Annotated in this window: 99 protein-coding genes, 1 tRNA gene, 2 other RNA genes and 1 pseudogene (1 of these 103 running past the window's edge); 53 read left to right on the top strand and 50 right to left on the bottom strand. The window is 54.2% G+C overall.

The window, feature by feature from the left end:
- The 9 genes from ACM615_RS00515 to ACM615_RS00475 all read right to left on the bottom strand — a co-directional run.
- Window positions 1–1,021 carry the 5' portion of an MFS transporter gene (locus tag ACM615_RS00515; RefSeq protein WP_431011267.1) on the bottom strand. Its footprint begins 260 nt before the window's first position, so only the first 1,021 of its 1,281 coding nucleotides appear in the window; its start codon is at window positions 1,019–1,021; the stop codon falls past the left edge of the window.
- A gap of 57 nt (window positions 1,022–1,078) precedes the next feature.
- The gene (locus ACM615_RS00510; protein ID WP_431011266.1) at window positions 1,079–1,828 is read right to left on the bottom strand and encodes a sugar phosphate isomerase/epimerase family protein; all 750 of its coding nucleotides are present in this window, start codon (window positions 1,826–1,828) and stop codon (window positions 1,079–1,081) included.
- A 213-nt stretch (window positions 1,829–2,041) separates the two neighbouring features.
- A complete protein-coding gene (locus ACM615_RS00505) occupies window positions 2,042–3,076 on the bottom strand; it encodes a LacI family DNA-binding transcriptional regulator (RefSeq protein ID WP_431011265.1) in 1,035 nt (344 codons plus the stop codon).
- Window positions 3,077–3,144: 68 nt separating this feature from the next.
- Window positions 3,145–4,431 (bottom strand): MFS transporter, encoded by a 1,287-nt coding sequence (locus ACM615_RS00500; RefSeq protein WP_112287236.1) that lies wholly within the window; start codon window positions 4,429–4,431, stop codon window positions 3,145–3,147.
- Window positions 4,432–4,489: 58 nt separating this feature from the next.
- Window positions 4,490–6,616 carry an alpha-galactosidase gene (locus tag ACM615_RS00495; protein WP_431011264.1) on the bottom strand — a complete coding sequence of 709 codons (2,127 nt, stop codon included), beginning with the start codon at window positions 6,614–6,616 and terminating at the stop codon, window positions 4,490–4,492.
- Between the two features lie 140 nt (window positions 6,617–6,756).
- Window positions 6,757–7,764 (bottom strand): LacI family DNA-binding transcriptional regulator, encoded by a 1,008-nt coding sequence (locus ACM615_RS00490; protein WP_129637768.1) that lies wholly within the window; start codon window positions 7,762–7,764, stop codon window positions 6,757–6,759.
- 102 nt (window positions 7,765–7,866) lie between these two features.
- The gene (locus ACM615_RS00485; RefSeq protein WP_129637767.1) at window positions 7,867–8,529 is read right to left on the bottom strand and encodes an OmpA family lipoprotein; all 663 of its coding nucleotides are present in this window, start codon (window positions 8,527–8,529) and stop codon (window positions 7,867–7,869) included.
- 221 nt (window positions 8,530–8,750) lie between these two features.
- Complete coding sequence (locus tag ACM615_RS00480; protein WP_431011263.1) at window positions 8,751–9,194, bottom strand: N-acetyltransferase; 444 nt, start codon at window positions 9,192–9,194, stop codon at window positions 8,751–8,753.
- The gene (locus ACM615_RS00475; RefSeq protein ID WP_129637765.1) at window positions 9,191–9,763 is read right to left on the bottom strand and encodes a DNA-3-methyladenine glycosylase I; all 573 of its coding nucleotides are present in this window, start codon (window positions 9,761–9,763) and stop codon (window positions 9,191–9,193) included. Before ACM615_RS00475 ends, ACM615_RS00480 begins: the two co-directional genes overlap by 4 nt.
- A 192-nt stretch (window positions 9,764–9,955) precedes the next feature.
- Here ACM615_RS00475 and ACM615_RS00470 point away from each other — a divergent pair, with 192 nt between their 5' ends.
- From ACM615_RS00470 to ACM615_RS00440, 7 genes are all read left to right on the top strand, one after another.
- The gene (locus ACM615_RS00470) at window positions 9,956–11,962 is read left to right on the top strand and encodes an autotransporter outer membrane beta-barrel domain-containing protein (RefSeq protein WP_431011262.1); all 2,007 of its coding nucleotides are present in this window, start codon (window positions 9,956–9,958) and stop codon (window positions 11,960–11,962) included.
- Between the two features lie 78 nt (window positions 11,963–12,040).
- Window positions 12,041–12,289 (top strand): type II toxin-antitoxin system Phd/YefM family antitoxin, encoded by a 249-nt coding sequence (locus tag ACM615_RS00465; protein ID WP_431011261.1) that lies wholly within the window; start codon window positions 12,041–12,043, stop codon window positions 12,287–12,289.
- Entirely contained in the window at window positions 12,279–12,563 is a 285-nt protein-coding gene (locus ACM615_RS00460; RefSeq protein WP_431011260.1) for a type II toxin-antitoxin system RelE family toxin, read from the top strand. Before ACM615_RS00465 ends, ACM615_RS00460 begins: the two co-directional genes overlap by 11 nt.
- A gap of 121 nt (window positions 12,564–12,684) precedes the next feature.
- Window positions 12,685–13,599, top strand: a complete 915-nt coding sequence (gene glyQ, locus ACM615_RS00455; protein ID WP_014333298.1) for a glycine--tRNA ligase subunit alpha — start codon at window positions 12,685–12,687, stop codon at window positions 13,597–13,599.
- Window positions 13,600–13,608: 9 nt separating this feature from the next.
- On the top strand, window positions 13,609–15,678 hold the full coding sequence (gene glyS / locus ACM615_RS00450) for a glycine--tRNA ligase subunit beta (RefSeq protein ID WP_431011259.1): 2,070 nt from the start codon (window positions 13,609–13,611) through the stop codon (window positions 15,676–15,678).
- A gap of 670 nt (window positions 15,679–16,348) precedes the next feature.
- The gene (locus tag ACM615_RS00445) at window positions 16,349–17,071 is read left to right on the top strand and encodes a DUF3053 domain-containing protein (protein WP_113876842.1); all 723 of its coding nucleotides are present in this window, start codon (window positions 16,349–16,351) and stop codon (window positions 17,069–17,071) included.
- A gap of 177 nt (window positions 17,072–17,248) precedes the next feature.
- Window positions 17,249–18,043, top strand: coding sequence for a DsbA family protein (locus ACM615_RS00440; protein WP_113876844.1), 795 nt, complete (start codon window positions 17,249–17,251; stop codon window positions 18,041–18,043).
- A gap of 99 nt (window positions 18,044–18,142) precedes the next feature.
- Here the strand turns inward: ACM615_RS00440 and nudI are convergent, their stop codons facing one another.
- Window positions 18,143–18,568 (bottom strand): nucleoside triphosphatase NudI, encoded by a 426-nt coding sequence (nudI, locus tag ACM615_RS00435; protein WP_129637761.1) that lies wholly within the window; start codon window positions 18,566–18,568, stop codon window positions 18,143–18,145.
- A gap of 663 nt (window positions 18,569–19,231) precedes the next feature.
- Here nudI and ACM615_RS00430 point away from each other — a divergent pair.
- From ACM615_RS00430 to ACM615_RS00420, 3 genes are all read left to right on the top strand, one after another.
- Window positions 19,232–21,145 carry a PTS mannitol transporter subunit IICBA gene (locus tag ACM615_RS00430; protein ID WP_113876846.1) on the top strand — a complete coding sequence of 638 codons (1,914 nt, stop codon included), beginning with the start codon at window positions 19,232–19,234 and terminating at the stop codon, window positions 21,143–21,145.
- Window positions 21,146–21,243: 98 nt separating this feature from the next.
- Window positions 21,244–22,392 carry a mannitol-1-phosphate 5-dehydrogenase gene (locus tag ACM615_RS00425; RefSeq protein WP_431011258.1) on the top strand — a complete coding sequence of 383 codons (1,149 nt, stop codon included), beginning with the start codon at window positions 21,244–21,246 and terminating at the stop codon, window positions 22,390–22,392.
- A gap of 136 nt (window positions 22,393–22,528) precedes the next feature.
- Window positions 22,529–23,077 carry an MltR family transcriptional regulator gene (locus tag ACM615_RS00420; RefSeq protein ID WP_014411435.1) on the top strand — a complete coding sequence of 183 codons (549 nt, stop codon included), beginning with the start codon at window positions 22,529–22,531 and terminating at the stop codon, window positions 23,075–23,077.
- A gap of 130 nt (window positions 23,078–23,207) precedes the next feature.
- Here ACM615_RS00420 and ACM615_RS00415 read toward each other — a convergent pair whose 3' ends face one another.
- On the bottom strand, window positions 23,208–23,816 hold the full coding sequence (locus ACM615_RS00415) for a LysE family translocator (RefSeq protein WP_159281823.1): 609 nt from the start codon (window positions 23,814–23,816) through the stop codon (window positions 23,208–23,210).
- A gap of 145 nt (window positions 23,817–23,961) precedes the next feature.
- On the opposite strand from ACM615_RS00415, the gene ACM615_RS00410 reads away from it, so the two are divergent.
- Both ACM615_RS00410 and ACM615_RS00405 read left to right on the top strand, forming a co-directional pair.
- Complete coding sequence (locus ACM615_RS00410) at window positions 23,962–25,461, top strand: PLP-dependent aminotransferase family protein (protein ID WP_113876852.1); 1,500 nt, start codon at window positions 23,962–23,964, stop codon at window positions 25,459–25,461.
- A 65-nt stretch (window positions 25,462–25,526) separates the two neighbouring features.
- Complete coding sequence (locus ACM615_RS00405; protein WP_113876854.1) at window positions 25,527–25,886, top strand: YibL family ribosome-associated protein; 360 nt, start codon at window positions 25,527–25,529, stop codon at window positions 25,884–25,886.
- Window positions 25,887–25,949: 63 nt separating this feature from the next.
- On the opposite strand, the gene yiiM is transcribed toward ACM615_RS00405, so the two are convergent.
- From yiiM to fdhD, 4 genes are all read right to left on the bottom strand, one after another.
- On the bottom strand, window positions 25,950–26,621 hold the full coding sequence (gene yiiM, locus ACM615_RS00400; RefSeq protein WP_113876856.1) for a 6-hydroxyaminopurine reductase: 672 nt from the start codon (window positions 26,619–26,621) through the stop codon (window positions 25,950–25,952).
- 109 nt (window positions 26,622–26,730) lie between these two features.
- Window positions 26,731–28,677 carry a methyl-accepting chemotaxis protein gene (locus ACM615_RS00395; protein ID WP_431011257.1) on the bottom strand — a complete coding sequence of 649 codons (1,947 nt, stop codon included), beginning with the start codon at window positions 28,675–28,677 and terminating at the stop codon, window positions 26,731–26,733.
- Between the two features lie 290 nt (window positions 28,678–28,967).
- Complete coding sequence (gene sodA, locus ACM615_RS00390) at window positions 28,968–29,588, bottom strand: superoxide dismutase [Mn] (protein ID WP_113876859.1); 621 nt, start codon at window positions 29,586–29,588, stop codon at window positions 28,968–28,970.
- Window positions 29,589–29,796: 208 nt separating this feature from the next.
- Window positions 29,797–30,639, bottom strand: a complete 843-nt coding sequence (fdhD, locus tag ACM615_RS00385; protein WP_113876864.1) for a formate dehydrogenase accessory sulfurtransferase FdhD — start codon at window positions 30,637–30,639, stop codon at window positions 29,797–29,799.
- A gap of 144 nt (window positions 30,640–30,783) precedes the next feature.
- On the opposite strand from fdhD, the gene fdnG reads away from it, so the two are divergent.
- From fdnG to exaC, 6 genes are all read left to right on the top strand, one after another.
- A complete protein-coding gene (gene fdnG, locus ACM615_RS00380) occupies window positions 30,784–33,831 on the top strand; it encodes a formate dehydrogenase-N subunit alpha (protein ID WP_112291574.1) in 3,048 nt (1,015 codons plus the stop codon).
- Between the two features lie 12 nt (window positions 33,832–33,843).
- Complete coding sequence (gene fdxH / locus ACM615_RS00375) at window positions 33,844–34,755, top strand: formate dehydrogenase subunit beta (protein ID WP_112291572.1); 912 nt, start codon at window positions 33,844–33,846, stop codon at window positions 34,753–34,755.
- The gene (fdoI, locus tag ACM615_RS00370) at window positions 34,752–35,405 is read left to right on the top strand and encodes a formate dehydrogenase cytochrome b556 subunit (protein ID WP_431011256.1); all 654 of its coding nucleotides are present in this window, start codon (window positions 34,752–34,754) and stop codon (window positions 35,403–35,405) included. Before fdxH ends, fdoI begins: the two co-directional genes overlap by 4 nt.
- On the top strand, window positions 35,402–36,307 hold the full coding sequence (gene fdhE, locus ACM615_RS00365) for a formate dehydrogenase accessory protein FdhE (protein WP_431011255.1): 906 nt from the start codon (window positions 35,402–35,404) through the stop codon (window positions 36,305–36,307). The genes fdoI and fdhE overlap by 4 nt, the downstream gene beginning before the upstream one ends.
- 85 nt (window positions 36,308–36,392) lie before the next feature.
- Window positions 36,393–37,034, top strand: coding sequence for a glutathione S-transferase (locus ACM615_RS00360; protein WP_132966545.1), 642 nt, complete (start codon window positions 36,393–36,395; stop codon window positions 37,032–37,034).
- A 101-nt stretch (window positions 37,035–37,135) separates the two neighbouring features.
- A complete protein-coding gene (gene exaC / locus ACM615_RS00355) occupies window positions 37,136–38,674 on the top strand; it encodes an acetaldehyde dehydrogenase ExaC (RefSeq protein ID WP_112291565.1) in 1,539 nt (512 codons plus the stop codon).
- A 154-nt stretch (window positions 38,675–38,828) separates the two neighbouring features.
- Here the strand turns inward: exaC and ACM615_RS00350 are convergent, their stop codons facing one another.
- A complete protein-coding gene (locus tag ACM615_RS00350; RefSeq protein WP_113876873.1) occupies window positions 38,829–40,067 on the bottom strand; it encodes an MFS transporter in 1,239 nt (412 codons plus the stop codon).
- Between the two features lie 237 nt (window positions 40,068–40,304).
- Here ACM615_RS00350 and ACM615_RS00345 point away from each other — a divergent pair, with 237 nt between their 5' ends.
- The gene (locus ACM615_RS00345; RefSeq protein WP_431011254.1) at window positions 40,305–41,300 is read left to right on the top strand and encodes an acyltransferase; all 996 of its coding nucleotides are present in this window, start codon (window positions 40,305–40,307) and stop codon (window positions 41,298–41,300) included.
- Between the two features lie 5 nt (window positions 41,301–41,305).
- On the opposite strand, the gene ACM615_RS00340 is transcribed toward ACM615_RS00345, so the two are convergent.
- The 5 genes and pseudogenes from ACM615_RS00340 to ACM615_RS00320 all read right to left on the bottom strand — a co-directional run bounded on the left by ACM615_RS00340 (window position 41,306) and on the right by ACM615_RS00320 (window position 45,992).
- The gene (locus ACM615_RS00340) at window positions 41,306–42,220 is read right to left on the bottom strand and encodes a GlxA family transcriptional regulator (RefSeq protein WP_129637751.1); all 915 of its coding nucleotides are present in this window, start codon (window positions 42,218–42,220) and stop codon (window positions 41,306–41,308) included.
- Window positions 42,221–42,267: 47 nt separating this feature from the next.
- Window positions 42,268–42,810: pseudogene (locus tag ACM615_RS00335) on the bottom strand (isochorismatase family protein); the annotation flags it as partial.
- 141 nt (window positions 42,811–42,951) lie between these two features.
- Entirely contained in the window at window positions 42,952–43,548 is a 597-nt protein-coding gene (locus ACM615_RS00330) for a DJ-1/PfpI family protein (protein ID WP_112291557.1), read from the bottom strand.
- Window positions 43,549–43,635: 87 nt separating this feature from the next.
- The gene (gene idnD, locus ACM615_RS00325; protein WP_113876877.1) at window positions 43,636–44,667 is read right to left on the bottom strand and encodes an L-idonate 5-dehydrogenase; all 1,032 of its coding nucleotides are present in this window, start codon (window positions 44,665–44,667) and stop codon (window positions 43,636–43,638) included.
- Between the two features lie 122 nt (window positions 44,668–44,789).
- Window positions 44,790–45,992: a benzoate/H(+) symporter BenE family transporter gene (locus ACM615_RS00320; protein WP_129637748.1), complete on the bottom strand. Its 1,203-nt coding sequence runs from the start codon at window positions 45,990–45,992 to the stop codon at window positions 44,790–44,792.
- Between the two features lie 137 nt (window positions 45,993–46,129).
- Between ACM615_RS00320 and ACM615_RS00315 the strand changes: the two genes are divergently transcribed.
- Window positions 46,130–46,696 carry a helix-turn-helix domain-containing protein gene (locus ACM615_RS00315; RefSeq protein ID WP_112291554.1) on the top strand — a complete coding sequence of 189 codons (567 nt, stop codon included), beginning with the start codon at window positions 46,130–46,132 and terminating at the stop codon, window positions 46,694–46,696.
- Between the two features lie 29 nt (window positions 46,697–46,725).
- Complete coding sequence (locus ACM615_RS00310) at window positions 46,726–47,178, top strand: GNAT family N-acetyltransferase (protein ID WP_113876879.1); 453 nt, start codon at window positions 46,726–46,728, stop codon at window positions 47,176–47,178.
- On the opposite strand, the gene ACM615_RS00305 is transcribed toward ACM615_RS00310, so the two are convergent.
- Entirely contained in the window at window positions 47,162–47,647 is a 486-nt protein-coding gene (locus tag ACM615_RS00305; RefSeq protein WP_232829983.1) for a GNAT family N-acetyltransferase, read from the bottom strand. The two genes, ACM615_RS00310 and ACM615_RS00305, sit on opposite strands and share 17 nt — an antisense overlap.
- An 11-nt stretch (window positions 47,648–47,658) precedes the next feature.
- Window positions 47,659–48,198 (bottom strand): hypothetical protein, encoded by a 540-nt coding sequence (locus ACM615_RS00300; protein WP_112291548.1) that lies wholly within the window; start codon window positions 48,196–48,198, stop codon window positions 47,659–47,661.
- Between the two features lie 255 nt (window positions 48,199–48,453).
- On the opposite strand from ACM615_RS00300, the gene ACM615_RS00295 reads away from it, so the two are divergent.
- Window positions 48,454–50,448: a methyl-accepting chemotaxis protein gene (locus ACM615_RS00295; protein ID WP_431011285.1), complete on the top strand. Its 1,995-nt coding sequence runs from the start codon at window positions 48,454–48,456 to the stop codon at window positions 50,446–50,448.
- A gap of 203 nt (window positions 50,449–50,651) precedes the next feature.
- Window positions 50,652–51,284: a glutathione transferase gene (yfcF, locus tag ACM615_RS00290; RefSeq protein WP_129637746.1), complete on the top strand. Its 633-nt coding sequence runs from the start codon at window positions 50,652–50,654 to the stop codon at window positions 51,282–51,284.
- Window positions 51,285–51,324: 40 nt separating this feature from the next.
- Here the strand turns inward: yfcF and ACM615_RS00285 are convergent, their stop codons facing one another.
- The 3 genes from ACM615_RS00285 to bhsA all read right to left on the bottom strand — a co-directional run bounded on the left by ACM615_RS00285 (window position 51,325) and on the right by bhsA (window position 52,838).
- Window positions 51,325–51,771 (bottom strand): GNAT family N-acetyltransferase, encoded by a 447-nt coding sequence (locus ACM615_RS00285; RefSeq protein ID WP_113876881.1) that lies wholly within the window; start codon window positions 51,769–51,771, stop codon window positions 51,325–51,327.
- 17 nt (window positions 51,772–51,788) lie between these two features.
- Complete coding sequence (locus tag ACM615_RS00280) at window positions 51,789–52,424, bottom strand: LysE family translocator (RefSeq protein WP_159281835.1); 636 nt, start codon at window positions 52,422–52,424, stop codon at window positions 51,789–51,791.
- A gap of 156 nt (window positions 52,425–52,580) precedes the next feature.
- Window positions 52,581–52,838: a multiple stress resistance protein BhsA gene (bhsA, locus tag ACM615_RS00275; RefSeq protein ID WP_112291538.1), complete on the bottom strand. Its 258-nt coding sequence runs from the start codon at window positions 52,836–52,838 to the stop codon at window positions 52,581–52,583.
- 406 nt (window positions 52,839–53,244) lie between these two features.
- Here bhsA and ACM615_RS00270 point away from each other — a divergent pair, with 406 nt between their 5' ends.
- Window positions 53,245–53,493, top strand: coding sequence for a GlsB/YeaQ/YmgE family stress response membrane protein (locus ACM615_RS00270; protein ID WP_013573417.1), 249 nt, complete (start codon window positions 53,245–53,247; stop codon window positions 53,491–53,493).
- A gap of 63 nt (window positions 53,494–53,556) precedes the next feature.
- Here ACM615_RS00270 and ACM615_RS00265 read toward each other — a convergent pair whose 3' ends face one another.
- From ACM615_RS00265 to atzF, 9 genes are all read right to left on the bottom strand, one after another.
- Window positions 53,557–53,937 (bottom strand): hypothetical protein, encoded by a 381-nt coding sequence (locus tag ACM615_RS00265; protein ID WP_113876884.1) that lies wholly within the window; start codon window positions 53,935–53,937, stop codon window positions 53,557–53,559.
- Window positions 53,938–54,022: 85 nt separating this feature from the next.
- The gene (urtE, locus tag ACM615_RS00260; protein WP_431011253.1) at window positions 54,023–54,721 is read right to left on the bottom strand and encodes an urea ABC transporter ATP-binding subunit UrtE; all 699 of its coding nucleotides are present in this window, start codon (window positions 54,719–54,721) and stop codon (window positions 54,023–54,025) included.
- 11 nt (window positions 54,722–54,732) lie between these two features.
- Window positions 54,733–55,530: an urea ABC transporter ATP-binding protein UrtD gene (gene urtD, locus ACM615_RS00255; RefSeq protein ID WP_431011284.1), complete on the bottom strand. Its 798-nt coding sequence runs from the start codon at window positions 55,528–55,530 to the stop codon at window positions 54,733–54,735.
- Window positions 55,531–55,538: 8 nt separating this feature from the next.
- Window positions 55,539–56,612, bottom strand: a complete 1,074-nt coding sequence (urtC, locus tag ACM615_RS00250) for an urea ABC transporter permease subunit UrtC (protein WP_113876886.1) — start codon at window positions 56,610–56,612, stop codon at window positions 55,539–55,541.
- Window positions 56,612–58,180 carry an urea ABC transporter permease subunit UrtB gene (gene urtB / locus ACM615_RS00245; RefSeq protein WP_431011252.1) on the bottom strand — a complete coding sequence of 523 codons (1,569 nt, stop codon included), beginning with the start codon at window positions 58,178–58,180 and terminating at the stop codon, window positions 56,612–56,614. The genes urtC and urtB overlap by 1 nt, the downstream gene beginning before the upstream one ends.
- A gap of 69 nt (window positions 58,181–58,249) precedes the next feature.
- Window positions 58,250–59,518: an urea ABC transporter substrate-binding protein gene (gene urtA, locus ACM615_RS00240; RefSeq protein ID WP_112291673.1), complete on the bottom strand. Its 1,269-nt coding sequence runs from the start codon at window positions 59,516–59,518 to the stop codon at window positions 58,250–58,252.
- An 85-nt stretch (window positions 59,519–59,603) separates the two neighbouring features.
- Complete coding sequence (locus ACM615_RS00235) at window positions 59,604–60,326, bottom strand: GntR family transcriptional regulator (protein WP_113876889.1); 723 nt, start codon at window positions 60,324–60,326, stop codon at window positions 59,604–59,606.
- A 26-nt stretch (window positions 60,327–60,352) separates the two neighbouring features.
- Complete coding sequence (uca, locus tag ACM615_RS00230; RefSeq protein WP_431011251.1) at window positions 60,353–63,985, bottom strand: urea carboxylase; 3,633 nt, start codon at window positions 63,983–63,985, stop codon at window positions 60,353–60,355.
- A gap of 10 nt (window positions 63,986–63,995) precedes the next feature.
- Window positions 63,996–65,843 carry an allophanate hydrolase gene (gene atzF / locus ACM615_RS00225; protein WP_431011250.1) on the bottom strand — a complete coding sequence of 616 codons (1,848 nt, stop codon included), beginning with the start codon at window positions 65,841–65,843 and terminating at the stop codon, window positions 63,996–63,998.
- A 264-nt stretch (window positions 65,844–66,107) separates the two neighbouring features.
- Here atzF and relB point away from each other — a divergent pair, with 264 nt between their 5' ends.
- The 9 genes from relB (at window position 66,108) to ACM615_RS00180 (ending at window position 71,827) form a co-directional block, all read left to right on the top strand.
- On the top strand, window positions 66,108–66,575 hold the full coding sequence (relB, locus tag ACM615_RS00220; RefSeq protein WP_244220163.1) for a type II toxin-antitoxin system RelB family antitoxin: 468 nt from the start codon (window positions 66,108–66,110) through the stop codon (window positions 66,573–66,575).
- Window positions 66,576–66,578: 3 nt separating this feature from the next.
- Window positions 66,579–66,872, top strand: a complete 294-nt coding sequence (locus ACM615_RS00215) for a type II toxin-antitoxin system RelE/ParE family toxin (protein WP_431011249.1) — start codon at window positions 66,579–66,581, stop codon at window positions 66,870–66,872.
- Window positions 66,872–68,317 carry an alpha/beta hydrolase gene (locus ACM615_RS00210; RefSeq protein WP_129637736.1) on the top strand — a complete coding sequence of 482 codons (1,446 nt, stop codon included), beginning with the start codon at window positions 66,872–66,874 and terminating at the stop codon, window positions 68,315–68,317. Before ACM615_RS00215 ends, ACM615_RS00210 begins: the two co-directional genes overlap by 1 nt.
- A 66-nt stretch (window positions 68,318–68,383) precedes the next feature.
- On the top strand, window positions 68,384–68,848 hold the full coding sequence (locus ACM615_RS00205; RefSeq protein ID WP_369920440.1) for a MarR family winged helix-turn-helix transcriptional regulator: 465 nt from the start codon (window positions 68,384–68,386) through the stop codon (window positions 68,846–68,848).
- 131 nt (window positions 68,849–68,979) lie between these two features.
- Window positions 68,980–69,402, top strand: coding sequence for an organic hydroperoxide resistance protein (locus ACM615_RS00200; protein ID WP_112291684.1), 423 nt, complete (start codon window positions 68,980–68,982; stop codon window positions 69,400–69,402).
- A gap of 242 nt (window positions 69,403–69,644) precedes the next feature.
- Complete coding sequence (gene eptB, locus ACM615_RS00195; RefSeq protein WP_113876894.1) at window positions 69,645–71,324, top strand: kdo(2)-lipid A phosphoethanolamine 7''-transferase; 1,680 nt, start codon at window positions 69,645–69,647, stop codon at window positions 71,322–71,324.
- A 100-nt stretch (window positions 71,325–71,424) separates the two neighbouring features.
- Window positions 71,425–71,501, top strand: a tRNA-Pro gene (locus ACM615_RS00190).
- Window positions 71,502–71,533: 32 nt separating this feature from the next.
- Window positions 71,534–71,663, top strand: a non-coding RNA gene (locus ACM615_RS00185) — RtT sRNA.
- 34 nt (window positions 71,664–71,697) lie between these two features.
- Window positions 71,698–71,827, top strand: a non-coding RNA gene (locus tag ACM615_RS00180) — RtT sRNA.
- Between the two features lie 88 nt (window positions 71,828–71,915).
- On the opposite strand, the gene ACM615_RS00175 is transcribed toward ACM615_RS00180, so the two are convergent.
- Both ACM615_RS00175 and ACM615_RS00170 read right to left on the bottom strand, forming a co-directional pair.
- Window positions 71,916–72,245 carry a type II toxin-antitoxin system RelE/ParE family toxin gene (locus ACM615_RS00175; protein ID WP_132966519.1) on the bottom strand — a complete coding sequence of 110 codons (330 nt, stop codon included), beginning with the start codon at window positions 72,243–72,245 and terminating at the stop codon, window positions 71,916–71,918.
- Window positions 72,214–72,450 (bottom strand): TA system antitoxin ParD family protein, encoded by a 237-nt coding sequence (locus ACM615_RS00170; protein WP_431011248.1) that lies wholly within the window; start codon window positions 72,448–72,450, stop codon window positions 72,214–72,216. The genes ACM615_RS00175 and ACM615_RS00170 overlap by 32 nt, the downstream gene beginning before the upstream one ends.
- Window positions 72,451–73,405: 955 nt before the next feature.
- Here ACM615_RS00170 and dppA point away from each other — a divergent pair.
- From dppA to ACM615_RS00135, 7 genes are all read left to right on the top strand, one after another.
- Complete coding sequence (gene dppA, locus ACM615_RS00165; protein WP_113876896.1) at window positions 73,406–75,013, top strand: dipeptide ABC transporter periplasmic-binding protein DppA; 1,608 nt, start codon at window positions 73,406–73,408, stop codon at window positions 75,011–75,013.
- Between the two features lie 200 nt (window positions 75,014–75,213).
- Complete coding sequence (gene dppB, locus ACM615_RS00160) at window positions 75,214–76,233, top strand: dipeptide ABC transporter permease DppB (protein WP_013573445.1); 1,020 nt, start codon at window positions 75,214–75,216, stop codon at window positions 76,231–76,233.
- Between the two features lie 10 nt (window positions 76,234–76,243).
- The gene (gene dppC, locus ACM615_RS00155) at window positions 76,244–77,158 is read left to right on the top strand and encodes a dipeptide ABC transporter permease DppC (protein WP_013573446.1); all 915 of its coding nucleotides are present in this window, start codon (window positions 76,244–76,246) and stop codon (window positions 77,156–77,158) included.
- A gap of 10 nt (window positions 77,159–77,168) precedes the next feature.
- Window positions 77,169–78,194 carry a dipeptide ABC transporter ATP-binding protein gene (gene dppD, locus ACM615_RS00150; RefSeq protein ID WP_095923948.1) on the top strand — a complete coding sequence of 342 codons (1,026 nt, stop codon included), beginning with the start codon at window positions 77,169–77,171 and terminating at the stop codon, window positions 78,192–78,194.
- A complete protein-coding gene (dppF, locus tag ACM615_RS00145) occupies window positions 78,184–79,206 on the top strand; it encodes a dipeptide ABC transporter ATP-binding subunit DppF (protein WP_431011247.1) in 1,023 nt (340 codons plus the stop codon). Before dppD ends, dppF begins: the two co-directional genes overlap by 11 nt.
- Window positions 79,207–79,326: 120 nt before the next feature.
- Window positions 79,327–79,716 carry a polymorphic toxin type 44 domain-containing protein gene (locus ACM615_RS00140; RefSeq protein WP_167507638.1) on the top strand — a complete coding sequence of 130 codons (390 nt, stop codon included), beginning with the start codon at window positions 79,327–79,329 and terminating at the stop codon, window positions 79,714–79,716.
- Window positions 79,694–80,128 (top strand): hypothetical protein, encoded by a 435-nt coding sequence (locus ACM615_RS00135; protein ID WP_192878636.1) that lies wholly within the window; start codon window positions 79,694–79,696, stop codon window positions 80,126–80,128. The genes ACM615_RS00140 and ACM615_RS00135 overlap by 23 nt, the downstream gene beginning before the upstream one ends.
- A gap of 65 nt (window positions 80,129–80,193) precedes the next feature.
- On the opposite strand, the gene ACM615_RS00130 is transcribed toward ACM615_RS00135, so the two are convergent.
- From ACM615_RS00130 to ACM615_RS00100, 7 genes are all read right to left on the bottom strand, one after another.
- Entirely contained in the window at window positions 80,194–81,207 is a 1,014-nt protein-coding gene (locus ACM615_RS00130) for a glycosyl hydrolase family 8 (RefSeq protein ID WP_431011246.1), read from the bottom strand.
- Between the two features lie 9 nt (window positions 81,208–81,216).
- On the bottom strand, window positions 81,217–81,696 hold the full coding sequence (gene bcsD, locus ACM615_RS00125) for a cellulose biosynthesis protein BcsD (protein ID WP_112291831.1): 480 nt from the start codon (window positions 81,694–81,696) through the stop codon (window positions 81,217–81,219).
- Between the two features lie 18 nt (window positions 81,697–81,714).
- Window positions 81,715–85,677, bottom strand: a complete 3,963-nt coding sequence (locus ACM615_RS00120) for a cellulose synthase subunit BcsC-related outer membrane protein (protein WP_431011245.1) — start codon at window positions 85,675–85,677, stop codon at window positions 81,715–81,717.
- A gap of 79 nt (window positions 85,678–85,756) precedes the next feature.
- Window positions 85,757–88,267: a cellulose biosynthesis cyclic di-GMP-binding regulatory protein BcsB gene (bcsB, locus tag ACM615_RS00115; protein WP_431011244.1), complete on the bottom strand. Its 2,511-nt coding sequence runs from the start codon at window positions 88,265–88,267 to the stop codon at window positions 85,757–85,759.
- The gene (gene bcsA, locus ACM615_RS00110) at window positions 88,264–90,363 is read right to left on the bottom strand and encodes a UDP-forming cellulose synthase catalytic subunit (RefSeq protein WP_112291837.1); all 2,100 of its coding nucleotides are present in this window, start codon (window positions 90,361–90,363) and stop codon (window positions 88,264–88,266) included. Before bcsA ends, bcsB begins: the two co-directional genes overlap by 4 nt.
- Window positions 90,364–90,392: 29 nt before the next feature.
- Window positions 90,393–91,196 (bottom strand): cellulose biosynthesis protein BcsQ, encoded by an 804-nt coding sequence (gene bcsQ, locus ACM615_RS00105; RefSeq protein ID WP_112291838.1) that lies wholly within the window; start codon window positions 91,194–91,196, stop codon window positions 90,393–90,395.
- Window positions 91,187–91,996: a cellulose biosynthesis protein BcsO gene (locus tag ACM615_RS00100; RefSeq protein WP_159281847.1), complete on the bottom strand. Its 810-nt coding sequence runs from the start codon at window positions 91,994–91,996 to the stop codon at window positions 91,187–91,189. Before ACM615_RS00100 ends, bcsQ begins: the two co-directional genes overlap by 10 nt.
- 558 nt (window positions 91,997–92,554) lie before the next feature.
- Here ACM615_RS00100 and hmsP point away from each other — a divergent pair.
- The 3 genes from hmsP to ACM615_RS00085 all read left to right on the top strand — a co-directional run bounded on the left by hmsP (window position 92,555) and on the right by ACM615_RS00085 (window position 97,885).
- Window positions 92,555–94,537, top strand: coding sequence for a biofilm formation regulator HmsP (hmsP, locus tag ACM615_RS00095; RefSeq protein WP_431011243.1), 1,983 nt, complete (start codon window positions 92,555–92,557; stop codon window positions 94,535–94,537).
- Between the two features lie 236 nt (window positions 94,538–94,773).
- Window positions 94,774–96,066 carry a dicarboxylate/amino acid:cation symporter gene (locus ACM615_RS00090; RefSeq protein ID WP_112291844.1) on the top strand — a complete coding sequence of 431 codons (1,293 nt, stop codon included), beginning with the start codon at window positions 94,774–94,776 and terminating at the stop codon, window positions 96,064–96,066.
- Window positions 96,067–96,382: 316 nt separating this feature from the next.
- Entirely contained in the window at window positions 96,383–97,885 is a 1,503-nt protein-coding gene (locus ACM615_RS00085) for a M16 family metallopeptidase (RefSeq protein WP_431011242.1), read from the top strand.
- 618 nt (window positions 97,886–98,503) lie between these two features.
- On the opposite strand, the gene ACM615_RS00080 is transcribed toward ACM615_RS00085, so the two are convergent.
- The gene (locus ACM615_RS00080; RefSeq protein ID WP_132966505.1) at window positions 98,504–99,442 is read right to left on the bottom strand and encodes a sugar kinase; all 939 of its coding nucleotides are present in this window, start codon (window positions 99,440–99,442) and stop codon (window positions 98,504–98,506) included.
- 433 nt (window positions 99,443–99,875) lie between these two features.
- Here ACM615_RS00080 and pdeH point away from each other — a divergent pair, with 433 nt between their 5' ends.
- The 4 genes from pdeH (at window position 99,876) to ACM615_RS00060 (ending at window position 103,716) form a co-directional block, all read left to right on the top strand.
- Window positions 99,876–100,652, top strand: a complete 777-nt coding sequence (gene pdeH / locus ACM615_RS00075) for a cyclic-guanylate-specific phosphodiesterase (protein WP_113876905.1) — start codon at window positions 99,876–99,878, stop codon at window positions 100,650–100,652.
- A 212-nt stretch (window positions 100,653–100,864) separates the two neighbouring features.
- A complete protein-coding gene (locus ACM615_RS00070; RefSeq protein WP_132966503.1) occupies window positions 100,865–102,919 on the top strand; it encodes an AsmA family protein in 2,055 nt (684 codons plus the stop codon).
- Between the two features lie 78 nt (window positions 102,920–102,997).
- Window positions 102,998–103,309, top strand: coding sequence for a type II toxin-antitoxin system HigB family toxin (locus ACM615_RS00065; protein ID WP_431011241.1), 312 nt, complete (start codon window positions 102,998–103,000; stop codon window positions 103,307–103,309).
- Complete coding sequence (locus tag ACM615_RS00060; protein WP_112288017.1) at window positions 103,306–103,716, top strand: helix-turn-helix domain-containing protein; 411 nt, start codon at window positions 103,306–103,308, stop codon at window positions 103,714–103,716. The genes ACM615_RS00065 and ACM615_RS00060 overlap by 4 nt, the downstream gene beginning before the upstream one ends.
- A 15-nt stretch (window positions 103,717–103,731) precedes the next feature.
- Here the strand turns inward: ACM615_RS00060 and ACM615_RS00055 are convergent, their stop codons facing one another.
- The 4 genes from ACM615_RS00055 to ACM615_RS00040 form a co-directional block, all read right to left on the bottom strand.
- The gene (locus ACM615_RS00055; protein ID WP_431011240.1) at window positions 103,732–104,499 is read right to left on the bottom strand and encodes a CDP-diacylglycerol diphosphatase; all 768 of its coding nucleotides are present in this window, start codon (window positions 104,497–104,499) and stop codon (window positions 103,732–103,734) included.
- A 58-nt stretch (window positions 104,500–104,557) separates the two neighbouring features.
- Window positions 104,558–105,880 carry an MFS transporter gene (locus ACM615_RS00050; RefSeq protein ID WP_112288019.1) on the bottom strand — a complete coding sequence of 441 codons (1,323 nt, stop codon included), beginning with the start codon at window positions 105,878–105,880 and terminating at the stop codon, window positions 104,558–104,560.
- A 287-nt stretch (window positions 105,881–106,167) separates the two neighbouring features.
- Complete coding sequence (yhjD, locus tag ACM615_RS00045) at window positions 106,168–107,292, bottom strand: inner membrane protein YhjD (RefSeq protein WP_112288020.1); 1,125 nt, start codon at window positions 107,290–107,292, stop codon at window positions 106,168–106,170.
- A gap of 84 nt (window positions 107,293–107,376) precedes the next feature.
- On the bottom strand, window positions 107,377–108,276 hold the full coding sequence (locus ACM615_RS00040) for a LysR family transcriptional regulator (RefSeq protein WP_181955534.1): 900 nt from the start codon (window positions 108,274–108,276) through the stop codon (window positions 107,377–107,379).
- A gap of 126 nt (window positions 108,277–108,402) precedes the next feature.
- On the opposite strand from ACM615_RS00040, the gene ACM615_RS00035 reads away from it, so the two are divergent.
- Window positions 108,403–109,161 carry an SDR family NAD(P)-dependent oxidoreductase gene (locus ACM615_RS00035; RefSeq protein WP_431011239.1) on the top strand — a complete coding sequence of 253 codons (759 nt, stop codon included), beginning with the start codon at window positions 108,403–108,405 and terminating at the stop codon, window positions 109,159–109,161.
- Between the two features lie 2 nt (window positions 109,162–109,163).
- Here ACM615_RS00035 and ACM615_RS00030 read toward each other — a convergent pair whose 3' ends face one another.
- A complete protein-coding gene (locus ACM615_RS00030) occupies window positions 109,164–109,910 on the bottom strand; it encodes a flagellar brake protein (protein ID WP_113876912.1) in 747 nt (248 codons plus the stop codon).
- Window positions 109,911–110,361: 451 nt separating this feature from the next.
- Between ACM615_RS00030 and ACM615_RS00025 the strand changes: the two genes are divergently transcribed.
- The 5 genes from ACM615_RS00025 to ACM615_RS00005 all read left to right on the top strand — a co-directional run.
- Complete coding sequence (locus ACM615_RS00025) at window positions 110,362–110,904, top strand: tetratricopeptide repeat protein (protein ID WP_132966499.1); 543 nt, start codon at window positions 110,362–110,364, stop codon at window positions 110,902–110,904.
- Window positions 110,905–110,984: 80 nt separating this feature from the next.
- Entirely contained in the window at window positions 110,985–111,440 is a 456-nt protein-coding gene (locus tag ACM615_RS00020; RefSeq protein ID WP_431011238.1) for a sigma-70 family RNA polymerase sigma factor, read from the top strand.
- Complete coding sequence (locus ACM615_RS00015) at window positions 111,437–112,213, top strand: anti-sigma factor family protein (protein WP_431011237.1); 777 nt, start codon at window positions 111,437–111,439, stop codon at window positions 112,211–112,213. Before ACM615_RS00020 ends, ACM615_RS00015 begins: the two co-directional genes overlap by 4 nt.
- 303 nt (window positions 112,214–112,516) lie before the next feature.
- Entirely contained in the window at window positions 112,517–114,166 is a 1,650-nt protein-coding gene (locus tag ACM615_RS00010; RefSeq protein ID WP_120163510.1) for a malate:quinone oxidoreductase, read from the top strand.
- 385 nt (window positions 114,167–114,551) lie between these two features.
- The coding region (locus ACM615_RS00005; RefSeq protein WP_431011236.1) for a malate:quinone oxidoreductase at window positions 114,552–115,343 on the top strand (792 nt) is incomplete at its 3' end.

The following is a 115,343-nucleotide window of genomic DNA, read 5'->3' as shown; positions in this document are numbered from 1 at the left end:
ACGGGGCATACATTGCGGCAGCGGCGACTACCAGTAAACTGTACGAAAGCCAGAAATTGTTTGTGCCAGCGGCCCAGGATCCAAAGAACGCCAGGGCGCCGACCAGCAACAGCGGCCAGACAAACAGCTTACGGTTTTGCATTTTGTCTGATGCCCATGACACCAGAATCATCGCGATGGTGGCTGCCAGATAAGGAGCCGAGGACAACCAGCCCGCTTCGACCATGCCCATCGACTTACCATCACGCAAAATAGACGGCAGCCAGAGCACAAAGCCATACACGCCGATGCTCCAGAAGAAATATTGCAGACAGAGGAAAATCACATTTCGCGAGCGGAAGGCTTCGCGGTAACCGCCGACTGCCTGAATGTCTTTCTGTTCTTCTTCCAGCTGTTCGGCCAGGGCTTTTTTCTCCTGCTCACTCAGCCAGCTGACTTCTTCGGGTTTATCTTTGACGCTGAACCACCAGATAATCGCCCAGATCACCGCCGGAATGCCTTCAAAGATAAACATTTCGCGCCAGCCAAACGATTTGATCAGATAGCCGGAAAGCACCGACATCCACAGCACCGTGACCGGATTACCCAAAATCAAAAACGTATTGGCGCGCGAGCGTTCGGATTTCGTAAACCAGTTGCTGATGTACACCAGCATAGCGGGCATGACAGCGGCTTCCACCACGCCGAGGGCAAAGCGGATCACCGCCAGCATCGGGATATTCGTCACCACGCCGGTCAGCGAAGCAAAACCGCCCCACAGCAATAAACACCAGAAAATCAGTTTCTTAACGCTGCGCCGTTCGGCATAAATCGTGCCGGGGATCTGGAAGAAAAAGTAGCCGAGGAAAAACAGGGCACCGAGCAGGGAGGACATGCCTTTGGTGATGTGAAGATCATCATTGATACCGGCCGCCGACGCGAAACTGAAGTTTGAGCGGTCGACATACGCCAGACTGTAAGTGATGAACACGATTGGCATGATGTACCACCAGCGGCGCGAGGCCAGTCTGGACTTGTTCATAACGGTATCTCCTGATAATGCCTCAGCCTTCCCCGCACCGGTGAGGGTGCCGCGAAATCAGCCGCGCAAAACGTCCACGTAATGGCGCGTTACGGCGATCAAATCATCCCCTTCAAGCGGGAATTCGATGCCGCGCGGAACATCCTGAGGCAACATTTTCAATAAGGGTTCCCAGCTGCCATCGCTGTTATCGAGCGCCACGGCATGCCATTTACCGGCACGTTTTTCCGCTGCTTTCACATGGACATAACCGACATGACGTGCCAGACGCTCAGCGGCAATCGCCGGATCCTGTCCGACCCACAGCCAGTTGGCCATGTCGAAAGTCATACTCAATGGCAAATGCAGGGATTCCGCAGCAAACATGAAGGCATTGATGCGCGACAGAATTCCGCATTCCGGGGTCTGATCGTTCTCCACCACCAGCTTCACCGGGCTGGATGCCAGCACCACTTTCAGCGGTGTCAGATCCTGACCCGGCTCAAATTCACCGAGTGAAAACTTAATCGTGCGGGCATTGAGAATGCGCGCCTCTTCAAAATATTGTGGTGCATCAGGATTAAGCTCGCCACCCATCAAAAACAGCGGGAAGGGCACCGAGTAAACCGCAAACAATCCGTGATGCTGAATTTTTTCCGCCAGCGCCGGTAACGTATCCAGCTCCTGCGGGGAGAACAATTCACGGCGGATTTCCACGCCATCGGCTTTTGCCGCGGCAATGACAGAAAGCAGTTCAGCCTGTCCACCGAGGTCTTTCACCACGCTGTTGCCGTAGGCGGCGGTGACAATGACGATTTCTCTTTTCATGAACGTTTTTCCTGTGTGGGCGCGCTGCCAATAAGGTGCAGGCAATCATTTCGACACCTCATTTTAGTCAAGCAAATGAGACGTCGTGCCGTTGTTAACGTTTTGTTTCGTTTTATACAACCTAATTGGAACCGGTTCCAGACGACAGAACAAAAGCCCGAAAATATGATCCCGCTCACGAAGAACGGGCAGGAAATCGGGAAGTAAAAGGGATCAGCGAGCTGCGGTAGAACCGCGCGCAATGAGTTCGCCGGAGAACTCCAGGTCTTTAACCGGCTCAGTATTGCCCTGAATGCGGGTCACCAGTTGTCTGAGCGCCGCCACGCCCATGTCGTAAGTGGGTTGTTTGAGGGTGGTAATGCCGACGCCCGCCAGATCGGCCCACACCAGTTCATCGAAACCGGATAAACCGATGTCCGGCCCCCAGCGGAGATTCAGCCGCTGCATGGCGCGCGCGACCTGTAACGTCAGTGCGCCATTCACGCACATCACCGCTTTGTGTTTATCCGCGTGTCGCGCGACAAAATCGCGCAGCAAATTGTCCAGCCCTTCGGTGTTATACAGCTCAATCTCACCCTGTTCGCCCGTCAGTTGCGGGGATTGCTGCATCCGTTGCAGGAACGTGCGCAGGCGGTCGAAACGGGTATTGACGGTGGCGGGTTCGCTGACGAAAAGCAGTGCTTCGAAACCCTGCTTTACGAGGTGATCGGTCATCATCTGTGTGGCTTCGACGTTTTTCAGGCCGATGACGTCGCAGGCGAAATTCGCCACTTTGCGGTCAATCAGCACCATCGGTAAATTGGCCTGTTGCAGCGTGGAAATCGCCGCTTCGCGCATGCCCACGGCGTTCACCACAATGCCATCCACGCGATAACTGCTGAGCAGTTGCAGGTAATGCTTTTCCTGATCCAGCTCGTTGTTGGTGTTGCACACCAGCAGCGTCAGCCCTTCCTGACGGCAGGCAGCTTCAACGCCGCGCATCACATCGACAGAATAGGGATTGGTAATATCAGCGAGGATCAGCCCGATAAGACGCGTCTGGCCGCTTTTCAGGCTGCGCGCCATCTGGCTCGGCTGATAATCGAGCAGGGAGATCGCCCGCCCGATGCGCTCTTTCAGCGAATCGGACAGCAGGTGTTGTTCACCGTTGAGATAACGTGAAACGCTGGTTTTACCCGTTTTAGCGGCGCTGGCGACATCACGTATCGTTGCCCGAACCGCCGCGCCCGGTTCCTGTTTTTTACTCACAGCCTTTCTCCCCTCATGCTTGTCCCACGGAGACTAGCACAGAGTGCCGAAAGGCTGCATCCCGTAAGTCAGCGCAATCCTTCTGCCGTCTGGACGCCGGAAACCGCATCGGACTTCGGTCTGCTGCTCAGCGTAAAGGCCGAAATGATCGTCACGCCAAAGGCAATACCACCGAGGATCAGATAGGTATCGCTGAAGCCGATGCGGTCGTACAGGTTACCAGCGAAGGCCGAAAGGAAAATCGCCGCCAGCTGTTTGGCAAAGTTAAACCCGATCAGATAAATGGTCGCCGAGAACCGGACGTCAAAAATCTGCGTGATGTATTTGAACACCCCGACCAGCAGGAACGGCACTTCCAGCGCGTGCAGCATTTTCAGCAGGATCACTTCGATGGCCGTGGTCGCAAATGACGAACCGACAATGCGGATCGACATAATCGTACCCGCCAGCAGCAACGTATTTTTTGCGCCGATGCGGTTAATAATCCACGGAGAACAGAACATAATCAGCGCGTTACACAACTCACCGGCGGTGGTGACGTAGCCGAACATTTCCGTGCCCTGCTGCGGAGAAGCAAAGAAGGTTTTGAAGAACGTCGCGAACTGCTGGTCAAACACGTCATACACGCAGGCCACGCCAATTACGTACAAAATCAGCATCCACAGTTTGCGCTCTTTCAGTAACAACGCCGCCGTTTTCAGCGAGAATTGCGGCTGATTGGCACCGAGTTTATCCAGCACCTGCGCGTTTTTGTTTTCCTGCGGACGGGCAATCAGCAGCAAAATCATCAAAATGATCGCCGCGCCGGAACCCATCCAGAACACGATGTCCGGATTGATGTTAAACAGCACGCCCGCCGTCGAGGCGCAAATTCCCCAGCCGAAACAACCGAACATCCGCGCCTTGCCGTATTCAAATGAGCTGTTGCGGCTGACTCTTTCGATATACGCCTCAGTTGCGCCGGAACCGCCCGCGAACACGAAACCGATATAGGCGCCGCCGAGAATGGCCCCGAGCACAATATTCAGTTTTAACAACGGCGCGAAGACGTAAATGAAGAACGGCGCAAACAGGAACAGCAGCACGGCGATGACCCACAGAAGATGTTTTTTCAGGCCGAGCTTGTCAGAAATGATGCCGAATATCGGCTGAAACAGAATAGCGAACAGCGACATGCTGGAAAACACGATGCCGGTTTCCGTTTTACTCAGGCCGATCACGTCAGAAAGCCAGATCGGTAAAAACGGATAACAGGTCGCCATAATGAAGAAATAGAGGAAGAAATAGCTGCCGAATATCCAGAAGTTAGTATTGTTTTTATAGAAGCAACGATCGGAAGTTTGTGTAGGGTTCATAGTGATTGCCTTGCCGAAACCATGAAAACCGGCACTGTCGTACCGGCGTTTTTTGTTGTTATCTGATTTCTTCGAAGCCCAGAAGCAGGGCGCTTTCCGGATCCAGCACCGGCAACGCCAGCCCGGCATTCGCCAGCCATTCACCGCTCAGCACCGGCGATTCATGCAGCCAGGCCGGTTGCACGCGCATGGTGTGACCGCCGCCGCCGCCTTTCAGCAACGTCGGTTCATCCAGCACCGTCACGCGATAACGTGCTTCAGGTTTCAGCCCCGGCACCCGTAACGATCCGGGCAATGACCAGGTCGGCATCGCCAGCTGGCTGATCAGAAATACCGCGCTGCCGGCGTTTTTACTGACTACGCCGTTAATCAGCATCGTCTCGTCATGCGTATCCACGCGGTAAACATCGCCGCTGTGTAATAACGGGCGCAGCTGCTGATGCAGGCGGGTGTATTTCGCAAAACCGGCGCGCTCCGCCTCGCCTTCTTTCACCGGATCCAGCTCAATGCCCATGTGACCGAACAACGCCGTCAGGCCACGGAATTCAATGCTGTGCTGGCGCGAGGTGGCGTGGCACAGCTTGTTGCCGATGTGCGATCCCATCACTTCCGGCGGGAAGAAATAGCTCATGCCACGCTGAATTTTCTGCCGCTCCAGCGCGTCGTTATTGTCAGATGTCCAGAAGCGATGGCTGCGTTTGAGCACCTCGAAATCAATACGGCCACCGCCGGACGCGCAGGATTCAAACTCGATGTGCGGGAAGCGTTCGCCCAGCACATCCAGCAGACGGTAAAACTCATGCGTTTGTGCCGTCAGCGCCGCGCGGCCTTCGTGACCGGGCTGAACGATTTCGCGGTTCATGTCCCATTTCACGTAAGCCACATCGTGTTCGCCGAGCAGCCAGCTCATACGTTCCACCAGATAATCAAAGACCTGCGGATTATTCAGATCGAGCACGAACTGATGACGCCCGCTTGGTTGCTGATAACCGGGCAATGCCAGCAGCCAGTCGGGATGGGCGCGATATAAATCGGAATCCGGGTTAATCATTTCCGGCTCGACCCAGATACCAAATTCCATGCCGAGATTTTTGACGTGGTCGATCACCGGTTTCAGGCCGTGCGGGTATTTCTTCTCATCGAGATACCAGTCACCCAGCGCGGCACGGTCGTGGTCGCGGCCACGGAACCAGCCGTCGTCGATAATGAAGCGTTCCACGCCTAACGCGGCGGACTCAGTCGCCATCTGCATGATGTAGTCTGGATCGTGATCGAAATAAATCCCTTCCCAGGTGTTGAGATGCACCGGACGCGGTTTCTCAGCCGGGAAGCGCAAAATCTGTTCGCGGACAAAGCGGTGGAATTGCTGACTCATGCGGTTCAGGCCGCTGGCGGAATAGCTGGCGTAAAGCCACGGCGTTTCCAGCGTTTCACCTTGTTCAAGCCGTTGTTCACCGGGGAAATACAACGCTTCGGCCTGCACCAGACGCCGGCCGTCGATTTTGATGTCAGCGCGCAGACGATGGTTGCCGCTCCAGCCCAGATGCATCCCCCAGACTTCGCCCTGTTCTTCGCTGAAACCCGGATGACCGATCATCATCGCCGGGAAATATTCGGAAGACGTTTTACCGCGCCGGTTTTCCTGAATGATGCCGCCGTGATCCAGCAGCGTGCGGTGCGGCTGAAACTCCTTGATCCAGCGGCCATGAAACGCCATTACTTCGGCGGCGCGTTCCGGCAGCGGCAGCGTCACGGCCAGCCGCGTCACCTGATAGGTGCCAGGCTTGAGATTGGTCAGCGCGTTACGCATCTGCAAAACGCCGCTGTCATCGAGGCGCAACTCGCTGCGAAATTGCAGCCCGGCGATCGCGTCTTCGGTGGTGATGGTGAGCTGGTTTTCGTCGTGCTTTACCTGCGTGGTATTGAACACCGGCGACCAGTCCAGCCCGTCGCGATGGCCTTCCACGCCCGGTGTGCCGAAAGAACCGCGTCCGGAATCCGCGCTGACATTCACCGGCGCTTCCACATCAATCCGGCCATTGGGCACGGCGCGGCTCAGCGAAATGATGTCATCTGCGGAAAACTGACTGAGGCGGTTTCCCCAGTAAAGAATTTCGGCGTAAGGCGTGCAACGGACGATCAGGCTGGTATGCCCGCCGGTTAAATGAACAATCTGGTTTTCCATATAGTCACTGCTCCACAGAAAGATTTGCGCTGATAAGACGCGATCAGGTGGAGTAACTATTGATCCGAAACGTTTCGGATGGGAAATGTGAAGGTTAAAAACTGTGATATAGGGTGGAAAAATAATCTAAGGGGGAAATATCAGCGTGGTGGATGGACGGTGACGCCCGCCTGCAATTCCGGTTGCCAGAGAACCTGCAAATTTTTCAGCGGTTCGTTGCGGATCAGCGCCATGGTCATGGTGGCAATCTGCAACCCGACCGCTTCACGCGTGCCCTGACGGACAGCGGTCACAGCCACATCGGGCACGCTGTCGCACGGCAATCCGTCAAAGATAATCAGGGAAACACCGCCGCTGAGCAGTAATCCGGCTTCATGCAACGCCAGCGCAGCACCTTCGCCATGCATGTTGCAGTCGCAGACGATCGCCGTCGGTGGCACCGGTAAGGCCAGCAGCGCCTGCGTAGTCTGATAACCGGCGCGGCGGCTCGGGCTGATTTTATGCACGTAATCAGGATGATGTGGCAGGGCGTTTGACTGCAATCCGTCGAGATAACCCTGATAGCGCTGACCGATAAACGATTGCTGATTATTTTCGCCGAGAAACGCGATGCGCTGATGCCCGAGCACGGCGAGATGATTGACCGCCATCTGCATACCGGCGCGGTTATCAAAATCAAACCAGGCGTAATCCTGCGTCAGACATCCGCTGCGCCCGAGCGCCAGAAACGGGAAATTACGCTGCTGCAAATCCAGCAGTCGCGGATCGTTATCCAGCGTATGCGCCACCAGCATGGCATCGACGCGTTTACTTTCGATGAGTCTGCGCCACGAAAAGGTGCCCAGTTCATCCGGCACCAGCAGTAAATCGATTTCATATTTTGCCAGTTCGCGGGTAATACAGCCGACCATTTCGATAAACGCGGAATTGCTTAACGGATGAGAAGTGAAGGGGAAAATGAGGCCAACGGCGTCGATTTTACCCATTTTCAACCGTCGGGCGAGGGTGTTGGGCCGGTAGCCACGTAAATCTGCCGCCGCCTGAACGCGTGCTTTGGTGTCAGCTGAAACGTCATCGTACCCGTTCAGCGCACGGCTGACGGTGGTGACAGAGAGACCGAGATCTTTCGCAATGGCTTTCAGAGACATACTCACATCCGTTACACAGGTGGGAAGGCACGTGGCGGGAGAATATCACAAACGCGAAAACGGAGCCGGGTGGCTCCGTTTTTATCAGGGGCAGGACGAAATTTACTGCAACGGACTGAGGGTGATCTCAACGCGACGGTTCTGCGCTTTGCCCGCTTCGGTGCTGTTGCTGGCGATCGGATTGTCCGGGCCTGCGCCAGTGGTATGAACACGGCTGCCTTCAACACCTTGCGTGATCAGCGCGCTGCCCACGCCGTCAGCACGTTGCTGCGACAGCTTCATGTTGAGCGCGCGGGTGCCGGTGCTGTCGGTGTAACCGACGACGTTGACGGCGGTTTTCGGATACTCTTTCAGTACCATCGCCACGCCGGTCAGCGTGTTAGCGCCAGCGGGTTTCAGCGTGCTGCTGTTGGTATCGAAGGTCACGTTATTTGGCATGTTCAGCACGATGTTATCGCCCTGACGGGTCACGCTGACGCCGGTGCCTTTCATTTTGTCGCGCAGTTTAGATTCCTGCACATCCATGTAATAACCTGCACCGCCGCCCAGTGCGGCACCGGCTGCGGCACCGATCAACGCGCCTTTGCCGCGGTCGTGTTTAGAAGAAGACAGCATACCGACGCCTGCGCCGAGCGCGGCCCCAAGACCTGCGCCAATGCCGGATTTCCCTGCTTCTGATTCGCCGGTGTAGGGGTTAGTGGTACAGGCCGACAGGCCCAGGGTGACGCAAAGTACGCCCGCAACCACAACTAATCTTTTGCTCATCTTATTTCCTTCAGGATGTTTATTATTCAGAACTTAACCGCTGCATTATGACTTCGCGCTTTCTGAGAAGTTGCACAGAAAAAGATGTCAAAACATAAACAAATGCAACGGGAGGACATCAGTCCTGCGGCGTTCTGGCGCTCTTTATGCGCAATTTCGCGGTGTTAAGCAGTAGGAGAATTCCGGATATCCCTTTTTGTATTTTTACCGGTTTCAGGAACTTATTCAGAAAGGGGCCGGAACCAGCGCAGGATATAGGTCGGTAAGTCAGTGCCGGGATGGCGGGTGCGGGCGGAGATTTCAAACTTTTCCTTGTGATAGAACGCGACAGCGCGGTGATTTTGCTGATAGACCTCCAGCAGCAGCACCGGATATTCATCTTTAGCGGCGCCCATCAGCCGTTGTGCGGTGCCATCGCCGTAATGGGATTCTTCGACAAACAGTGCACCGATAAACTGCTGATTCAGTACGCCGATAAATCCGCCAATCACATCATTCGCATCGCAATCCACCCAGACGCGCGCTTTGGGCAGAAACTCTTCCCTGACCATTTGCAGGCTTTCAATCCAGTAAGAATCGGCGATAAAAGGATGGGAAAGTAATGAACTGCGCAGCCACAGCATCAGAATGGCTTCGGTATCGCCGGGCTGCGCAGCGCGGATCATGACGGCTGATTCGCGGGATGGCAGAAGCAATACGACTGATGATCGTTCACCAGCCCGGCGGCCTGCATAAAGGCATAACAAATCGTGGATCCGATGAATTTAAAACCTTTCTTTTTCAGCGCTTTGGACATGGCATCTGAAACCGCCGTTTTCGCCGGAACGCCTTCGGGACCGGGGGGATTATTGATGACCGGTTGACCGCCGACAAAATTCCAGATGAATTCTGAGAAGTCCTCCCCGCTGGCCTGCATCGCCAGATACGCCTGTGCGTTGCCGATAATGGCTTTGATTTTGCCACGGTGACGAATAATACCCGCGTCGAGTACCAGACGTTCCACATCGTCATCGGTCATTTTCGCGATACGTTTGGGGTCAAAATTATGGAAGTTCTGACGATAATTCTCACGCTTTCTCAGCACGGTGATCCACGACAGGCCTGCCTGCTGGCCTTCGAGACACAGCATTTCAAACAGTTCGCGTCCATCCTGAACCGGAACGCCCCATTCTTTATCGTGATATTCGAGGTAAACCGGCTCTTTCGAAACCCAGCTGCATCGGGTGGTCGCCATTCTGTTGTCCTTATAAGAGGCTGAAATGCGTGGCGTCAGTGTGTGGCTTCTCGGATAACTCTGCAACGTCGCAATTTCTGAACCTCTGCCTTGACGCTGGTCGGATCTGAACAATATTTAAAGCCACTTATTACGCAATCCTTACATTCAATCATAGCGTTGCGACACCGATCTATCAGGGATATCACACTTATGACCGGAAAAAAGACGTCCATTCTAAGGCTGACGAAAGGGGCATTCGCGGTGGCACTGTGCCTGGGAATGCAGGCTCCTGCGCAGGCTTTTGACCAGCTTTATGTTTTCGGCGACAGCCTGAGTGATACCGGCAATATTGGCCGCTGGACCTTCGACAGCAGCTCACATCAGCTCTATGACGAAATCCTGGCGAATAACATCGGCACAACGTTAACGCCGTCCTCAAAAGGCGGCCTGAACTATGCCGAAGGCGGCGGCGTCGCGGTACCGGGGCTGGATTCTGACTACACCACCCAGGATCAGGTCAAAAGCTATCTGGCCTCGACCGGCGGCAAAGCCGACCCGAACGGGCTGTATGTGCACTGGATTGGCGGCAACGATCTGGCCGCTGCGGCGCTGAGCCTGAACCCGATCACGGCGGTGGAAATTGCCACCAACAGCGCGACGCAGGCGGCCTCGCAGGTGAACGACTTACTGAAAGCCGGAGCCGGAACGGTCGTGGTGCCAACGGTGCCGAATATCGGCCTGACGCCGGTGCTGATGGAAGGCGTGATACAGGTCGGATTACTGCCGGTGCAGCAACAGGCGCTGGAAGCGGCATATCAGTATCTCAATGCACAAAATACGCCGGATGCCGATGCCCGCACCGAAGCCATTCACAATGCGCTGGCAGCCGCTGCGGCGGAAGGCTCCGGTATTCCGCTGGTGCAGGACGTGATCGCCAAAGGGCTGGCAGCGGCTTATGACGCGCTGAAAGACGTGGCTGGCGGTCTGACAGACACTTACAACACCACCGAAGATATCGCGCTGGCGAAAACCGGCGGCAATATTGCGCGTGTGGATATCAACGGGCTGTTCAACGAAGTGGTGGCCGATCCGGTGTTATACGGTTTCGCCAATACTGCCGGTACCGCCTGTCCGGTCGGGACATCCGCGTCGGAATGTACCTCGAACCTGCCGGGCTTCGACACCAGTAAAGCTTTCCTGTTTTCGGACCATTTCCACCCGACACCTCAGGCGCACGCGCTGATTGCCCAGTATATTCAGTCGGTGATCGACGGCCCGCTGGAAGCCTCGGCGCTGAGTCAGGGGTCACTGGCGCTGGCGAGAAATACGCAGGGATTGCTCGACAGCCGTTATCAGCAGCTGCGCACGCAGGATAATGACGCCGGCACTTTCGGCATGTTTGGCGGCTACGCCGGGCAAAGTGCGGACAGCAAATTCAGTCCGTCGATGGGTCTGGGCGATGGCGACCTGACATCTAACTCGCTGAATATCGGCATGGATTATCAGATGACCGATCGCTGGATGATGGGGCTGATGCTTTCCGGTTCCGATGATAAAGACGATCCGACCGATCACTACAGCTACCGCACGCGCGGCTGGATGGCGACCGCATTCACGGGCATTAAAATCGCCGAAAATGGCTGGATCAACGGCGATTTGCATTACGGTTCGCTCAATTATGACGACATCAAACGCCGCATCACCCTCGGACCCACCACCCGTACCGAACGTGGTGATACCGACGGTAAACAGATCGGCGGACGCGTCACCGCAGGCTGGGATTTCCCGGTGCTGCCGGTGCTGAAAACCGGGCCAGTGGCGCAATACAGCTGGGATTACAGCAGTGTTGACGGTTACAGCGAGAAGGGGAATAACAGCACCTCAATGCGCTTTGGCGATCAGACTTCCCATTCACAAATCGGCGCACTGGGCTGGCGTGTCAATGCCGAACTCGGCATCGTTAATCCTTATGCACAGGTAACGTATGACCGGCAGTTTGGGGATAAAACCTACACCACCACCGGCGCGATCAAATCCACCCGCACGCGGTTCAGCCGCACTACCGGCGAGCAGGATGACGACTGGGTTGATATGACCGCAGGTTTAAACGTGCAAATCACCCACAGCATTTCAGCATTTGCGGCTATTTCTCAAACCACCGGGCTGGATTCCGGCGAGCAAACTTCCTATAACGCTGGGATCAGTGCGCGGTTTTAAAAGATATTATTAAGAGTGCTTTAAAGGATGTCTTTAAAAGCTATACTGACGGCATAGTATGAAAAAAGGAGAAAAACTATGCCGTTTGAAATACTCACTTCCTCAGCCGCCAGTATTACTGAACTAAAACGCGACCCGATGGGAACATTTAGTGCAGGCGAAGGCGAAGCGGTGGCGATACTCAATCGTAACGAGCCCGCTTTTTATTGCGTTCCGCCCGATGTTTACGCCTATTTTCTGAGTCTTGCAGAAGACCTTGAATTGAACCGCATAATGGATGCGCGGCAGGGTGAAGAAAGGATAAGGCTGACACTGGATGACTTATAAACTCAATTTTTTCAAATCAGCTTTAAAAGAATGGAAAGCACTTGCCCCAACGTTCAAGGAGCAATTTAAAAAGAAACTGGCCGAGCGGCTGGAGGATCCTCACGTGGTTTCTGCCCGCTTATGTGGCCCTAAAAATAACCGCTATAAAATCAAATTAAAGAGTCTTGGTTATCGCCTGGTGTATCAGGTAGAAGATCAGGAAATCATCGTGACCGTTGTCGCGGTGGGTAAACGCGAAGGCAACGAAGCGTATAAACTGGCTGAGAAGCGCTAAATACTGGCGTCCCGAAAGCAAATCCGGCTGAACTGATGTGTCATTCTGGCTGATTATCTTCCGTGCAGCGGGTATACTGTCGCACTCTCTTTACACCCACTTTCTCGCGTGCGAATCCAACATGCAAAAGTTTGATACCAAGACATTTCAGGGCCTGATCCTGACACTGCAAGATTATTGGGCGCAGCAGGGCTGCACCATTGTTCAACCGCTGGATATGGAAGTCGGCGCGGGCACCTCGCACCCGATGACCAGCCTGCGCGCACTCGGCCCTGAGCCTTTTGCGGCAGCGTATGTTCAGCCATCACGTCGTCCGACCGACGGCCGCTACGGCGAAAACCCTAACCGTCTGCAGCACTATTATCAGTTCCAGGTGATGATCAAACCTTCACCGGAAAACATTCAGGAGCTGTATCTTGGCTCGCTGAAAGAGCTGGGTCTTGATCCGCTGATCCACGATATCCGCTTCGTTGAAGACAACTGGGAAAACCCGACGCTCGGCGCCTGGGGTCTTGGCTGGGAAGTGTGGCTGAACGGCATGGAAGTGACGCAGTTCACCTACTTCCAGCAGGTCGGCGGCCTGGAATGTAAACCGGTAACCGGCGAAATCACTTACGGTCTGGAACGTCTGGCGATGTACATCCAGGGCGTGGACAGCGTTTACGATCTGGTCTGGAGCAACGGTCCGCTGGGTAAAACCACCTACGGCGACGTGTTCCATCAGAACGAAGTGGAGCAATCGACGTATAACTTTGAATACGCCGATGTCGATTTCCTGTTCACCTGTTTTGAACAGCACGAGAAAGAAGCACAAACCCTGCTGGCTCTCGAAAAGCCACTGGCACTGCCCGCGTACGAGCGCATCCTGAAAGCGGCCCATTGCTTCAACCTGCTCGACGCGCGTAAAGCGATTTCTGTGACTGAACGTCAGCGCTACATTCTGCGCATCCGTACCCTGACTAAAGCGGTAGCTGAGGCGTATTACGCTTCCCGCGAAGTGCTGGGCTTCCCGATGTGCAAAAAGAACGAGAAGTGAGATAAGTCCATGACTGAAAAAACATTTCTGGTGGAAATCGGCACGGAAGAACTGCCACCGAAGGCTCTGCGCAGCCTTGCTGAATCTTTTGCCGCTAACCTGACTGCGGAGCTGGATGCGGCGAACCTGCCACACGGCGACGTAAAATGGTTTGCAGCTCCGCGCCGTCTGGCGCTGAAAGTCTCCGGTCTGCATGAATCTCAGGCTGACCGCGAAGTTGAAAAACGCGGCCCGGCTGTCGCGCAGGCATTCGATGCCGAAGGCAATCCAAGCAAAGCCGCTGAAGGCTGGGCTCGCGGTTGCGGTATCACCGTTGATCAGGCCGATCGTCTGGTCACCGACAAAGGTGAATGGCTGGTTTACCGTGCGCACGTCAAAGGCGAAAGCGCGCAACAACTGCTGCCGGCGATGATCGCCACTTCACTGTCTAAACTGCCAATCCCTAAACTGATGCGCTGGGGTGATTCCGACGTGCAGTTCGTGCGTCCGGTTCACACCGTCACGCTGCTGTTAGGCGATGAGCTGATCCCGGCGAAAATCCTCGGTATCGATTCTGCCCGCACGGTTCGCGGTCACCGCTTCATGGGCGAGCCTGAATTCATCATCGACAACGCCGATCAGTATCCACAGATTTTGATGGAACGCGGCAAAGTCATTGCGGATTACGAACAGCGTAAAGCGCTGATCAAACAGGATGCGGAGAAAGCGGCGAAAGAGATTGGCGGCATCGCCGATCTGAGCGAAAGCCTGCTGGAAGAAGTGGCGTCTCTGGTCGAATGGCCGGTGGTGCTGACCGCGAAATTCGAAGAGAAATTCCTGGCGGTTCCGGCTGAAGCGCTGGTTTACACCATGAAAGGCGACCAGAAGTATTTCCCGGTGTACGACACTGCGGGCAAACTTCTGCCGAACTTTATCTTCGTGGCTAACATCGAGTCGAAAGATCCGCAGCAAATCATTTCCGGTAACGAGAAAGTGGTGCGTCCGCGTCTGGCCGATGCCGAATTCTTCTTCAATACCGACCGCAAAAAACGTCTCGAAGATAACCTGCCGCGTCTGGAAACCGTGTTGTTCCAGAAACAGCTGGGTACGCTGCGCGACAAAACCGACCGTATTCAGGCGCTGTCAGGCTGGATCGCTGAGAAAATCGGTGCCAACGTTGAGAACGCAAAACGCGCCGGTCTGCTGTCAAAATGTGACCTGATGACCAACATGGTCTTCGAATTCACCGACACGCAGGGCGTGATGGGCATGCACTATGCGCGTCACGACGGCGAGCAGGAAGAAGTCGCGGTAGCCCTGAACGAACAGTATCAGCCACGCTTTGCGGGCGACGAGTTACCGGCTTCGCTGGTAGCGTGCGCGCTGGCAATCGCTGACAAGATGGACACCCTGGCCGGTATCTTCGGCATCGGTCAGCATCCGAAAGGCGATAAAGACCCGTTCGCATTGCGTCGTGCCGCGCTCGGTGTTCTGCGTATCATCGTTGAGAAAAACCTGCCGCTTGATCTGCAAACCCTGACCGAAGAAGCCGTGCGCCTGTACGGCGACAAGCTGACTAACGCCAAGGTTGTCGATGAAGTGGTTGATTTCATGCTCGGTCGTTTCCGCGCGTGGTATCAGGAAGAAGGTCACGCGGTCGATACCATTCAGGCTGTGCTGGCACGTCGTCCGACCAAACCGGCAGATTTCGATGCGCGTGTGAAAGCGGTGAGCTATTTCCGTACGCTGGATGAAGCGGCAACGCTGGCTGCGGCCAACAAGCGTGTGTCCAACATTCTGGCGAAATCCACCGACGTTCTGCTGGATCACGTTCACGCGTCCGTGCTGAAAGAACCTGCTGAGCTGAAACTGGCGACGCATCTGGTGGTTCTGCGTGACAAACTGGAACCGCTGTTTGCGGCCGGTGAGTACAAAGAAGCGCTGGTGGAACTGGCTGCGCTGCGCGAAACCGTCGATACGTTCTTTGATACCGTGATGGTAATGGATGAGAACGAAGCGGTGCGTATCAACCGTCTGACGCTGCTGTCTAAACTGCGGGAGCTGTTCCTGCAGGTCGCGGATATTTCGCTGCTTCAGTAAGCAGTTGACTTTTTAAAGTCAAAATTAAAGTCAAGGTCGTGGGCATCGGCCCACACCGACCAGAGGGAGAATAAACCTTCTCCCTCTGGACTCCCGCGTTTTCTCACAGCGCGCTCTGCTCGCTGACTATGTTTCAGCTGCCGTGGCGACAGCCGCAAAATTCCGCCGCTGCGCGGTGCCCTCCGTTCGGGTTACAACCCGCGTAAAAAAACACGCGGTTTTGCACCTCTCCTCCGGCGGTATTTTGGAACCGGCCTCAGGCTTTGACTTCACAACCTTACTTTCTTTATTTTTTAAAAAGCTGCGGGCGATTCAGAAATCTTGCTGAGCGGAGCGGACTGGAGACCAGAGGCTCCAGTACCGAGAGAAGAGACCGCGCAGCGGCAAGATTTCCAGCCTGTCATAGTGATAGCTGAAACATAGCCAGCGAGCAGAGCGCGCAGTTTAAAAACGCAGGATTCCAAAGGGTTTCGTTTAAAACCCTTTGGGCCAGTGTGGGCGGCGAGCCCGCGGTGTTGATCCTGACCTTGAACTTCAAATTTAAAACTTTTCTACGCTTTTTTAAAAAGCGTTCTCCCCCCAATTGTTCTATCCTATAACCCGCATGGAATGCACAGCATCGGCAGGGAACTGGCCGGAAGAAGAACATTGAAATCAGGAGTCAGGACTCATGGCTGTAGGGATCAGAAGCGGTGTATTTTCTCGCTGGCTGGCGCCGTTTATCGCATTGCTGGTCGTTTTCCAGCTCACTGCCTGTGGCGATAAAGAACCGGAACAACGCAAAGCCTTTATCGATTATTTGCAAAATACCGTCATGCGCAGCGGGCAAAATTTGCCTTCGCTGAGTGAAGATCAGAAACAACGTTTTGGTAATTACGCGAACGACTACGGCATTATCCTGTCATTCTCCCGCCAGATGAAAGGCGCCGTTGATGGCAGCCTGGTACCGGTGGTCAGCGCGATTGGTCAGGTGCGTACTCCGCAAGATTACATGACCCAGCGCAGCGCATTGCAACAGGCAGCCAGCACGCTGAGTATGCTGAATGCACAGTTGCGTGATTCAAAAGTGAAAGCCGATACGGCGATGGCGGCACTGAAACAACCGGATGATCTGAAAGCGGTTTACGGCCAGGTGTACAACACGGTTGTCACCCAGCCAGCGAACGTGCTGACGCCTCTGGTGCCAGCGCTGCAAAGCTTCACGCAGGATATCGTCTCTGTCGGTGATTATCTGCAACAACAGGGCCCTCAGGTCGCGTTTGCCAATGGCGGCGTACAGTTCCCGACGCAGCAGCAGGCAACACAATACAACACCATGATGTCCAATCTGGTCGGCAAACAGCAGACATTGCTTCAGGCGCAGAAAGTCGCCCAGGGCGATTTCAGCAACTAAGCCAGACCATCGTTTTCAAAAAAGCCACGTCATCGCGTACGTGGCTTTTTTATTTCCGCCGTTCCTGCCCTTATATTTATAAAAAATGACAATTTTTAACCTGCAAATCCGGCCAAATTCCTCTACTTTTGAAGGCAACTGTCCGATTTTCCCCGTATTTCACTTTAAGGATTTTTGATGAAACGTCAGACGATGACTCTGTTGGCTTCTCTGGTGCTGGCGCCGACGCTGGCTTTTGCTGCCGACAGCGCAACCGCAGATTTCACCCCGGCGCAGCAGGAAGCCATTGGTAAAATTGCGGCGGATTACATGTTGCAGCATCCGGAAATTCTGGTGCAGGTCAGCCAGAAATTGCAGGCACAGCAGGCGGATCAGCAACAACAGCAAACCCTGAGTGCAGTGCTGGCAAACGCCAAAGCGCTGGTGAATGACCCGGCGACCCCAAGCTACGGCCCGAAAGATGCCAAAGTGGCATTCGTGGAATTCTTCGATTACCAGTGCCTGTATTGCAGCCACATGGCGCCGCTGGTTGAGCAGACCGTGAAAGCCAATCCGAACGTGCGTTTCGTCTTTAAAGAATGGCCAATCTTCGGGGACCGCTGGAAAGCGTCCATCTCTGCGGCTGAAACCGGTATGGCAATCTGGAAAGAAAAAGGCGCTCAGGCGTACTTTGATTACCACAACAGCATTTACCGCACCGGCCATGACGAAGGTAAACTGACCGATGCCGACATCGCGGGCGCAGTGAAAGCCGCCAAAGCCACAGCACCGACCGACGCACAGCGTAAAGCAACGCACGAAGCCATCGCCTCGAACGATGAACTGGCACGTACGCTGGGCTTCAGCGGCACGCCAGGCTTCGTGGTGATGCCAACCAGCGGCGCGACCGCTGAAAACACCACCGTGCTACCGGGAGCCGTGTCTGCCGAAGATTTGCAGGCGGCCATTGTGAAGGCCCAGGGCGGGAAGTAATACCGTAAACCCGGAGTCGGAAGGCGCCGGGTTTTCTCTCTTATTAGATTATTCCAATAATCAACAACTTTCCCTAGCCATAATGCTGACGATAATCCTTTACAGAACCCCTTTCTGGGTAAAAGTGATCCGAGTCGCCTCATTTAAATCCATCGTTTTCAACATTTCAGGTCGCACCCAGATTACTTCCTGAAATTCTTCGTTGAACGTAATATCCCGATTAGCACTAATACAATCGAATATAAGATAAATCATGTAAATTTCTTCGGTGGTGCCGTCCGGATACGTTTTAATCCGGGTATCATCACGAAAAGTCCATGGTGTGATGTCAGTGATAATAAGTTCCTCTCCTAATTCCTCCATGATTTCGCGTCTGAGAGCAACTTCGATCGTTTCCCCAGGTTCAACTCCTCCACCAGACAGAGCCCACTGCCCCGGGAAAACCCCACGATCCGAAGCCATTTTACAAAGTAGAAACTCGCCCTCATTTTGTATAACCGGGCAAACAATTATCCTCTGCCGCATTTTCTCTCCAAATTGATTTAACCTTATTAAGTTTGTGGCTATATACGTGCAGTACTCCCTGACTGTGTAAGAGAAAAGTTCAGGAACCGTATTGCGGTACTTAATCCATCCAAGCTGCCTGAATTCTATACTGAAAAAATTTGGCTGTTCCGCACATCATCACATAAAGACTACATTATCCGGCGGACAGCCAGGCAGCATTCCCCCGACTGTAATTTTATTTCAACCTCTCCTCCGTAAACTCACTTTTCCATTCCCGTGACACGTCTGAATGCTTTTTAAGCGAAATAAGCCGGTCTGCCCAAAAATACTTTGTGATGAATATCACATTTTAATGATAAAGAATCGTTAACAAATAGTGATGTAAATCACATTTTTGACGGTGTTGCGTTTAAATAATAATCAGTGTAGCCGGGTTACAGGGTGTTTTTGTGATCATGATCACCAAAAATGAGGGGGTGGTGGCCGTATACGTGTGATCTCCGTCACGGGCTGCCGGGTGGCTACGCGAGGCCTATAATCACGTGGTAGAGTCCGCCTCGCAGACAGCAATTCGACGGACGGATTTTTAAAGCAGTGGCACAAAAACCGAAATAACCGTCACCGATAATTAACTGATATCACGCGCTCTATTGTCAGCGCGTATCAATAGGGGTGCGTTTTATGTTTTCACCAGACGTTAAGATCAAAGTTCAAAACTTTGGTCGCTTCCTGAGTAACATGGTAATGCCCAACATCGGCGCGTTTATCGCCTGGGGTATCATTACTGCTCTGTTCATTCCTACCGGCTGGATCCCTAATGAAACATTAGCGAAGCTGGTTGGCCCGATGATCACTTATCTGCTGCCATTGCTCATCGGTTATACCGGTGGTCGTCTGGTCGGTGGTGACCGTGGTGGTGTGGTCGGCGCAATCACCGTTATGGGTGTTATCGTTGGTGCGGATATGCCAATGTTCCTCGGCGCAATGATTGCAGGTCCGCTGGGCGGCTGGTGCATCAAGCGTTTCGACCGCTGGGTTGACGGTAAAATCAAAAGCGGCTTCGAGATGCTGGTTAACAACTTCTCTGCCGGTATTATCGGTATGCTGCTGGCGATCCTGGCCTTCCTGGCGATTGGTCCGCTGGTAGAAGCGCTGTCTAAAGTGCTGGCTGCAGGCGTGCACATCATGGTTATTCATAACCTGTTGCCGCTGGCCTCTATCTTTGTTGAACCGGCGAAAATCCTGTTCCTCAACAACGCCATCAACCACGGTATCTTCTCTCCGCTGGGTATCCAGCAGGCGACTGAAACCGGTAAATCAATCTTCTTCCTGATCGAAGCGAACCCGGGTCCGGGTATGGGCGTCCTGATGGCGTACATGTTCTTCGGTCGTGGCAGCGCTAAGCAATCTGCTGGCGGCGCGGCAATCATCCACTTCCTGGGTGGTATCCACGAAATTTACTTCCCATACGTTCTGATGAACCCGCGCCTGTTACTTGCGGTCATTCTGGGCGGTATGACTGGCGTGTTTACCCTGACCCTGCTGAACGGCGGTCTGGTGTCTCCGGCTTCTCCGGGTTCCATCCTGGCCGTGCTGGCGATGACGCCAAAAGGTGCGTACTTCGCTAATATCGCGGCCATCGTGGCAGCCTTTGCGGTGTCCTTCGTTATCTCTGCTTTGTTGCTGAAAACCACCAAAGCGAAAGACGGCGACGACCTGGACGAAGCAACACGCCGTATGCAGGACATGAAAGCCCAGTCTAAAGGCGGCAAACCTGCTGTTGCAGGCGTAGCGGGCGACCTGTCTACCGTACGTAAAATCATCGTAGCCTGCGACGCCGGTATGGGTTCCAGCGCAATGGGTGCGGGTGTTCTGCGCAAAAAAGTGCAGGATGCAGGACTGACCAACATCAGTGTCACCAACAGCGCCATTAACAATTTGCCTGATGATGTGGATCTGGTGATTACGCACCGTGACCTGACTGAACGCGCCATGCGTCAGGTGCCACATGCGCAGCACATTTCGCTGACCAACTTCCTCGACAGCGGCCTGTACACTGACCTGACTTCCCGTCTGGTGGAAGTGAACAAAGCCAGCCAGTACAAAGAGAAAGTGACGACGACGCTGGGCGACAGCATCGTGGCAGACAATGAAAACGAAAACCTGTTCCGTATCAGCGAAAGCAATATCTTCCTCGGCCTGAGCGCTGGCACGAAAGAAGAAGCGATTCGTTTTGCGGGTGAGCAACTGGTGAAAGGCGGGTATGTTCAGGCAGAATATGTCGACGCGATGCTGGCACGTGAGCAGCTGACCTCGACGTATCTGGGCGAATCCATCGCTGTGCCACACGGCACCATCGAAGCAAAAGACCGTGTACTGAAAACCGGTATCGTGTTCTGCCAGTATCCGGCGGGTATCCGCTGGGGCGATGATGAAGATGACCGCGCACGTCTGGTCGTCGGTATCGCAGCACGCAATAATGAGCACATCAACGTGATCACCAAACTGACCACGGCGCTGGACGAAGACGGTGTTATCGAGCGTCTGGCGAACACCACCAGCGTTGAAGAAGTACTGACTATTCTTCGCGGCTGATACTGAGCAGTTAATCGAAAAGTAATTACTAAGCGGGTCTTGCGAGACCCGCTTGTTGATTCGGAGCCCGGTGCTCCTCACGATTTGAAGGAATAAATATGAAAGCATTACATTTTGGTGCAGGTAACATTGGTCGCGGTTTTATCGGTAAATTACTGGCTGATGCGGGGATTGAACTGACGTTTGCCGATGTCAGCCCTGCCTTGCTGGATGCGCTGAACAGCCGCAAAGGCTACGACGTGCACGTTGTCGGTGAACAGGCCACCGTTGAGCCTGTCAGCAATGTGAATGCCGTAAACAGTGCCGGTCAGGATGCCATTAACCTGATCGCCGACGTTGATCTGGTGACCACTGCCGTCGGCCCGACCGTGCTGGAAAAAATCGCGCCAAACGTGGCTAAAGGTCTGGTTCTGCGTCATCAGCAGGGTAACGAAAAGCCGCTGAATATCATCGCCTGTGAAAACATGGTGCGCGGGACCAGCCAGTTCAAACAGCACGTATTCAATGCGCTGCCGGAAGATGAAAAGGCCTGGGTTGAAGCGCATATCGGTTTTGTCGATTCCGCCGTAGACCGTATCGTCCCACCAGCGGCAGCCGGTACTACCGATCCGCTGGAAGTCACCGTTGAAACCTTCAGCGAATGGATTGTGGATAAAACCCAGTTCAAAGGTGAATTGCCACACATCGCCGGTATGGAACTGACCGATAATCTGATGGCATTCGTCGAGCGTAAACTGTTCACCCTGAACACTGGTCACGCGATCACCGCGTATCTCGGTCAGCAGGCCGGTCACGCGACAATCCGTGATGCAATCCTGGACGAGAAAGTGCGTCTGGTGGTTCGCGGTGCGATGGAAGAAAGTGGTGAAGTGCTGATCCGCCGTTACGGTTTTGACCCGGAAAAACATTTCGCCTACATCGAAAAAATTCTGACCCGTTTCGAAAACCCGTACCTGCATGACGACGTTGAGCGCGTTGGCCGTCAGCCACTGCGTAAACTGAGTGCAGGCGACCGTTTGATCAAACCGTTGCTCGGCACGCAGGAATACCGCCTGCCGAACGACAATCTGATCAGAGGGATTGCCGCCGCGATGCATTACCGCAGCGAGCAAGATCCGCAAGCTAAAGAACTGGTAGAATTGCTGGAGAAAGTCGGGCCAAAAGCCGCCCTCGCCCAGATTTCAGGTCTGCCAGAAGATGGCGAAGTTGTGGCGAAAGCCGTCGCTCTCTACGAATCGATGCACTAATACTGCGTTTATTTTGATTTCGCCAACACCAGGCAAAGAAAGCCCTGTCGGGCAGGATGTTTCTGCCCGACATGCGCGCATCATGGATGACGCCAGGGGCGCTGTCAGCATCGGCACTTTACTGCAAGTAAGCCCTATGGAAAAAGCTCAGGCGTTTGAAAACCGTGTACTCGAAAAGCTCAATGCGGGTAAAACCGTGCGCAGCTTTTTGATGACTGCCGTGGAATTACTGGCCGAAGCGCTGGATATTCTGGTGGTGCAGGTTTTTCGCAAAGACGATTACGCGGTGAAATATGCGGTCGAACCGTTACTGACCGGCACCGGTCCGCTTGGTGATTTGTCGGTGCGTCTCAAACTGATTTATGCGCTGGGTGTGATCAGCCGTCATGAATATGAAGATGCGGAATTACTGATGGCGCTGCGTGAAGAGCTGAATTACGACGGCGAAGAGTATCGTTTTACTGATGATGAAATTCTCGGCCCGTTCGGTGAACTGCATTGTGTGACGGAACTGCCACCGGCACCAACGTTCCTGAAACCGGGAGAAGCTGACGAATCGCTGATCGCCATGCAACGTCAGCGTTACCAGCAAATCGTCCGCTCCACGATGGTTCTTTCCGTGACCGGGCTGATCGCCCATATCAGTAATCAGCAGCCTTCCAGGCTTTCTCCGGTGCAAAAATAAATCCTCGTCATACTTAGAGCCACAGATGCGTTGGCTGCGTTCAGTCACCCGAATCACTTACTTGAGTCAGCTCATCGGGACTCCATCACTTGCCGCTTTCCTGCAACCCGAACTATTTTGGGGATTCGTTTTAGTTAAGCGCATGGCGCACTTCACCGACCAGCAGCCACAGTGCGGTTAACGCCATCATGCCGCCCATGATCGTGTTGAACATCTTCAGTTTCCATTCCACACGTAACGCCTGACGTAACCTGTCACCCATCACTACCCAGACCAGAATGCACGGCAGATTGATCAGCGCGAAGCCGAGGCAAATCAGCAGCGTGTGATGCAGCATATTGCCATCCGGCGGGGTAAACAGAATCGCTACGTTGGTCGCCATCAGCCAGGCTTTCGGATTCACCGCCTGAAATAACGCGCCATTAATCATATTCATCGGCTGTTGTTTTTCGCCATCTTTCGGCGAGCCTGAACGGTAAATTTTCCACGACAACCAGAACAGATACGCGCAACCGATCGCCGCCATCGGCAGGCGCACGACCGTCATCCAGCTGAGTAAAATCGCCAGCATAGAAGTCATCAGGGCGCACTGCACCACGCAGCCGAGAGTTATCCCCAGCATCATCGGCACGCTGCGGCGCAGCCCGAAATTCACCCCGGAAGCCGCCAGCAAAAGATTGTTCGGGCCTGGCGTAATTGACATCACGGTGACGTAACTGACAAAAGCGGTATCTATCATTTTAGTTTTCCTGCATCCCCTGTTTTCCAGACAACCAGAGTAAACAGTGAACAGGAAAGGTAACAGAACCAGAAATACGCTATTGTCATGGTTACAGATTGTGTAACGAAAAACTGTACCCATCACTTTTCACGGAACTGACACCATGACTGACACTGCGGATTTCAGCGACACCCGATATAACCAGCTGGCGGAACAACTGGCCGATGCCATACGTCGTGGCACACTTGCGCCCGGCAGCCGTTTGCCATCGGTGCGGCGCAGTGCGCAAACCTGGTCAGTCAGCATCAATACCGTGGTGGCGGCTTACCGGCGGCTGGAAGATCGCGGGTTTATCGAGGCGCGTCCGCAGTCCGGATTTTATGTCCGTGCAGCATTGCCTGCGCTGACCCATCAACCGCATGAACAACCGCAGACGCCCGCCGCAGAACCGGCAGATGAAGTGCTGGATTTGATCGACAAAGTTTTCGCCTCGCAAATCGACCCGACGTATACCAATCTGTCGCTGGCCTGCCCGCAGTCGAATGACTTTTATCCGACCGGAAAGCTCGGGCGAATTATGTCGTCTTTGCTGCGCCGCCAGCCAAATCTCATCGGGCAATACGCGTTGCCGCCGGGCAGTCCGGCGTTACGCCAGCAAATCGCCCGCCGTGCGCTGACGCTCGGCATGATTTTAGAACCGGCCGACATCACGATTACGCACGGTTGTATGGAAGCGTTGCAACTGGCGCTGCGCGTCACTACCAAACCGGGCGACAGCGTCGGGCTGGAAACACCGACTTATTTTTATCTGCTGCCGATGCTGGCGAGCCTCGGGCTGAAAGCGGTAGAAATCCCGACCGATCCTCAAACCGGTTTATCGCTGGATGTGCTGGAAATGCTGCTCACTGAAAAGCGCCTGAATGCGGTGATTGCCATGCCGACGGCGCAAAATCCGCTCGGCTTCACTATGCCGCTGGCAGCGAAGAAACGGCTGGCACGCCTGATGAACGATCACCAGGTACCGCTGATTGAAGACGGGCTTTACGCCGAAATTCAGTTTGGCGCAACGCTGTCTCCGGCGGTGAAATCTTTTGACCGTGACGGCTGGATCCTGTTTTGCACCAGCTTTACCAAAACGCTGGCGCCTGATTTTCGCATCGGCTGGGTAGAAGGCGGGCGCTTTGCCGATAAGCTGCATAAACTCAAAGCGGTGTCGTCGATGGCAGAATCGGCGTTGCTTTCTCAAACGCTGACGGTGTTTCTGGAATCGGGCGGTTATGACCATCATCTGCGGGCTTTGCGCAAACGCTACGCATCACAGGTTGAACAGGCGCGCGCGCTGATCGCCCGCCATTTCCCGCAGGGAACGCGTGCCACACAACCGGCGGGTGGCTTTGTGATTTGGGTCGATTTCCCGCCGGGCGTTGATTGCGTCACGCTGTTCCGCCAGTTGCTGAAAGATAAAATCTGCATGACGCCGGGACAACTGTATTCGCCGAGCGGTCGCTACAGTAACGGCCTGCGCTTGTCGTGCTGTTATGTTTTTGATACCCGTTATATTTCGGCGATGATCCGCATTGGCGAGCGGGCCTGCGAGATGTGTGGTTTACCGCCCGGGCTGGCAGAAACGCAGGAGCAAGCTGAAGAATCGCGCACTTCCTGATACACTGACGGTTATTATTCCCAATTTACAATCGTGCCCGCTGCGGCATGAACGGATCTGAAATCATGAAAGAAGTCGAAAAAGCCGAGATCAAGCGTCTCAGCGACATGCTGGATGCACTGAATCACAAAGATGCGACCGTTATTCAGGCAGGTAATGCTGAACTGATCGACAAGCACGAAGAAGAGAAAGAAAAGCTGGCTGCCGAGATCGCGCGTCTGAAAGATGTGCGTGTGAAAAAACTCAGCACCGAAGCGCAGAAACTGGAAAAGCTGTTCAGTCGTGAAATCACCAAGAAAGAACAGGCTGATATGGGCACGCTGAAGAAAACCGTACGCGGTATCGTGGTGGTTCACCCGATGACTGCACTGGGCCGCGAAATGGGCCTGAAAGCGGTGACCGGTTTCGCGAAAAAAGAATTCTGAATAAATACTCCCAGGGGTGAAGTTTTGCCCTGCTCCTCCCCTTCGCAGGGGAGGGCGTTAACATTACTTCCCAAACAATCTCCGCCCAAAATCCTCAATCTTGCGATTCACCAGACGCATTTGCATGGTTTTACTCCAGCTTGCTGAAATCCCTGCCGCAGACATCAGACGCCGGTACTGTTCTTCATCGAACGGCATATGAAACGCGATAGAAATTGCTTCGGCGACGGAGACTTCACTGTTGCGCGTCAGCAGCTCCAGCGGACGATCGCCACTGGTTTTGCCGGTGCCTACGACGCGGTATAACCAGCCGCAGCGGCCGCTTTGCTGCAACAGTGGCGACAGATTCTGGCAATCGAGAAAATGGTTCAGCTTGTAGCAGGGTGCGCGAGGCTGCGTGACCTGAATCAGCGTGTCGCCCCAGCGGAAAATATCGCCGATAAACACGTTATCTTCGGTCATGCCGAGCGTCGAAAGGTTTTCGCCAAAAGCGGGCGGATGGAAACGATCTTCTTCTTCGGGAAACTGCTGGCGCAGCCAGGCGTAATGCTCGCGAGGGAAATGGCACAGCGCGCGGTCAGCGCCACCGTGATATGACTTTTCGGCCTGCTGATCGCCTTCCAGCCCGAAAGGCGTTAAGGCGATGCCGCCATCAACCTGACGTTTGGCAATCGCACTGGGTGAGAAATCGGGATATTGCTCGATGGTACCGATGTACACGTCGGGATAATGCATAAGCTCTCCGCTGCTGAAATGTCACTCACACCAGCATAACCTGCATTGGGCAGCGGGAATAGAAGGAATACCTGCGCGCAATCAGGGAACTGCGCGCAGTAAAGAGGGGTCAGAACGTTTCCCAGTTTTCCTGGCTGGTTTTGCCTTGTACCGGCGGCGCGAGAGTCGGGCGACGAAGCGGGGCGGACGCCGGTGCGTTCAGCATATTGCCGTTCCCGGCGAGACGGAATACCGAAACCGCCTGCGTCAGCGTTGCGGCCTGATCTTCAAGAGAATCAGCGGCAGCAGACGACTGCTCAACCAGCGCGGCGTTCTGCTGAGTGGTGCTGTCCATCTCCACAATCGCCTGTGATATCTGCGCGATACCCCGGCTTTGCTCGTCAGACGCGGAGGCAATTTCACCCATAATATCGCGAACATGCGAGACGGATTTCACGATGTCCTGCATCGTGCGCCCGGTATTTTCCACCAGTCTGGCACCGGTACTGACGCGTTCAACCGACTCGGCAATCAGCCCTTCAATCTCTTTTGCCGCCTGCGCGCTGCGTTGCGCCAGTGTGCGGACTTCAGAGGCCACCACGGAGAATCCGCGTCCCTGTTCACCGGCACGCGCAGCTTCAACCGCGGCGTTCAGTGCCAGAATGTTGGTCTGGAAAGCGATGCCGTTAATGACCGAGGTAATTTCGGCAATGCGTTTTGAGCTGCCGGAAATTTGCTGCATGGTATCGACCACTTCGCCAACTTGCTTGCCGCCAAGCGTTGCCGTGCCTGAGGCTTCACTGGCCAGTTTGCTGGCGTGATGGGCGTTATCGGCATTCTGTTTCACCGTCGCGCTCAACTCTTCCATGCTGGCAGCGGTTTCTTCAACGGCCGCCGCCTGCTGCTCGGTGCGTGAGGAGAGATCGGTATTCCCCGCAGCGATTTCAGCTGCAGCGTGGGACACCTGCGAAACGCCGGAGCGGATTTCATAAATCATGGTGCTGAGATTCTGGCTCATCGCGGCGACTGCGTTCATCAGCATCCCCAGCTCGTCACGACGTGTTGTCGGATGTGCGGCGGTCAGATCACCCTGCGCAATAGCTTCGGCAGTTTTCAGGGTATCGCGCAGCGGCTGGGCAATCTGGCGGGTAATGCGCCACGCAATGATGATGCCGGCCAGCATCACAATCAGTGTAATCACCATCATGATCATCTGCGCATGGCTGATATCCAGATGCGTATTTTCCAGTTCATTTTTGAAGATTTTCGCCACCAGAGCATTCATTTCTGTGGCTTTTACTGACAACAGCTGGGAGTTTTTCTGCTCTTCTTCATAGGCGGGCATATACGCCACAACGTGGCTTTTATACGTCGCCAGCGCGCTCATCAGCGGGGCGAGAGTGGCCTGCTGATTCGGTAACAGCAGCGCATTCAGCTTTTTGGCATTCGCTTGTGTGTCATCAATCGACTGCAACAGCTTGGCTTCGGATTCTTTGTTAATGCTCAGCAACAGGCCGCGCACGTTATAACGCACGCTGATCAGTTTCTGAATCACCTCAGCCAGAGAAAGACGGATGGAAGGATCCGCATCTTCCACGCGCAACTGATCCTGTAAACGCGTCACCACGGCTTCAGTTTCGGAAAGGTTCCAGCTCGCGCGAACGGCATCCTTCTTATCGACAGCCAGCTTAAATGCGTCCTGAGCCTGTTGATATTCGTGGATTTTAACCGGCACCTGATTGAGTTCTGCGAGACTCGCCGCATCCCACTCCAGCTTGTCTTTCGACTGGGCAATCAGCTGCGAAAGTGCGCTGATTTTGTCCTGGTTTTGTTTGAGATAAGCGGGATCGTAATTGAGCTGATACAGCGTGCGGCTGAGACGGGCTTCGTTTAACAGCGCATTCATCTGGTTGCTGAAATCGACTTTTTCAGCTCGCTGGCTGATGTCGTTAAATTTGATCATCCCTGCCACGGTGATGGCCACGGCGATCAGAAGTACCAGCCCGAAGCCCAGACCCAGTTTGGTGCCGACCTTGAGATTATTCATCCACTGCGAAAGACCTGTTCCGTTGCTCATGTTCATTCTCCGTCGAACATCCCTTTAAAATTAATAAGTGATTTTGTGACGCCTTTGTGAACAACCTATCGGTGGACTTAAGAGAAACTTTATAGGGAACGGCGCGTATTTTTGATTAATGCGAGCGGGATCGGATAAGGGCAGAGGGGAAATGAATAATTGGCAATAAAACAGTGATCAGGCTTAGGTCTTTACTCAATAAAGAGTACATGAAAATGGACATAAAAAAGGCGGGTCAGTGACCCGCCATTGGCGAAAACATCGTGCCCGTTAAGGGCGGTAAAGCGAAATTACTTCGCTTCAGCCAGACGTTTTGCTGCTTCGTCCCAGTTGACAACATCCCAGAAGGCTTTGATGTAATCAGGGCGTTTGTTCTGATATTTCAGGTAGTAAGCGTGTTCCCAAACGTCCAGACCCAGCAGCGGGTAACCGGATGCGCCTGAAACAGCTTCGCCCATCAGCGGGCTGTCCTGGTTAGCAGTAGAAACAACGGCCAGTTTGCCGTCTTTCAGAACCAGCCATGCCCAACCTGAACCGAAACGAGTGGTCGCTGCTTTCTCAAAAGTTTCTTTGAAAGCGTCAACGCTGCCGAAATCGCGTTCGATAGCAGATTTCAGTTCGCCCTGTAGGGTGGTGCCGGTTTTCAGGCCTTTCCAGAACAGGCTGTGGTTAGCGTGGCCACCTGCGTTGTTACGCAGTGCAACTTTCTTGTCCGCAGGCACTTTGTCCAGGTTTGCGATCAGCTCTTCAACAGGAAGTTTTGCCAGTTCTGGCAGGCTTTCCAGTGCAGCGTTCGCGTTGTTCACGTAAGCCTGGTGGTGTTTAGAGTGATGGATTTCCATCGTTTCTTTGTCGAAATGCGGTTCGAGTGCGTCGTATGCGTAAGGCAGTGATGGCAGTGAATAACTCATGTTCATCGTCTCCATAGTGTAGGGCGGCACCGTCATTGTGAGCACCGCGTAATCAGTCGGATCATTATAGTTAATTAAATGATATTGAAAATGATTATCTATGCTCCACCCTTTGTGCGGGTACTCGTAAGCGCCTGTTATACGGGGCTTAGAACCAGATAACCGCAAACAATCCTAAATTGTCTAAAGGCACGTGAAGCTTAGCAGGTCAGCGTAACCGCTGCGGATGCGTATACACCGTTGCCCGTCCCGGTTTGCTGAAACCGACCAGCGTCAGGTTACATTTTTCGGCGACGTCTACCGCCAGCGTGGTGGCGGCGGAGACGGCAAACAGAATTTCGACACCGCACATCGCGGCTTTCTGCACCATTTCATAGCTGGCGCGGCTCGACACCAGCGCGGCACCGGATTGCCATTCACTTTGTTTTTCACGCAGGCCAAGCATTTTATCCAGCGCCACGTGACGCCCCACGTCCTCGCATCCACCCAGTAATTCGCCCTGCGAGGTTATCCACGCGGCGGCATGTGTACAGCCGGTCAGCTGACCGATTTCCTGCACGGATTTCAGCTGATTCAGCGCGTTATCCAGATTCGCCAGCTCAAACGTTTGGGTAAACGGCAGCGGGGCGAGCGGGCGGAACAAATCGCCTAGCTGTTCGATGCCGCACACGCCGCAGCCGGTTCGGCCCGCCATGGCACGACGACGCTCTTTCAGCCCGGCAAAACGGCGGCTCGATAATTCGATGTTAACTTCAATACCGTTACAGTTTGGTGTTACGTCCAGCCCGAAAATATCTGTAGCCGATTCGATAATTCCTTCCGACAGCGAAAACCCCAGCGCAAAGGCTTCGAGATCTTTCGGCGACGCCATCATTACCACATGTGAAATTCCGTTATAGACCAGCGCAACGGGCACTTCTTCTGCAATCCAGTCGTCTTCCAGTTCGCCAGGATGTGTGCGCTGCATCACCGGTTTTTGACTGGCTCCGATGATCTGAGTCACTTTTTTATCATCTTTTTCGCTCAGTTCTTTTACTTGATGGACATCCATTGGCAATAACCTTATAAACATTCCGGCTACATAAGCCGTACAAACTGTCAGGACTTTAGGTCTTAATTTTACCGCTTCCGCATCTGCAACGGAAAGCGGCAATTTGAAAGCAATGTGTTAACAAATGATGGGAAGGAGTCTTTCATGCAAGTCAGCAGAAGACAATTATTCAAAATATGTGCGGGCGGTATGGCCGGCACTACCGCAGCATTATTGGGGTTTGCCCCGACAATCGCGCTGGCGGAAACCCGCCAATATAAACTGCTTCGCTCGCGTGAAACCCGCAACAACTGCACGTACTGCTCAGTCGGTTGCGGCATGTTGATTTACAGCCAGGGCGACGGCGCGAAAAACGTTACTGAAAATATCTTCCACGTAGAGGGTGACGCCGATCATCCGGTCAGTCGTGGCTCGTTGTGCCCGAAAGGCGCAGGCGTACTGGATTACATCCACAGCGAAGGCCGTCTGAGATATCCGGAATATCGCGCGCCCGGCGCCGATAAATGGCAGCGTATAAGCTGGGATGAGGCGATTTCCCGTATCGCCCGCCTGATGAAAGATGACCGCGACGCCAACTTTGTCGAGAAAAATGAAAACAACGTCACGGTTAACCGCTGGCTGACCACCGGCATGTTATGTTCGTCCGCGGCCAGTAACGAAACCGGCCTGCTGGATCAGAAATTCACCCGCGCGCTGGGCATGGTCGCCATCGACTGTCAGGCACGTCTGTGTCACGGTCCGACCGTCGCGGCATTAGCGCCAAGCTTTGGTCGCGGTGCGATGACCAACAACTGGGTCGATATCAAAAACGCCAACGTCATTTTGATTATGGGCGGAAACGCGGCAGAAGCGCATCCGGTCGGATTCAAATGGGTGATTGAGGCGAAAACCAAAAATAACGCCAAAGTTATCGTCGTCGATCCGCGTTTCAACCGCAGCGCCGCCGTGGCCGATATCTATGCGCCAATCCGCGCCGGTTCGGACACCGCTTTCCTGCTCGGCATGATCAACTACCTGATTACGCATAATAAAATTCAGACCGAATATGTCAGGGAGTACACCAACGCCAGCCTGCTGGTGCGGGAAGATTATGCCTTTAACGATGGCCTGTTCAGCGGCTTCGACGCGACGAAAAAATCCTACAACAAAGAAAGCTGGCACTATCAGCTGGATGAAAACGGTCTGGCGAAACAGGACAAAACTTTGCAGGATCCGCGCTGTGTCTGGAATCTGCTGAAAGAGCATGTTTCCCGGTACACGCCGGAACTGGTGGAGCGTCTGTGCGGCACCTCGAAAGAAGATTTCCTGCTGATCAGCTCTATTCTGGCAGAAACCTGCGCGCGCGATAAAACCTCGACCATTCTGTATGCGCTGGGCTGGACGCATCACACCGGCGGCGCGCAAATCATCCGTTGTGCGGCGATGATCCAGCTGTTGCTGGGCAATATCGGCATGCCTGGCGGCGGCGTGAATGCGTTGCGCGGTCACTCCAATATTCAGGGTTACACCGATCTCGGTTTGCTCTCGCTGAATCTGCCGGGCTATATGCCTTTGCCTTCGGAAAAACAGACGAATTTCAGCGATTACCTGCAACAGATCACGCCGACACCGCTGGTGGACGGGCAGGTCAATTTCTGGAAAAACACGCCGAACTTCTTCGTCAGTATGATGAAAAGTTTCTGGGGCGATCATGCCACGGCGGAAAACGACTGGGGCTTTGACTGGCTGCCGAAATGGGACAAAAGCTACGACGTGATGCAGCAAGCCGAGCTGATGACTGAAGGCAAACTGAACGGTTATATCGTGCAGGGCTTCAACCCGCTGGCGGCATTCCCGGACAAAAACAAATCCTCGCGCGCGCTCTCAAAACTGAAATACATGGTGGTGATCGACCCGCTGGTGACCGAGTCCTCGAACTTCTGGCAAAACCACGGTGCGATGAACGACGTGCAGACCGCCGATATTCAGACCGAAGTGTTCCGCCTGCCGTCTTCCTGTTTTGCGGAGGAAAACGGTTCGATTGTGAACTCCGGCCGCTGGCTGCAATGGCACTTCCAGGCGTCTGAGCCACCGGGTGAAGCGCTGCACGACGGCAAAATTATCGCGCGCCTGTTCATGAAACTGCGCGAGCTGTATCAGAAAGAAGGCGGTGCCAATCCGCTGCCGGTGATGAATATGGCGTGGGATTATCAGGATCCGCTCGACCCGCTGCCGGAAGAAATCGCCCGCGAAGCCAACGGCAAAGCGCTGGCAGATATCCATGACGATCAGGGCAATCTGCTGGCGAAAAAAGGTCAGCAGATTTCGACCTTTGCCCATCTGAAAAACGACGGCAGCACCGCCAGTTTCTGCTGGATTTACGCCGGTAGCTGGACAGAAGCCGGTAACCAGATGGCGCGCCGCGATAACGCCGATCCTTCCGGTCTGGGCTGTACATCCGGCTGGGCGTGGTGCTGGCCGCTGAACCGCCGCATTCTGTATAACCGTGCCTCCGTTGACCCGCAGGGTAAACCGTGGGATCCAAAACGCGAAATCATCCGCTGGGATGGCGCGAAATGGACCGGCTTTGATGTCCCGGATTACAGCGCGGCGGCGCCGGGCACCGGCGTGGGTCCGTTTATCATGCAGCAGGAAGGCGTCGGGCGTTTATTTGCCACCGACAAAATGGCCGACGGTCCGTTCCCTGAGCATTACGAACCGATTGAATCACCGATTGGCACCAATCCGCTGCATCCGGCGGTGATCTCCAATCCGGTCGCACGTATTTTTGCCAGCGATTTGCCGAATATGGGCACTGCCAAAGACTTCCCGTATGTGGCGACCACTTATTCAATCACCGAATTGTTCCGCCACTGGACCAAACACGCGTTGCTGAATGCCATCGCGCAGCCTGAACAGTTTATCGAGATCGGCGAAGGTCTGGCCGCCTCGAAGGGCATTGCGCAGGGCGATGAGGTGAAAGTCTCCTCGAAGCGCGGATTCATCGTGGCGAAAGCCGTGGTGACCAAACGCATCAGGCCGCTGACCATCGACGGTAAGCACGTCGACACCATTGGCATCCCGTGCCACTGGGGCTTTGAAGGCGCGACGCGTAAGGGCTATTTAGCCAACACGCTGACGCCGTCAGTCGGTGACGCTAACTCGCAAACGCCGGAGTTCAAGGCGTTCCTGGTTAACGTGGAAAAGGTCTAACGGAGGCGAATTATGGCAATGCAATCACAGGACATACTTCGTAAGTCCGCAACAAACGGGTTCACGCCTGCACCGCGTGCCCGTGACCATCAGCAGGAAGTGGCGAAACTCATCGATGTCACCACCTGCATCGGCTGTAAAGGCTGTCAGGTCGCCTGTTCTGAATGGAACGACCTGCGCGATGAAGTGGGTATCAATACCGGCGTGTACGATAACCCGATGGATCTCAGTGCGAAATCCTGGACGGTGATGCGTTTCTCGGAAGTGGAACAAAACGGCAAGCTGGAATGGCTGATCCGCAAAGACGGCTGTATGCACTGCGCCGATCCGGGCTGTCTGAAAGCCTGTCCGGCGGAAGGCGCAATTTTGCAGTACGCCAACGGCATCGTCGATTTTCAGTCAGAACATTGTATCGGCTGCGGTTACTGCATCGCCGGTTGCCCGTTCAACGTTCCGCGTATCAACAAACAGGATAACCGTGCCTACAAATGCACGCTGTGCGTTGATCGCGTGAGTGTAGGCCAGGAACCGGCTTGTGTGAAAACCTGCCCGACCGGCGCAATTCATTTCGGCACCAAAACCGCGATGCAGGATCTGGCCGCAGAACGCGTCAGCGAACTGAAAGGCCGCGGTTTTGAGCACGCCGGTTTGTATGATCCGCAGGGCGTCGGCGGTACGCACGTGATGTACGTGCTGCATCACGCCGACAACCCGCAGCTGTATCACGGCCTGCCGAAAGATCCGGCCATCAGCGCCGCAGTCACTTTATGGAAAGGTGTCTGGAAACCGCTGGCTGCAGTCGGCTTCGCGGTAACCTTCGCGGCGGCAGCCTTCCACTTCCTCGGCGTGGGTCCGAACTACGTGAAAGAGGAAGAGCACGCAGAAGAAGGCGAAAAACATGACGATGAGGAGAAACGTCCATGAAAAAAGAGAAGTTAATCCAGCGCTATAACCTGGTCGAACGCCTCAATCACTGGATTGTTGCCTTTTGTTTTGTGACGCTGGCGCTCAGTGGGATCGGCTTTTTCTTCCCGTCGTTTAACTGGCTGATGAACGTTTACGGCACGCCGCAACTGGCGCGTATCCTGCATCCGTTCTTCGGCGTGGTGATGTTCGTCTCTTTCCTCGGCATGTTCTTCCGTTACTGGAAGCACAACCTGCCGGAAAAAGACGACCTCGTGTGGGCGAAAAATATCGACAAGGTGCTGACCAATCATGAAGTCGGCGACACAGGTCGCTATAACTTCGGTCAGAAATGCGTGTTCTGGGCGGCGATCAGCTGTCTGGTGCTGCTGATGGCAAGCGGCGTGATTATCTGGCGTCCGTGGTTTGCGGATTTCTTCCCGATCCCGCTGATCCGTCTGGCGCTGCTGGTGCATTCGCTGGCCGGTATCGGGCTGATTCTGGTGATCATCATGCACGTCTACGCGGCGACCTGGGCGAAAGGCTCGATCGCAGCGATGACCGGCGGCAAAGTGCCGGTGTCATGGGCAAAGTATCATCATCCGCGCTGGTATCGTCAGGTGCGTGATGAAGAGCAGAAAAAAGAACAAGACCATAGGAAAGCCGGATGAGCATCCAGATTGTTCCACAGGACGAACTGGCAGACGGTAAAAACGCGGAGGGAAACATCCCGCCGGTACTGTTCGCCAATCTGAAAACGCTCTATCAGCGCCGCGCCGATCGTCTGCGCGCGCTGGCAGAAAACAGCCCGCTCGACGGGTATCTTAATTTTGCTGCGGCGATATGCGATGCCCAGCAGCGCGTGCTGAAGGAATTTCCACTCAGTATCGATCTGAGTGAGGAATTAGAGAAAGCCGCCGGTAAACCGCCGCTCGATTGCGCTCTGTTTCCGCGAACGCCGCACTGGCTGACGTTGCTGGATGCGCTGATTGCTGTCCTGAAACCGGGCGCTTCTGAGCCGGTGCGTGCGGTGCTGGAATGTCTCGAACAATCCCCGAACCTTCAGCGTGAAATGATGGCGACAGAACTGCTTTGCCAGGATTTCAAACACGTTCCGGCTGACAAAGCGCCGTTTATCTGGGCGGCGCTGTCCCTTTACTGGGCGCAGATGGCGGCGCAACTTCGCGGCGTCGGACGTGCGGATTACGGTGAAAATCGCCAGTTCTGCCCGGTCTGCGGCAGTATTCCTGTGTCTGCGGTGATCAATGCCGGTGGCCTTCGCTATCTGCACTGCAATCTGTGTGAAAGCGAATGGCATGTGGTACGGGCGAAATGCAGCAACTGCGACGAGATGGAGCATCTGAATCTGTGGTCCATCGACGACGAACAGGCAACGGTGAAAGCCGAAGCCTGTGATGATTGCGGCGCTTACCTGAAAGTGATTTATCAGGATAAAGACCCGCAGGCTGACGCTGTGGCGGACGATCTTGCCACGCTGCTGCTCGATGACCGTATGGAAGACAAAGGTTTTTCCGGCAGCGGCATCAACCCGTTCCTGTTTCCCGCAGAGTAACCTGTAAATCTGGCAGCCGTGACTGGTAAACCCCGGCATGGCTGCTAGCTTTAAAAGAGGTTCCGGCGAAAACGAGGAGGGTCTGATGAAGTTGATCGGCAGCTATACCAGCCCGTATGTGCGCAAGATTTCGGTGATGTTGCTGGAAAAGGGCATCCCGTTTGATTTCATTAACGACATGCCCCATGAACCGGGCTGCAAAATCACCCAGTTCAATCCCCTCGGAAAAGTCCCCGCGCTGGTCGCCGACGATGGCGAAATTTTCTATGATTCCCCGATCATTGTGCAGTTCATCGAGCTGATGAATGTCGCGCCCACGCTGTTGCCGTGGCAGCCGCTGGAAGCATTACGTGTTAAGCAAATCGAAGCGCTGGCCGATGGCGTGACGGACGCCGCCGTGGCATTAGTGCTGGAAGGGCGTCGCGATGCCGATAAGCGTAACGAAGCCTGGATTTTGCGTCAGCGGGAAAAGCTGCTGCGCGGACTGGATGCGCTGGAAAAACATGCCGCCAGCCGCACGCTGCTCAATTCTGAAAGCCTGAATGTGGCTGATATCGCCGTCGCCTGTTGTCTGGGATATCTCAACTTCCGGCGTATCGCGCCGGGCTGGTGCGTCGAACATCCTGAGCTGATAAAACTGGTCGAACGCCTGTTTCAGCGTGAGAGTTTTGCGCGCACGACGCCCCCCGGAAGCGGTAACGCCAGCGTTGCAGCAAAAAAGGTGTGAGGCCGCTCGAAGAGTTCTCTTTACATCCCGCCGGTTCGATTTTCACTGCCTAAACTTTATGCAGCGCTCTGCTACAACCTGCTGCATAAAGGAGTTCCATCATGGCTTATGATAAAAATCCTCATGCCGTCAAACCGGAAGAATACGGTTTCCCGCTCAAACTCAAAAAACAATACGACAACTTCATTGGCGGCGAATGGGTCGCGCCGGTAAAAAAAGAGTATTACGACAATCTGACACCGGTGACCGGCGAAGTACTGTGTAAAGTCGCCAGTTCCAGCACCGATGACGTCGAACTGGCGCTGGACGCCGCCCATAAAGCCAAAGATGAATGGGGCAAAATGCCGGTGCAGCAGCGCGCAAACCTGTTGCTGAAAGTCGCCGATCGCATGGAACAAAACATCGAACTGCTGGCAAACGCCGAAACCTGGGATAACGGTAAACCTATCCGCGAAACCAGCGGCGCGGATGTGCCGTTAGCCATCGACCACTTCCGCTATTTCGCCTCCTGCGTGCGTGCGCAGGAAGGCGGGATCAGCGAAATCGACAGCGAAACCGTCGCCTATCACTTCCACGAACCGCTGGGCGTCGTGGCGCAAATCATCCCTTGGAACTTCCCGCTGCTGATGGCTTGCTGGAAAATGGCACCGGCGCTGGCGGCAGGTAACTGCATCGTGCTCAAACCGGCCAAGCTGACCCCGCTTTCTGTGTTGCTGCTGATGGAACTGGTGCAGGACATTCTGCCTGCGGGCGTCATCAACGTGGTTAACGGCGCGGGCGGTGAAATCGGCGAATATCTGGCGACGTCCAAACGCATCGCCAAAGTGGCCTTTACCGGTTCGACCGAAGTCGGCCAGCAGATCGCTGGCTATGCCGCACAAAACCTGATCCCGGCGACGCTGGAACTGGGCGGTAAATCCCCGAATATCTTCTTCGCGGATGTAATGGATAAAGAAGACGAATTCTTCGACAAGGCGCTGGAAGGCTTTGCGCTGTTTGCCTTCAATCAGGGTGAAGTCTGTACCTGCCCGAGCCGTGCGCTGGTGCAGGAATCCATCTACGAACGCTTTATGGAGCGCGCCATCAAACGCGTTGAAGCGATCAAAACCGGTAATCCTTTAGATATGGAAACGCAGATGGGTGCGCAGGTGTCTGCCGGTCAGATGAAAACCATTCTGGATTACATCGAAATCGGTAAGAAAGAGGGCGCGGAAGTGCTGACCGGTGGCGCGAAGAAAAAACTCGAAGGCTCGCTGAATGAAGGTTATTACCTGCAACCGACGATTTTGCTGGGTAAAAACAACATGCGTGTTTTCCAGGAAGAGATCTTCGGACCGGTGCTGGCGGTAACTACCTTCAAAGATATGGATGAGGCGTTGCAAATCGCCAACGATACGGCGTACGGGCTGGGAGCGGGTGTCTGGAGCCGTGACGGCAACGTGGCGTATCACATGGGGCGCAACATTCAGGCGGGCCGTGTCTGGACCAACTGCTATCACGCCTATCCGGCGCATGCGGCGTTCGGCGGCTACAAACAGTCTGGTATCGGGCGCGAAACTCACAAGATGATGCTGGATCACTATCAGCAAACGAAATGTCTGCTCGTTTCTTATTCGAGTAAACCGATGGGGTTATTCTAAGTTTTAACGGGGCTATTTTGCTTGGTATTTTGAACCCGGGCTGTACTCAGAATCCTCACGTACTCTGTGTACGCTCCGGTTCTTCCGTGCAGTCCGGGTCCAAACTCCCTGCGCCAATAACGCCCCGACATCTGCGTTGCTGGCATTTTGAGTATTAAACTACGCTGTTCGGCGGCAATACGACCTGGCGGCTGCGCAGAAACACCACCACCAGCGCCAGCCAGGCGAGGCCGCTTAACAGGTTGAACATGTTAAACATCCCCGCACCGCCTTCGACGTATGCCACTTTTGCCAGCTCGATCCCGACCGTGAAAATCATCATGCTGATGACGCCCATCGCGGCAGAAACGGTGCCTTTGCTCATGTCGCTGGAGAACAGCGTCAGGCGGTACAAACCGGCATTCGCCACACCAATACCGAACGCGTACAGGCTCAGACCGGCGGTCATCCACAGGTACGCATGCGCCGAAAACATCGTTGCCGCTGCGGCGATCAGCAGACCGACCACCATCGGGCCCGCGCCCAGTTTAATCAGGTATTCGACGGTGCGTTTGCCGGTCAGACGCGCCAGCGTCACGTTACCGATAATCAGCGCGCCGAAAATCGGCACCTGCAACAGGCCGTAATCGTAAGCAGCTAAACCTTCGCCACTGATTAAAATCACCGGCGACTGTGCAATCCACGTCAGCAGCGGCAGGCTGGCAAAACCGATCGCCAGCGCACCACACACGAACTGACGGTTTTTCAGCACGTGTTTGTAATCACGCAGCAGGCTGGGCATGGAGAACGGTTCGCCAAGACGCGAGGCTGTTTCCGGCATAGATTTCCACAATCCCCATAGCGCGATGGCGGCGAGCACGGCAAAAATCACAAACATCGACTGCCACGGCGCAACGTGGATCAGCGCCGCACCGGCCAGCGGACCGAGCAGTGGCGCAATCAGGGCGACGTTCGCCATCATGGCGGTGATTTTGATACACACCGATTCTTCAAACGATTCTTGTATCGCGGCATAACCGACGGCACCGATAAAGCACAGGCTGATGCCTTGCAGGAAACGCATCACCATAAACTGCTCGATGTTTTGCACGAACAGAATCGCCAGGCAGGTGATGATGAAAAAGGTCACGCCGGTCAGCATCACCGGACGACGGCCACGGCGATCTGACAGTGGCCCGAGCAGCCATTGCAGGAACATGCCGCCAGCGAGATAAGCGGTCATGGATGTCGGCACCCATTCTTCCCCGGCATTAAAATTAGCCACGACGGCCAGCATGCCAGGTTGGATCATATCGTTGCCGATATAGGTCGCGAACTCGAAAAGCACCAGACACAGAGGGAACAAAAGCGCCTGCCGACCCAGAAGGGACGCAGTATTTGGAGAATTATGCATTTTAGTTATTTCACAGACGTAAGGCTAATCGGTTGAAAATTAGCAGAAAAAAAGAGACTGTCCGGGCGGGTTTCGCAAGCGAGGCAGTAATGCTGGCTATTTTGCCGATTATTTGAGCGCAACGCAATCATCTGATTCATCTTCAGCACAATCTGAGATCGGTGCTTTTGCCTTGTTAGCCGCGCAAAAGCTCGCTAGGCTGCAAAGCGAACATCGAAAAGAAGGAAATTGCAGTTAATGAGCCAAAAAATTAGCTGGATAGATAATTTGCGCGCGCTCGCCTGCATGATGGTGGTGATGATCCACGCCAGCACGTCACTGGTGGTCAATTTCGCTGCAGTGCATTCCGCTGAATGGACCGTCGCCAATCTGCTTAATTCCGCCTCGCGTGTTTGTGTGCCGCTGTTCTTTATGATTTCCGGTGCGCTGTTTTTTGGTGAGAAGAGTGCGCAAAAAAGGCATTTCCTGCGCGTCACTTTATGCCTGCTTTTTTACAGCGCCGTCTCCCTGTTCTATATCCTCACGATGACAAAAATCGGATTTTGGCCGTCTTTGCGTCTGATTCTGGAAAAGCCGGTGTTTTATCACCTTTGGTTTTTCTATGCGATTATCGTGATCTACCTGCTTTCCCCGCTGATTAACGTTAAGGCCGTGTCCGGAAAATATTTGCTGATCGCCGGAATGTTGCTCGGTGTGCTGGCAAATCCCCAGCTGCCGGTCGTGACGTGGCAGAAAATCCATCTTCTGCCGCTGGATTTGTATATCAGCGGCGACACCTTCTATTACGTATTGTATGCCCTGATGGGGCGCGCCATCAGCCAGCTTAATACCGAAAAAACTCCGGTCACACTGGCCGCCAGTGTCATGTTCATCCTAAGCACGCTGGCGATTGCCACGGGCACTTACCGGCAGATGCAGATTAACCAGAATTTCGCCGACACCTTTTACGTCTACAGCGGCCCGCTGGTGTTTATCTCCGCGATGTCGCTGTTTGTGGTTTTCAAAAACGCGCTGGCGCAACGCATCCTGCCGCGATTTGCGCTGATCTCCCGCCATTCTCTGGCCATCTACGGCTTTCATGCGCTGATCATCATTGCCATGCGCAGCCAGCATCTCGATTTCCCGCAGTATCCGCTGCTGAATATCGCGTATCTGTTCGCCTGCGGGCTTGGTGGTGGTTTATTACTGGCGATGGGACTGGGGAAAATTGACCGGCGGAATTGCGTGAGCTGACACCTTTAGCACCATCTTTCCTGCGCCCGTCTGAACTGCCTTGCGGACGAGAATCCGGCGGCGAGGGCGGCTTTTTCAATGCCTGCGCCTTGTTGCAGACGTTGTTGGGCGATGGCGATGCGCAGTTGCTCGTGGTAGTCGCGCACGCTGATCCCCAGATGCTGGCGGAACAAACGGGTGAGGTGACGGCTGCTGATGTGTGCCTTTGCGGCGACATCCTCAACCTGCCAGGCGGATTCGGGTTCGGCGGCCATCAGGTTTTGCGCGCGGTGTACGGCGGGATGCAGGTGATTGCGATAACGCAGCCATGGAGAAAGTTGCGGGTCATCGCCGCCACGGCGGAAATACACCACCATTTCGCGGGCGACATCCAGCGCGGCTTGCGGCCCCAGATGTGTGGCGATCAGATGCAGCGCCAGATCGATACCCGCACTGATACCGGCGCTGGTCAGCACTGAGCGGTCTTCGACAAATATCCGGTTATCCTTCACCTGCGCGGCGGGTACCTGCTGGCGTAAACGCCCGATCACGTCGTGATGCGTGGTGCACTGATAGCCGTCAAGCAGCCCGGCTTTCCCGGCCAGCAGGCTGCCGGAACAGATACACACCAGCGTTAAATCCCCCGCCTCAATCGCGCCTTTCTGCTGATGCAGCCAGTCGCAGGCTATTTGCGCGACCGGCGAGGCGAAGTTTTCGGTGGATTCCGCCACGCCCGGCATGATCAAAATACTGCCTGCGGGCAGACTTTCTGGCAGCGGTTGCAAATGGCTGACCGTCAGGCCGGTCGACATTACAACTTCCGCCTGCGGTCCGATGTAATGCAGGTGGAATTGCCCGGCAAGGCGCAGCGCTTCTGCCGGACCGGTCAGATCCAAAGACATCACGCCGGGGAGCGTCACAAAGTAGACATTTCGCTGCATAGTGCTTTATCCGTCCGCAGGGGAAAACGCTATCTTCACACAGCGCGGTCGAGTTCCGCCAGCGCACCGGTCACGTCGGAAATGGTGGCGAAGCGGTCGGCGAGAACCAGCTCGGTACGCAATTTGATGTCGTGCGCGCTCAGCGTGATGCCGCTGGCGTGGGTCATCGGGAAGGTCAGCGTCGCTTCGGTGACAAAAGTCACTGTGTAGCCCAGATCGGAGGCCACGCGTGCCGTCGTTTCGCAACACTGTTCGGTGCGCATTCCGGCGATGATCAGATGCGTGATGCCATTTTCGCGCAGCCAGCCGTCGAGGCCGGACTCGGTCAGGGAATTGTGGACGTGTTTATGCACTACATGTTGCGGCTGATGACTCAGAAAAGACATCGGTGTCACCAGGCCGGAATCCAGCGAGAACACGCCGTCAGGATTGACGTGAAACACGTCGATGACCGGCACATTACGGGTCTGACAGCCGTCGATCAGGCGGGTTAATGCTGCGCTGAAAGCCGGTAAATCATTCTGCTGCCAGAAATCTTTGTGTTCGAATGAACGCTGAACGTCGATGTTTAGCAGGGCGCTGTGTGTCATTTTCGGACTCCATCTGGTGAGTGTGAAGTCAGTGTGCGCCTGAAAGAGAGAAGGGAGAATGCCAAAAACGGACATAATACTGACAGCGGCGGACGACCTTCGTTATCCGCCGCTGTCAGCGTTTTAATCACAGCATGTTGATCAAAGCTTCTGGTCGGCGCGCCAGTGGTGATAATCGATATGATCGGCCTGGAAATTGGTGGTTTCAGCGTCGCCGGTCAGGCGGTACGCCAGCTGGAAAGCAAAATCGAACGCCAGCCCTAATCCCTTACCGCTCAGCAGGTTGCCGTCTTCCACAAAGGACTGATTGACGTAAACGCCGTCTTTCACGTCTTTGTATAAATCGCCGGAACACACATAACGGCGGCCTTTCAGCAGGCCGTTTCCGCCGAGTACGCGCGCGGCAGCAGAGCACAGCGGGCAAATCAGTTTACCGGCCTCATCGTGACGTCGCACAAACTCCACCACTTCTTTGCTGGCCGCCAGCGCCACTGAACCTTCCGGCCCGCCGGGCATGACGACGGCATCGAATAAACGGTCACCCTGCGCAGACAGCAATTCGTTGGCCTGCATCTGAATGCCGTGATAGGTGCGCAACGTCAGGCTTTTCTGACATGCCAGCGTGGTGACCTGAATCTCCAGCCGCTCGAGAATATCGAGCACAATCACGGCTTCGCCTTCTTCAAATCCGTCGGCCAGCAGCAGTGCGACCTGCTTTTTCGCGTTGTCCTTTACCATAATGCAAATGTCCTCTGAGGATAAAAATCAGAGGACATCATAAAATGAAACGATGTTTTAATATTGTGAGTGTCGTTGCAGACTGAACTAGAAAACCAGCTGCACTTTCGACGCTTTGGATTTATCCATCGCGTAGTCCAGCGCTTCCACCAGACTTTCCTGCGGGAATTCCGCCGACAGCAACGGCATCGGATCAACGGTTTTATTCGCCAGCCATTCCACTGCCGTGTTGAATTCTTCAGTGAAGCGGAAGCTGCCGACCCAGTTAATTTCTTTGGCAATCAGCATCATCAGCGGGAATTCATTCACTACCGGTCCCATGCCGACCTGCACCAGCGTGCCACGTGCGCGTGTCACTTCCAGACAGCGGCGGATGGATGAAGGATGGCCCGAGGCGTCAAAGGCCACATTGAAGAAGCCTTTCTCTGCCTGATATTCGCTGAAATCGCCCTGTGCGGCATCCAGCGCTTTGCTTGCGCCCACAGCCAGTGCCAGCGTCCGGCAGCGTTCACTCGGGTCAGTCACCACGATTTGCGCTGCGCCTTTGGCTTTCGCTGCCAGCACGATTAAGCAGCCAATCGGGCCGACGCCGGACACAAACACGGTTTTGCCATGAATATCACCCGCCTGGTTCACGGCATGAATGGCGACAGCCAGCGGTTCGGCGAACACCATCAGACGGTCGCTGACCTGATTGTCGTAAGGAATGCACTGGGCGCTGTCGACGATTTTGTACTGCGTGAACGCGCCGTTGATGTGCGGGAAATACATCGCGCTGCCGAAGAATTTCATGGTGGTACACTGGTTTTCATCGCCGGACAGGCAATATTTGCAGGCCTTGCACGGCTTGCTCGGGTTGAGTGCCACTTTCTGGCCTGGCTGCAAATCTGGGTTATCCGATTTCTCCACCACACCAACCACTTCATGCCCGAGCACCATCGCCTCGCGCACTTTGAAATCGCCCACCGCGCCGTGTTCGTAGTAATGCAGGTCGGAACCGCAGATCCCGCCGCGGGTAATTTTTACCAGCGTGCCCTGGCCGGTGTAGTCGATAGTCTGGTCGATCACCGAAACGTCTTTTTTCCCGGTCACGACGCAGGATTGTGTGGCAATAGTCATGGAATTCTCGCTCTTTAAAGGGCCTGATTGCGCCCAGTAAAAAGGGTTTGCCGGTCAGAAAATGTGATCGTCGTCACTTTGCGCCGTGTTACGAAAACCTGTTACCCATAACTTGAACGGACTCAACCTTTCCCGGCGGATTTATCCCGGTTTCGCGCCGGAATACTCAGGATCAGATGCGTAATTACGCCGCCCGCCAGCCCCCAGAATGCCGAACCGATACCCAGCAGTGTGACGCCGGACGCGGTGATCAGAAAGGTGATGATTGCCGCATCGCGCTGCTTTTCGTTTTCCAGTGCGCGGTACAAGCTGCCCGCAATGGTGCCGAGCAACGCCAGCCCGGCGATGGTGTGGATCAGCGCTTCCGGCAGCGCGGTAAAGACCATGCCGATGGACCCGCCAAACACGCCCGCGATCAGATAGAAAATGCCTGCCGCCACCGCCGCCATATAACGTTTTTTCGGATCAGGATGAATATCCTCGCCCATACAAATTGCGGCGGTAATGGCGGCGATACAGACGGTAAAACCGCCAAACGGTGCTAAAACTAACGCCGTCAGCGCCGTCCAGGTAATCAATGGAGAAACGGGCAGGTGATAGCCGTGCGCTTTCAGGGTAGCGATCCCCGGTGCGTTTTGTGAAGCCATCGTTACGACAAAGAACGGAATACCGATGCCGATAATCGAGGAAAGCGTGAAATGCGGCATGACAAACTCCGGCGCCGCGAAGGTCAGCGTCTGGCCGTGCAGCGAAATATCCCCCTGCAATCCGGCGACGATCAGCCCGGCGGCCAGTGCGAGCACCACCGCATAGCGCGGCAGGGCGCGTTTCGCCAGCAGATACACCAGACACATGCTGCCCGCGAGGGCGAAATTACTTTGCAGCGAGGTAAACGCGTTCAGCCCAAAGCGCAGCAGAATGCCGCCGAGCATGGCGGCAGAAAGTGCCTGCGGAATGTAATGCATCAGCCGGGCAAACAGGCCGGTCACGCCGCACAGCAGGATAAGCCCGGTGGCAAAAATAAACACGCCAACCGCCTCATTCAGCGAGGTGCCGGGCAGGCTGGTGACCAGCAGCGCCGCGCCGGGTGTTGACCAGGCGGTGACGACCGGCGTGCGGTAATACAGCGACAGACCAATACTGGTAACGCCCATTCCCAGGCCGAGCATACTCAGCCAGCCACCGATTTGCGCCACGCTGGCGCCCGCCGCTTCCGCTGCCTGAAAGATAATCGCCGCCGAGCTGGTATAACCGACTAAAACCGCGACAAATCCGGCGATTACCGCCGAAAAAGTTAAATCCTGCAAACTAAAACGCGAGGCCATGGGTGAAAATCCTTCTGGTTAGCGGACGCTGGCGGTATGCTGTTGTGCGTTATAGCGCACATCGGATGCGCTCAAGATATCACTGTGCGTTATAACGCACAATGGCGATGAACGATCATCGTCGCAGAGGAGATACCATGCAGGAAATCACCCGCCATATTGGCCGCCAGCTAAAGGCCGTTCGCAGCGAACGCGGCTGGAGTCTCACTCAGGCGGCAGAAAAAACCGGTGTCAGTAAGGCGATGCTCGGGCAAATCGAGCGTGGCGAATCCAGCCCGACGGTGGCGACATTGTGGAAAATCGCCAGCGGCCTGAATGTATCGTTTTCGGAATTTCTTGAAACACCGCCTGAGCAGTCAGCCGCGTTGCATCGCCACGGCTTGCTGACCACCTTCAACAGTCAAACCTCAGGAATGCGCGTCGTGCCGTTATTTCCCTACGACACCACGTTGCGCATGGACATGTTTGTTATCGATCTCGAACCGGGCGGGTGCAGTGAATCCACGCCTCATGAAGCCGGCGTAATCGAGCATGTGATTGTGACTGAAGGTGAACTGACGCTGACCGTTGATGGCGTAACGCGCGTGCTGAGTGCCGGAGAGGCGCTGCGTTTTGCCGCCGATTGCCCGCACGCTTACCGCAACGAAAGCGGCCATTCCGTGCGTTTCCATGACCTGATACATTATCCGCATTCGCGCCCGTAACGTTTTCATTTCCTGAGGAGAATGACCCCATGAGCCAGCCGCAAGATGTTGTGATCCGTCCGTTAACGCCCGCTGACCGTGAAGGTTGGGAAACCCTGTGGCGTGCATATCTGGATTTTTACCAGTCAGGTCTGGATCCGGCGCAGTTTGATTACACTTTCACGCGTTTATCTCAGCCTGACTACGCCAGCATGTTTGGCTATGTGGCGGAATACGAGGGGAAGCTGGTCGGGCTGGTGAATTGTATCAATCACGATCATGGCTGGCACATGCAGCAGGTGGTCTATTTGCAGGATTTATACGTCGATGACAGCGCACGAAAACTGGGGATCGGGCAGAAACTGATTGAAGCGGTTTACGCTTACGCCGACCAGCACGACAAAGCTAACGTCTACTGGACGACGAAAACCAGCAACCATACGGCCCGCAAATTGTATGACCGTATTGGTACGCTGACCGAATTTATTAAATATCAGCGTTAAGCGGTTTACGCATATTCATTTTCGTCGTGACGTAACCCAGGCTGGCGTACAGCGCCTGCGCACCGGGATTGCTGGCAAAGACATTCAGTTCGATTGCCACACACCCCTGTTCCTGCAGGCGTTCTTCCATCAATCTGAACGCTGCCGCCGCATGACCCTGACGGCGGAATTGCGGAAACACCGTCAGCTCGTACACGAACGCGCTGCGTACGCCATAACGTTCCACGTTAGAAAACCATAAATAGCCTGCCGTTTCGCCGTTCTCTTCGGTTTTAATCTCGAAAAGATACTGATCCGGCGTATCAATACCTTGCGGCAGTGCACTTTGCGTAGAACTTCGCGCCCGTTCCAGCGCGGTATCCGCCTGCCACAGACCGGCGGTTACGTTCTCTTCGGCATAATCTATTGCCAGCTGTTCGGCGAAATCCGGGTAAAACGCGGCACTCATCGGCGCTAAAATAGTCATCATTTCCCTCTGATTTATTTGTTATTTTCCGGCTTCTTATAAGGCGTTACGTAGCATTCGCTGATGGTCGTTGAGTGGCTTTCGGCCTGCGTGATGATGTAGCCCTTGTCGGTCAGCGCCACGGAGCTGTAAGGCGTTTCATTATGCTTGTCCGAAATCACATCCTGGAATGACTGAATGATTTTCGCTTTCTCATTGGCTCGCGCCGGATCGTCCAGCCCCTCAACCTGAATCATGGCCTGTTTGAACTGGTTGTTGAAGGCGTTTTTTCCCGCGCGGCTTTCAATGATCGCCTTGATGTTCACCGTGATGTCATTTCCCAGCAAAAACAGTGTATTACTCTGATAAATCAGCACGTTTTTCCGTTTCGATACCACAAAGCCATTTTCAATGACTTTCATTTTGCTGTTGTTGGCATACGTCACGTCATCGAGGCAAATGGTTTTATCCCCGACCTTAAACTGGCTGAATCGCGCTTTAATTTCTTTCGGCGTGGAAGCCGCTTGCGAACACAGTGGCGCAAGCAACAAAAGAGGTAAGAGCCATGACTTCATAGGAGTTTCCTGGAAAGGTGCTGAATCAGCCGACATAACAGCAGTATAGGGAGGCGTGAGCAGGATGCGAACGTTTATCTTTGGCGGCCGGTTTTTTACCGTTTTGGCTAAAGCATCTCCACCTGTTGCCGATAATTCAGACGATAACGGAATTCCCGCTTCTGCAGGGCCAGCATCAGGGACAGATCATCCGCGTTATTTCATCGTGAGTTTTCACAGTACGTTTTTCTGTTCCGGGGTAATTTTATGAGTCAGATGCAGGCGCTTTCACCGGCGGCCAGAGTTGAGGCTGCTACAAAGAAAAATGCCCCTAAGAAGGCGATGCGTACCCGTACGCTGATGCTGATTGTCGGACTGATCACTATCAGCATGGGTTACATCATTACGGTCGGATTGCTCAGCTGGCAGTCGTCCAACCAGCAGCGCGAGATTGCCCGCCGTTATCTGCAACAAACCGCCAGCACCGACGGCTATCTGGCCCGTCAGAAACTCGATACCGCATTACAAGCCGCCCGCGACCTGGGTCAGAGCATGATAAGCCTGCGTGAAGCCGGACATGCTGACCGCAAACTGGCCGATACCCTTTTGCAAAATGCCCTGAAAAGTCACCCGGATTTTCTCTCTATGTCGCTGGCCTGGGAGCCGGATGCCTTTGATGGCAAAGATGAAGATCTCGCCGCGAAGGAAGGACAGGATCCGGATGGCCGCTACGTCCGTTATGTGGACCGGGATACCAGTGGCAACGTCGTTTTACATAATCTCACGGATTACGAAACGCCGGGCAGCGGTGATTATTATCTGCTGCCGCGCAAGCTGCAAAAAGAGGTGATCCTCGAGCCTTACAGTTATCCGTATAACGGCGTGGATACCTTGCTGACGTCAATTGCTGTGCCGATTATGGTGGATGGCAAATTCCTCGGTTCTGTCACGGCGGACTTCTCCCTGCAAACCCTGCAGACGCTGGTCAATAGCATCAAACCTTATCAGGGCACCGGCTATGCGATGCTGTTTTCGCAGTCAGGTAATTACATTTCTTCGCCGAAAAAAGACCAGATCACGCATAAGCTGGAAAATGACCCGTCATTGCTGAAAAACATTCAAACCGGACAGATGACCCGCCGTGAACAGCAGGATCCGGTGCTGGGAGAAAAGGCGTTTACCGAATTTGTGCCGATTCAGATTGGTAATACGGGCACGCCGTGGATGCTGGGTATCGTGGCGCCTGTAAACGCGGTGATGAAAGAAAGCACCCGGCAACTTTATTACGCGCTGGCGCTGATGGTACTGAGCATCATCGTGGTCTTCGCGGTGCTGAGCGTTATCTTTACCCGCAAAGTGTTACGCCCTGTGGGCGGCGAACCTTCCGATGCGGCAAAGATTGCACTGACGGTAGCGGATGGTGATCTGACACATCCGATTGTGACGCAGAAAAACGATCAATCGAGCATCTTCTTTGCGCTGCAAACCATGCAATCGCAGTTACGCCATGTGGTGAATGACATCATATCCACCAGCCATGCCGTCGGCAGCGGCGCGTCGCAGATTGCGGCGGGCAATATCGATCTGGCCTCGCGAACGGAACAACAGGCGGCAGCGCTGGAAGAAACGGCGGCCAGCATGGAACAGCTGACGGCGACCGTAAAACAAAACGCCGATAATGCCCATGTGGCGACAGAGCTGACCGCCAATGCCACGAAAATCGCCGGTAAAGGTGACAGCATCATGACAGATGTTGTCGGTATTATGGGGGAAATTGACGACAGTTCGCGGCGTATCTCTGAGATCACGTCAGTGATTAATGGCATTGCGTTCCAGACTAACATTTTGGCGCTCAACGCCGCGGTAGAAGCCGCGCGTGCAGGTGAACAGGGGCGCGGATTTGCGGTAGTGGCCTCGGAAGTGCGCAGTCTGGCGCAGCGCAGCGCCGATGCGGTGAAAGAGATTTCCGCCCTGATTGAGGAATCGACAAGTCGTGTGGATCACGGTGTCGGGCTGGTGAAAAATGCCGGCGAAACGATGAAAGAAATCATGAAAGCCGTTACGGATGTGCGCGATATCATGAGCGACATCGTCTCGGCGTCTGATGAGCAATCACGTGGCATCAGTCAGGTAACACAGGCGGTTCATGAAATGGATGGCGTCACGCAACAGAACTCCGCGCTGGTTCAGGAAGCCTCAGCCGCTTCGGCTTCTCTGGAAGATCAGGCGCGTCGCCTGAATGAAATTGTTCAGGTGTTCCGGCTGAAATAACGATCCTAGTGTTGTCTGCTAAACCCCCTCCCAGCCTCCCCCTTCGCAGGGGGAGGAGTTAAAACTCGTTCTGCTCCCTCCCCTGCGAAGGGGAGGGCTGGGGTGGGGTATTAAAGCGTTCTCTGAACGAGTTTTTAACGACACACCCCACTTTCTGCGCTATGTTTTTCTTCCTTTTGCTTTATTTTTTTCAGGAGATTTCCATGAGCCAGTCTTCGCTGATTTTGTATTCCGATGCTAATTTTTTCAGTCCTTACGTGATGTCTGCTTTTGTGGCGCTGACTGAAAAGGGCATTCCGTTTGAACTGGAAACGGTCAGCCTGGATGATGCGGAGAACCTGAAAGAAACGTATTCGGCGCTGTCCATGACCCGTCGCGTTCCGACGCTGACCAACGGCACGTTTGTGTTATCCGAATCTTCGGCGATTGATGAGTACGTTGAAGAGCTTTTCCCTGCGCCGACGTTTCCGGCTATCTATCCTGCCGATCCGGAAAACCGTGCCAAAGCGCGTGAAGTGCAGGCGTGGCTGCGCAGTGACCTGATGCCCATCCGCGAGGAACGCTCAACGGAAGTGGTGTTTGCCGGGGCAAAATGTCCGCCGCTTTCTGCTAAAGCGCAGCAGGCTGCGGAAAAGTTGTTTGCCGCCGCCGAACGTTTGCTGGGCGACAAAGAACATCTGTTTGGTGAATGGAGTATTGCGGATGTGGATCTGGCGCTGATGCTGAACCGTCTGCGTTTAAATGGTGATGCGATGCCGGAGAAACTGGCGGCGTACGCACAAGCGCAGTGGCAACGTCCTGCGGTTCTGGAATGGCTGGCGCTGTCGGCTAAATAACCGAAAAATTGCGCGGCCCGTTCAGCCGCGCTTCCCCGATTCAGCCTAATGTCTTGGTCAGGAAATACCGGGTATGGGTAGACGGCGCATCTTCAGGCGTGCGGGTATCGCGGATATAATCTTCCAGCGCCATCTGCATCTCGTAACCCATTCGCTCATAGAACGGCCTGGCCTGAAAACTAAAGGTATCAACCAGCGAATAGCGACATCCCCGCGTTTTAGCTTCTGCTTCCGCCTCGGCAATCAGTTGCGTTCCGACATCTTTTCCGCGTAACGACTCATCGACCCACAACATTTGGATATACATCCATTTACCGACCGTTTCCGCCACAATCCCGGCCTGTTTGCTGCCGTTCTCGTCTTCCACAAAAATACCTAACTCGCGAAATTTCGACTGAGGAACAAAATTCCGGTTGAAAGTGCGCAGAGCTGTTTTGATCTCCTCAAGATCATGTTCTGTCGGAGCATGGGTGAGACGGGTCTTCATGACAGGATTCCTTTTAGTTAGCGTTTAGTCATAGCGAGTCGTACTGCAAAGGCGAGAAAAACGGTGCCGGTTAAGCGATCAAGCGTTCTGACCACTGCGGCGCGGCGCAACCAGCGCGATAACGGGCGCGTGGCGGAAATCATGGTGATGGACCAGAGTGTGCCGATCACGGCGTGCATAGCGGCGAGTCCGAAAATATACGGCCCGACCGGATAGCCGGTAGCGACAAACTGCGGCAGGAAAGAAACATAAAATACGCCGACTTTCGGGTTCAGCACATTGCCAAACAATCCCCTTATGAACGGCGAATTGCCGATGCGTAACACTTTCCCGTTGCCCTCCGGCGCGGCCATGTTCATTTCGCTGCGCGGTTTGAGCAGCATCTGCAAACCGAGCCAGGCCAGATAAGCTGCGCCGGTCCACTTAAGCAGTGTAAATGCCATTTCAGACGCCGCAAGAACCGCGCCTAAGCCGAGCGCCACCATTGCGCCCCAGATAAGACAGCCGGTACTGATGCCAAATGCTGACAATAATGCTTTTTTGCTGCCCTGACTGGCCGCCGTGCGCAGAACTAATGCGGTATCAAGGCCCGGTGTCAGCGTTAAAATTCCGGCAGCAAGTGCATAAGAAAGGAGAGATTCGGTAACGGTCATGGCTTTTCCTGATGAGCGAAAAAACCAGAATAGTGAACAGGATGGGAGAGTTGCAATCGCGAATTTAAACGAAATTCGGCATAAAAATACTGGCAAATAAAAAAGCCTGTGGAAGTCGGGCTTCCACAGGCTTTTCAGAGAGTTTTACGCGGGAGATTATTTATAAATTTCAGCGTCAGCGTGCAGTTTGTTGTTACCGGTCACAGAGATGATGCGGTAAGAAGATGCGCCTGCGTCTTTAGCCTGCTGAGATAATTTCGCTTCCAGACCGCTAAGGGTCGTGGAGTTAGCGGCAGAAATCACACCGATTTTCTGCATGTCGCCGGAGGGCTGAGTAATCTGTTGAGCGGCGAAGCTGCCGAAAGAAATCAGAGAAAGGGTAGCAGCTACAGCAAAAATTTTGACGTTTTTCATGATGTTTAATCCATTCAGGTTTATGAGAGTGAAAGGTGGTTGCCTTTCGATGGATGCATAATAGGCCGGATGGCTGACGATGAAAAACGGATTGATTTGAGTATCTCATTCAAAATATTTGGTCTACTTTTTACGCAGTTTTACGTGCGAATGCGGGTAGCTGACGAAACCGAATTCGTGCTGACACAGCCTGAAATTGCCTTAGATTTCTCTGCGTTTCTCTCCCTTCCTGCTGATTTTGGGCGGTTTTGTAGAATCGGTGCTAGACTTTGATTGCAGTTCAAGAAGAGGGGCGTTCGTGTAAAACACACGTTCTGCTCGCAGAGCGCGAAACGTTCTGCTTTTGTTTGGCTAACTTGGTTGAACAATATTCACGGTAGCGGAAATTTATTCGGAGGAGTCGAAAATGGGAATTTTATCCTGGATTATCTTTGGTCTGATTGCAGGTATTCTGGCGAAATGGATCATGCCTGGCAAAGATGGCGGCGGATTTATTCTGACCGTAGTCCTGGGTGTTGTAGGTGCCGTTGTGGGTGGTTATATCAGTACTTTCTTCGGTTTTGGTCGCGTAGACGGATTCAACTTCGGCAGCTTCGTTGTCGCCGTGATTGGTGCGATCGTCGTACTGTTTATCTACCGTAAAGTCAGAAGCTAAACTTTCGACCTTAGGTTGAGATGTGAAAAGCCGCGCATGTCGCGGCTTTTTTGTGTCTGTTAATCACTCCACTGGCGACGTCGGCAACCGTACGATGTCCTGATTATCATTTCCCATCCAGTAAACGCCTTCCTTCGCCCAGAACGGCCCTTCGATAAAATCGAGCAGGTCGGAATACTCTTCGTAAAACTGTTTGCCGTCGCGGTTGTAGACACGCATATAGCCGGAATAATGCCCGCCGTCGCCCGGCATGGTCATGCGCGGAATAAATTCGAAAGTTTTATACTCTCGCACCACATATTGTTTGTTGGGGCTCCACTGCTCGGAGACGAGTTTCCCTTGTTTCCACCACTGATGGCCTGCGGCGATCACCGCCAACAGTACCGCCAGCATTATCCAGCGCTTGCGCTGACGCACCAGAGCTTCCTGACTTTTGATTTTCATACTTTGTATTCTTTTCAGCGGGATTCGAAAATGGCTGTGAATGTGGCTGAAAAGTAGCAGCTTGTCTTGAAAAAGTCAGTATCGACTAAATCGCCACCAGCCCCCGTACGCCTTCCGCTTCCATTTCTTCTCCGCGCCCGCGTTTTATAATGCTGCCGCGCGACATCACCAGATAGCTGTCGGCGAGTTCGGCGGCGAAATCGTAGAATTGTTCGACCAGCAAGATCGCCATGTCTCCCCGGGCGGCGAGTTGTTTGATCACGGCGCCGATTTCCTTAATCACCGACGGCTGAATGCCTTCGGTCGGTTCATCGAGGATCAGGAGATTCGGTTTGCAGGCCAGTGCGCGGCCGATCGCCAGCTGTTGCTGCTGGCCGCCGGACAAATCCCCGCCGCGGCGATGCTTCATTTCCAGCAGGATCGGGAACAGATGGTAGATTTCATCCGGCACCTGTTTTGCATTGCTGCCGGAAAAACGCGATAAGCCCATCAGCAGATTTTCTTCGACGGTCAGACGCGGAAAAATTTCGCGACCCTGCGGGACATAGGCAATGCCCGCCTGCACGCGCTGGTGCGGTTTACGGGAATTGATCACCTGACTCTGCCAGCTGATGGTGCCGGATTTCGCCGGGATCAGCCCCATCAGGCATTTCAGCAGCGTGGTTTTGCCGACGCCATTTCGACCGAGCAGGCAGGTCACTTCACCGATTTTTGCCTCAAAAGACAAGCCGCGCAAAATGTGGCTGCCGCCGTAAAACTGATTGAGTTCATTTACCTGCAACATAATGCGATTCCTCAGCGCCCTAAATACACGTCGATAACCTGCTCGTTGGCCTGCACATCTCGCAGTGAACCTTCGGCCAGAACCTGCCCCTGATGCAGCACCGTCACGTGGTCGGCGATGGTTTCCACAAAGCCCATGTCGTGCTCGACCACCATCAGCGAATGCTTGCCCGCCAGTTGTTTGAACAGCTCGGCGGTATACTCGGTTTCGGCATCGGTCATGCCTGCTGCCGGTTCATCGAGCAGTAATAAATGCGGCTCCTGTACCAGTAACATGCCGATTTCCAGAAACTGTTTCTGACCGTGTGAAAGCAAGCCCGCCGGGCGATGACGTTCCGCCGCCAGACGCAGCGTGCCGAGCATGTCATCGATGCGGTCGCGCTGTTCGCTGTTCATTTTGGCGCGCAGGCACGCCCAAACCGACTTATTGGTTTTCTGCGCGATCTCCAGATTTTCGAATACGGTCAGCGCTTCAAATACCGTCGGCTTCTGGAATTTACGGCCAATGCCGGACTGCGCAATGCGCACCGGATCCAGTTTGGTCAGATCGGTGCGCTGATCGTAAAAAACGCGGCCGCTTTGCGGTTTGGTTTTGCCGGTGATCACGTCCATCAGCGTGGTTTTCCCCGCGCCGTTGGGGCCGATCACACAACGTAATTCGCCGACGCCAATGTTCAGCGACAAATTGGTCAGCGCCTTAAATCCGTCAAAGCTGACGTTAATGTTTTCCAGCTGCAAAATCGGGTCGGTCTGCCGGCGATGCCGGTCGGCCAGATGCGACTGTGTAAACAGGTCTTCGGTCATGGTCATCGGGCTCATCAGGATTTCCTTTTGCGCAGCAGGCCAATCACGCCTTGCGGCAGAAACAGCGTCACCAGAATAAACATGCCGCCGAGGACAAATTGCCAGTATTCGGGAATGGCGACGGTGAACCAGCTTTTCGCGCCGTTGACGATACCTGCGCCGATAATCGGGCCGATCAGCGTGCCGCGCCCGCCGAGTGCCACCCAGATCGCGGCTTCGATGGAGTTGGTCGGCGACATTTCGCTCGGGTTGATGATGCCGACCTGCGGGACGTACAACGCACCCGCCAGGCCGCACAGCATGGCGGAAATCGTCCAGACGAACAGCTTGAAACCTTTCGGGTCGTAGCCGCAGAAAATCAGCCGGTTTTCAGCGTCGCGTACCGCCGTCAGCACGCGGCCATATTTACTGCGTGCCAGCGCAAAGCCGAGCGCCAGACTGGCGACCAGCACCAGAACCGTGGCTAAAAATAATCCCACGCGGGTGCCGGTGGCGGTGACCGGAAAGCCGAGCAGGGTGGTGAAACCGGTGAAACCGTTATTGCCGCCGAAGCCGGTTTCATTGCGGAAAAACAGCAACATACCGGCGTAGGTCAGCGCCTGCGTCATGATCGAAAAATACACGCCTTTGATTTTTGAGCGGAAGGCGAAATAGCCGAATACAAACGCCAGCGCGCCCGGCACCAGCACGATCAGGCACAGCGCCCAGGCAAAATGCTGCGTGCCCGCCCAGAACCACGGCAGTTCGGTCCATGAGAGGAACGACATAAAATCCGGCAGCCCGCTGCCTGCGGCCTGTCGCATCAGATACATGCCCATCGCGTAACCGCCGAGGGCGAAAAACAGCCCGTGACCCAGGGACAATAATCCGGCGTAGCCCCACACCAGATCGAGCGCGATCGCGACGATCGCATAACACAGCATCTTGCCGATCAGCGTCAGCGTGTAGGTAGAGATCGCCAGCGGATTCGTGGCAGGCAGCAGCGCCAGAAACGGCATGACAATCAGAATGATGAGCACCAGCGTGCCCACCGAAATCGCAATCTTAGGCGCTTTTTGTACGCCGGTAATCGTCAGCGGCTGGCTCATCAGTCAATCACCCTGCCTTTGAAGGCGAAGAGTCCCTGAGGACGTTTCTGAATAAACAGGATAATCAGCGCGAGGATCAGGATTTTGCCCAGTACCGCGCCGATTTCCGGCTCAAGAATTTTGTTCACGATGCCCAGACCAAAGGCCGCCACCACGGTACCTGCGAGTTGTCCGACACCGCCGAGCACCACGACTAAGAAGGAATCGATGATGTAACCCTGACCGAGTTCCGGGCCGACGTTACTCAGTTGCGACAGTGCGACGCCGCCCAGACCGGCAATACCTGAACCGAGACCGAACGCCAGCATATCAACGCGTCCGGTCGGCACGCCGCAGCAGGCCGCCATGGCGCGGTTTTGCGTCACGGCACGCACGTTCATGCCAAGGCGCGTTTTATTGAGCAGCAGCCAGGTCAGCCCAAGCACCAGCATGACGAAGATGATTACCGCGATGCGGTTGTACGGCAGCACCAGATTCGGCAACAGCTGAATGCCGCCGGAGAGCCAGCCGGGATTCGCCACTTCAACGTTCTGCGCGCCAAACAGTACGCGCACGCCCTGGATCAGGATCAGGCTGATGCCCCACGTCGCCAGCAGGGTTTCCAGCGGACGACCGTATAAATGGCGGATGACGGTGCGCTCCAGCGCCATGCCGATCCCGGCGGTAATGAAAAAGGCCACCGGCAGCGCGACCAGCGGATACAGCGCCAGCAACCCCGGCGCGTAGTGCTGAAACAGCGACTGCACCATGTAGGTCGAATAGGAACCGAGCATTAACATTTCGCCGTGCGCCATGTTAATCACGCCCAGCAAACCGTAAGTGATTGCCAGCCCCAGCGCAGCCAGCAGCAGAATCGAGCCGAGCGATAAACCGGTAAAGGCCTGACCGAGCAGATCGCCGATCATCAGGCGATGTTGTACCGCTTTCAGGCTGGCACGCGCGGCATCACGCACCGTCGCATCGGCCTCAGTTTTCGGATCCGTCAGACTTTGCAGACGACCTTGTGTATCCGGATCACCCGACGTGCCGAGCAGTTCAACGGCTTTCAGACGCACCTGCGGACTGGCGTCGGTAAGCTGTAAATTCGCCAGCGCAATGGAAAGGGCATTGTGAACCGTGCTGTCTTTTTCCAGTTCAAGACGATGTGTCAGCAGCGGCAACTGATCGGCCTGTGCTTCACGCTGTAAGGCTTTTGCGGCCTGCAAACGGATGGCGCTGTCGGTGCTCACCAGACGGTGTGCGGAAAGCGCATTAGCAATCAAAATGCGCAGGCGGTTGTTCAGCCAGACTTTTTTACTGTCACCCTGCGGTTTGATATCGCTTTCCAGCGGCGTCAGCTGATCGCCATTCTGGATGAATGCGTGTTTCGCTTCGTCGATGACGACGTTTTCCTGCTTCAGCGCTTCGAGCAGCGGCAGCCTTTCCGGCTGCGGATCCGCCGCCCATTGCTGTAATAACGTGGCCTGCTGGCTGCGGCTGGCGGCAGCAAAGTCATTCGCCGCACCCGCCTCTGCCAGCAACGGAAGGCAACAAAGCAGGAAAAGCAGTGATCGGATGAGGATTCTCATAATGTTCTCGCCGCATAAAGTTGATGCTGGTTTGCTCCTCCCCCTGCGAAGGGGGAGTAGCTAAAACAATCAGTTAACCGTTTTCACCGGGGTATCTGGCTTTTTATCGTTACCCGCGATGTACGGGCTCCACGGCTGGGCGCGGATCGGTTTGTCGGTCTGCCAGACCACGTTGAACTGACCGTTGGATTCGATTTCGCCGATCATTACCGGTTTGTGCAGGTGATGGTTGGTTTTATCCATGGTCAGCGTGAAGCCGGAAGGTGCGGCGAAGGTCTGTCCGGCCATCGCGGCACGCACTTTATCCACGTCCGTCGTCCCGGCTTTTTCCACCGCCTGCGCCCACATATGGATGCCGACATAGGTCGCTTCCATCGGGTCGTTGGTCACGGCGTTATCGGCGTTCGGCAGTTTGTGCGCCTTCGCGTAAGCCTTCCATTCAGCCACGAATTTTTTGTTGGTCGGGTTATCAACCGACTGGAAGTAGTTCCACGCTGCGAGATCGCCGACCAGCGGTTTGGTGTCGATGCCGCGCAGCTCTTCTTCACCGACGGAGAACGCCACCACCGGCACATCGGTGGCTTTCACGCCCTGATTGGCCAGCTCTTTATAGAACGGCACGTTGGAATCGCCGTTGATGGTGGAGATCACCGCGGTTTTGCCGCCTGCGGAGAATTTCTTAATGTTGGAAACGATGGTCTGATAATCGCTGTAACCGAACGGCGTATAGACTTCTTCGATGTCGCTGTCTTTCACGCCTTTGGAATGCAGGAAGGCGCGGAGGATTTTGTTGGTGGTGCGCGGATACACGTAGTCGGTGCCGAGCAGGAAGAAACGTTTCGCCGCGCCGCCGTCTTCACTCATCAGATATTCCACCGCCGGAATGGCCTGCTGGTTAGGCGCGGCACCGGTGTAAAACACATTTGGCGACATCTCTTCACCTTCATACTGCACCGGATAGAACAGCAGACCGTTCAGTTCTTCAAACACCGGCAGCACGGATTTACGCGATACCGACGTCCAGCAGCCGAACACCACCGCGACGTTATCCTGCGTCAGCAACTGGCGGGCTTTTTCAGCGAACAGCGGCCAGTTAGAGGCCGGATCGACCACTACCGGCTCCAGTTTTTTACCGAGCACGCCGCCTTTGGCATTGATGTCGTCAATGGTCATCAGCGCGATGTCTTTCAGCGGGGTTTCTGAAATAGCCATGGTGCCGGAAAGTGAATGCATGATACCGACTTTGATGGTGTCGGCAGCCTGTGCGCTCCAGGCCAGACCCATGCTGACTACGGTGGCGGAAAGAGCAAAGGCTTTAATAAAACGTCGACGTTGCATAGATGAATCCTCTGTAAAAATGCTGTGATGTAAATACGTTAAGAGAACGCTGTTATGGTGAAAGTCGAAAAAACATTTAAAAAAGTCATGACGGGTTGCCCGCGTCACTCTCCGCCCGCGCCCGGTGCAACATATGCAGGGTAATTTTGCGCACTTCGGCTTTACTGACGGCAATGTGGTCGTGTAACTGGCGCTGCGCCTCCTCTGTTTGTTGTTGAATGATGGCGAGCAGAATGCCCGCGTGCTCTTTATAGGTGGCGTTCACACGCTCACCTTTGGTGAAATCCAGACGCCGGATGATGCGGATTTTTTCGGTCAGTTCGCGGTGAATACGCGCCATTTCGGCGTTACCCGCCGCGGCCACCAGCGTCATGTGAAACTCTTCGTCATAGCGCGACACCAGCTGACCGTCTTCGAGCGGCGGCTGATCAATCCAGAAGGCTTTCAGTTCGGCCAGTTGCAACGGCTGAACGGCGGGCGGCAGCGCGCACAGACGTTTCACCGCTTCCAGTTCCAGCACGATGCGCAGGTCATACAGTTGCTCGAAAAAGTCGAAATCGAACGGACGAACCTGCCAGCCGCTGCGGAAAAACACTTCGACGTAGCCTTCGTGTTCCAGCCAGAACAGTGCCTGACGCACAGGCGTGCGGCTGACCTCCATCCGGTCGGCAATGTCGTTTTCGCTGAACCGGTCTCCGGGCAGCAGGCGGAAGCTGAAAATGTCATCTTTCAGCTGCTGATAGATGCGTTCCGCCAGTCCTTCCGGACGATTTTTACTGCGTGAAGATTTAGAGCCCGTCAGTTGCATGTGATATTCCCTGTATGTCGGTAGCGTTAAACGGCTGCGTCCAGCCACAGCAAAGCATCGCCCGGTCCGACCGGACGCCCCTGCTGGCAACTGATTTTCAGTACGGTTCCGGCGCACGGCGCATTCACCGACAGCTCCATTTTCATGGCTTCGACGACGATCAGCGGCTGGCCTTCTTCCACCTGCTGGCCCGGCTCGACCAGGATTTTCCAGACGTTGCCGTTCAGATCGGCGCTGACTAAATGGCCGTCCTGATCCGCATCGTCCTCCACTAACTGCACGGCGTTGGCGGCGGCTTCCACCGCGGCGCTTTCGGCTTCATGCCAGTGCGCCACTTCGCGGGTAAAGGCTTCGGTTTGTTTCGAGCGGAAATCAGCAATATCGGCGGCGTTATCGGCAAGAAATTGCGTATATTGCGCAAAATCGAACTCGGTTTCTTCGATGCGGATTTGTGCGCGCCCTTCGCGGAACGCCTCGCGCTGGATCTCCAGTTCGGCTTCGGTAACTTCATAGAACCGCACCTGATCGAAGAAGTGCAGTAGCCACGGCTCGCCGTTTTTAAACTGCTGATTCTTGAGAAACTTATTCCAGATCGGCAGCGTGCGGCCGACCAGCTGATAGCCGCCCGGCGAATCCATGCCATAAATGCACATGTACATACCGCCGATACCGACCGTGCCCTCGGCGGTAAAGGTGCGCGCCGGGTTGTATTTGGAACTCAGCAGGCGATGGCGCGGATCGACCGGCACCGCGCACGGCGCGCCAAGATACACATCGCCCAGCCCGAGGATCAGATAGCTGGCGTCGAAAATGATGTTTTTTACTTCGTCGCGGTTCGCCAGCCCGTTGGTGCGCTGGATGAAATCGACGTTATTTGGCAGCCACGGCGCGTCTGTGCGCACGGTTTGCTGATAGCGTTCGACCGCGCCGAGCGTGGCGGAATCTTCAAATGCCATCGGCATATGTACGATACGGGTCGGGATCTTGAGCTGGCTGACATCCGCCAGGCTGTGTTCCAGCGTCAGTAAATGCTGAAGCAGCGCCGTCTGATGCAGCACGCGGCTGTCGTAGCGGATTTGCAGCGAACGCACGCCCGGCGACAGTTCTTCAATACCCTGCTGACCGGCGGCTTTGATGGCGTTCATCAGCAGGTAGATGCGCATACGCACCGCCAGATCCAGCACGTTATCGCCGTACTCAATCAGCACGTAGCCGTCGCCTGCCTGACGGTATTCCACCGAAGGACGTTCAGCCGTCGCCGGAAGCGCCGCGAGAATGGTGGCGGAAGCCGTGGTATCCGGCAGCAAAGACGGCACCGGCAGCGCCATCGCGTTGACTGGCATCAGCGAGTCCAGCGTGCCTTGCTGCGCCAGTTCCAGCGCCTGTGCCTGTTCAAAACTGATCGGATGAAAACGGATTTTATCGCCCGGTTTTACCTGGCCGACTTTCCACAATTCGGCTTTGGCGATGGTCACCGGACAGACGAAACCGCCGAGGCTTGGCCCGTCGCGGGTCAGAATGACCGGGAAGTCACCGGTGAAATTAATCGCGCCGATGGCGTACTCGCAGTCATGCACGTTGGACGGGTGCAGACCGGCTTCGCCGCCGTCCTGCCGCGCCCATTGTGGTTTCGGGCCAACCAGCCGCACGCCGAGGCGGTTGGAGTTGTAATGCACCTGCCATTCAGACTGGAAGAAAGTGTCGATGGATCCTGTGGTGAAGAAATCCGGTGCGCCGTGCGGCCCGTAAAGCACGCCGATATTCCAGATGTCGCCGTAAGGCGGCACGATATTTTCCGCTGCGGCCTGCGGCAAACCGACCGGCGCGGGCGTGGTGCAGGCCGCCAGTTCCGGCTGTGAAACGGTCAGCATATCGGCAACGCGCAGCGTGCGACCGGCGTGACCGCCAAACTGCCCGAGCGCAAAGGTTGAACGGCTGCCGAGATACACCGGCACATCGAAACCGTTACGCACGGCAAGATAGGTGCGGCAACCCTGCGTGGCGCGCCCCAGCGTCAGTGTCTGACCGGCTTTTACGTTTACCGGCTGACAGTAAGAAACAGCTTCGCCATCGAGATGTGCCGGACAGCGTGCGCCGGTCAGCGCGATCACCGCGTCGCAATGAAAGCGCAGGGTGGGTCCCTGTAACGTGAACTCCAGACCGGCGGCATCCAGATGATTGCCGACAATGCGGTTGGCGAGACGGAAGGCAAAATCGTCCATCGGACCGGAAGGCGGCACGCCGATATCCCAGTAACCGAGACGCCCCGGATAATCCTGCACGCTGCTGTACGTACCGGGCGCGATCACTTCGATGGCGTTTGGCGAGTAAACAAAACTGTCGAGCATGTGCGTCCACATTTCACCGTCGCGGAACACCGGCGTGGCAACGACCTGACGCAGATAATCGATATTGGTGGCGATGCCGTGCAGGCGGGTGGCGGCCAGCGCGGCAGACATTTTCGCCAGTGCGTCCTGACGGTCGGTGCCGTGAACAATCAGTTTGGCGATCATCGGGTCGTAAAAGGCCGACACTTCACTGCCGGTTGAAACCCAGCCATCGACGCGGACGTCTTCGGGGAAAAAGACCTCGGTCAGCACGCCCGGACTCGGCTGAAAATTCTTCAGCGGATCTTCGGCGTAAATACGCACTTCCATCGACGCGCCCTGCGGGGCTTTTTCCATTGCAGGCCAGTCCAGAGGTTCACCGGCGGCGACGTTCAGCATGCATTCGATCAAGTCCAGACCGGTGACCATTTCGGTGACCGGATGCTCCACCTGCAAACGGGTATTCACTTCGAGAAAATAAAATTCGTCGCGCGGGGCGTCATAGATAAATTCAACGGTACCGGCGCTGCGGTAGTTCACCGATTCGCCGAGCTGTACGGCGGCGCGATGTAACGCTTCGCGGCTGGCCTGCGGCAGATTCGGTGCAGGGGTTTCTTCCACCACTTTCTGATTGCGGCGCTGTAACGAACAGTCGCGTTCGCCGAGCGCCATCACGCGGCCTTTACCGTCGCCAAAAATCTGTACTTCGACGTGACGGGCGCGATCGACAAAGCGTTCGAGAAACACACCGGCGTCGCGGAAAAACTGTTCGCCGAGACGCTTCACGCTGTCCCACGCGGCGCGCAGGGCGTCTTCATCGTCACAGCGCGTCAGGCCAATGCCTCCGCCGCCTGCGGTGCTTTTCAGCATCACCGGATAACCGATGTCTGCGGCGGCTTTCACGGCCTCATCAAGGCTGGCGAGCAACCCGGTGCCCGGCGTCATCGGTACATTTGCGGCACCGGCCAATTCGCGGGCACGATGCTTGAGGCCAAACTCGCGGATTTGTCCGGCGGTCGGGCCGATAAACGCAATGCCTGCCGCTTCGCAGGCATCGGCGAATTCTGCGCTTTCGGATAAAAAGCCGTATCCCGGATAAATCGCCTGCGCGCCGGTTTCTTTCGCGGCGGCCAGAATTTTGTCGATCATCAGGTAGCTTTCGCTGGCCTTTTCGCCGCCCAGCGCGATGGCGATATCCGCCTGCGTGACGTGCGGTGCATTGCGGTCAGCGTCGGAATAAACGGCCACGCTGGTCACGCCCAGACGTTTCAGCGTACGGATCGCGCGGCAGGCAATTTCGCCACGGTTAGCAATTAAAACAGTGTTAAACATGTGCGCGCCCTCAGCTTTTGACCGGTGAATTCAGGCTCTGGATGTAACTTCTCCAGCCGCCAAATGCGGTGATATCGGTGGCCTCGCCAAGCGCCCACGGCTCGCAGATAAAGCCTTTCACCCTGCGTCCGTCAGCCAGTTCGAGCGAGCCGATACCCAGCGGTGCCGGGATTTCAGCGACGAATTCACCAAAGCGCGCCAGCGGGATATCCCACAGTTCGACGATAATCGCGCTGCCGCCTTCTGCCCGCACCAGTCCCGGTTTTGGCGGCGTGGTGTTGGCGAGGGCGTAAAGTTTGTAGGTTGCAGCGGTCGTGGTTTGTTCGACGCGTACCGCGTTGCGGCTGGTGAGCTGAAAATTCAGCGGCATCCCGGTCAGGTGCGCGCCAACCACGGCAACGCGCACGCAGGCAGCACTGACCGGCGCGGAGGTCATGAATTCTTCAGATTTCATCGCCAGCCCGGTTGCGCCGAGCGGCAGATTCAGGCTGCGCTGCCACTGACGGCCAAAACTTGCCAGTGCATCGTCGTGCCAGGCCGGAGCGATCAGCGTGATACCGGCGGGCAGGCCGTCGGCGCGCAGGCTGGAAGGCAGCGCCAGCGCGGACAAATCCGCCAGATTGGTGAAGTTGGTGTAAATGCCGAACTGCGAGTTGTAGAGCACCGGTTCCTGCACCAGCTCTTGCTGCGTGCGGATGGTCGGCGATGTCGGCACCACCAGCGCGTCAAACCCTTCCAGCGTCAGATTAATTTTGCGTGACAGCTCAGCGCGTAAATATTCAGCGCGCCAGGCATCGATCGCGGTGTAGTTCAGGCCATTGGCGACAATCCCGCGAACGATCGGATCCATCGCTTCCGGGCTTTCTTCGAAAATTTCGCCTACCGCCACGGTGCGTTCTGCCACCCATGCGCCGTAATACAACTGCTCTGCCAGTTCGCGGAACGGCGTGAAATCGACGGGAACGAGGGTGATGCCGCTGCTGTTCAGACGTTCCAGCGCCTGATCAAACTCAAATTCCGCCAGCGCGTCGCCGAAGAATTCCAGACTGTCCGGCACGGCAAAGCGCGGATGCGGTGACATGGCGACCGGCGCGGTAAACGGATTTCTACGGGAGTAGGCATCGGCAGCATCAAAACCGCCTGCTGCCTGGGCGACGGTCTGGGCATCGGCTACTGTCAGGGCGAAAATCGAGACGGAATCATTCAGGCGGCAGGCCGGAACCACGCCGGTATTCGACAGCCAGCCTTTGGTCGGTTTCAGCCCGACGACATTATTAAAGCCTGCCGGAACACGGCCGGAACCGGCGGTGTCGGTGCCCAGCGAAAAGGCCACCAGACCGCGTGCCAGAACGGAAGCCGAACCAGAACTGGATCCGCCGCTGACGTAATCAGGATTGAAGGTATTAGGGACTGCGCCGTAAGGAGAACGGGTGCCGACCAGGCCGGTGGCGAACTGATCGAGATTGGTTTTGCCAATCACTATTGCGCCTTTGGCTTTCAGATTGGCAATCACGGTAGCGTCTGCTTCTGCGGTGTAAGCAAACGCCGGACACGCCGCCGTGGTCGGCCAGCCTGCGATATCCATATTGTCTTTAACGGCGAACGGCACACCATATAACGGCAGGGCGCTCAGCAAGCCTTCATGCTGATGGCGAAGGGCTTCAAGGTGGAGGATTTGCGCCTCAAGCTGCTCTGCGGTGGCGAGATAAATCCAGGCATTGTCGTTTTGACTCAGGCTTCCCATAACCAGAGAAAGCGTGGTGCGCAGGCTGTCTGGCGCACCGCGGTAATGTTGCTGCCATTCCCGCAAGGTAAAACCGCGAAAGGGTGATGTGACTGTCTCTGAAACTGAAGCCATGTTTTGAATCCCATCTGGTATACAAGATTGAATTCATCTAAGCAAAGCCTGTGCCACTTCATTATCCATTGATTTTGCTGGGTTTAGTCATTGTTGTATGACCGGGTTGTATATTTGTTGCACCACGGACGGAATGCAACTGGGCAAAATTGGGGCGAAAATTTGCGCGATGCCTCGCATCAAAAAGATAAATCTGGCTCAGTAGAGGTATCGGTATATAGTTGTATGAACCGATGATTTATTATTATTTGCAGAAAGGCTGGTATGGCTATGTCTAAAGAAACTATCGACCATTCCACATTAATTTGTCTGGCAGAAGCTGGCGCGGTCAGCCAGTTCAGCGTGGTCGCACAACAGGGAGGGTGGATAATAGTGATCAGATACGGCGAACATCAGCGGACCCTTATCGCACAACGCAGCGGTAAAGTGCGGGTTTTCAAGCGTTTCGACACGCTGGCGGCTTATTTAAAAGACCTGGGCATAAACCAGTTCGAAGTGGATATTACCGACTATGATCCTGTAGGGAGCGGTAAAGGAACTCGCCCCGACCGATCGGCAGCGCTAAAAAGGGCGCATGAAGCTGCCGCGATGGATGAAGCTACCTATGATTTGTGGTTCCGGAAACGGGTTCAGGAATCACTGGATGATCCGCGCCCCGTCATTCCTCACGAACAGGTGAAGGCTGAGTTTGCAGCCAGGAAAGCCGCGTTACTTAAGGAACAGGAAAAGTAACGAATGATCAAAATGCTGGTATGGAAACCACATGCGCAGGATGATCGCGAGCATATATTCAGTTATGTCGCGGGTGAGAATCCTCATGCCGCTATTGAACTGGATGATGATTTTGATGACGCAGCAGAGCGCATTCTACTCAGTCCCGACATGTATGTAGCAGGACGCGTTGCCGGAACCAGAGAATGTATTATTCGTAAGCATTTCAGGATGGTATATCGCGTGACTGACACCGAAATTCAAATCATCAGGCTGGTGCATAGCGCTCAGCATTGGCCAGAGGAAACCCCTATTTAATGCAACTTCGTCATCTCTCTGAACGCCTGAAAAAGCTGTTACTGGCGCTGATTCTGGTGATTATTACGCTGCTGGCTGTGCGTACTTATGACGCCTTACAGGGGCCGCCGCTTGAGCCGTGGCACAAACTGGTGCCGGACGAACTGAGTGCGGAGCAACTGGATAAGAGCGACTGGCCGGCGTATTTACGCGCGGAGCAGCAGGCGTTTGCTGAAGTGAAGCAGCAGGTGACGGACAAACTCGACAGAGAAGATCGTATTCCGCTTAACCGCTATTACGATCGCAGCCCGATTTATCCCGAGCATTTTGCGCAGGACTGGAACCGCTCTTATGAGCTGATGCCCGACGGTAAACCGGTCGGCGCGGTGGTGCTGTTGCACGGTCTGACCGATTCCCCTTACAGCCTGCGGCATATTGCGCAGGATTATCGTCGCCGTGGATTCGTTGCCGTCGGTATTCGCTTGCCCGGACATGGCACCGTGCCGGGCGGACTGACCAGCGTCGACTGGGAACAGTGGCTGGCGGCAACGCGGCTGGCAATCCGCGAGGCACGACGTGCAGCAGGTGCGGATGTGCCGCTGCAACTGGTCGGTTTTTCCAATGGCGGTGCGCTGGCGATGAAATACACCCTGGATTCGCTCGATGATCCTGCACTGGCGCGCCCTTCGCGCATTGTGCTGATTTCCCCGATGATTGGCGTGACCAGTTTTGCGCGCTTTGCCGGATATGCGGGCTGGCCGGCAATTTTCCCTGCCTTTGCCAAAACCGCCTGGCTGAATCTGATGCCGGAATTCAATCCTTTTAAATACAATTCATTCCCGGTGAAAGCGGCGCGTCAGTCTTATCTGCTGACCCATGTTTTACAGCAGCAAATCAGTAAAGACGCGGAGTCCGGCAAGCTTTCACAGTTACCGCCTGTGCTGGCGTTCCAGTCGGTGGTTGATTCAACCGTCAGCGCCCGTGCGGTGGTGACGGCGTTGTTTAATCAGCTCCCGGCAAACGGCAGCCAGCTGGTACTGTTTGATATTAACCGCAGTGCGTATGTCGGGCCGCTGCTGCGTCCGTCATCGGAAACCGCCGTTGAGCGCCTGCTGCCTGCGCCGCCGCGCGCCTATCAGACGACGGTGATTACCAACGCTTCGCCGGATGATGCGGCCACGGTAGCGAAAATCACAGTAGCGGGGCAAAACAGCGCTTCAGTTACACCACTCGGTCTGAACTATCCTTCAGAATTCTATTCGCTGTCGCATGTCGCGCTGCCTTTTCCGACAGACGATTCGCTGTACGGGCGCAATCCGCAAGGGCCTGCGCAATTTGGTATCAGGCTCGGTACGCTGGCCGCGCGGGGTGAAAGCGGTGCGCTGGTGGTAAGTATGGATCAGCTGATGCGTGTTTCATCCAACCCGTTTTATCCGTATATGCTGCAGCGGATTGAAGGTTTCTGAACCTGCGGGTTGAGATAACATAAAAAAGCGCTTGCGATAATATCGCGCGCTATATATATTGGCGGCATGAACATGACAACAGATACCGACTCAACACAAAACGGCATGCTGCATCTGGATCAACAGATGTGTTTCGCGCTGTACTCCGCGAATCTGGCACTGCATAAGGTTTACCGTAAATTGCTCGGGCAACTCGAACTGACTTACCCGCAATATCTGGTGATGCTGGTGCTCTGGCAGCGTGATGAAGTCACGGTATCTGAAATCGGCGAAAAACTGTTTCTCGATTCTGCTACTTTGACGCCATTGTTAAAGCGTCTGGAAACCGCCGGTTTGCTGATGCGTCAGCGGGCGAAAGCCGATGAGCGCCAGGTGATTATCTCCCTGACCGCAGAAGGCCGGGCGTTACGCGAAAAAGCGCAGGGTATTCCCGAAGCCATTTTGTGTGCGACCGAATGTGAAGTTGGCGAGATTGTGGCGCTGAAGCAGCAACTGGAAGTCTTACGGGCTAAGCTTCAGGATAAAGCGTAAAACTTCGCTTTAAAGAGTGTTAAACAGACGAGTCTGAAGGAGCATCTTAGACGCGTTTGATAGAATCAAATAAGTAGTGTGCGATTAAATCGTTTAATATTTTATGGCTCTCACTGATTAAGGAACGAAATATGTCTATTGAAAAAGTGGTGTATCGTGCTCATGCCTCAGCCACCGGTGGTCGTGATGGTCGTGCGACTTCTGACGACGGCGTTCTTGACGTCAAGTTGGGTGTACCAAAAGAAATGGGCGGCATGGGCGGCGGTACTAACCCAGAGCAGCTGTTTGCTGCTGGCTATTCCGCCTGCTTCCTCGGCGCACTGAAAGCCGTTGCCGCACAAGAAAAAATTAAGATCCCTGCGGACGCCAAAATTGAAGGCGCAGTCGGCATCGGCGCAATTCCGGGCGGTTACGGTATCGAAGTTCAGCTGGATATTACCCTGCCAGGCTTCGAGCGCAGCGAAGCAGAAGCACTGGTGGCGAAAGCCCATCAGGTTTGCCCGTACTCCAATGCGACCCGTGGCAACATCGACGTCACTTTGAATATTAAGTAATTTTTAGTCATACCGCCTTCACCAGGGGCGTTTTAATGAAATACCAGGGAGGCTTCGGCCTCCTTTTTCATGTCTGAAAAAACCGCCATGATCTCTCTGTCTCCCCTGCAGGGCGCTTCTTTCCTGCTGTTCAGGCAAGTATGTATATAAACGTAATCTCAGCATAATCCGTGAACTCGAGGGGCATAAACATGTCACAATGATTCAGAATCTTTCAAAAAACTTCCGGAAAACCACATTACATGAATAGAGTGAAGACTCTATCGCAGCAAAATATCTCTTTATTGTTAGCGATTTACATTGGCATTTTCCTGAATGTCTCCGTGTTTCAACGCCGCTTTGCCGCTTTGGTCAATCATTTCACTTCAACTGAACTGATTCAGGCAGTCACCGAAGTTTGTGCCATCGTCCTGTTTACCTTCTTCGTGCTGCGTTTAATTTCGCTGGGTGGAAAGCTGTTTTTCCGCATCATCGCCACATTACTGGTGCTGATTTCGGTCGCCGCCAGTTATTACATGGTGATGTTCAACGTGGTGATTGGGTACGGCATTGTCGTTTCGGTGATGACCACGGATATCGACCTCAGCAAAGAAATCATCGGGTGGCATCTGTTTATCTGGATGGCGCTGGTCAGTGCCGTTCCGTTATTCCTTATCTGGAAAAACAACCTGCGTCTGACGCTGATGGAGCAGATAAAAACGCCGGGGCAACGTGCGTTGCCACTGATCGTTTTGCTGGCGACAGCGTTACTGGTCTGGCTGCCACTGCGATATCTCGACCACGAACAAAGTGTGAATGAGAAGAAAACCAACGTCGACTTGCCCAGCTATGGTGGCGTCGTCGCGCACTCCTATCTGCCGTCTAACTGGCTGGCCGCGCTGGGTTTGTATGCTTATACGCAGGTTGATGAAAGCCGGGATGCCGGTAATTACTTTGATCCGGCGAAGGAATTCACCTACGTTCCGCCCGCAGATATCGACGATACCTACGTCGTATTTATCATCGGTGAAACTACCCGCTGGGATCACTTAGGCATTCTGGGTTATGAGCGCGATACCACGCCGCGCTTGTCGAAAGAAAAGAATCTGGTGGCGTTCCGCGGTACCTCGTGCGATACGGCAACCAAGCTGTCGCTGCGCTGTATGTTTGTGCGCGAAGGCGGTACGGCGGACAACCCGCAGCGTACGTTGAAAGAGCAGAATATTTTCGCGGTGATGAAGTCGCTGGGCTTCACCTCTGAGCTGTTCGCGATGCAAAGCGAGCTGTGGTTCTACAACAACGCGGACACCAATAACTTCTCTTTCCGCGAAATCATAGCCTCTGAAAAGCGCAACGACGGCAAGCCGGTCGATGACATGTTGCTGGTCAATGAGTTACAGGAATCCCTGAGAACGCACCCGAAAGGTAAGCATCTGGTGATCCTGCATACAAAAGGCTCGCATTACCTCTATTCCCAGCGTTATCCGCGCAGTTACGCACGTTATACGCCGGAGTGTAAGAGCAACACCTGTACCAAAGATGAACTGATCAATGCCTTTGATAACAGTGTGTTGTACACCGATACCTTTATCGACAACGTGATTGATCAGTTGCGTGATAAGAAAGCGCTGGTGTTTTATGCCTCTGATCACGGTGAATCCATTGATGAGAATTCACATCTGCACGGCACGCCGCGCGAGATGGCCCCGCCGGAGCAGTTCCGCGTGCCGATGATGGTGTGGGCTTCTGACAGCTTCCTGGAGCAGCCAGACCACAAGCGGGCGTTTGAGCAGCTACAGGCACAGCAGCGGGTCGGTGCGAAGAAACGTCACGTTGAGTTATTTGACTCGATTCTGGGGTGTCTGGGTTATACGTCGCCAGACGGTGGTATTAATCCGGCGAATAACTGGTGTGCCAAACCTCAGGCAGAACAGAAGCCATAGGTTATTTTGGCGCCGTATAGGACAAAATCTGGGCAGTCAGTGCGGATGTTATAAAAAGCCGTTGACGCTCTGAGGGGGTCGCAGTAAGATGCGCCCCATTCGGCGAGTAGCGCAGCTTGGTAGCGCAACTGGTTTGGGACCAGTGGGTCGGAGGTTCGAATCCTCTCTCGCCGACCACATTTGAAAAACCTGCTTTTAAAGCAGGTTTTTTTTCGTCTGTAGTAAAGAGGATGAGAACCTCCGAAGGAGGTTTGAGCCGAGCGAAGCGAGACAACGTTGCTTTAGCAACGACCCGCAGGGCAAGCATCGCAGATGCGCGTCATCCTCTCTCGCCGACCACATTTGAAAAACCTGCTTTTAAAGCAGGTTTTTTTTTCGCCTGTAGTAAAAGAGGATGAGAACCTCCGAAGGAGGTTTGAGCCGAGCGAAGCGAGACAACGTTGCTTTAGCAACGACCCGCAGGGCAAGCATCGCAGATGCGCGTCATCCTCTCTCGCCGACCACATTTGAAAAACCTGCTTTTAAAGCAGGTTTTTTTTCGCCTGTAAAAGCCCGCGGCCTTCTGGTTGCGGGTTTTTGCTTTGTGAGAAGTTATTTCATCATCTTCAAATCACCTTTACGGTGATTTTTATGATCCTGATAGAAGTTCTCATGCGAATCCAGGCTCAGCAGATACAGTTCTATTTTCTCTTCCCGCCAGCAGTAGCCCAGTAATGCCTGCTGTTTTTCGAGCGGAAATTTATGCACTCTTAAATAGCTGAGATCGCCTTTCTTCAGTTCTCCGATCAGCGGATTTCCCTGTATGCGCTCGATTTCATCATCGACGACAATCTGCTGTGACAAAGGCAATCGTCCAAAGGCTCTGGTAAAGCGATGAGATTCAAACGTATCAATCCTTTGACCGCTCAGTCCTTCTGGCATAGCGCGTTACCTTGTTGTTATCCATCTCGCTTTTGGCTAATAACGTTTCCACAATGAACCGGTAAGTCAGATCAGGATTGTTTTCAGCGATCCGGCCGATTTTTGCCCAGTGTTCAATCTGCTTGGGAATGCTCCGGTGGGAGGCTTCCGCATGTATTTTCACATCACTCACAAAGTCGTCGTCTAAACGAATACTGGTTGCCATGGTTTACCTCTGGTCGTTTTGTATACCCGATAGCAGGGTGCGCCATAACATTGCTTTATGCAACAAATTGTCGCGAATCTCGATCAATCGCCTCATTGCCTGAGAACCGAGAATAGGCGGCTCTTCCCACGTAAGGAAGGGATTTTTGGCAGGACTTTGAAGGTCTGCGAGGTGTCATGTAAAAAGGTTTGTTGGGATATTTTATTTGCACCCGACGTTAGGTGCTTTCACGCAAATCTGGCAGGTAATAAGCTCTTATGAATAAGCAATAATCGCACCACAATTTAAAAACTCCTTAACATATTCGTTTCAATCAATGTCCGTCCTCTCCCTCCCTGATGCCGGAAAAACACGCTAAACCGGTACGGATATTGACCTGCACCACCCCTGTGCATTTGCGCCATTTTGGGGTGGTTTGACGGTGCCGGGGTAAACACGTTCTCTGAACCTGCACGGTCATTTGCTGCACTTCCCAGCATTTTCCGCTGGTTTCCACCCCTATCTCAAAAATAACCGTTCATATATTCATCGTTTAGCCAGAAATTTTTAGGGATTTAAAATGGGTGAAATCCCCAGGAATATTCTTTTACAAAGGGGATTGTGTGGTTATTTGCTGTGCAGACTGAACATTCGTCCTGATTTGGTTAACGAAATGTTTTTTTATGTTTGTTTGTTGTAACTCACAGTCTGTGTAAATGCCTGATGGTTATATTGACGTCAAGGATAGGAGTTGCCAAATTGATAGCCCCAAGGAAGACCAGTGATTATTTCCGGTAAGCTTTTGTAAAGGCAACTTTACAGATCGCAGGAAAAAAATGGCAGTTCACCATGCTCTGGTTGGACTTATTGCAGCGCACGAGCAAACACAGTCACCCGCAAATAAAAATAAAGGGTGACGTGAGCTGTATACACAACACACACATCCACATCACCATTAATCGATGGAGCAGAAGCGATGACAATCTCTTTAGGTAAGTCGGGGCTACTGAAATTCAGTATGGGCCTGATTGCGCTGACCGTTGCGGCCAGTGTCCAGGCAAAAACGTTAGTGTATTGTTCTGAAGGTTCACCTGAAGGCTTTAACCCTCAGTTGTTCACCTCAGGCACCACGTATGACGCAAGCTCCGTGCCTATCTACAACCGTCTGGTTGAGTTCAAGATCGGAACCACCGAAATCCAGCCGGGTCTGGCTGAAAAGTGGGACATCTCTGCCGATGGCAAAACCTACACCTTCCATCTGCGCAAAGGCGTGAAATGGCAGGACAACAAGGAATTCAAACCGACCCGTGATTTCAACGCGGATGACGTTGTGTTCTCCTTCGAGCGTCAGCTGGACAAAAATAACGCATACCACGGTGTTTCTGGCGGCAGCTACGAATACTTCGAAGGTATGGGTATGGGCGATCTGATCAACAAGATCGTGAAAGTCGACGACAACACCGTGCAGTTCGTCCTCAACCGCCCTGAGTCTCCGTTCCTGGCTGACCTGGCGATGGACTTCGCTTCTATCCTGTCTGCGGAGTACGCTGACAACATGCTGAAAGCGAAAACCCCTGAGAAGGTTGACCTGGATCCCATCGGTACCGGTCCGTTCCAGCTTCTGCAATATCAGAAAGATTCACGCATCCTCTACAAAGCATTCCCGGGCTACTGGGGCACCAAGCCGCAGATCGACCGTTTAGTCTTCTCCATCACGCCTGACGCTTCCGTGCGTTACGCGAAACTGCAGAAAAACGAATGCCAGGTCATGCCGTATCCAAACCCGGCTGATATCGCGGCAATGAAAAAAGATAAAACCATCAACCTGATGCAACAGCCAGGTCTGAACGTGGGTTATCTGTCCTTCAACGTTGAGAAGAAACCGCTGGATGAAGTGAAAGTGCGTCAGGCACTGACCATGGCTGTGAACAAAAAAGCCATCATCGATGCGGTTTATCAGGGTGCTGGCCAGCCGGCTAAAAACCTGATCCCACCAACAATGTGGGGCTACAACAAAGACGTCGTGGATTACGAATACAATCCTGAGAAAGCCAAAGAGCTGCTGAAAGAAGCAGGTCACGCAGACGGTTTCACTATCGATCTGTGGGCGATGCCGGTACAGCGTCCGTACAACCCGAACGCACGCCGTATGGCTGAAATGATCCAGGCTGACTGGGCGAAAATTGGTGTGAAAGCCAACATCGTGACTTACGAGTGGGGCGAATACCTCAAGCGTGCGAAAAACGGCGAGCACCAGTCTGTGATGATGGGCTGGACCGGCGACAATGGGGACCCGGATAACTTCTTCGCCACCCTGTTCAGCTGTGCGGCAGCCAAAGACGGTTCCAACTACTCCCGCTGGTGTTACAAGCCGTTTGAAGATCTGATCCAGCCAGCCCGTGCTGAATCCGATCACGCCAAACGTGCTGCGCTGTACCAGCAGGCTCAGGTTGTGATGCATGACCAGGCACCTGCGCTGATCATCGCTCACTCCACCGTGTACGAACCTGTTCGTAAAGAAGTCAAAGGGTATGTCGTAGACCCGCTCGGCAAACACCACTTCGAAAACGTCTCAATGGAGTGATCGCTTACTGAATAACCCGGGAGCTGCGTTGTGTGGTGCTCGCAATCTTCGCCTACCTGAAGGTATGTCTTGATTGCTGTGCTCCTCCGCCTTGCTCGCGGGCCATTCAGTACAGCCTTGATTCTCAAGAAAGAAATGTGAGCCACAATAAGCCCGGCGAGCTACGGTTCTCCGGGCATTTTATACAGAGAGTACGGGATATGTTGCAGTTCATACTCCGACGTCTGGGGTTAGTTATCCCAACGTTTATCGGCATTACTTTGCTGACTTTTGCCTTCGTACACATGATACCAGGCGACCCGGTCACCATCATGGCAGGCGAGCGCGGGGTTTCCCCCGAACGTCACGCCCAGCTGATGGCAGATATGGGGCTCGACAAGCCTCTTTACCAGCAATATTTCCACTACGTGAACGGTGTGCTGCATGGCGACCTGGGCACGTCCTTAAAAAGCCGCACCCCTGTCTGGCAGGAATTTGTACCGCGCTTTAAAGCCACTCTGGAACTGGGCATCTGCGCGATGATTTTCGCGATCATTGTCGGTATTCCGGTGGGTGTGCTGGCGGCGGTAAAACGGGGATCGATATTCGACCACACGGCCGTGGGGATATCACTGACCGGTTATTCTATGCCCATCTTCTGGTGGGGGATCATGCTGGTGATGCTGGTCTCGGTACAGCTTAATCTGACGCCCGTATCGGGGCGAATAAGTGATACCGTGTTCCTGGACGACAGCTTGCCGCTGACCGGTTTTATGCTGATCGACACGCTGTTCTGGGGCGAACCGGGTGATTTCGTGGATGCTGTGATGCACATGATTTTACCGGCTATCGTGCTGGGCACCATTCCGCTGGCGGTGATTGTGCGTATGACCCGTTCTTCCATGCTGGAAGTGCTGGGCGAAGACTACATCCGTACCGCGCGCGCCAAAGGCGTCAGCCGTATGCGGGTGATCGTCATTCACGCACTGCGCAATGCGCTGCTGCCGGTGGTGACCATCATTGGTTTGCAGGTCGGTACGCTGCTTGGCGGCGCGATCCTGACGGAAACCATCTTCTCCTGGCCGGGACTCGGCCGGTGGCTGATCGACGCACTCCAGCGCCGCGACTATCCGGTCGTGCAGGGCGGGGTGTTGCTGGTCGCTACTCTGATCATCGTGGTTAACCTGCTGGTAGATGTGCTCTACGGCGTGGTCAACCCGCGTATTCGCCACAAGAAATAAGGGGCGCACAATGTCTCAAACCACTGAGCCGGTCGCTAACGAGTTAGTGACGGCTGCGCCAGTGCCGATGCCGCCTTTGCGCGAATTCTGGCATTACTTCAAGCGTAACAAAGGGGCCGTTGTCGGCCTGGCTTACATCATAATCATGCTGGTCATTGCGATTGGCGCGAACGTGATTGCACCTCATTTGCCTGCTGAACAGTTCCGTGACGCGCTGTTGCGCCCGCCGGTGTGGATGGAAGGCGGTAGCTGGAAATTCCTGCTGGGCACCGACGACGTGGGCCGCGATATCCTGTCGCGTCTGATGTACGGCGCGCGTTTATCGTTGCTGGTCGGTTGTCTGGTGGTCGTACTGTCGCTGATCCTCGGCGTGGTGTTCGGTCTGTTTGCCGGGTACTACGGCGGTGTGGTTGACGCCATTATCATGCGTGTGGTCGATATCATGCTGGCCCTGCCAAGCCTGTTGCTGGCGCTGGTGCTGGTCGCCATTTTCGGTCCGTCGATTGTTAACGCCTCGCTGGCGCTGACCTTCGTAGCGTTACCGCACTATGTCCGTTTAACCCGTGCGGCGGTGCTGGTGGAAGTGAACCGCGACTATGTGACCGCGTCGCGCGTCGCCGGTGCCGGTTCTGCCCGTCAGATGTTCATCAACATTTTACCTAACTGCTTAGCGCCGCTGATTGTTCAGGCATCGCTCGGCTTCTCCAACGCCATCCTCGATATGGCAGCGTTGGGCTTCCTCGGTATGGGCGCACAGCCGCCAACGCCGGAGTGGGGCACCATGCTGTCGGACGTCTTACAGTTTGCTCAAAGTGCCTGGTGGGTCGTGACCTTCCCTGGTGTGATCATTCTGCTGACGGTGCTGGCATTTAACCTGATGGGTGATGGCCTGCGTGATGCCCTCGACCCTAAACTTAAGCAGTAAGGGGTTGGAGATGGAAACAACATTAACGAATGATGTTCAGGTCGGCAAAACGTTGCTGACTGTGGATAAGCTCTCCGTTCACTTTGGTGACGAAGGGACGCCGTTCCGCGCCGTAGACCGTATCAGTTACAGCGTGAAACAGGGCGAAGTAGTCGGGATTGTCGGCGAGTCCGGTTCCGGTAAATCGGTCAGTTCACTGGCACTGATGGGACTGATCGACTTCCCCGGCAAAGTGATGGCGGAAAAACTGGAGTTTGGTGGCCGTAATCTGCAGGGCATCAGCGAAAAAGAGCGCCGCCAGATTGTCGGTGCCGAAGTCGCGATGATTTTCCAGGATCCGATGACCAGCCTGAACCCGTGTTACACCGTGGGTTTCCAGATTATGGAAGCTATCAAGGTGCATCAGGGCGGTAACAAAAAGACCCGTCGTCAGCGCACCATCGATTTGCTGAATCTGGTCGGTATTCCTGATCCGGCTTCGCGTCTCGACGTGTATCCGCACCAGCTTTCCGGCGGGATGAGCCAGCGCGTGATGATCGCCATGGCGATCGCCTGTCGCCCGAAATTGCTGATTGCCGATGAGCCGACCACCGCGCTCGACGTGACCATCCAGGCGCAGATCATCGAGCTGCTGCTTGAGCTGCAACAGAAAGAAAACATGGCGCTGATGCTGATCACCCATGACCTGGCGCTGGTGGCGGAAGCCGCGCATCACATCATCGTGATGTACGCCGGTCAGGTGGTGGAATCGGCGAAAGCCACGGAAATCTTCCGTGCGCCGCGTCATCCGTATACTCAGGCGCTGCTGCGCTCACTGCCGGAATTCGCCGCTGACAAAGCGCGTTTACAGTCATTGCCGGGCGTAGTGCCGGGCAAATATGACCGTCCGAACGGCTGTCTGCTCAATCCGCGTTGCCCGTATGCAACTGACCGTTGCCGTAAAGAAGAACCTGCGCTGCGTGATCTCGCGAACGGGCGTCAGTCGAAGTGCCATTATCCGCTGGATGATGCCGGGAGACCTACTTATGAGTCCTGATAACACCTCATCGCAGCCGCTGTTGCACGCGATTGATCTGAAAAAACATTACCCGGTGAAGAAGGGCATCTTCGGCCAGGAACGCACGGTGAAAGCGCTCGACGGCGTGTCGTTTACGCTCGAACGCGGTAAAACGCTGGCGGTGGTGGGCGAATCCGGTTGTGGTAAATCCACGCTGGGCCGTCTGCTGACCATGATTGAAGTGCCGACCGGCGGTGAACTGTATTACCGTGGTCAGGATTTGCTGAAACCTGATGCGACCGCTGAAAAGCTGCGTCGTCAGAAGATCCAAATCGTGTTTCAGAATCCTTACGGATCGCTGAACCCGCGCAAGAAAGTCGGCCAGATCCTCGAAGAACCGCTGCTGATCAACACCAAACTGAGCCGCGAAGAACGTCGCGAGAAAGCGCTGGCGATGATGGCGAAAGTCGGCCTGAAAACCGAGCACTACGACCGCTATCCGCACATGTTCTCCGGCGGCCAGCGTCAGCGTATTGCTATCGCCCGTGGTCTAATGCTGGATCCGGACGTAGTGATCGCCGATGAACCGGTGTCCGCGCTCGACGTTTCCGTGCGTGCGCAGGTACTGAACCTGATGATGGATTTGCAGCAGGATTTAGGGCTGTCCTACGTCTTCATCTCGCATGATTTGTCAGTGGTGGAACATATTGCTGACGAAGTGATGGTGATGTATCTCGGTCGTTGCGTGGAGAAGGGCCCGAAAGACGCCATCTTCAGCAATCCGCGCCATCCGTACACGCAGGCATTGCTGTCCGCGACGCCGCGTCTGAACCCGGACGAACGCCGTGAACGCATCAAGCTGACCGGCGAACTGCCAAGCCCGCTGAATCCGCCTGCCGGTTGCGCCTTCAACGCCCGTTGCCGCCGTGCGTTCGGCACCTGCAAACAGTTCCAGCCACAGCTGAAACAGTACGGCGATCAGCTCGTCGCCTGCTTTGCCGTCGATCAGGATGAAACCGGCACGACGCAGACCGTTGCCGTAAATCAGTAATATTGCTGATATGAAAAAGCCCGCGAAAAGCGGGCTTTTTTTATAGGTGATTTTTCAGACACTTTGGCAGATGAGATATTGATATGATGCCTGAATCCCAAAAATAACAGGACGTTAATTATGGCATCTGTACCCTTATCTGGACCCGGCTCTCAGGTTGTTCAAAACAATATGAGAGAAGCCCGGCAGCATGGGACATCGAGAAATATGGCGACCGCCAGCACATATTATTGGTTTTATCAGAAAGTAAGGAATCACGGTCCCTGGGATTATAAAGCCTATGATCCTTACTGGGCGGCCTTCGGGAATTTTAACTTTGGTGCTGCAGGAACGGCAGCCGGTATTCCGGCGACAACTCTTCTTATGGGGGCTGGATTCGCACAAGAACGTGCAGGAACATCGAAACCTGAGTGGGGAAAATGGACTCAGAAGCCACCTTACGGAGATGACCCAACAGATCAACGTAACATAAGAGAAGGGATCGATTATGCCATTCAAAATGGTTATTAGATGGCTACATCGTTTTGTCACTCTCGCCCTTTTTCTGCTGGTGATGGGGTTCTGGTGGCTTAATCAGAGCGGGGACAATCCAGCCGGAGATAAATTGCTTCGCACTCAAAAAATTAATGATCATATGTGGTTATATCTGACTGAAAGCCAAAGCGGGGGAGCGACGGTTCCTTTCCACTACCGTTATTATCTGGCTGGAGATCTGAAAGGCAGTAACAGTGAAATCGTTAAAAATCTGGCTGAGAGTTTTCCATTTATCTCTGGGAGTGGAACAATTGCGGATATCAGCACCAGTGCAGATAAGCGGGTGATGGTTACTTATAGCGGAAATGTTTTTTCTTTAAGTAATACCGCCAGCTACAAGTATAACGGGCAAAACTATACGGCTAACTTTAGCTATCAGATTAATTAAATCTCTATAGATATTAAAAGGCCAGTCAGCATCCCCCTGACTGGCCTTTTTATTCCAGAGTATGCTTACCCTTTATGACTCGCCCACCAGCTCAGCAGTTGCAGGGTGGAAGAATAGTAATCGTCTTTCGGTGCCAGATTCGGGCTGATGGCGCCGGCGTTAGCCATGGTGAAATCACGAATGGCTAACAGGCCTGGCGACATGTTGTAGGCCGCTTTGGTGCCGGTCATCACGTCAATCCAGGCCGGTGTCGCATCGCGTGGGGATTTCTGCCACCACAGAATGAAGGGTGCCATCTGCGGGCTGCCCGGATGTGCCCAGCCGAGATACAGCGGGATACGTACCGCATCGTAACTGAAACGCGTCGGCCAGCGGCTGGCCGGTTTCAGGGTGCCATCGGCCTGCATATCCACCCAGTCGGTCGGCAGACGGAATTCACCAAACGCCATTTTACTCAGCATCGCTGTGCTGCTTTCATCCAGATCTTTCCAGACTTTCAAATGGCTGTGAGCGTAAAACGCCTGCCACGCCGGGAAGATGAAATAGGACGGATTGACGGTCACGTTGCTGGTCTGATTGAAACCTTTCACGCCCGGCAGCATCACTTTGTACCCGGCATAATCAATCACATTGTATTTGATCAGCGCCGTCTGCAATTTCTCCGAGGCTTTAGTGTAACGGCTGTCGTTCCACTTATCTCCCGCCAGCAGCAGGGCCCAGGCCATCAGCGTATCGCCATCAGAGGCATTGTTAGTATCCGCCACATGCGGGGTGCTGTTCGGGTCATAACGCCATGAATACAGCCCGATATCTTTGCGGTAGAGCGTGGTGTTCGCCCACTGCCAGAGTTTATCGAACGTCGCCTGATCGTCATCGAAGACCGCCAGCAACATGCTGAATCCCTGGCCTTCGGTGTGACTGACGTTTTTATTGGCGGTATCGATGATGCGTCCGTCCGGCATCAGAAAGCGGCTTTTATACGCCGACCAGCCTGAATCCTGAGCCATTACGGCAGAGCTGAAAAACGTAAATATAAGGCCGAACCACAGCACCAGACTGTAGCGTCGAAATAACAACATAGTGATCCCTTACAAACCATTTTGATAACGGAAAACGAACGCGCCTTCCGGGGTGCTTTCCTGCCAGCGCAGCGGAACATAAGGCTGTCCGCCCTGTGACAACAACCACTCCGCATAAAGACCTTCAAACAGCGAGATCAGCGCGATGCGCCAAAGCTCGTCATCCTGACCCTGCGGTGAAACCGGCCAGGCAATGTGGACCAGCGCCAGCTGTTGCTGAGTGGCTTCCAGTTTCACCACACCCCAGTCGAACCGGCTGAGAATATGATTGATATTGTCTTCCAGCTCGCCCAGTGTCGCCGAAGCGGGAAGCGGATGCTGACGCGCCAGATTATTGCCCATCAGCGTAAGAAAACGACGGCCATCCTCATCATCGGCGGAGGCCAGAATACCTGAAAATAGCACCTGCACCAGGCTTTGCCAGCCCGGTGTGGTATGACGCTGGCGGTAATATTCCTGCGCGACCTGAGTATAGTTATTTTCTTGCATGGTTTTATTTCACCGCGATTAATTTTGACCCATCAGGTAACGGAAGTAGACCTGCGCTGTGCTTTCGTTGTAGTCGCCGAAAGTATCGTAGCCAACCTGTCCGCCAATCTGCATGCTTTTGTTCAGATGATAATTGCCGCCCACGCCCGCATTCCAGCCGATGCCGTTCTGCGTTTTACCGCCGTAATAGGCTTCGGTGCCGTAACCTTCTGCCACCAGATCTTCCAGCTGTTTCTGTAGTTCCGGATTATTAGGGAAGTAAGCGCTCTTATCCTGAGAGTAAGACTGATAACCCACAGCACCGGACAGTTTCAGATCCCAGTCGTCATACTTCTGGGTGTATTCCACCGGGAAGGAGACGCTGACATAGTTTTGCGGGCTGAAGTAACCACCCTGACCATAAGAGTAGTAGCTGAGGTTTTTGTCGAAGTTCATGTAACCGACGTTGATACCGGTTTTCAGCTCGCGATCGTCATAACGGTAAGGGCGGACATACAGACCGGCATTGGCGTTCACAGATGTGTTGCTCTTCACGTTATTACCCAGATAACTGTAGTAACCGCCTTCGGCATAGAAACCGGCATCGCCATCGTCGTAGGACAGATTAATGCTGCCGCCGTTTTTGGTGACCTGACCCCATTCCTTGCCGCTGTAATTATCTTTGGTGCCGACGTAAGACAGAATACTGTCGGTGACGGCACGACGTTCAGCGGTCACGCGCAGGGTGGTGAAGTCGGTCAGTTTCGGTGCCCATTGCACGCCACCGACCAGTGAGTTCAGATCCTGCCCGAGCGGCGTGCTGCCGATATCGGCTTTGTAGCTGTCACCGGTCAGCGCGGCGTTCACCTCCACGCCGGTCGCGCTCTGACTTCCGGCGGATGGCGCAGCATACGTCGTCGGATCCGTGCCGGTAATGGTGTTGTACGCGACGCACTGATCGGACGTGGCATTGGCGGAAGTACAGTTGGTGCTGGAGTTCGCCGCTGCGGCCGCCTGCAATTTGGCAAAGGTGCTGTAGTTGGCGATATCCAGACCGGCCGCTGCGGCTGCGGCGGTCACATCTTTCTGCGCCGACTGCGCTGCTGCCAGTGCGCCCTGACCGAAACGTGCGTTGCCGGTGCCGGAAGGGCTGCCTGCGCTGAGAGAAACCGGTGTGACGCCGATACTCAGACGTGACGTATCAAACGGCACGAAGGCAAAGGTCATCGGCGCTTTGGCTTCGGTCAGCTGGCTGAGACCGCTTTCGCCGTCACGACCACGAATCGACATGTCGCCCTGCGCCCAGGTCGCGGTTTTGCCCTGCAAATCGTCGAGCATGTCGTCGATCTGTTTTTCGGTTGCATTACGTTGCGCCACTGCCGTCGGTTGTGCGGTGGCTGCCGGAATATTGCCCGGCGTGGAAACCTGATCAGACACCTGCCACGGCAACACGGTGCCGTAAGAGGATTGTGTTGCCGGACGTGAAGCCGACGTGCGCGTCGAACGGTTGATGAACGGATTGTCGCTGATCTGCAATCCGGCGACCTGTGCCGGACTGTCCGCGCCCTCCAGCCCGATCATCTTGCCTTTGGCGGAACGCAGTAACGCCAGGGCCTGCTGGTGATCGCCCTGCGCTTCGGCGACGCGTGCTTCTAACAGCAGACGGTCTGGCGTACGTGGCCCGGTCAGGCCTTCCATCAGAGTTTTCGCCCGCTGGTTATCGCCTTCGCCCAGCGCCACGTTAATCGCACCCACGCGGGCATCCTGCGTCGGCGTGTCGTTGCTCATCAGATAGTTATAAACCTGACCCGCCTGTTTATTGAGTTTGCCTGACTGATACAGACGCGCCATCGCCAGCATCAGGTCGCGGTTTTGCGGGTCCGCCTGCAGCGCGACGACCAGTTTGTCGTAAGCCGCCGCATACTGACCTTGCTCGCGCAGCTGGTCAGCCTGATTGATGACAAAGCCGTTACGCAGATTTGCCAGCGCAGTCGGTGACGTGCCGGACTGAATCTGCGGATTTTGCAGGAAGGCTTGCGCCTCATTGCTCAGACCGGCCTGATTGAGCACGGTCACCTGATCGGCATAATCACCGGCATTACCCTTAACACCCTGACGCATATTCTGGCGCACCAGTTGCACCGCCAGCGGAAGCTGTCCCGCTGCCGCCAGGTTTTTCGCCAGCGAACCGACATCCGCCGGTGCGCTCGGTGGATTTTGTGCCAGTGCGCGCAGCGTATTCGACGCCGCTGCAGTATTGCCCTGTTGCAGATAATTTTCGGCATCCGCCATCTGCGCATTGTAGTTGGCGCGCTGCGCCAGTTCACGCATACCCTGATTCTGACTGCTGCGCGGAATGCGCGAGAGCAGGGCGCTGGCGGTGGACCAGTTTTTGGTTTCGGAAGCAAAAAGTGCCGCGGCGTACAAATCGGCAGAAGATGCGCCCGGACGTGAAGACGGCGCCATAATGGCCTGCGCCTGCGCGGTCTGCCCCTGCGATTGCAGGATGCGCGCCATATCCAGTTTTACCCAAACGTTCGACGGCTGACGTTCCTGCGCCTGTTGCAGAATATTGAGTGCGCGCTGCGGATCGTTGTTCGCAACTGCCTGTGCGGCCTGACGACGCATTGGTTCGATGACATCCGCCACGGCCGGCGGGTTCATCTTCGCCTGTAGTCCGGCGGGCAGCGTTTTCAGCACCTGATTAGCTTCGGCGGTTTTGTTTTGCTGACGCAGCACATAATACAATCCGGCGCGGGCATCGGCGTTATCGCCCAGCGCGCTGTATTGCTGCTCAGCGCCGGGAAGATCGCCTTTGCGGCGCAGAATATCCGCACGTAACAAACTGGCAGACTGGCCTTTCTCGCCACCCACCTGCGTCAGCGGAGTGACCGCCGCCAGCGCCGCGTCGTAACTGCCGGAACCCGCAGCGTCTTTGGCTTTGGCTAACTGGGCATAAAACGCCGAATCCTGCGCCTGATTGCTCAGTTGCGCGCTGTTCGGACCGCCCTGCGCGGCGGCTTTGCTCAGATATTGCGACGCTTCTTCAAAGTTGCCGCTGCGCTGGGCGATATACCCCAGACCGGCCAGTGCATCGGCGTCGTTCGGGTTATCGGCCAGTACGCTTTCGAATTTGGATTTAGCGCTGGTGACGTCGCCGCTGTTCAGTGCAGTAAAGCCCTGACCTTTCGCTGCGCCGCCAATGTTTTTCTGGAAATAGGCCATCACGCCGGTGTCATTTGGATGACGCGCCTGATAACCCTGATACAAATCACGGTCACCTTCCTGTGGTGCCATCCACAGCAGCGCCTGACGTAATGAGCGATCGGCTTCGGTGCTGGAACCGGCCATGGTGCTCAGCAGTTTAATGCCGTCGCGACGGGTGGATTCCTGATAAGTCAGTACTTTGCCCAGACCGAGACGTGCCTGCGTATCGTCCGGACGGGAGGCGATGCGCTGTTGTAATCCGGCAATGGCCTGCGGCTGGAGCGATTTATCGCCTGCCATGGTCAGATAATATTCGGTCGCCAGACTGTCGAGCGGCTGGTTACCGTTAAAAATGGTGCGGTACGCCGATAATGCGCCGCTGACGTTCCCTTGCGCCGCCATCTGCCGGGCAGAAGCCAGCTGAGCGGGGGGAATCGACTGCATCGCTTTGGCGCTGTTCAGCGACGCCAGACGCGGATCGTCAGGCGAGACGGCAGACAGTTTTTCACGCCACTGATTAGCCGACGCTTTATCGCCACTTTGCATGGAATACAGCGACATCAGATACATCGCCTGCGCATTGTCCGGCTCCACCAGCAGCACTTTCTGCAAGGCGTCTTTGGCCAGATCATCATGCGCGCGCTCGTGCCAGTAAGCGGCCTGATCAAACAGGGCTTTCATGGCCGGATTGGTGGTGTCCGCTGCAAATGTAGCGGCGCTAAAACTTGCGACTCCGGCGATCCCTACCAGATAAATAGCCCTGATCACCGCCAGGGACAGTTTATGTTTTTTCATTTTCCAGCTCCGGTAATCGCCAGAGGGTCGCCTGAAACACAGGCGACTTTGATTGTTTTTGTTATACAGCCGATGCTTTTCATTTCTGACCCAGACGTTTAGCCGCATGACGACGCAGGACGACGAACAGGCTCAGGCCAATCACCAGCGAAACCAGGGTGGCGATCAGCGACAGGATCACGATATGTGTGCTGGCGTACCAGAGCACCATCATGTACCACGGCATTTGTCCGGTCGGGAATTGCTGGCCAACGGAGAAACTGCGGATGCCATTTTCATCGGTAATGATCGCCAGATCACCGCGCACGTTGGCGTTAATTTTTGGCGATTTCAGGTCGTTATGGATTTTCAGCAACTGCTGATCGTCTGTACCGGTCGCGACCACCACCACGTGATCGTTAGACCAGCGCGAGCGGTAACTGACGAAGCCGCGCCATGCGCCGGTCGAGGACAGATACCGGTCGGCATCCACCGGCTGGCGGTACCAGTCACCGGTCAGCCAGGCCACGAGACGCTGGACTTCGGTGGGCGTTTTTACGCCCATCGCACCGGCATTGATGCTAAACGGCGAGTCAGCCAGCAACTGCTGATTGAACGGCGTATCGCCAAGCGTAGTGACGGCCAGAATATCGCGGTCAAACAGCGGGTTATTCTGTTCGTCGCCCTTCAGACCAAAGGCCACCTGAACGTGGTTCACCGGCACACCGGTGGCTTTACCGGCGCGTGAGGCGAGGTTCAGCAGGGTATGGATTTCATCCGCCGTCGGCGTTTGCGGCAACAGCATCAGTGTGTCGGAGAAATCAGCCAGTTTGGAATACGGATAAGACGCACCGACGAAATACGACAGGTTCGGCAACTGGGCGAAGTGATAGCTTCCGCTCAGATCGATGAAGGATTTCGGGTCGATACGGCTCTTGATGTTATCGCTGGTCAGAATGCTGCACGGCGCATCTTTTTTCGGCTTGATGTCGAAATAAAATTGCAGCTGGTTATCGCCGTAAATCAGGTACGGCGCGAGCTGGATGGTGTAGCGTTCCTGACGGCTGTCACCGCCCAGACGACGCCAGAGGTTCTCGATCAGTCCGACTTTGTTCACTGTCAGGCTGCGCAGATAATTGCTGTTGATGGAGACATTCAGCCTCGAGCTGTCTTCATCAATCCAGTTTTCGGTCGGGAAGCGGTAATCAATGCGCACCGGAATATTGTGACCATCCCACATGAACAAGTCCGGCGCAGCGCGGAATGCCACCTGAATACCGTCGTGATAAATTCCGTTAGAAATCAGTGAATCCTGATCTTTACCCGCCAGTTCACCCAGCGTGACCGGCCGTGAGGTATCAATCCAGCGCGGCGCGTCATACGGTTTGCTCGCAGGAATGGTTTGCTGTGCGACATCCAGATGATCGACGCTATTAGGCATTCCGCCGCTGATCAGGCGATATGCGGCCTGACGCAGTTCGTTGTCGTCATTGCCCAGCACCAGCAGCAGTTTGTAGACAGGATTAATCGGGTTATCGATGATCTGAATCGATGCGCCGTTGCTCGCCGGCAAGGTCAGCGAACCGATTTTATCCCCCGGCTTGCCGAACAGAATGCCGTTCTGATCCGGCAAATCGTTCAGGATGACCGGGAAATCGACGCTGCGATAATCGGACAACATGCCGAGATAAGAAGAGACCATCGCTGCTGCGCTGACATCTCCGGGTTTCATTGACGCCGTAAAGCCCATGGTGATTTTGGACTCCTGCATCTGCAGGCCATCAAAGAACGGACGCGGGAAGTTACCCAGATTGCGGCCGATATTGAGCTGCTGACCTTCCAGACCAATGCTGGTGGTCGGCAAAATCGTGACCCAGTATTTATCCGACTGATCTTTCTCGCAGGTCATGGTGTTGCTGTCATGCACGCGGAAGCTCAGGTTATTGCTGGACACCACCATCGCAGACGGGATATCCAGATCGTAAACATCGCCGCCGTTACTGCTCTGGTTCAGCGGCAGATTACCCAGCGGCTGACCGTTGAGCATCAGCTCGAGCGTGGTATCGCGGGCAATCAGCGCCGGAGAAATTTTCAGCGCCAGCGAAAGATGCGCGTTGGTCACCACTTCGTCCGCTGGCAGGGTGAAGAGAATGCCCGACTGTAACTGGCCGCCGCTGAGCGTCAGCCCGTTTGGCTGTCCCATTTCCGCCACGGTAATATTACTGGTGACCGGCTGAACCAGCGGGATCACCGGTGCCGGCGCGGCGACCGGATCGGTAACCGGAGCCACAGGCGCAGACAGTGAGCTGCTGTTATTCACCGGCGTGGTATCGGCCTGCGGGGCGTCAGCAGCCGGAGCAGAATCTGCAGGTGCCGCATTGCTGGCGGGCGTTGCGTTGTCTTCCGGCATCGGTGTGACCGGCGGCAGCCACGATGGCGCAGCGGGCAAACTGGTGGCAGGATCCACTGCCGGAGCTGGCGTTTCTTCCGCCTGCGTGAACGGCAGGCTGCTGAACGTCAGCATCAGGCCGGTGGTGATTTTTCTGAGCAGGGACGCCCCCGGCACAGCAGAGAAACGGCGCTTTACGGTCGGTTCAGGTAGTCGGTTCATGCTGCTTCACTCTTGCTGGCGGCGTCAGCGGGTTTATCTTTAGCACGGCGTTCTTTCCACGTGTTGTAGAACAATTCGAACACGCAACGGATGATGCTGAGCAGTGATTTGAACGGGTTATCCTGCGGGTATTCTTCCCCAATCCAGGCGTCCGCTCGGCATAACACCACGCGTACCAGTTCACGGCGTTTTGAGAGCGGCAGGTTTTCAAATTGCAGACGAATGCGCTCTTTGTTGCCGCTGACCTGGCTGACCGGGAAGCTCTCGGCGCCGGATGAAAGCTGGATTTCCACTTCTTCAATTTCTTCTTCGAGATAACGCACATCCGGCGTCACCAGTTGCACGCCACCCATCGACATATCGATCGTGGTGGTGCGCAGTGAAATCCCGTTGGCGTAATGAATAATCGCCGGGATCGCCACATCAACACGGATGGTTTTACGCACCTGACGCGTCTCTTTCGCCACTGCAATTGCCGCCAGCAGGATCAGCACGCTGAAGCTGCCCCACGCCACATTGAGCGCGATAACGCTGGGATCAATAGCAAAATAATCGTGGAAGATGGCGCGCACTATTCCGTAACCGATACCGATAAACATCAGGATCGCGACAATCAGATGCGGCTTCACAATGTTGAAGTCAAAGAAGCCGACGTCAAGCAAACCGCCTTTGTCCGTCACGTTGAACTTGCCGCGTTTTGGCGCCAGCAGGGTCACAATCGTTGGCAGGATCAGGTGGAACGCCATGACGGTTTCATAAATTTCACCCCAGAAGGTGTAACGGAAACGGCCATTCATGCGGGAGTTGATGTACAGCGACATCACCAGGTGCGGCAGCGCGTATGCGAAAATCAGGCTGGCGGACGAGGAAATGATGTTCAGATTAAACAGCAGGAACGCCAGCGGAGCGGTCAGGAAGACCACGCGTGGCAGGCCAAACTGGAAGTGCAGCATGGCGTTCAGGTAGCACAGACGTTGCTGCCATTTCAGACCACGGCCAAGCAGCGGATTATCGACGCGGAAAATCTGCGTCATGCCGCGCGCCCAGCGTGTACGCTGAATAACGTGCAGGCCGAGACGCTCTGTCGCCAGACCGGCGGCCAGCGGGATATCCAGAAACGCGGTATTCCAGCCACGACGCTGCATTTTCAGCGCGGAGTGGGCATCTTCGGTGACGGTTTCAACGGCAAAGCCGCCGACTTCTTCCAGCGCCACGCGGCGGATAACCGCACAGGAGCCGCAGAAGAACGTCGCGTTCCAGTTGTCATTACCCTGCTGAACCGGACCGTAGAACAGCGCACCTTCGTTGGGCATGGTGCGGCCAGCGGAAAGGTTTCGTTCGAACGGGTCGGGCGAATAGAAATAGTGAGGCGTCTGGATCAGCGCCAGACGTGGGTCTTTCAGGAAGCTGCCGACGGTGGCCTGTAAAAATGCGCGGGTCGCCACGTGGTCGCAGTCGAACACGCAAATCAACTCGCCCTTAGTGAGTTTCATCGCATGGTTAAGGTTACCGGCTTTGGCGTGGGAGTTATCATTACGGGTGATATATCCCACGCCGGCGTCCGCTGAGAACACCGCAAATTCGTCGCGCTTACCATCATCCAGCACGTAAATTTTGATTTTATCTTTCGGATAATCGATGCACTGCGCCGCCAGAACGGTATCGCGAACCACGTCGAGGCTTTCGTTATATGAAGGAATATACACGTCGACGGTTGGCCATAAACTGATGTCATCCGGCAAAGGTTCGATGGTGCGTTTTAATGGCCAGGTGGTTTGCAGATAACCCAGCAATAAAATCAGCCAGACATACAGTTCGGCAAGGAATAAACCGATCCCTAAAATAGCTTCAATTGTGGAATTAAAATGCAGTGTTTCCGTGGCGCGCCAGTAAATATAACGCGTCGACATGATGATGGACATGATCACCATGACCACACTAATGCGGCGGCTTTTACTGATGCCGAGCAGGAATAATAGCCCGATGCTGATCAGGCCAAAAATGTACTGCTTCTGGCTGTCCATCGGCGTGATGATGATGACTGCTGCCACCGGCAGCAGCAGAAGAACAAGCAGGGAAAACAGGAATTTATTCATCGCTTTGGGGTCGCTGTTATCAGTGATAGTTAATAACTGCCAGATTTAGGCGCGGCGTGTAATTCACCATCACCGACTTTAATCCCTAAGATGGCGGCGACTTTTTTGCTGATCAGTTCAATATCAAATGCCGAAGCGGATACCGGACTAAAATCAATAATAGAGCGCTGCGAGGCATTCGCCTCTGGCACGCATTCATCCCTGTGGATTGTGCCCAATAATCTTTCATTTAAACGCTGTTCGAAAAATTGTGTGACATCGCGACTTAATGTACGACGGGTGTCACTTTGATTGACGACGTAATATTCACCCTTCTTATTATTAAGCGGGGTGCCAATTAATTTATTCTTTTCCATTAACGGCAATAAAGATAATGACGCGGTATCGGCAAGCATGACCACAATATGTAAATCCGCAATAGCCTGAACCGCTTTTAATGCCGGACTTGGACCCGGAGGGAAATCAGCAATAATAATTAAACCCGGATAATTCAGGACGGTATTTAATCCGCGCTGTAAAAAATGCGGATCGGTGGCCAGCTGGTGCTCAAATTCAAGACGCTGGTCTTCGTTGACTTCGCCATAAGGTAATACAAACGTATTTGAACCCGCCTTGAGAATAAACTGGCTCCAGTCGGATTCGTTACCCGAACCTGCCACAAAGCCGCGGGTATCGGAAATAGGCACACCGAAATGAAGGCGAAGGGCGTTCTGCACATCAAAATCAATAACCAGCACTTTGCTGCCACTGCGGGCGAGCGAATAGGCCAGGTTGGAGGCCACCGTGGTTTTTCCTACCCCACCTTTCGGTGAACAAACGCAAACTAACGGCATGAGGCAATCATCTCTAACAGGGGTTGAAGCGGGGTGTCGCGATGTAAATAAGCGCTGGCAGGCTGCGGAGCCCGCTGTTTAAACATCTGTTTAAAGCGCTGGTTAGCATCAGCTGACGCCGGGGACGCGGACGCCACTGGCGCTGTGCTGCGCACAGGCGCAGGGCTGTAAGCGGGCGCTGAAGGTTGTACCGGCGGCTGGTGATACACCGTCGCTGCGGGTTGTTGTACTGGCTGAAGCCCCTGAACCGGTGCGGGTTGAACCGGATTAGGTGCAGGTTGTTTTGGTGCTTCAGGCATGGCTTTACGCAGCGAATCAAGTAAACCCGATCCGCTGTCAGGAATAACAGACTGTGCGTGCAATGTCAGTGCCGGGTGAACAGGCTGATGCTGTGCGGGCTGAACCGGTGCTGGCGCGGGTGCAGCAGCAGGAGGCAGCGTTTCACGCAGCGCATCCAGCAAGCCAAATCCGGCAGCCGGAGGAGCCACTTCAGAAGACATTGGCGCGTGTGCCACGGAGGGTTGCGTTATCTGGCGGTTATCCTGGTGTTCATTCACAGGCCGGGCAGCAGACAGGGAAAATTCATCCGCAGAAATAGACTGAGGGGTGGGTTGCGTCGAACGGCCATTATCGAGAGGACCGGCAGGATCTTCGCTGGCGGAAACTTGTTTAATCAACGTCCACTGATTCATTGAACCGGTAATGGATTCACCCGTTGATTTTTCATTAAGCTCTTTATAATCAAGCTTTTCCAACTTCGTCTTATCCATAAAACGTTTAATATCGTCATATTTATTCATAAATCCCGCCCGGTAGGATTATATATATCGGTGTTTTCTGGACGTCAAAACGACCCTGAATGGCCGTTAACAAAGAGTGTGAAAAGTTTAATTTTTTTAAAGTTTTTAGTGGGAATAAGACTCGTCTTAATATATCAGTTCTTTTACAGGATAGAGCAGTTTTTACAAAAAATAGGAATTTCCCGCATAAAAACGAGGGTGATGTAACTGGCTGTCGCAAAAAGGTTTTTGATGTTATTTTACTGCTTGTTTGTCTTAAGGTAGCTGAAAAGTTTGTCTTTATTGTGATGTATAGCGCATAAACTTCATCAGTGGTGCTGAACCTGGTATGTTCTGGCTGTGGTGATATCCGGTTATGCTTCGTAATGTATGTTTTTCGTAAGTTAATTATCTTAACGGATAGTTAGTTTAGAAGTATTTTGGCAAACATGTTGTTTTTTATAGCCAAAATATTGACTCAGACCTCTTAAAAACGCGTTATAAGGTATACTGCGCAGAAGTACCGTTCCTGTTAAGGTGAGCGGGTCAAAACGTGTCTGCGGTTAATGGAGAATAAAGTTGCGGGTCAGGCGTTCATTAACGATCAAACAGATGGCGGCGGTTTCAGGCATTGCTGCATTCACTATCTGTATCTTTATCGTCATCCAGCTGTTTCACTTTGTACAGCAGCGGAGGGATGATTACGCCCAGCAACTTGAAAATATTGCGCATTCTGTCCGTGAGCCCCTGTCGCAGGCCGTACTTGATGTCGATCTGTCAGAAACGCAGGACATCCTTAACACGCTGCAACCGGTGGGTATTCTGAGCCGTGCCGATGTGGTGATGCCCAACCAAATTGCGGCGCTGCATACGCATTTCCCGCCTGGCCGCCCGGTGCCGCAATGGGTTATCCGCGGTTTTAATTTACCGGTGACCATTTCAGTTCCTCTCTATTCTGCTGCTGCCAGCCCAAAATCGCCCAAGCCGCTGGCATTTCTGGTGCTTCAGGCTGATTCCTACCGTATGTATCAGTTCATTATCAGTGCGCTGTCGACCATGCTGACCACTTATCTGCTGCTGGCACTGATCCTGACGATTTCCGTGAGCTGGATTGTCAACCGCCTGATCGTTAAACCGCTACGCACGATTGCCCGTGAGCTGGAATCCCTGCCGGAAAGCGAAGTGCCTTATCATCAGCTGACGCTGCCGCAACGTCATGAAGACGACGAAATCGGCATGCTGGTGCGCAGCTACAACCGCAATCAGCAACAACGAGAAAAGTTACCGCAAAAGAGTGATGACGTGTCGCTGTGTTCCGGAAGCAGCCTGAATAATGAAGAACAATTCATTCTGCGCCTGCAACAGCGGCTCAGTTCAGCGGAGCCTGAGAAAGGTTTCCACCTGCTGCTGATCGGTATCGAAAGTCTGCGTGATGACGGCCATGTCGATTGCCCGCTGATATCTTCCATTATGGATGTGCTGCCGGAAAACTGTCTGATGGCGCGTCTGAGTTACAACGAATTTGCCCTGCTGGCGGGAGACATTGCGCGTCCCTTTATGGCGATGCGTCTGGCACGACAAATCATGGAGCGCATCAATGCGCCACAGGAAAGTGATGCCGGCAATATGTCGCTGCATCCGACGGGCAGTATCGGTATCGTCCAGCACACAGGCGAATTCCCGGTGACGGCGCAGCAGATGATGTCTAACGCGCGTGCCGCCAGACTGTCCGCTTATCAGCAAGGTAAGAATCAGATCCTGTTCTTTGAGCCTGAGCTGACCGAGAAGATTCAGAAACGTTTATTGCAGGAAAACGATATTCTGCACGCCATGGAGCAAAGCGATTTCACGCTGTTTATCCAGCCGCAGATGAATATGAAAACCGGCGCAGTGGTCGGCGCGGAAGCCTTGCTGCGGCGTAAAATGCCCGACGGCAGTTACGGGCTGGAAAGTGATTTCATCGTGCTGGCCGAAGAAATTGGTGTGATGAGCCTGTTGGGTTACAAGATTCTCGAACTGGGTTGCCAGATCCTGGCGGACTGGCAGCAGCGCGGCATTACATTGCCCTTGTCGGTCAACCTTTCCGGCGTGCAGGTGCAGCAGCGTAATTTCCTGCCGGAACTGCGCAGCCTGCTGAGCCGTTACAAAATCAATCCGGGACAACTGGTTCTGGAAATTACAGAAACGGCGCGGATTGAAGATTTAGATCGCGCGCTGTTGCTGCTGAGTGAATTACGCGCAGCAGGCGTATCGATTGAACTGGATGATTTTGGCCTGGGCTATTCAGGTCTTGAATATCTCAACCGCCTGCGTTCGCTGCCGATTGATGTCATCAAAATCGACCGCAGCTTTGTCAGCGTGTTGCCCGGGGACGAAGTGATGGTGAACATTGTGGCGTCCATTGCACGTGCAATGAATATCCAGCTGGTCGCTGAAGGGGTCGAAACCGAGGAGCAGCGTTTGTGGCTGCTGAACAAAAATATTCACCTCGGGCAGGGGTATTTATTCTCCCCGCCGCTTTCCAAAAAAGAATTTGAGCGCAAATTCTGCCAGCCTGCCTGAACGCTCTGAATGGCAGGAAACCCCTTCCTGCCGGCACTTTTTCTGACTCTCTTTGATTTCTTTACTTACTTAAATCTGAGCTGAATGGTTTCCGCTCTGGTTTTTCATGAGTCGTCATTGCGCAGAGAAACGAAATATTTCCATCATGTTGTGTAGATGTTACTCCAATGCACTCGCCTCATTATCTTTGACCTTAAAAAACCAAGGGCGATGCACTCACTTCAGGATGGGTATTCATGAAAAAATCACTCTTCAAGAGTCTGTATTTTCAGGTTCTTTTAGCAATTACTGTGGGCGTACTGCTGGGGCATTTCTATCCGGACATCGGCGCGCAAATGAAACCGTTAGGTGATGGTTTTGTTAAGTTAATCAAGATGATCATCGCACCTGTTATCTTCTGTACCGTCGTCACCGGCATCGCAGGCATGGAAAGCATGAAAGCGGTGGGGCGCACCGGCGCCATCGCGCTGCTCTATTTTGAAATCGTGAGTACTCTGGCACTGATTATCGGGCTGGTGATCGTCAACATCGTGCAACCGGGTGCCGGGATGAACGTCGATCCTGCAGCGCTGGACGCCAAAGCCGTCGCGGTTTACGCCGAGCAAGCACAAAGTCAGGGCATCATTCCTTTCCTGCTCGATGTGATCCCATCAAGCGTGATTGGTGCGTTCGCCAGCGGTAACATCCTGCAGGTGCTGCTGTTTGCGGTGCTGTTTGGATTTGCGCTGCATCGCATGGGTCACAAAGGTCAGCTGATTTTCAATGTGATTGAAAGCTTCTCAGGGGTCATTTTCGGCATCATCAACATGATCATGCGCCTGGCACCTTTGGGTGCTTTCGGGGCGATGGCGTTCACTATCGGTAAATACGGCGTCGGTTCTCTGGTCCAGCTCGGTCAGCTGATCCTGTGCTTCTACCTGACCTGTATTCTGTTCGTGGTGGTGGTGCTCGGGCTTATCGCGCGCTTCACCGGTTTCAGCATCTTCAAATTTGTGAATTACATTAAAGAAGAATTGCTGATCGTTCTCGGCACCTCGTCCTCTGAATCCGCACTTCCGCGTATGCTGGATAAAATGGAGCGTCTGGGCTGCAAAAAATCCGTGGTCGGCCTGGTTATCCCGACGGGTTATTCCTTCAATCTGGACGGCACCTCGATTTATCTGACCATGGCGGCGGTCTTTATCGCTCAGGCCACCAATACCCATATGGATATCTGGCATCAGATCACCCTGATTGTGGTACTGCTGTTGTCTTCAAAAGGCGCGGCGGGCGTGACCGGCAGTGGCTTCATCGTACTGGCGGCAACATTGTCGGCGGTAGGGCACTTACCGGTGGCAGGGCTGGCGCTGATTCTGGGCATTGACCGCTTTATGTCTGAAGCGCGTGCGCTTACCAATCTGGTGGGTAACGGCGTGGCGACTATCGTGGTGGCAAAATGGTGTGATCAGCTCGATGAAGGGCAGCTGAAAGCGACGTTGAATGGCCAGAAAGGCCTGACAGAGGCCGAGAAGTCCGCTTCAGGTTTCTAAATAATGGCCTGATGATGGATGAAAATAGCGTTAAACGTTTCTAAAAACGCATTTATTTAGCCTCATATCCCCTAATATCCACCGGTTGCTTGATGTAACCGGTGGATTATCTTCATAATATGTCCCCAGAACGCCACCTCCGGCTATTATTCCCAGAATATTTTTGACGGCTGCGCGACTTTGCAGGAAAAGCGCGGTCTAACGAAGGATTGTATTTTTCGTCCTTAAACTTACGCATTCAGTTCCTGTGGGCGAGTCAACTGACACCGGCAGGACAGCAAATTTAAAATTAGATTGTCATTACGTAGGGGTTCACATGCAGGGCACCAAAATCCGTTTACTCATTGGTGGATTGTTGCTGGCAGCAGCCGCAAGTCATGTGCAAGCTGAAGCATTACAACCTGATCCTGCCTGGCAGCAGGGGAAGCTGGACAATGGATTTACCTGGCAGTTGCTGACGACGCCGCAACGCCCGAGCGATCGTATCGAATTACGCCTGGTGGTTCGCACCGGCTCGCTGGCAGAATCTGCCCAGCAATCAGGCTATGCCCATTTCCTTCCGCGTCTGGCACTGATGCACAGCGAAGGATTCAGCACGTCTCAGTTACAATCTTTATGGCAGCAAGGTATCAATCCGCAGCGCCCGATGCCGCCGGCTGTCAGTTCTTATGACTTCACCATGTATAACCTGAGCCTGCCAAATAACCGTCCTGATCTGATGAAGGATGCGCTGAACTGGCTGGCGAATACCGCCGGTAAAATCTCCGTGACGCCTGAGCTGGTGAGTGCCGCGCGTCAGGAATCTCAGGATCCGGTGGGCTCTTTACCGCAAAATACGCAGGATGCCTGGTGGCGTGCGCGTATGGCCGGTTCGACCCTGGTCGGGCACAGTCCCGATCAGTTGCCGACAAAACCTATCAATATCGAAGCCTTAAGCAAGTTTTATCATCAGTGGTATACCCCTGATGCGATGACGCTGTTTGTGGTTGGGAATGTGGATAGTCGTGGTCTTAGCGAACAAATCAACCGGACTTTCTCTGTTCTGAAAGGCAGCCGTCAGACCCCACAAACCTTGCCGACGCTCTCTGAAGTCACGACCAAATCGATGAGCGTGATGGATGAAAATCTGACTCAGGATCGTCTCTCACTAATGTGGGACAACGCCTGGCAGCCGATTCAGGATTCACAGGCGCTTTCCGCGTACTGGCGCAGTGATTTAGCCCGTGAGGCGCTGTTCTGGCATTTGCAGGAAGCCCTGAAAACTGCTTTCGAAAATAAGAAAGATGCCACCACACCGGGCCCGTCACTGGGCTTTGACTGCAATGTGCAGTATCAGCGCGCCCAGTGTGCTATCCGTATCGACGCCCCACAGGCGAAGCTTGCCGAGCTGTTTAAGCGTTTGTCCGAAGAGTTGCTGGTGGTGCGTGATAAAGGCATTTCGCAGTCTGAATTTGATGCGCTGATTGCGCAAAAGAACGATCAGCTGAGCAAGCTTTTCGCCACCTACGCCCGTACCGACACCGATGTGCTGATGAGCCAGCGTTTGCGTTCCCAGCAGAACGGCGTCGTGGATATCGCACCGGAACAGTACCAACAATTGCGTCAGCAGTTCCTTACCACGCTGACGTTGCCGGTGCTGAATCAGGAGCTGAAACAGCAGCTTTCCCGCGAACCCGCGATGCTGATTGCACAACCGAAAGGCGAGTCTGAACTGAACGCAGGTGAACTGCGGGCGGTGTATGACAAAGTGATGGCACCGGTGGAGAGCGCTCCGGCAGCGGATGCACCTGCGGCATCGGCGGCGACGAGTGCGCAATAAGGGGCTTCCCCTTATTTATCCCCGTTTTAGAAGGGAGAAAGTTTCGGTTTCTTAATTGTCGTGATGACTTAACTCGCTGCGCCGAAACCGCCCAAGAGAGGGAAGTGCTTTCCCTCTCTTGGATCTCTCCCCGCTTTTACAACCAGCGCTACCGCTCGCTGGCTATGTTTCAGCAACCGCAATGACAGGCTGGAAATCTTGCCGCTTTGCGGTTCCTTCTCTCGGTCTTCGAGCCATAGGTCTCGAAGCCGCTCCGTTCAGCAAGATTTCTGAATCGCCCGCACGATCTTAAATTCAACATCAAACTGATGTTTATCTTTTAGAAAAGTGGATTGGCGTGCTCAAAAATGGCACCGAATGAACGGTTCGAGACCTATGGCTCGACACCTGAAATTCGGGAATCGCGCAGCGATGACATTTTGCGCCACTCACTTAAGTGACAGAACATGTCCGTCTTGCCTGCGGTAGCGCGCAGTAAAAAGACGTGGGAGATCCAAGAGGGGCCCATCATGGCCCCTTTTGGGCGGTTTCGGCGCGGTGAGTTAAGTGAGCGCAGCACTTAGGAAACCGAAACTTTCACCGTCTTACGACCCAGCCTTCACTGAAAGTGAAAAACCGTTATACCCGCTCCGGCATAAACTCCATCGGGATGATCGCCCCGCGATGCTGAATCACGGTGCTCGCTGTCTCATGCCCGCGCACTGCCGCTTCCACCGCACTTCCGCCGGTGAGCCTTACTGCTAAATACCCGGCGCTGAAGGAATCCCCTGCGGCGGTTGTATCGATCACTTTCTCTTTCGGCAATTTCACCGCAGGCACATCGTGCTGCTCGCCTTCGGCGCTGGACACGATGCAGCTGTCGGCTCCGCGTTTCACCACCACTTCGCTGACGCCCAGCGCGTGGGTGCGTGCGATCACTTCCTCATACGGCTTCTGACCCCACAACATGTCTTCATCGTCGAGCGTCAGGAAAGCGATGTCTGTGCAGGAAAGCATTGCGTTATACGCGGCCTGCGTCTGTTCTTTGCTGGCCCACAGGCGCGGACGATAGTTGTTGTCGAAAATGACTTTGCCACCGCGTGAACGGCAGGCTTTCAGCAGGGTCATCAGACGGTCACGGCTTTCATCGTTAAGGATCGCCAGACTGATGCCGCTCAGGTACAGATAATCGAATTCTGCCAGCTTCTGACAAATCTCTTCGGATTGCGGGCTGTCGAGCCAGTAGCGCGCGGCGGCATCATTGCGCCAGTAGTAAAAGGTGCGCTCGCCGGTGTCGTCGGTTTCAATCACATACAGGCCAGGCAGTTTGTTTTCCAGACGCTGAGTCAGATCTGTGTTCACGCCTTCCTGCTGCCACGCCTGCAACATCTCATTGCTGAAACTGTCGGTGCCGAGCGCGGTAACGTAATGGACGTTCAGCGCTTCAGGGGAAACCTGACGGGAAATATAAACAGACGTGTTCAGCGTGTCACCACCAAAACCCCGGTGGAGGGCATCGCCTTTCTGAGATAATTCGATCATGCATTCGCCGATTACGGCAATGTTTTTGCGGGTCATTGTACCTGGCCTATGTCTGAAGCATTAAAACGAAAGGAAAGAAAAGATCGTCATTATTGCGCTCTAGTCTCTTCATAAGAATGCGGTCAGTCAAATAAATTAAAACGAGGTTTTATTTTTTTATGCGGCAGGCGAAAAAACGAAATATTTCATTCATCCCAATGCAGAGCCTGCTGTAAGGAACTTCCAGCCCGGTTTTCGGGTTTTTTATGCGCAAATCATGCAGAGAAATGCGGAGTGATTAAAGTTTCCCCGCGCTACGCCGATAGATAACTCTACTAATGAAAGCCAGGAAACCGGGCTACTTTGCCGCCATGAAACGACGCGCTTCGCTGAAGTCCGGTCTGTTCACATGGACGCCATTGTCGTCACGCAACACATGTTGCCGCATGTCCCCTGATGATCTGATTCTTATTCATGACGGCAGAAAAATATGATAACTAAGATGATGTTAGGGCTGATTACGCCTTCTTTTACCGCGATTGAACGCGTAAAAGCACAGTCTTACTGGCGTCAGTGTCAGAGAGTGTACCGTTTTCAGCCTATTTATCGCACGACAGGAAAGCTGTTGGGGATTGAATTACTGACCGGGGTTTTCCACCCGGCGGATCCGCACAAATTCATTTCACCTGAAGAATATTTTGTTGCGATAGCCGTGGGCAAGCGCCTGCAAATCGTGCAGGAGCAACTCGACCTGTTACAGCGCTGGCAAAGTTTGTTCATCGACCATGAATTACTGGCTTCTATCAACGTCGATGGTCAGGTGCTGGAAATGCTGCAATCTGACACCGCGCTGCGCGCGCAAATCAGCGCAATGCCTTACGTACGTTTTGAACTGGTCGAAAGCGCTGAACATGCACTGAGTATTCCGTTGTCGCAAATCGAGCAATCTGACCGTTTATGGCTCGACGATTTTGGTCAGGGGATCGCAAACTTTTCTTCTTTCACCACCTGGCATTACGAATACATCAAAATCGCCCGCGATTTGTTTATTCTTTTGGGGCAGAGCGAAGAAGGCTCACGCCTTTTTTATACGCTGGTGACGCTGATGAACCGCTACAGCAAAGGCGTGATCATTGAAGGGGTAGAAACAGCCTCGGAATGGGCGATGGTGTGTAATTCGGATGCGCTTGCCGCTCAGGGCTATTATCTGGCGCGTCCTGCGACGTTCGACAATCTTGATAACCTGCCAATACATTTCAAAGGATAATGGATCACACCTTACCCGCTGAGGCGAAGTCTCAAATTGCCCGGTGCGTAGAGGTGGTGTGATTCATTGTTATTCTGTTGATTTAAATGCTTTTACAGTCACATCTCCTGCCTCGTTTTTCTTCTTTTTCACACGCCGGTTCCGGCAAATTGCGACAAATTCAACTATGGTTAAACACTGGGATTCGTTAACTGTCTGAAAGGAACAGCTTTATGACGCGCACAGGTAAAGTGATCTCCTGGGTTGTGGGCATCATTGTGATTCTGTTGATCGCTGTCGTGATTTTCATCGCGACCTTCGACTGGAACCGCCTCAAACCTACCATTAATCAAAAGGTCAGCGCTGAACTGAACCGTACTTTTGCCATTCGCGGCAATTTAGGGGTGGACTGGTCGCGGCAGAAAGATGAGGCGGGCTGGCGTGCGTGGGTTCCGTGGCCGCATATTCATGCTGAAGATATCGTGCTCGGTAACCCTTCTGATGTGCAAACTGGCGAAAAAGACGCGCAGATGGTGAAACTCGCCCGCGTGGACGCCAGTATTGCGCCACTCGCGCTGCTGCATAAAGAAGTCCTTATTCCGCGTATCTGGCTGAAACAGCCGGATGCGTCGCTGGTACGTCTCGATAATGGCAAAAATAACTGGACGTTTAATCTTGCCAACAGCGACACCAAAGACCCGGCTCAGCCGCCTTCCGCCTGGTCATTTACCCTCAATGACATCGTGTTTGACCGCGGACAAATCGATTACAAAGACGCGAAAATGAAAGCCGATTTCCGCGCCATTATTGATCCGCTGGGCAAACCGCTGCCGTTTACCGAAGTGGTCGGCGATAAAAAAGACGCGTCGACATCTAAAACTCCGCCGTACGTTTTCGGCTGGAAAGTTGACGGTAAATACAACGGCGAATCGCTCTCTGGTAGCGGTAAAATCGGCGGCATGCTGGCGCTGAAAGACCCCGATGCGCTGTTCCCGTTACAGGCCGATGTACGTTCAGGCAACACGCGGGTAGCGGTGGCCGGAACCTTGCAGGATGCGATGAACCTCGGTGGCCTGGATTTACGCCTGAAATTCTCCGGCCAGACGCTGTCTGATTTGTACGGTCTGACCGGCGTGTTGTTGCCGCAAACGCCACCTTATTCCACTGACGGACATTTATCGGCGACGTTGCATGGCAAAAATGGCGCGATTTACCGTTATCAGAACTTTAATGGTGAAATTGGCGACAGCGACATTCACGGTTCCCTGACCTATCAGGCCAGCAAACCACGGCCAAAACTGACCGGCGATGTAGTGTCCAAACAACTGCGCTTTGCCGATCTGGCGCCGCTGATTGGTGCGGATTCCAACAAAGATAAAGCCAAACGTGGGGAAACCACCCGCCAGCCTGCCGATAAAGTGCTGCCGGTGGAGAAATTTGATACCAAGAGCTGGCGCGTCATGGATGCCGATGTGAAGTTCAGCGCCAAACGCATCGAGCATGGCAAATCTCTGCCGCTGAGTGATTTGAGCACGCATCTGAAACTGACGGACGGTGAAATCCTGCTGGATCCGCTGCGCTTCGGCGTCGCGGGCGGGAACCTGAATTCCACTATCCGGCTTGAAGGGGACAAATCGCCAATGCAGGCGCGTGCAGATATTCATGCCCGTAAGCTGAAACTGAAACAGCTGCTGCCAAGCGTGCAGTCGATGGAGCGCAGCCTGGGTGACCTGAACGGTGATGCCACGCTGACCGGTACCGGCAATTCGGTCGCGGCGCTTCTGGGCACCAGCAACGGTGACATGAAAATCCTCATCAACGACGGCGTGATCAGCCGGGGTCTGATGGAACTGGCTGGGCTGAATGTCGGTAACTACGTGGTCAGCAAACTGTTTGGCGATGACGAAGTGGCCATCAACTGTGCGGCCGCCAACGTCAACGTGAAGAACGGGCTGGTGACGCCACGGCTGTTTGTGTTTGATACCGAGAACGCGGTCATCAACATCACCGGTAACACCAATATGGCGACCGAGCGTCTGGACTTGTCGATCAACCCGGAAAGTAAGGGCGTGCGTATCCTGACCTTACGTTCACCGTTGTATGTTCGCGGTACCTACAAAAATCCGGATGCCGGCGTGAAACCGGGTCCGCTGATTGCCCGTGGTGCCGCCGCCGTCGCGCTCGGTGCAGTGGTGGCTCCCGCCGCGGCATTACTCGCCCTGATTTCTCCAAGCGATAATGAAGAAAATCAGTGCGGCCCGATATTGCAGCAGATGAAAGAGAAGTAATCGTTTTCAAGTTGCCATATTGGCAACCTGGCGGCGGAGTGTTACGATGTTGCCAGGTTGTCAACTTATGGAAGAATAATGCATCTGATTACAATGCGTGCCTTAGCCGAAGCGGCTGTGCGATTTCCGCAATATAAAACGGAATTGCTCAGTCTCGGAAAGGTGATTGAGAAAGGGAATTTCCCCACACCGGCAGCGCTGAGAAAGATCTACCCTTCGCTGGATAATTTTAAATATCTTGATAAACATTATGTTATCAACATCGCAAGAAACGAGGTCAGGGTGATTGCGCTGATCTTCTTTGAAAGCCAAAAGTTTTATGTCAAAGGGATTTATACCCACGCCGAATACGATCGGTTTACCGATCAGCACCGGGGGAAAAAGAAATGATTAAGGACGCCATTAAAGCGACTGAGGCGTTGGTCAGCGCCGTACCTTTGCTGGGAGAAAATCCCAACGAGCAGGACTATCAGGAAGCGCTGGAACTGGTTGAGTACTTACTGATGAATAACCCGACCAGTCCTTTACTGGATATTGTCAGCAACAGAATTACCGCCTACGAAAACACGCTGCCAGAAATCATTAATTTTCGGGCAGACATGGACGCATTACCGGACGGCATTGCCGTTCTCATGACCTTGATGGATCAATATGGTTTGAAGCAAAGTGATTTAGCTGACGAAATCGGCAGTAAATCTCTGGTTTCCCGCATTCTGCGCGGGGAACGCAAGCTGACCGTTGAGCACATCGGAAAGCTTGCCGACCGCTTCGGGATTTCTCCCGCATTGTTTATCTAATTCGCTGAATCTGCATCACTGAGGCACCGGATCCAGTACCGCACATTTGTGGTCCTGGATCTCCTCGGTCGAGGCGTTATTGAGTTTCAGCAGGTCACGCTCGCTGGCGAGCAGCAGGAAATCGCCGCCCGGCAGGCTGACCATTGCCATGCCGAAATGCCCCATCTTTTTATCCGCTTCCGGCACGCCTTCGGCCAGAAGCCGGAAAGCGCCTTTTTCATTTAGCTCAGCCTGTGTCACTTTACGTGCCAGATAGGTATGTCCGAGCAGTTTATCCGGCAGCGCCTGCCAGTTATATCCCATCTGCGCGCCATCTTTGCTCAGCGTGGTTTTCACCTGCGGCAGAAGGCAGGAAATGTGGATATGCAGCTGGTTCTGCGAGCGGCCATATTGCGAGTTAATCGCCAGCGAGACATTGCTGTCATCGATCGGTTTACCGTATTTATCCGCCATAAAATGCCGCGCATTCCATGCCTGACTGAAAAAGTTCGGCGTTGCCGGTTCCAGTAAAGCCGGGCTTTCCATACCGGTGATCCGCGCGGTGGGCATCAGCAGATATTGCAGCGGGCCATTCAGATCTTTCAGCACCACAAATCCTTGTGGTTCATCGACCTGTGTGCAGGGCTCAGGTTTGCCTGTGCTTTGCTGATTCGGCAGGCATTTCTTACTGATGATGTTCCACAGGGCGTTGGGATTGGAGGTATGAGGCCAGAAATACCAAAAGGCCGCAGCAATAACGATAAGCAGGATCAGAACAGGCAGGATAAAACGTCGTAAGCGCATAAGGAACCTTCGCTGAAGGCACCGTGCCGGGCGCATACCGGGCACGGTGTCGGGTCAGTTACAGTGACTGATGGGCGGTTTCTTTGGACAACAGCAGCGCGATCAGTGTCAGCGTTGCCATCGAGGCCAGATACACGCCCACGTAGAACAACCCGTAATGAGTTGCCAGCCAGGTGGCGATATACGGCGCGACGGACGCGCCCAGTATCGAAGACACATTATAGGAGAAGGATGCGCCGGTATAACGAACTTCTGTCGGGAAAAGTTCCGGCAGCAGTGCGCCCATCGGACCGAAGGTCAGTCCCATCACCATAAAGCCGCACAGCAGGAATACCATCACCAGCGCCTGTGAACCGGCACCCAGAATGGTCGGGAAGCACAGGGCGAAGACGATCATCAGCAGCGTAATGCAAATCATGGTTTTGCGACGGCCAAACTTATCCGCCAGCTGACCGGCGACCGGCACCATCACGCCAAAACCGATCACGCCAATCATTAGCATCAGCAGAAATTCATTGCGCGGAATGCCCAGTCCGACTGGCTTTGCCGCCGTGCCGTAACCCAGTGAATATACGGTCATGATGTAGAACAGCGTGTAAGTCGCGACCATGATGAACGTGCCGAGCAGCGTCGCTTTTTTGTATTTGGTGAACAGCGTACCGATGGGCACTTTCACCTGTTTACCGGCTTTAGCGATTTTGGCGAACACCGGCGTTTCGTGCAGGGAAACACGCACGTACAGACCGACAATCACCAGTACCGCAGACAGCAGGAATGGCACACGCCAGCCCCAGGAAATGAACTGTTCATCGGTCAGCAGCCACGACAGCAGCAGGAACATGCCGTTGGCAAAGAAGAAGCCGATCGGCGCGCCGAGCTGCGGAAAAGAACCGTAGAGGGCACGTTTCTTCGCCGGTGCATTCTCGGTGGCCAGCAGCGCCGCGCCGCCCCATTCACCGCCCAGTCCCAGACCCTGACCAAAGCGCGCCAGCGCCAGCAGCAACGGTGCGAAGACGCCAATCGTCGCGTAGGTCGGCAGCAGGCCAATCACCACGGTAGACACGCCCATGGTCAGCAAAGATGCCACAAGGGTGACTTTACGCCCGACGCGGTCGCCGAAGTGACCGAAAAGTGCCGAGCCAATCGGACGTGCAATAAAGGCGATGGCGAAGGTGGCGAGCGACTGAAGTGTGGCCGCTGTCGGATCACCCTGCGGGAAGAAAATATGCGGGAATACAATTACCGCGGCAGTGGCGTAGATATAAAAGTCGAAGAATTCAATGGCCGTACCGATTAGCGATGCCACGATAACTTTGCCGCGGGAGTTCTGACTCACCAGGTTGGCGTCAGCTTCTAATTCTGGAGTGATAGTGGCTTGCATAAGTGTTTCTTATTTGTAATGAGTGGGAGGGATCTAATGTAAATAAATGTATATCGAAAAGGCATCTTATGCAGAGCAGGGCGGTATTTCAACGCAGCGGAGGCGCTGAAAAAAGGCGTTTAAAGCCGGATCGGGGGAATGTTTTATCAGGGCGAGATTTCACCAATCATAAGTTTGGCGAATGGTTAAAAGGCAGAGTAACTGACTGCAAAACCGCGAAATAAAAGTACGGCTCTCAGTCAGTTATTCTGCTTTTCAGTGCAGTGTAATGCCTGATTTGGCATCATTCACTGCTTTTTAATCTCATTATCAGAATTAATTGCTGATATATGCATTTCATCTGGCACGATGAGATTGTCCGGCGTGTATTCACTGTCGTTTTCCGTGGCATTTTTCTCATTTTTGCCTGCATTCTGACGGTGATCCGGCATTTTCGGATCATCTTTGTATTTTGCAGTCGCTATCCACGCCGCCACAAATAACGTCAGACGGGCGAAGAAATAGAAGAAAGCCATCAGCCCGATCACCGACCCGAACGCCGCGCCGGAAGGCGACGTCGCCAGTTTCGGCAGCGTCATGGTCATCACGAATTTGATCACCTCAAAGCCCACTGCCGCCAGCAACGTCCCGCGCAGCAGCGCCTTTTTACGTGGCTTGTGGCGTGGCAGCATCCAGAAAATCCACAGGAACAGCAAATAGTTGGCGGCAATAGAAATCACCAGCGTGATGCTGGTCATCACCGGACGCAGCCAGTCAATGCCGCCAAGACCCAGCGCATCGACAATGGTTTTTTGCGCGGCACCGGCAATCGACGTCAGCGACAGCGTGATAATCAGCGCCAGCACCAGCCCGGTCAGTGAAATAAAGTCGCGGATGTAGCGGCGGTAAATCTTTTCCTGATCCTGCGGATTACGTTCCCAGACATCGCGCGATTGTGCGCGGATCGCCTCGCGCAGATTTCCCATCCAGCTGATACCGGAATAGAGCGCAATCAGCAAACCGGATAACCCCACGGCGGTACGCTGCTGGATGGCGGTATTCACCGTGCTTTTCAGCGTGTTCGCCAGATTCGGGTCGCTGATGCTGTTGACGATTTTATTGATCAGCTCCGCCAGCAAATCGGGATTTGAGGCCAGCACAAAACCGACGGCGGCGAAGGACACCATCAGGATCGGGATCAGCGACAGAAACGAAAAATAGGTAATAGCAGCGCCAAACTGGCTGCCAAGACGGTCATTAAAGCGCTCGGTAGCGCGCAGCAGGTGGGCGACCCAGCCCCATGACTGAACGTGTTCTACCAGTCGTGAAAATCTGCCGATGTTTTTATCCACCGTAGAATTACCGGTTTTGATATTAATCAGCGGCTCGGGTTTTTCCTGTGTATCAGGTTCTTGTTTAGAAATGATGGGCATTGATCCATGTTGTCCTTAAAAGTGCATCCGGCTTTAAGTATAGACGCCTGAGCCGCCGGGACTAAGTCGCGGCGGTTTAAGCGGTCAGGCAATGAACGTTTGAGTAATGTCGGTCAGCCAGTCCATAAACACTTTCACGCGGCGGGAAAGGTTCAGGCGGTGCGGATAAACCAGCGTCACCGGCATTGGCGGCGCACGGAACTGCGGCAAAATACTCACCAGCTGACCGCTTGCCAGCGCGTCACGCACGCCGAGCAACGGCGCCTGAATAATGCCTAATCCGGCCAGACAGGCAGAGACGTAAGTTTCAGTGCTGTTGACCGTCACTGCGCCGCCGCTTTTAACGGTTTTCACCTGCTTACCGTCGAGATATTCAAAGGCGGACGTATGGCTGCCGAGAATTTGTTCGTAATGGACCATCGCGTGCTGCGCCAGCTGGTCTGGGTGATCAGGCGTGCCATAACGACGCAGATAACCGGGGCTGGCGCAGTTCACCACGCTGAGCTGCCCGAGCGGGCGGGCAATCAGGCCGGAATCTTTCAGCGTGCCGGTGCGGATCACGCAATCGAACCCTTCGCGCACCACATCCACACGATGATCGGTACAGCTCAGCTCAATTTCCAGCGCAGGATAACGGTTGAGGAATTCAGCCAGGCGCGGCAGCACCAGACTGGTCGCCATGCCGGTGGTCATATCAACCCGCAACCGCCCGCTGACGCTGGCCGGATTCGACTGAAACATCGACTCCAGCTCCTCCATGTTTGCCAGCAGCTCTTTACAGCGCTGATAAAACACCTGCCCGTCCTGCGTCAGCTGCACGCGGCGCGTGGAACGGTGCAGCAGGCGTGCCGACATGCGCGTCTCCAGCTGCTGGACGAGGCGCGAGACACTGCCTTTCGGCAAACCGAGACTTTCTGCTGCACGGGTAAAATTACTCAGCTCCGCCACGCGAACGAAGACCTGCATTGATTGAATTTTATCCACATTATGCCCGATTGTTGTTGGTATTGAGACAGTGAAACTCATTATGAACCATTTATCGCACTCAGGTAATCCAATAGGCTGTGTTTCAACCGATGTATCAGTGACAAAAATCCAAAGAGGCCCAAAATGAACCGTAAAATCGCTATTGTGACCGGCGGAAGCCGTGGATTAGGCAAGAATGCCATTGAAAAGCTGGCAAAAAACAACGTTGATATCATTCTGACTTACCACAGCCAGGCGGATGCGGCGCAGGCGGTGGTGCAATCAGTTGAAGCACAGGGCGGAAAAGCGGTGGCGCTACAGCTGAATACCGGCGCGTCCGGCAGCTTTGACGCTTTTGTGGCGCAGGTAAAAACTCAGCTGCAACAGGTCTGGCAGCGCGACACTTTTGATTTTCTGGTGAACAATGCCGGTGTGGGTTTGCATGAGTCTTTTGCGGATACCACTGAAGAACAGTTTGACCTGATGATGAACGTCCACCTGAAAGGGCCATTTTTCCTGACGCAGAAACTGCTGCCGCTGATGGCAGACGGTGGACGCATTCTGAATGTTTCCAGCGGACTGGCGCGTTTCGCACTGCCGGGCTCTTCGGCTTACGCCATCATGAAAGGTGCGATTGAAGTGCTGACTCGCTATCAGGCCAAAGAACTGGGCGCCCGTGGCATTACCGCGAACGTGCTGGCACCTGGCGCGATCGAAACGGATTTCAGCGGCGGTATGGTGCGCGATAATCCTGATGTGAACAAAATTGTCTCAGCCAATACCGCACTGGGACGCGCCGGTTTGCCGGATGATATTGGCGGGATGGTGGCGATGATGCTGAGTGATGAAGCAGGCTGGATGACCGCCCAGCGCATCGAGGCTTCAGGCGGTATGTTTATCTAAACCTAATCGTGCTGGAAACGCTTTGCTTTCATATGTTGCTGTTTTTCCAGTTCGAAAATTGCCCGTTGCAGGTCGCGTTCCTGCGCGGGCGATAAATTCGGAAACTTAAAACTCAGCCGCTGTTTGCTGACAGTTTCACCTTTATTGCTCACCGATTTGCGCGCCATCGCGCCGATGTACTGCAAATCCACTTTGAATTTCCCAAGCTCGGCCAGTTCGATCAGGGAATCTTTCAGCACTGCGCCTGAACTGATTTCCGGCGGCGTCATGCCGTCAATCTCCAGCCCCAGCCCGCCGAGAGAAATATCCCTCACGCGATAGGCAAAGTCTGTCGTATCCGGCAGTTTTCCGCTGCAACGGTAATCCGGCAGCCACGGCACATTCACACGGAAATACTCACGACGCTGAATGGAATACAACACGGGTGGGATATCACAGGTGAAAGTAGGCAAACCTTCATACGCCACCTGACGAACTTTACTGCATGAAAATTCGACCTTTGCGCCTGCCGGTTCTGCCACAAAATTCAGCGTATCGGCGTCCATTGCCAGACTATTTTCATAATCTGAGCTGCCGAGATCGAATAAAAACTGGTGGTGGTCAGCGTCGACGTCCAGAATTTTGCTGATAAATTGCCCGCGGGAATGGCTGACCATAACCAGCGTCTGGTTCTTCTTTAAGTCACGCAGAACGGACAAGATTGCCAGCGTGTTCCGCTTCGCAAACGACTCTTTAGATACTTCGCTCACCTGCCGCACCTCATAAGAAATAAATGCAAAATTATGGCGCAGCCGTTGACGTGTAAGGCGCCCAATACGGATTATCGGCCACTCAGAACAAAACTTTATCGCGTAATAACGTGGTTTTTGACCGGCCCAAAGGGAAATTGTGCGCCGCAGGACGCTGTTTGCGCGTCCCTGATTTATATATAGGCTATCTTTGGGCGTTCTGACGTCTCTTTTCTCCTCCGTTTTTATCATTTAAAACATATCGGACGAGAATTATTTTCTCTTATACCGAATAGAAACCGGTCCTCAGGTGTTTACCTTATATCGAACACTGACGGGCTGACTATTTTGCTGCACTCGCTGACCGCTCTGTTCCACCATTACGTTCTCCGCGACGGCATTCTGCGCCGCATGTTACCGGGCAGCGCAGGCCGCCCGTAAATCATCCGTTAATCCCCTACAGGACATCATCATGAAGACAAAAACGGTAATACAGGCGCTGTCGGTTGTGTGTCTGGCTGGCAATCTGCTGTTTTTCAGCGCGGCAGCGAATGCGATGGGCGACGATTCCGACGCGAAGAAAACGCCGGACTGCCCGAAAGGACAAATCTATGACAGCAAAACCAAAAGCTGCATGGTGGATAAAGGCAGCATGATTTCCGATCAGGATAAAACGCAGTACGCCTATCATCTGGCGAAAACCGGGCGTTATCAGGAAGCGCTGACCGTGCTGGATACGCTCAAAGATCAGAACACCAAAGAAGCCTGGAATTATCGCGGCTACGCCACCCGTAAACTGGGTCGCACCGACGAAGGCATCAGCTATTATCAGAAGTCGATTGCGATTGACGCGAATTACGCCAAAGTTCGGGAATATCTCGGCGAGGCTTATATGATTAAAGGGCGTCCTGATCTCGCAAAAGCCCAGCTGGCGACCATCAAAGGCTTATGCGGCACCGGTTGTGAAGAATACCGCGACCTGAGCGCCGCCATCGACGGCCATCCGGAATCCTGATCACGGAGAAACGATAAATCTCACCGGCAGACTTACGTTCTGAACTGAGCCAGTGCCTGTCACGTTTGTGGCGCTACGCGATGGTGTTATCGCGCAAGCATGACGTGGCAGACGATCTGGTGCAATCCACCTGCGTGCGTGCGCTGGAACGCTGCGCGCAGGTCGCCGACAGCACCGGCGTGGATCGCTGGCTCTTTTCTATTCTGCACTCTATATGGGTTAACGAACTCAGGGCGCAGCACGTTCGTCAGGGGCAGGGATTTGCGGATGTGGATGAAACGGAGGCGCCCGCCGACACGCTGTCTTTTGAAGAACGTCACTGGCATACGCAGGTGATGCAACGGGTGAACCGGCTGCCGGAAGCCCAGCGCAACGCGGTGTTTCTGGTGTACGTCGAAGGTTTTACCTATCAGGAGGCGGCAATGACACTGAGTGTGCCCGCGGGCACTATCATGAGCCGTCTGGCGGCCGCACGGCTGACGCTGGCAAAAGATGCCGGTGCCTCCACAAAACCGCAGCAGGGAGAGAAAAAATGACCCGTGAAGTCCCGTCTGCGCCTTATTCCGATGAAACCCTGGTCGCTTATCTCGATAACCAGTTAAGCGAACCGCGGCGCGCAAAATTTGAAGCACAACTGGCGCAGGATGACGTGCTGGCGCAGCGGCTGGCACAGATGTCACGCAGCAATTTACCCTTCCACGACGCGTTCGGTGCGATGTTGCAGCAAGCGCCGGTCGGTAAATTACAAGCCGCGCTGGATGCCATTCCCGATGTTCCGGCTGCCGGTTCGCGCCGCTTTAGTCGTCGCGCACTGCTCGCCGCGTCGGTAAGCTTTCTGGCCGTCGGGCTGCTGGCAGGGCGTTATTCGACGCTTTTTGAATCGGATGATAACTGGCGTGCGCGCGTGGCGGATTACATGTCGCTGTATACCGCGCAGACGCTGGCGGATGTGTATGATTCTGCGGGGCAACAAAAAATCCAGCTGGCGCGGGTGCAAAATACCTTAGGTATCGCACTGAGCCCGGCGGCGCTGGCGGTGCAGGGGGCAGATCTGAAAGATGCCCGCATGTTGCATTATGACGACTATGACATCGCGCAAATCACCTATCTGGATCTGCGCTACGGCCCGATGGCGCTGTGTATTACACGCAGCGAACACCGTGACACTACGGCGCAGCAGAGTGAAATCCGTCGCGGAATGAACGTGGTTTACTGGCGCAACGCCGGTTACAACTTCATGCTGATTGGCCACAGTCCGGCACCGGCTCTGGCCGCGTATGCTGCGGCTTTACAGGCGAATCTGGCCTGAGTAATTTCGTCACGTCACTAACTTATGTAATTATTTAAAGTATTAAACTATTTTTAATGCACGTAACGACAATGTTAAATTGTTTACGAAATCTCGATAATATGAGTATTCGGTAACATTTGTGTGGTTGATTTGTCGTTCTTCGCCGCGGTTTTCGTTACTCCCCATTATTGTCCTTTCATACTCTGTGGAAATAATCGCTTATTTCCCACCGCACCGGGTTGTTGATTTCGTTTATCCAGGGGAAATCTGGATAGCTTTCACCTGCAAAACTAAAACTAAACATTCAGAGAAACAGACGTCATGAGAAAGATACTCGCCATGATCCTCTGCCTTAACGTGGTTGCTTTCAGCCAGTCAGCGTTGGCAGAAGATGAAAAACCCGTTGATGTGTTACTGATCGGCGGCGGCATTATGAGCGCGACGCTGGGGACATACCTTCAGGAATTAGAACCAGACTGGTCAATCGACATGGTTGAGCGTCTCGACGGCGTGGCGCTGGAAAGCTCCAACGGCTGGAACAACGCCGGTACCGGCCACTCTGCGCTGGCGGAAATGAACTACACGCCGGAAAAAGCCGACGGCAGTATCGATATCTCCAAAGCGGTCGAAATCAACGAATCCTTCCAGATTTCCCGTCAGTTCTGGACCTATCAGGTTGAGAACGGCGTACTGCACAATCCGCGTTCCTTCATCAACAGCACGCCGCACATGAGTTTTGTGTGGGGTGACGACAACATCAATTTCCTGCGTAAACGTTTTGCGGCGCTGCAGCAAAGCACGCTGTTCCGCGGCATGGAATATTCAGAAGACCCGGCGCAAATCAAACAGTGGATCCCGCTGGTGATGGAAGGGCGCGACCCGGCGCAGAAAGTGGCCGCGACCCGTATTCCGATCGGTACCGACGTGAACTTCGGTGAAATCACCCGTCAGCTGGTGGCCTCATTGCAGAAGAAACCTAACTTCTCGCTGAGCCTCGGTCATGAAGTGCGCGACATCAAACGTAACCCGGATAACACCTGGAACGTGACCGTTGCCGACCTGAAAAACGGCGACAAAGAAAGCGTCATCAAAGCGAAATTCGTGTTTATCGGCGCAGGCGGCGCGTCACTGACGTTGCTGCAAAAATCCGGCATTCCGGAAGCAGATAACTACGGCGGCTTCCCGGTCGGCGGCGAATTCCTGGTGACCGAGAACCCGGACGTGGTGAAACGCCATCTGGCAAAAGTGTACGGTAAAGCGTCTGTCGGCTCACCGCCGATGTCCGTACCGCACCTCGACACCCGTATTCTGGATGGCAAACAGGTTCTGCTGTTCGGGCCGTTCGCGACCTTCTCCAGCAAATTCCTGAAAAACGGTTCCCTGTGGGATCTGTTCGGCAGCGTGAATTTCTCCAATATCATGCCGATGACCCACGTAGGTATCGACAACTTCGATCTGGTGAAATATCTGGTCAGCCAGGTGATGTTGTCCGACGACGATCGTTTCGATGCGTTACGTGAATACTTCCCGGATGCGAAGAAAGAAGACTGGCGTCTGTGGGAAGCGGGCCAGCGTGTGCAGATCATCAAAAAAGATGAGAAAGAAGGCGGCGTTCTGCGTCTCGGCACCGAAGTGGTCAGCTCTAAAGATGGCAGCATTACCGCGCTGCTGGGCGCTTCTCCGGGCGCATCCACTGCGGCACCGATCATGCTGCACCTGATGGAAAAAGTGTTTAAAGACAAAGTCGCGACGCCAGAATGGCAGGCCAAACTGAAGGACATCATCCCTTCTTACGGCACTGAACTGAACGGCAACGTGGCCGCGACTGAGAAAGAACTGGGCGACACCAGCCGCGTTCTGATGCTCGACAACCCGCAGCCAAAAGCGGCGGAACCGGCACCGGCAGCGGACAATTCTTCAGCCCCTAAAAAGGGTGAAGAGCAGAAGCAGGTTGCAGACGTCGCGTTGTAATCTGATTCCGTAAAAAGTGATCGTAAAGGCGCGGGCAACTGCGCCTTTTTAACATCTCATTTTTGCCTCAAAACCCGATTTAGCACGAATAGCTCGTTCTTTGACCGCCCCCAGACCCTCCAAAACCCCTTTGCAGAATCCTTCAAATCCAGCGGTGACGCGGCCTGAAGCGCTGTCCGGTATCCCGTTTGCCTGTTTTTTTGAAACGTTAAATCCTTTTTTAAATTATGTAGTGATAATGTTATATTCGTAGCCAGTATTTTAAAAAATGAAGTTTCAGTAACGATCCCGCGTGTTTTTTTGCTAATTTCTTGTTCGACAGCCATAACAATATTCTTAACCGAATCGCCAAGAACAGAACTGAACATTTAGAGAAACAGACGTCATGAGAAAGATACTTGGTATGCTTCTCAACCGTGACTCACTGGGTGCCAGCGAGCCTGCGGCCGCAGAAGACGAAAAATCCGTTGATGTATTGCTGGTCGGCGGCGGAATTATGAGTGCAACCCTGGGGACCTACCTCCAGGAACTCGAGCCGGACTGGTCAGTCCATATGATTGAACGCATGGACGGCGTGGCGCAGGAAAGCTCCAACGGCTGGAATAACGCCGGTACCGGCCATTCCGCACTGGCAGAAATGAACTATACCCCGCTGATGCCCGACGGTTCTGTCGATATCACCAAAGCGGTGGCGATCAACGAAGCCTTCCAGGTTTCCCGTCAGTTTATGGCGTATCAGGTGCAGAAAGGCGTGCTGAATAACCCGCGCTCTTTCATCAACAGCGTGCCGCACATGAGCTTTGTCTGGGGCGATGAGAATATCGATTTCCTGCGCAAACGTTTTGCTGCGTTGCAGGAAAGCACCCTGTTCCGCGGGATGGAATATTCAGAAGACCCGGAACAAATCAGACAGTGGATCCCGGCAGTCATGGAAGGCCGTGATCCGGCGCAAAAAGTCGCCGCAACCCGCACCACCGCAGGCACCGACGTGAACTTCGGCGAAGTCACCCGCCAGCTGGTCGAAGCATTGCAGAAAAAATCCAATTTCACGCTGGCAAACGGTCAGGAAGTGCGCGATATCCAGCGCAATCCGGATAAAAGCTGGCGCGTGACAATTACCGATCTCAAACACAGCCACAAACACCACGTGGTGAATGCGAAATTCGTGTTCATCGGC

Source organism: Rahnella sp. PAMC25617 (genome assembly GCF_050606005.1).
Taxonomy (GTDB): Bacteria; Pseudomonadota; Gammaproteobacteria; order Enterobacterales; family Enterobacteriaceae; genus Rahnella; species Rahnella variigena.
The sequence above is the reverse complement of the archived record's forward strand: the minus strand, read 5'-3'. Positions and strand labels throughout refer to the sequence as shown.

What these genes read in the sequence shown, in the direction of transcription:
- ACM615_RS00510 (WP_431011266.1), bottom strand. Translation starts at nt 1,828, where the DNA reads ATGAAAAGAGAAATCGTCATTGTCACCGCCGCCTACGGCAACAGCGTG.
- ACM615_RS00500 (WP_112287236.1), bottom strand. Translation starts at nt 4,431, where the DNA reads ATGAACCCTACACAAACTTCCGATCGTTGCTTCTATAAAAACAATACT.
- ACM615_RS00495 (WP_431011264.1), bottom strand. Translation starts at nt 6,616, where the DNA reads ATGGAAAACCAGATTGTTCATTTAACCGGCGGGCATACCAGCCTGATC.
- ACM615_RS00490 (WP_129637768.1), bottom strand. Translation starts at nt 7,764, where the DNA reads ATGTCTCTGAAAGCCATTGCGAAAGATCTCGGTCTCTCTGTCACCACC.
- ACM615_RS00485 (WP_129637767.1), bottom strand. Translation starts at nt 8,529, where the DNA reads ATGAGCAAAAGATTAGTTGTGGTTGCGGGCGTACTTTGCGTCACCCTG.
- ACM615_RS00480 (WP_431011263.1), bottom strand. Translation starts at nt 9,194, where the DNA reads ATGATCCGCGCTGCGCAGCCCGGCGATACCGAAGCCATTCTGATGCTG.
- ACM615_RS00475 (WP_129637765.1), bottom strand. Translation starts at nt 9,763, where the DNA reads ATGGCGACCACCCGATGCAGCTGGGTTTCGAAAGAGCCGGTTTACCTC.
- ACM615_RS00470 (WP_431011262.1), top strand. Translation starts at nt 9,956, where the DNA reads ATGACCGGAAAAAAGACGTCCATTCTAAGGCTGACGAAAGGGGCATTC.
- ACM615_RS00465 (WP_431011261.1), top strand. Translation starts at nt 12,041, where the DNA reads ATGCCGTTTGAAATACTCACTTCCTCAGCCGCCAGTATTACTGAACTA.
- ACM615_RS00460 (WP_431011260.1), top strand. Translation starts at nt 12,279, where the DNA reads ATGACTTATAAACTCAATTTTTTCAAATCAGCTTTAAAAGAATGGAAA.
- glyQ (WP_014333298.1), top strand. Translation starts at nt 12,685, where the DNA reads ATGCAAAAGTTTGATACCAAGACATTTCAGGGCCTGATCCTGACACTG.
- glyS (WP_431011259.1), top strand. Translation starts at nt 13,609, where the DNA reads ATGACTGAAAAAACATTTCTGGTGGAAATCGGCACGGAAGAACTGCCA.
- ACM615_RS00445 (WP_113876842.1), top strand. Translation starts at nt 16,349, where the DNA reads ATGGCTGTAGGGATCAGAAGCGGTGTATTTTCTCGCTGGCTGGCGCCG.
- ACM615_RS00440 (WP_113876844.1), top strand. Translation starts at nt 17,249, where the DNA reads ATGAAACGTCAGACGATGACTCTGTTGGCTTCTCTGGTGCTGGCGCCG.
- nudI (WP_129637761.1), bottom strand. Translation starts at nt 18,568, where the DNA reads ATGCGGCAGAGGATAATTGTTTGCCCGGTTATACAAAATGAGGGCGAG.
- ACM615_RS00430 (WP_113876846.1), top strand. Translation starts at nt 19,232, where the DNA reads ATGTTTTCACCAGACGTTAAGATCAAAGTTCAAAACTTTGGTCGCTTC.
- ACM615_RS00425 (WP_431011258.1), top strand. Translation starts at nt 21,244, where the DNA reads ATGAAAGCATTACATTTTGGTGCAGGTAACATTGGTCGCGGTTTTATC.
- ACM615_RS00420 (WP_014411435.1), top strand. Translation starts at nt 22,529, where the DNA reads ATGGAAAAAGCTCAGGCGTTTGAAAACCGTGTACTCGAAAAGCTCAAT.
- ACM615_RS00415 (WP_159281823.1), bottom strand. Translation starts at nt 23,816, where the DNA reads ATGATAGATACCGCTTTTGTCAGTTACGTCACCGTGATGTCAATTACG.
- ACM615_RS00410 (WP_113876852.1), top strand. Translation starts at nt 23,962, where the DNA reads ATGACTGACACTGCGGATTTCAGCGACACCCGATATAACCAGCTGGCG.
- ACM615_RS00405 (WP_113876854.1), top strand. Translation starts at nt 25,527, where the DNA reads ATGAAAGAAGTCGAAAAAGCCGAGATCAAGCGTCTCAGCGACATGCTG.
- yiiM (WP_113876856.1), bottom strand. Translation starts at nt 26,621, where the DNA reads ATGCATTATCCCGACGTGTACATCGGTACCATCGAGCAATATCCCGAT.
- ACM615_RS00395 (WP_431011257.1), bottom strand. Translation starts at nt 28,677, where the DNA reads ATGAGCAACGGAACAGGTCTTTCGCAGTGGATGAATAATCTCAAGGTC.
- sodA (WP_113876859.1), bottom strand. Translation starts at nt 29,588, where the DNA reads ATGAGTTATTCACTGCCATCACTGCCTTACGCATACGACGCACTCGAA.
- fdhD (WP_113876864.1), bottom strand. Translation starts at nt 30,639, where the DNA reads ATGGATGTCCATCAAGTAAAAGAACTGAGCGAAAAAGATGATAAAAAA.
- fdnG (WP_112291574.1), top strand. Translation starts at nt 30,784, where the DNA reads ATGCAAGTCAGCAGAAGACAATTATTCAAAATATGTGCGGGCGGTATG.
- fdxH (WP_112291572.1), top strand. Translation starts at nt 33,844, where the DNA reads ATGGCAATGCAATCACAGGACATACTTCGTAAGTCCGCAACAAACGGG.
- fdoI (WP_431011256.1), top strand. Translation starts at nt 34,752, where the DNA reads ATGAAAAAAGAGAAGTTAATCCAGCGCTATAACCTGGTCGAACGCCTC.
- fdhE (WP_431011255.1), top strand. Translation starts at nt 35,402, where the DNA reads ATGAGCATCCAGATTGTTCCACAGGACGAACTGGCAGACGGTAAAAAC.
- ACM615_RS00360 (WP_132966545.1), top strand. Translation starts at nt 36,393, where the DNA reads ATGAAGTTGATCGGCAGCTATACCAGCCCGTATGTGCGCAAGATTTCG.
- exaC (WP_112291565.1), top strand. Translation starts at nt 37,136, where the DNA reads ATGGCTTATGATAAAAATCCTCATGCCGTCAAACCGGAAGAATACGGT.
- ACM615_RS00350 (WP_113876873.1), bottom strand. Translation starts at nt 40,067, where the DNA reads ATGCATAATTCTCCAAATACTGCGTCCCTTCTGGGTCGGCAGGCGCTT.
- ACM615_RS00345 (WP_431011254.1), top strand. Translation starts at nt 40,305, where the DNA reads ATGAGCCAAAAAATTAGCTGGATAGATAATTTGCGCGCGCTCGCCTGC.
- ACM615_RS00340 (WP_129637751.1), bottom strand. Translation starts at nt 42,220, where the DNA reads ATGCAGCGAAATGTCTACTTTGTGACGCTCCCCGGCGTGATGTCTTTG.
- ACM615_RS00330 (WP_112291557.1), bottom strand. Translation starts at nt 43,548, where the DNA reads ATGGTAAAGGACAACGCGAAAAAGCAGGTCGCACTGCTGCTGGCCGAC.
- idnD (WP_113876877.1), bottom strand. Translation starts at nt 44,667, where the DNA reads ATGACTATTGCCACACAATCCTGCGTCGTGACCGGGAAAAAAGACGTT.
- ACM615_RS00320 (WP_129637748.1), bottom strand. Translation starts at nt 45,992, where the DNA reads ATGGCCTCGCGTTTTAGTTTGCAGGATTTAACTTTTTCGGCGGTAATC.
- ACM615_RS00315 (WP_112291554.1), top strand. Translation starts at nt 46,130, where the DNA reads ATGCAGGAAATCACCCGCCATATTGGCCGCCAGCTAAAGGCCGTTCGC.
- ACM615_RS00310 (WP_113876879.1), top strand. Translation starts at nt 46,726, where the DNA reads ATGAGCCAGCCGCAAGATGTTGTGATCCGTCCGTTAACGCCCGCTGAC.
- ACM615_RS00305 (WP_232829983.1), bottom strand. Translation starts at nt 47,647, where the DNA reads ATGATGACTATTTTAGCGCCGATGAGTGCCGCGTTTTACCCGGATTTC.
- ACM615_RS00300 (WP_112291548.1), bottom strand. Translation starts at nt 48,198, where the DNA reads ATGAAGTCATGGCTCTTACCTCTTTTGTTGCTTGCGCCACTGTGTTCG.
- ACM615_RS00295 (WP_431011285.1), top strand. Translation starts at nt 48,454, where the DNA reads ATGCAGGCGCTTTCACCGGCGGCCAGAGTTGAGGCTGCTACAAAGAAA.
- yfcF (WP_129637746.1), top strand. Translation starts at nt 50,652, where the DNA reads ATGAGCCAGTCTTCGCTGATTTTGTATTCCGATGCTAATTTTTTCAGT.
- ACM615_RS00285 (WP_113876881.1), bottom strand. Translation starts at nt 51,771, where the DNA reads ATGAAGACCCGTCTCACCCATGCTCCGACAGAACATGATCTTGAGGAG.
- ACM615_RS00280 (WP_159281835.1), bottom strand. Translation starts at nt 52,424, where the DNA reads ATGACCGTTACCGAATCTCTCCTTTCTTATGCACTTGCTGCCGGAATT.
- bhsA (WP_112291538.1), bottom strand. Translation starts at nt 52,838, where the DNA reads ATGAAAAACGTCAAAATTTTTGCTGTAGCTGCTACCCTTTCTCTGATT.
- ACM615_RS00270 (WP_013573417.1), top strand. Translation starts at nt 53,245, where the DNA reads ATGGGAATTTTATCCTGGATTATCTTTGGTCTGATTGCAGGTATTCTG.
- ACM615_RS00265 (WP_113876884.1), bottom strand. Translation starts at nt 53,937, where the DNA reads ATGAAAATCAAAAGTCAGGAAGCTCTGGTGCGTCAGCGCAAGCGCTGG.
- urtE (WP_431011253.1), bottom strand. Translation starts at nt 54,721, where the DNA reads ATGTTGCAGGTAAATGAACTCAATCAGTTTTACGGCGGCAGCCACATT.
- urtD (WP_431011284.1), bottom strand. Translation starts at nt 55,530, where the DNA reads ATGACCATGACCGAAGACCTGTTTACACAGTCGCATCTGGCCGACCGG.
- urtC (WP_113876886.1), bottom strand. Translation starts at nt 56,612, where the DNA reads ATGAGCCAGCCGCTGACGATTACCGGCGTACAAAAAGCGCCTAAGATT.
- urtB (WP_431011252.1), bottom strand. Translation starts at nt 58,180, where the DNA reads ATGAGAATCCTCATCCGATCACTGCTTTTCCTGCTTTGTTGCCTTCCG.
- urtA (WP_112291673.1), bottom strand. Translation starts at nt 59,518, where the DNA reads ATGCAACGTCGACGTTTTATTAAAGCCTTTGCTCTTTCCGCCACCGTA.
- ACM615_RS00235 (WP_113876889.1), bottom strand. Translation starts at nt 60,326, where the DNA reads ATGCAACTGACGGGCTCTAAATCTTCACGCAGTAAAAATCGTCCGGAA.
- uca (WP_431011251.1), bottom strand. Translation starts at nt 63,985, where the DNA reads ATGTTTAACACTGTTTTAATTGCTAACCGTGGCGAAATTGCCTGCCGC.
- atzF (WP_431011250.1), bottom strand. Translation starts at nt 65,843, where the DNA reads ATGGCTTCAGTTTCAGAGACAGTCACATCACCCTTTCGCGGTTTTACC.
- relB (WP_244220163.1), top strand. Translation starts at nt 66,108, where the DNA reads ATGGCTATGTCTAAAGAAACTATCGACCATTCCACATTAATTTGTCTG.
- ACM615_RS00215 (WP_431011249.1), top strand. Translation starts at nt 66,579, where the DNA reads ATGATCAAAATGCTGGTATGGAAACCACATGCGCAGGATGATCGCGAG.
- ACM615_RS00210 (WP_129637736.1), top strand. Translation starts at nt 66,872, where the DNA reads ATGCAACTTCGTCATCTCTCTGAACGCCTGAAAAAGCTGTTACTGGCG.
- ACM615_RS00205 (WP_369920440.1), top strand. Translation starts at nt 68,384, where the DNA reads ATGAACATGACAACAGATACCGACTCAACACAAAACGGCATGCTGCAT.
- ACM615_RS00200 (WP_112291684.1), top strand. Translation starts at nt 68,980, where the DNA reads ATGTCTATTGAAAAAGTGGTGTATCGTGCTCATGCCTCAGCCACCGGT.
- eptB (WP_113876894.1), top strand. Translation starts at nt 69,645, where the DNA reads ATGAATAGAGTGAAGACTCTATCGCAGCAAAATATCTCTTTATTGTTA.
- ACM615_RS00175 (WP_132966519.1), bottom strand. Translation starts at nt 72,245, where the DNA reads ATGCCAGAAGGACTGAGCGGTCAAAGGATTGATACGTTTGAATCTCAT.
- ACM615_RS00170 (WP_431011248.1), bottom strand. Translation starts at nt 72,450, where the DNA reads ATGGCAACCAGTATTCGTTTAGACGACGACTTTGTGAGTGATGTGAAA.
- dppA (WP_113876896.1), top strand. Translation starts at nt 73,406, where the DNA reads ATGACAATCTCTTTAGGTAAGTCGGGGCTACTGAAATTCAGTATGGGC.
- dppB (WP_013573445.1), top strand. Translation starts at nt 75,214, where the DNA reads ATGTTGCAGTTCATACTCCGACGTCTGGGGTTAGTTATCCCAACGTTT.
- dppC (WP_013573446.1), top strand. Translation starts at nt 76,244, where the DNA reads ATGTCTCAAACCACTGAGCCGGTCGCTAACGAGTTAGTGACGGCTGCG.
- dppD (WP_095923948.1), top strand. Translation starts at nt 77,169, where the DNA reads ATGGAAACAACATTAACGAATGATGTTCAGGTCGGCAAAACGTTGCTG.
- dppF (WP_431011247.1), top strand. Translation starts at nt 78,184, where the DNA reads ATGAGTCCTGATAACACCTCATCGCAGCCGCTGTTGCACGCGATTGAT.
- ACM615_RS00140 (WP_167507638.1), top strand. Translation starts at nt 79,327, where the DNA reads ATGGCATCTGTACCCTTATCTGGACCCGGCTCTCAGGTTGTTCAAAAC.
- ACM615_RS00135 (WP_192878636.1), top strand. Translation starts at nt 79,694, where the DNA reads ATGCCATTCAAAATGGTTATTAGATGGCTACATCGTTTTGTCACTCTC.
- ACM615_RS00130 (WP_431011246.1), bottom strand. Translation starts at nt 81,207, where the DNA reads ATGTTGTTATTTCGACGCTACAGTCTGGTGCTGTGGTTCGGCCTTATA.
- bcsD (WP_112291831.1), bottom strand. Translation starts at nt 81,696, where the DNA reads ATGCAAGAAAATAACTATACTCAGGTCGCGCAGGAATATTACCGCCAG.
- ACM615_RS00120 (WP_431011245.1), bottom strand. Translation starts at nt 85,677, where the DNA reads ATGAAAAAACATAAACTGTCCCTGGCGGTGATCAGGGCTATTTATCTG.
- bcsB (WP_431011244.1), bottom strand. Translation starts at nt 88,267, where the DNA reads ATGAACCGACTACCTGAACCGACCGTAAAGCGCCGTTTCTCTGCTGTG.
- bcsA (WP_112291837.1), bottom strand. Translation starts at nt 90,363, where the DNA reads ATGAATAAATTCCTGTTTTCCCTGCTTGTTCTTCTGCTGCTGCCGGTG.
- bcsQ (WP_112291838.1), bottom strand. Translation starts at nt 91,196, where the DNA reads ATGCCGTTAGTTTGCGTTTGTTCACCGAAAGGTGGGGTAGGAAAAACC.
- ACM615_RS00100 (WP_159281847.1), bottom strand. Translation starts at nt 91,996, where the DNA reads ATGAATAAATATGACGATATTAAACGTTTTATGGATAAGACGAAGTTG.
- ACM615_RS00090 (WP_112291844.1), top strand. Translation starts at nt 94,774, where the DNA reads ATGAAAAAATCACTCTTCAAGAGTCTGTATTTTCAGGTTCTTTTAGCA.
- ACM615_RS00085 (WP_431011242.1), top strand. Translation starts at nt 96,383, where the DNA reads ATGCAGGGCACCAAAATCCGTTTACTCATTGGTGGATTGTTGCTGGCA.
- ACM615_RS00080 (WP_132966505.1), bottom strand. Translation starts at nt 99,442, where the DNA reads ATGACCCGCAAAAACATTGCCGTAATCGGCGAATGCATGATCGAATTA.
- pdeH (WP_113876905.1), top strand. Translation starts at nt 99,876, where the DNA reads ATGATAACTAAGATGATGTTAGGGCTGATTACGCCTTCTTTTACCGCG.
- ACM615_RS00070 (WP_132966503.1), top strand. Translation starts at nt 100,865, where the DNA reads ATGACGCGCACAGGTAAAGTGATCTCCTGGGTTGTGGGCATCATTGTG.
- ACM615_RS00065 (WP_431011241.1), top strand. Translation starts at nt 102,998, where the DNA reads ATGCATCTGATTACAATGCGTGCCTTAGCCGAAGCGGCTGTGCGATTT.
- ACM615_RS00060 (WP_112288017.1), top strand. Translation starts at nt 103,306, where the DNA reads ATGATTAAGGACGCCATTAAAGCGACTGAGGCGTTGGTCAGCGCCGTA.
- ACM615_RS00055 (WP_431011240.1), bottom strand. Translation starts at nt 104,499, where the DNA reads ATGCGCTTACGACGTTTTATCCTGCCTGTTCTGATCCTGCTTATCGTT.
- ACM615_RS00050 (WP_112288019.1), bottom strand. Translation starts at nt 105,880, where the DNA reads ATGCAAGCCACTATCACTCCAGAATTAGAAGCTGACGCCAACCTGGTG.
- yhjD (WP_112288020.1), bottom strand. Translation starts at nt 107,292, where the DNA reads ATGCCCATCATTTCTAAACAAGAACCTGATACACAGGAAAAACCCGAG.
- ACM615_RS00035 (WP_431011239.1), top strand. Translation starts at nt 108,403, where the DNA reads ATGAACCGTAAAATCGCTATTGTGACCGGCGGAAGCCGTGGATTAGGC.
- ACM615_RS00025 (WP_132966499.1), top strand. Translation starts at nt 110,362, where the DNA reads ATGAAGACAAAAACGGTAATACAGGCGCTGTCGGTTGTGTGTCTGGCT.
- ACM615_RS00020 (WP_431011238.1), top strand. Translation starts at nt 110,985, where the DNA reads ATGGTGTTATCGCGCAAGCATGACGTGGCAGACGATCTGGTGCAATCC.
- ACM615_RS00015 (WP_431011237.1), top strand. Translation starts at nt 111,437, where the DNA reads ATGACCCGTGAAGTCCCGTCTGCGCCTTATTCCGATGAAACCCTGGTC.
- ACM615_RS00010 (WP_120163510.1), top strand. Translation starts at nt 112,517, where the DNA reads ATGAGAAAGATACTCGCCATGATCCTCTGCCTTAACGTGGTTGCTTTC.